Genomic DNA, 92,133 nt, shown 5'->3' on the forward strand with positions numbered 1-92,133 from the left:
CAGCGGTACTGGCGGTTGTCGACGCGAGCGAAGTTGCCCAGTTCGGACAGATCGCGGCACATCAGCGTCAGGTGGTGGCGATCGTCGATGCCGCGCAGCCGGCGCAGGCGCTCGACCGCGTGCTTGTCGTCGAGCTGGCAGGCGAGCGCGTAGCTGGAATCGGTCGGCAGCGCGATCAGTCCGCCCTTCTGCAGGATCTGCGCGGCCTGCTTGATCAGGCGCGACTGCGGGTTGAGCGGATGGATCTCGAAGTACTGGGACATGCAGGGCGCCTTTGGTTTTGCTTTTCGTTGGGCTGGCTGGTTACCAGTCGTGCCAGACCGGCGTGACCGTGGACGGCAGCGGCGGCAGCGTGCCGAGTTCGACCCGGCCTTCGCCGGGTCCGTGGAAATCCGAGCCGCGCGAGGCCAGCAGCCCGTAGTGGCGCGCCACCTCGGCATAGCGGCGGTACTGGTCCGGCGTGTGGCTGCCGGTCACGACCTCGACGGCGCCGCCGCCGAGCGACTTGAACTCGTCGAACAGGGCATCGTGCTGGGTGTCGGTGTAGTGGTAGCGGCCTGGGTGCGCCATCACGGCGATGCCGCCGGCGGTGCGGATCCAGCCCACGGCTTCGGACAGGCTGGCCCAGCGATGGCCGACATAGCCGGGCCGGCCTTCCGACAGGTATTCGCTGAACACGTCGCCGATGGTTGCGCAGTGGCCCTGGTCAACCAGCCAGCGCGCGAAATGGGTGCGCGAGATCAGGTCGGGATTGCCAACGTACTTCAGCGCGCCCGCGTAGGCGCCTTCGATGCCGACCCTGGCCAGCGCCTCGGCGATGTCGCGCGCACGCCGGGCACGTCCCGAACGGGTGTCGGTCAGGCCATCGATCAGCTCGGGACAGAACGGGTCGATCTGCAGGCCGACCACATGCACGGTCTGCCCGGCCCACGTCACCGATATCTCCACGCCGGGCACATAGCGCATGCCGAATTCTTCGGCCGCGGCGCGCGCCGCGGCCTGCCCGCCGACCTCGTCGTGGTCGGTCAGCGCCCAGTACTGGACGCCCGCATCGCGCGCGATCTCAGCCACCGCGCGGGGCGACAGCGTGCCGTCGGACACGGTGGAATGGCAGTGCAGGTCGGCGTTGATGGCGTGGGCGTTTTGCATGGGGCTCATTCTACTCCGATCGCCCTTTGCCAGCGTGGCGCCGGCGGCCTGCCGGAGGTGGTCCGGCGCCCATGGCAAAGCCCTGCCGGCAACGCTGGCGTCGCCGGGAAACGGGCTGGCGCGGGGTATAGTCGGGCTTTGCACCATCTTCCGCGGGCCGTCCGTGCCCGCCTTGCCCACCATGTCTACCGACGCCACCACCGCCGCGACCACGTCCGCCGTCACCACCACTGACGTCCTGATCGTGGGCGCCGGCCCGGTCGGGCTGTTCGCCGCCTTCCAGGCCGGCGTGCTCGGCCTCAAATGTGAACTGATCGACGTGCTCGACCGCGCCGGCGGCCAGTGCACCGAGCTGTATCCCGAGAAGCCGATCTACGACATCCCGGCCGTGCCCGGCTGCCTGGCGCAGGAACTGGTGGACCGGCTGCTGGAGCAGTGCGAGCCGTTCGCCTTCCCGATGCATTTCGGCCAGCGCGCCGAAAGCGTGTCCGAAATCCCCGGCGCCCCAGCGCAGGACGGCCATCCGGCGCACCAGCGCATGCTGGTCACCACCGATGGCGGCAAGCGCTTCGATGTCGCGGCGGTGCTGGTCTGCTCCGGCGCGGGCGCGTTCGCGCCGCAGCGCGTGGCGCTGCCCGAGGCCGCGGCGCTGGAAGATCGCCACGTGCACTACGCCGTGCGCGATGTATCGCGCTTTGCCGGCAAGCGCGTGATCGTCGCCGGCGGCGGCGATTCGGCGCTGGACTGGGCGCTGGCGCTGCGCAAGGTGGCCGCGCGCGTGACGCTGCTGCACCGGCGCGAGGGCTTCCGCGCCGCCGATGGCACCGTGGCCGAGATGCGCGCCGCGGTGGCGGCCGGCGAGATGGATTTCGTGGTCGGCATGCTCGGCACCCTGCGCACCGACGGCGATGCACTGGCCGAAGTGGAAGTGCGCACCCGCGACGGCAGCCAGATGCTGCCCGCCGATGAGCTGGTGGCGCTGTACGGCCTGGTGTCCGAACCCGGCCCGATCGCGCAATGGGACATGGACATGCGTGCCGGCCGCATCCTGGTCGACACCACCACGTATGAAAGCTCGCGCCGCGGCATTTTCGCCGCGGGCGATATCGCCTTCTATCCCAACAAGCAGAAGCTGATCTTGTCAGGCTTCCACGAAGCCGCGCTGGCGCTGCGCAAGGCGTATCACTACGCCTTCCCGGAGAAGGCGCTGGTGCATGTCCACACCAGCAACAACGCCGCGCTGAAGGAAAAGCTCACCCACGCCTGAACGCGGGCGCCGTCCCTAGCGGCAGAACGACTCGACCAGCTCGGCCACCGCGGCCGGCTGGTCATGGTGCAGCATGTGGCCGGCGTCATCGATCACGGCCTCGCGGAAATCGCGGAAGGCGCGGAAGCGCTCCTTGAACTCGTCGATGCCCTGCTTGTGGGCGATATGGCGCAGCGTCTCCGAATCGCGCGCCTCGACATGCAACACCGGCGCGCTGACCTGCTCCCAGATCGCCATCACTTCATCGAGCCGGTACAGCAACGGATTGACCAGCTTGTGTGCCGGGTCGCCCAGGATTTCCCAGCGGCCGTCGGCATTGCGGCGCGACCAGTGCGCGGCCAGGAACGCGGCGCGGTCGTCGGGCAGGCGCGGGTTGGTCTTCTGCAGGCGCGCGGCGACGCCGTCGACACTGTCGTAGGTCTTCAGCTCGGCGCCAATGCGCAACTCGTCCAGCCAGCGCGCGTAGCGTTTGGGGGCATGCGCCGGCCGTGTCGCCGTCATGCCGAAGCCTTCCAGGTCCACCACGCGGCGCACGCGTTCGGGGCGGATGCCGGCATACAGGCAGATCACGTTGGCGCCCATGCTGTGGCCGAGCAGGTCCACCTGCCCTTCCGGCTGGTAGTGGTCGAGCAGCGCCTCCATGTCGGCGATGTAGTCCGGGAACCAGTACGACTGCGTGCCGGGATAGCGCGAAGGCCAGTCGGTCTCGCCAAACCCGCGCCAGTCGGGAGCGATCACGTGCCAGTCGCCGCGCAGGTGGTCGACCAGGAACTGGAACGAGGCGGCCACATCCATCCAGCCATGCAGCATGAACAGCTTGCGCGCGCCGGGCGTACCCCAGTGGCGCACGTGGTAGCGCAGCCCGCGCAACGTGATAAATTCAGACCGCGAGGTTTCCTTGATTGTCATTGTCTCCACCCTGGCGTCGGGTCTTCCTGCCGCGGGGGCTGGCGAAGGGAAGCCTCGACAAAATAGAACGATCGTTCGCTTGTTGGCATTATAGCGGCCAGCGCCATTTGCAGCTTGCCGCGCAGGGCGAACGGACAGCAGACCTTCAGGAGACCTTGGATGGCCGCAGCTGCCTTGCCGGCAAGCCGGCGCGACGACTACCGCGCGCTGTACGAATCCTTCCGCTGGGAAATCCCCCCGAACTTCAACATTGCCGAAGCCTGCTGCGGCCGCTGGGCGCGCGATCCGGCAACCATGGACCGCATCGCCGTCTATACCGAGCACGAAGACGGCCGGCGCAACGCGCATACCTTCTCCTACATCCAGGCCGAAGCCAACCGGCTCTCGGCGGCGCTGCGCGACCTGGGCGTGGCGCGCGGCGACCGGGTGGCGATCGTGATGCCGCAGCGGATCGAGACCGTGATCGCCCACATGGCGATCTATCAGCTGGGCGCGATCGCGATGCCGCTGTCGATGCTGTTCGGGCCCGAGGCGCTGGCCTACCGCATCGCGCACAGCGAAGCCAGCGTGGCGATTGCCGACGAAACCTCGATCGACAACGTGCTCGCCGCGCGCCCGGAATGCCCGGCGCTGGCCACCGTGATCGCCGCCGGCGATGCGCATGGCCGCGGCGACCATGACTGGGACGTTCTGCTGGCCGCGCAGCTGCCCACCTTCACCGCCGAAGAGACCAAGGCCGGCGAGGCCGCCGTGCTGATCTACACCAGCGGCACCACCGGCCCGCCCAAGGGCGCGCTGATCCCGCACCGCGCGCTGGTCGGCAACCTGACCGGCTTTGTCTGCTCGCAGAACTGGTATCCGCAGGACGCCGACGTGTTCTGGAGCCCGGCCGACTGGGCCTGGACCGGCGGGCTGTGGGATGCGCTGATGCCGGCGCTGTACTTCGGCAAGCCCATCGTCGGCTACCAGGGCCGCTTCTCCGCCGAGCGCGCCTTCGAGCTGCTCGAGCGCTACGCCGTCACCAACACCTTCCTGTTCCCCACCGCGCTCAAGCAGATGATGAAGGCCTGCCCCGAGCCGCGGCAGCGCTACGACATCAGGTTGCGCGCCTTGATGAGCGCCGGCGAAGCGGTTGGCGAGACCGTGTTCGGCTGGTGCCGCGACGCCCTTGGCGTGATCGTCAACGAGATGTTCGGCCAGACCGAGATCAACTACATCGTCGGCAACTGCACCGCGCAGAACGACGACGAGCGCCTGGGCTGGCCGGCGCGGCCCGGCTCGATGGGACGCCCCTACCCCGGCCATCGCGTGCAGGTGATCGACGAAGAAGGCCGCCCCTGCGCGCCGGGCGAGGACGGCGAAGTTGCGGTCTGCGCCACCGATAGCGCCGGGCATCCGGACCCGGTGTTCTTCCTCGGCTACTGGAAGAACGAGGCGGCGACCGCGGGCAAGTACGTCGAGCGCGACGGCCTGCGCTGGTGCCGCACCGGCGACCTCGCGCGCATCGATGCCGACGGCTACCTGTGGTACCAGGGCCGTGCCGACGATGTGTTCAAATCCTCGGGCTACCGCATCGGGCCGAGCGAGATCGAGAACTGCCTGCTCAGGCATCCGGCGGTGTCCAACTGCGCCGTGGTGCCCTCGCCCGATCCCGAGCGCGGCGCGGTGGTCAAGGCCTTCGTGGTGCTGACGCCGGCGGTGGCGCGCTCATTCGACGCCGACGCGGCGCTGGTGGCGGAACTGCAGGCGCATGTGCGCGGGCAGCTGGCGCCGTACGAGTATCCGAAGGCGATCGAGTTTATCGACCAGTTGCCGATGACGACCACCGGGAAGATACAGCGGCGGGTGCTGCGCTTACTGGAGGAAGAGCGGGCGGCGCAGCGCCGGCAGTCGGCCTAGCCAGCCGACGCTTCCAGCCAGGCCAGCTCATCCTCATCAAACCCGGCCGCGCGCCGAGCATCGAGGTTGAATGGCCCGCGCAGCTTCGGCGCACGGTACTGCTCGGCCAGTCGCGCATAGGTAGCAACCGGCTCCAGCTTGCGCTGCGCGCACAGCCAGCGGTACCAGTGGTTGCCGATCGCAACATGGCCGACCTCGTCGCGCAGGATGATATCGATGATCGCCGCGGCGGCATGATCCCCGGCGCCGGCCAGCCTGGCGCGCACCGGCGGCGAGGCATCGAGCCCGCGCGCTTCCAGCGTGCGCGGCACCAGCGCCATGCGCGCCAGCACGTCGCCGGCGGTCTTGTCGGTCATCTCCCACAGGCTGTTGTGCGCGGGAAAATCGCCGTAGGCCGCACCCAGTGTGCCCAGATGCCCGGCCAGCAGCGTGAAATGCAGCGCCTCTTCGTCGGCCACGCGCAACCAGTCGCGGTAGTAGGCCGGCGGCATGCCGGAGAAGCGCCACACCGCATCCAGCGCGAGGTTGATAGCGTTGAATTCGATATGGCACAGCGCGTGGATCATCGCCGCGCGGCCGGCGGGCGTATGCAGCGAGCGGCGCCGTTCGACGCCCTGCGGCGCCACCAGTACCGGCCGTGCCGGACGTCCCGGGATGGTATGGCCCGCGCCGGCATCGATCGCCTCGTCCGCATGCAGCGCCGCATCGGACAGCGCCATGGCATCGCGGTACAACGCGCGCGCGGCGCCGGCCTTTTCGCGCGGATCGGTCATGCACAGCACCGCCAGCGCGCGATGGCGCGGCGAAAGTGACGGATCAGGCAAAGCGGCGGCGGGAGTTTTTTCTGGCATGGGCGTAAAATCCGGACTGCCGCCATTGTAGGGCCTCGCCGGCACCCACCCTTGTGCCTGGCCATGCAGTTCCCCACAGACCCGCTGACTCTTTAAAGTCCGGCGGCAACCCCCACTTCAACAAAAGCCTTTCGTGCAGGAGACCTCATGGCGCTTTACCAGCTCGGCGACGTCAAGCCCAATATCGACAGCGAAGCCTACGTGGCCCCGGAAGCCACCGTCATCGGCAACGTGACCCTCAAGTCCCGCGCCAGCGCCTGGCCCGGTGTCGTGATCCGCGGCGACAACGAGCCGATCATGGTGGGGCATGACACCAATATCCAGGAGGGCGCGGTGCTGCACACCGACCCGGGCTGCCCGCTGACCCTGGGCGACAAGGTTTCGATCGGCCACCAGGCCATGCTGCATGGCTGCACTGTCGGCGAAGGCTCGCTGATCGGCATCCAGGCCGTGGTGCTGAACCGTGCCGTGATCGGCAAGGAATGCCTGGTGGGCGCGGGCGCCGTGGTCACCGAGGGCAAGGTCTTCCCGGACCGCTCGCTGATCCTGGGCGCGCCGGCCAAGGTGGTGCGGCAGCTGACGGATGAGGACGTCGCCAACCTCTATCGCAACGCCGAAACCTACGCCTCGCGGCAGGCCATGTACAAGCAACAGCTCAAGCGGATCGGCTGAACGCAGCCGCGACCGCGTCCATCGCATTACTCGACAGACAACGTGACTCAGACTACCCCCACCACCCCCGACACCCTGCAGAAGTTCCTGTTCGACGCCGCCCCGGTGCGCGGCGAACTGGTGCGCATGGAAGCCACCTGGCAGGAAGTGCTGGGCCGCCACCGCTACCCCACGCCGGTGCGCCGGCTGCTGGGCGAGATGATGGCCGCCGCGGCACTGCTGTCAGCCAACCTGAAGTTCAACGGCGCGCTGGTGATGCAGCTGCACGGCGACGGCCCGGTGCGGATGCTGGTGGTGGAATGCCTGTCCGACCTGTCGATGCGGGCCACCGCCAAGCTGGCCGAGGGCGCCGAGATTGCCGACGACGCCACGCTGGCCGACCTGGTCCATGCGCACGGCCACGGCCGCTTTGCCATCACGCTCGACCCCAAGGACAAGCTGCCGGGACAGCAGCCGTACCAGGGCATCGTGCCGCTGGCGGACGAGCACGGTCCGCTGCCGTCGATCAGTGCGGTGCTGGAGCACTACATGAAGGCCTCCGAGCAGCTCGACACGCGCCTGTGGCTGGCCGCCGACGATCGCGTGGCCGCCGGCATGCTGCTGCAGAAGCTGCCCTCCTACGGCGGCACCGCCGACGTAGGCGAAACCGGCGCGCCGCTGGCCAGCCATGCCAGGGCCCAGGACCTGGATACCTGGGATCGCGCGGTGCAGCTGGGCTCCACGCTCAAGGCCGAGGAACTGCTGGCCGAATCGCCCGAGACGCTGCTGCGCCGCCTGTTCTGGGAAGACCTGCAGGACGCCGGCCTGCGCGTGTTTGAGCCGATGACGCCGCATTTCCATTGCTCGTGCTCGCGGCCCAAGGTGGCGGGCATGCTGCAGTCGCTGGGGCGTGAAGAGATCGAGGGCATCATCGCCGAGCGCGGCAACGTGGAGATCCATTGCGATTTCTGCGGCCAGCGCTATGAATTTGACCCGGTCGACTGCGCCCAGCTGTTCTCGGCCACGCACATCGCCACCGGCGCCGGGGCCGGCGCGCACCAGCACCACTGAGGCGGCATTCCTCGGCTCGGCCCGTGGCGGGAGCGGCAGGGAGCGGCAGGGAGCGGCGAAATGGAAACATCCGGCGCGCCGCCCGGTCCAACGGCTGTACGATCGCTATACCCGCGAGCCGTGAGCCTGAGGACCGTCATGAACGCCGAAGCCTCCCTCCCGTTACCAGAATCCGGCGCCACGACAGCGGCCGCCACGCGCGGCTGCTTGCGTGGCGCTTTTGTTTTGGCCGCGGCAGTCGCCCTGCTGCTGGCCACCGGCTGCGCGCAGATCCCGCGCGACGCCAACGGCTCGCCCCCGACGGCGCGGCTCGCCCCGAATGCCATGCCGCCCGCCCGGCTGACGCCCGAAGCACGGCAAAAGCTCGATGCCCTGAACCAGGAGGTGCTGCGCGAGCAGGCCGACGCCATCGCGCGGCAGCAACAGGCCGAGGCCTATGCGCGTGCGGCATATGCCTATCCCAATACCAGCTGGAACCTGTTTTACGGAGGATGGGGGGGCGGCCACTGGGGTGGCGGCGTCAGCGTGGGAATGCCCGGCTACTGGGGCGGCTATCCGTACTGGTGGTGACGGCCACGGTGCCGCCGGGCAGGAAGCAGAACGTTGATCAGTGTCCGCCGCGCCCGGCGACGGAGTTCGCCGGCGGCGGCAGCGGCGGCGTGGCGCTGACCTTGGGAGCCGGTGCCACGAACTGCACGAACACCTCGCCTTCCCTCACCATGCCCAGCTCATAGCGCGCACGTTCCTCGATCGCGCCGGTGCCGTCCTGCAGGTCGGCAACTTCCCCTTCCAGCTTGGCATTGCGCAGCTTGAGCGTCTGGTTGCGGGTACCTTGCTCGGTCAGCTGGCGGTTCAGGTCCCAGACGCGCAGCCAGCCACCCTTGCCCAGCCAGAGCGGATACTGGACCGCGAGCAGCAGCACGAACAACAGCAGCGAAATCAGACGCATGAAAGGTTGCGGACGAGAAATTCCGCACAATGATCTGCGAAGTCGGCCCGGAAGGCAATTGCCAGGCAGATTTCGATACAAAAACGGCGGTGGCCGGATGTTATCCGTGCCACCGCCTTTTCACAGCCATCACGTCATGCCGCACTAACGCACTAATGCGCTAACGGGCACGACGGGCAAGGTTCAGCGCAGGTTGTAGAACGCGCCCTTGCCCGGGTAGCTGGCGATATCGCCGAGGTCTTCCTCGATGCGCAGCAGCTGATTGTACTTGGCCATGCGGTCCGAGCGCGACAGCGAGCCGGTCTTGATCTGGCCGGCGTTGGTGCCCACGGCGATGTCGGCAATGGTGCTGTCTTCGGTTTCGCCCGAGCGGTGCGAGATCACGGCGGTATAGCCGGCGCGCTTGGCCATCTCGATGGCGGCGAAGGTTTCGGTCAGGGTGCCGATCTGGTTGATCTTGATCAGGATCGAGTTGCCGATGCCCTTCTCGATGCCTTCCTTCAGGATCTTGGTGTTGGTGACGAACAGGTCGTCTCCCACCAGCTGCACGCGCTTGCCCAGCTTGTCGGTCAGCGTCTTCCAGCCGTCCCAGTCGCCTTCGGCCATGCCGTCCTCGATCGACACGATCGGGAACTTGTCGCACAGGTTGGCCAGGTAGTCGGCGAACTGGGTCGAGGTCAGCTTCAGGCCTTCGCCTTCCAGCTGGTACACGCCTTCGCCTTCGTGGTAGAACTCGCTGGCGGCGCAGTCCAGCGCCAGCAGCACGTCTTCACCGGCGCGGTAGCCGGCCTTCTCGATGGCTTGCACGATGGTGTTCAGGCATTCCTCGTTGGACGAGAAGTTCGGCGCGAAGCCGCCCTCGTCGCCCACCGCGGTGGACATGCCCTTGTCGGCCAGGATCTTCTTCAGCGCGTGGAAGATTTCGGCGCCGCAACGCAGCGCTTCGCGGAAGCTGGTCTGCGACACCGGCATGACCATGAATTCCTGGATGTCCAGGCTGTTGTTGGCGTGCGCGCCGCCGTTGACGATGTTCATCATCGGCACCGGCAGTTGCATCGCGCCCGAGCCGCCGAAGTAGCGGTACAGCGGCAGGCCGGCTTCTTCAGCGGCGGCCTTGGCCACGGCCATCGACACCGCCAGCATGGCGTTGGCGCCCAGGCGGCCCTTGTTCTCGGTGCCGTCGAGGTCGATCAGGGTGCGGTCCAGGAAGGCCTGCTCGGAGGCGTCCAGGCCCATGATGGCTTCGGAGATTTCGGTGTTGATGTGCTCGACGGCCTTCAGCACGCCCTTGCCCAGGTAGCGCGACTTGTCGCCGTCACGCAGTTCGATGGCTTCGCGCGAACCGGTCGATGCGCCCGACGGCACCGCGGCGCGGCCCATCACGCCCGATTCCAGCAGCACGTCGCATTCGACGGTGGGGTTGCCGCGCGAGTCGAGAACCTCGCGACCGATGATATCTACGATTGCACTCATGAATTCCTCTCTGACTGTTGATTCTTGCTGCTGCTGATTACTTCAACCTGTGCCTGTGTCAGGCGCGTGTCAAACGGCCCGACAACCCTCAGGCAGCGCCTTCCACCACGATCATGTTCATCTTTGCCGCATGCTCGCGCGCCTTGCGGGCCGCGCGATAGGCTTCGCCGTCGTGGAACGACTTGGCGGCTTCATAGCTGGGGAATTTCAGCACCACGACGCGGCTCGGCGCCCACTCGCCTTCCAGCGGCTCGGTCTTGCCGCCGCGTACCAGCACCTCGGCGCCATGGATCTGCATGGCCTTGCTCGACAGCACTTTGTATTCTTCGTACTGCTGGGGGTCGGTCACGTCGACGTAGGCGATGATATAGCCCGCGGCCATGGAGAATCTCCCGATTTTTTGTATTGTCTTTCGATATGGTTTGTCACCACCGGCATTGCGGTGGTGACAAGACCGGGCCTGCTCAGGCGCAGGCCGGCCAGCCGAAGTTGTCTTCCAGGAAACCGGCGCGCTTGACCAGCGTGTCCAGTTCCTTGAGTACGGCCAGCAGTTCCTTCATGCGCGACAGCGGCACCGCGTTGGGGCCGTCGGACATCGCCTTGCTCGGATCCGGGTGCGTTTCCATGAACAGGCCCGCCACGCCGGTGGCGACGGCGGCGCGCGACAGCACCGGCACGAACTCGCGCTGGCCGCCGGAGCTGGTGCCCTGGCCGCCCGGCAGCTGCACCGAGTGGGTGGCGTCGAACACCACCGGGGCACCGGTCTCGCGCATGATCGCCAGCGAGCGCATGTCGGACACGAGGTTGTTGTAGCCGAACGAGACGCCGCGTTCGCAGGCCATGAAGACGTCATCCGGCAGGCCGGCTTCGCGCGCGGCGTCGCGGGCCTTGTCGATCACGTTCTTCATGTCGCCCGGCGCCAGGAACTGGCCCTTCTTGATGTTCACCGGCTTGCCGCTCTGGGCGCAGGCACGGATGAAATCGGTCTGGCGGCACAGGAAGGCCGGGGTCTGCAGCACGTCGACCACGGCGGCGACGGGCTTGATCTCGTCGATCTCGTGGATGTCGGTCAGCACCGGCACGCCGACTTCGCGCTTGACGGTCGCCAGGATCTCCAGGCCCTTCTCCATCCCCAGGCCGCGGAACGATTTGCCGGAAGAACGGTTGGCCTTGTCGAACGACGACTTGTAGATGAACGGGATGCCCAGTTCAGCGGTGATGGCCTTGAGCTCGCCGGCGGTATCCAGCGCCATCTGCTCGGACTCGATCACGCACGGACCGGCGATCAGGAAGAACGGCTTGTCGAGGCCGACCTCGAATCCACAGAGTTTCATGACAGACTCCTCTCTTGCCGCCTGGCCTCAGGCGCCCTTGCGCTGCTGGCTGGCAAGCGCGGCTTCGACGTAGGCCTTGAACAGCGGATGGCCGTCACGCGGCGTCGAGGTGAATTCCGGGTGGAACTGCACGCCGACGAACCACGGGTGCATCGACTCCGGCAGCTCCATCATTTCCGGCAGGTTCTCGGTCGGGGTACGGGCCGAGATCACCATGCCGGCGTTTTCCAGCGTCGGCACGTAATGGTTGTTGACCTCGTAGCGGTGACGGTGGCGCTCGTTGACCTCGGCGCCGTAGATGGCGTTGGCCTTGGTGCCTTCCTTGACCGGCACGCGCTGCGCGCCCAGGCGCATGGTGCCGCCCAGATCGGAATCGGCCGAGCGCTGCTCGACCTTGCCTTCGCGGTCGACCCACTCGGTGATCAGCGCGACCACCGGGTGTTCGGTTTCAAGGTTGAATTCGGTCGAGTTGGCGTCGGCCATATTGGCCACGTGGCGGGCAAACTCGATCACGGCCAGCTGCATGCCGAGGCAGATGCCCAGGTACGGCACCTTGTTCTCGCGGGCGTACTGGATCGCGCGGATCTTGCCTTCCGTGCCGCGCTTGCCGAAGCCGCCCGGCACCAGGATGGCGTCGAGCGGGGCCAGCACTTCGAGGTGGCCCGATTCCAGTTCCTCGGAATCGATGTACTCGATGTTGACGCGCGTGGCGGTGTGCATGCCGGCGTGGCGCAGCGCCTCGATCAGCGACTTGTACGACTCGGTCAGGTCGACGTACTTGCCGACCATGCCGATGGTGATTTCGTGCTCGGGATGTTCCTGGGCGTTGACCAGCTTCTGCCACATCGACAGGTCGGCCGGGCGCGGGTCCAGGCGCAGTTCCTCGCAGATCAGGCGGTCGAGGCCCTGCTCGTTGAGCATCTGCGGAATCTTGTAGATGCTGTCCGCATCCCACACCGAGATCACGGCGTCTTGCGGGATATTGGCGAACAGCGAAATCTTGGCGCGCTCGTCGTCCGGGATCGGGCGGTCGGCGCGGCACAGCAGCGCGGTCGGCGAAATGCCGATTTCACGCAGTTTCTGCACCGAGTGCTGGGTCGGCTTGGTCTTCAGCTCGCCGGCGCTGGCAATGAACGGCACCAGCGTCAGGTGCACGAAGGCAGCGTGGTTGCGTCCCATGCGCAGGCTCATCTGGCGCGCGGCTTCCAGGAACGGCAGCGATTCGATGTCACCCACGGTACCGCCGATTTCCACCAGCGCCACGTCGGCCTTGCCGTCGTGCGAGGCAGCGGCGCCCTTCTCGATGAAGGCCTGGATCTCGTTGGTGATATGCGGAATCACCTGCACGGTCTTGCCGAGGTATTCGCCGCGGCGCTCCTTGCGGATCACCGATTCGTAGATCTGGCCGGTGGTGAAGTTGTTCGACTTGCGCATCTTGGCCGAGACGAAACGCTCGTAGTGGCCGAGATCGAGGTCGGTTTCCGCACCGTCTTCCGTGACAAACACCTCGCCATGCTGGAAGGGGCTCATCGTGCCGGGATCGACGTTGATGTAGGGATCTAGCTTGAGGAGGGTGACTTTGAGGCCGCGCGACTCAAGAATGGCCGCGAGCGAGGCAGCAGCGATGCCCTTGCCGAGAGAAGAGACGACGCCACCGGTGACGAAGACGAATTTGGTCATAAACCGAGCTTGCCGGGGAAATCGGGATTATACATGAGAGCCCGGTCCGCGCCGACCCGGAAATTGTGACAGCCCCGCCCGCCAATCGCCTGGCGGGCGGGGCTCTATGGGGATCTTCCGGGCCGCGCGGCAGGCTGCGCCGCATGCGCCGCTTGAAAATGATCAACGAAGGATCAGCGCCCGTCGCGGCGCATCGCTCCGATCAGGTCGCGCACCAGTTGCGCCGTTTCCTGCGGCCGCTCCATCGGGTATAAATGGCCGCCCTCGATAAAGCGCAGGTTTTCGCCCACGAGCTTGCGGGTCGCGGCAAGGCCGCACTGGCGCACCTCGCGCGAGCGCGTACCGGCGACAAAGCCGACCGGCACCGGCGCGCCCCGCCTGAGCTTGCGCCCCAGGCTGGTAGGCAGCGTGCGGTAGATCGAGTACTCGACCTCGCGGTCGAAGCGCAGGCGCCGCTCGTTGCCCTTGCCGGTCGGCTCGGTGCCATGGAGCGCATAGTCGCGCAGCACCTCCTGGTCCCACACGGCAAAATTCGGCTTGCCGCGGAAGTGCTGCCACACGGCCTCGGCATCGGGCCAGTGCGTGCGCCGGTTCTTCGTCACCGCCGCCGGGCCGGGCTTTTCGTCGATGCCGAGCACCTGCGCCGTCTTCAGCAGCGAGGCGCGCCAGCCGGCAATGATCGGCGAATCCAGCATCACCACGCCGCGCACCCATTCGGGCCGGCGCAGCGCCGCCATCATCGACAGGAAGCCGCCCAGCGAATGGCCCACCAGCCAGACCGGCTCGCGGTACTGGCGCCCCACTTCCTCGAGCAGTTCTTCCACCAGATGCGGCCAGCCACGCGTGACCGGAAACTGGGGCCGGTGGCCGTAACGGTCCACGGCGCGGAACTCGAACTCGCCGTCCAGTTCGCCGAACAGCTTGCGGTACGTCGTGACCGGAAAGCCGTTGGCATGTGAAAAATGGATGATCTCGCGCACCGCCCCGCCCCTCATTCCTGGGTGCGGGAGGGATTGCGCCTGGCGCGCACGGGCTGGCCCCAGCAGTCGCCCTCGCCGCTGCGCGCCAGCGGGAAGTCGGCCGGCAGGGCCGGGTCCCATTCGGGGTTGTGGATTTCGCCGAACACCTGGCGCAGCCGGTGGCCCCAGGTATCGCGGATCATGCGGAAATAGGCGTTGCGCTCGTCGATGTTGACGAAGCGCGTCACGCGCAGCGAATCCGCCTCGTAGACCAGCAGGTCCAGCGGCAAACCCACTGAAATATTGGACTTCAGCGTCGAATCCATCGAGATCAGCGCGCATTTCGCGCCCTCGGCCAGCGGCAGCGACGGATGCACGACGCGGTCGATGATGGGCTTGCCGTACTTGGCCTCGCCGATCTGGAAATAACAGTTTTCCGGCGTGGCTTCGACGAAGTTGCCGGCAGCATAGATGTTGAACAGCCGCACCCGCTCGCCGCGGACCTGGCCGCCGAAGATCAGGCTGACGTTGAATTCGATGCCGGCATCGCGCAGCGCATGCGCGTCGCGCTTGTGCACCTGGCGCACCGCGTCACCGACGATGGACGCGGCTTCGAACATGTCCCGCGCGTTCCACAACGAGCGCTTGTCGTCGTGGTTCTCCGCCAGGATCTGGCGCACCGACTGGCTGATGGCGAGGTTGCCCGCGGTCATCAGCACCATCACGCGGTCGCCTGGCTCTTCGAACACGGTCATCTTGCGTGCCGTCGAGATGGCGTCCACCCCGGCGTTGGTGCGGGAATCGGACAGGAATACCAGGCCGGCATCCAGCCGCATGGCTACACAGTACGTCATGGTCTTGTTCTGGTGTTCTTGTCGGACGGCCGGGAGTGGCCGGCCGGAGGGCTGCATTAACGGATTCTAGCGCCGCTGCCGTGTCTCGGTGCCGGTTCTGGAATGTGGCACCTAATTGGCGCGGCCGAAGCTAGACCGGATCGGCAAGCGGCGTGATCACGACATTGACCTCGAGCGTCTCGCCGGCACCGCCCTCCAGGATGCCCCGGACCGGTGCGGCAGACTGGTAGTCGCGCCCCACGGCGAGGCGGACATGGCGCTCGTCGGTGAGGCAGCCGTGGGTGATGTCGATGCTGCACCAGATCTCGCGCTGGGGATCCAGACAAACGTCGGCCCATGCATGGCTGGCCAGTTCGGTCGCGGCGGGATCGTAGAAGTAGCCGCTCACATAGCGCGCCGGCACACCGAGCGCGCGGCATACCGCCACCATCACTTGCGCCTGATCCTGGCACACGCCGCTGCCCAGGCCGAACGCCTCGGCGGCTGAAGTCCCGACATCGGTGGTATTGGGCTTGTAGCGGACGCGTTCGCCGATGGCCTGGGCCAGCGCCAGCAACGCGGGAATTTCATGGCCCGAGGCCAGGAAAGGCGCGGCGAAGGCCTGCATCTCGCGCGGCGCCGTGGTCAGCGGCGTGCTGCCGAGGAAGTACAGCGGCGACACGCGCGATTCGCCGGCCGGCGGCGCATCGCAGAAGGCATGGTGGCCGTCGCGGTCGAGGTCGCCATGCGGAGGCAGCACTTCCACTTCGCCGCTGGCTTCGATGGCAATGGTGTCCGCCGGGCCCGCCACGGTGAAGTTGTGCACGATGTTACCGAAGCCGTCGCACGCCGCCGACGGGTTGCCCGGCGTGCTCAGCTGCCAGCTGTGCACGGTCTGCAGCGGGCCCGAGCGCGGCTCGAGCCGCAGCTCGTGCACGCTGCGGCGCACCGGCTCGGCATAGCGGTAGACAGTATGGTGGTGGATCTTGTATTTCACGGTATCAGGGCGCGGCGCGGCGGCGGCAGCACATGGTCGTTGCCGGTGCGCCCATGTCAGGCCGCCTGCAGCGGTACCAGGAAGTCCCGGCTGATGCCATTGCCGAGATCGCCGATGCGCTCCAGGAAGCTGGTCAGGTACGCATGCAGGCCGACGGCAAAGATGTCGTCGATGCGCGCGTATTTCAGGTCGGCGTGGAGTTTACCAGCCTGCCGCTCGGTCTCCGCCGACTGCTGGTTGCGCACCATGGCCAGGATCGTCACCACCTCGTCCATGCTCGACACCAGCGAGCGCGGCATGTCGGGGCGCAGCACCAGCAGTTCGGCCACGCGCTGTGGCGTGACCACCGCGCGATACACCTTGCGGTAGACCTCGAAGCCGGACACCGAGCGCAGCACCGCAGCCCAGTGGTAGAAGTCGTTCTGCTCGCGGTTGGGATCGCTGTCGTCACTGCCCGAGGCCTGGAACTTGACGTCGAGGATCCGCGCGGTATTGTCGGCGCGCTCCAGGAAGGTGCCCAGCCGCATGAAGTGAAAGGCATCGTCCTTGAGCATGGTGCCGAACTGCACGCCGCGCGCCAGGTGCGAGCGGAACTTGACCCATTCGAAGAAGCTCGACGGGTCTTCCCTGAGTACGCCGTCGGCGATCATGCGCTGCACGTCGAGCCAGGTCGTGTTGACGGTTTCCCAGACTTCGGTGGTCAGCGAGCCGCGCACCGCGCGCGCGTTCTCGCGTGCCGCGCGCAGGCAACTCATGATCGACGACACATTGGTCATGTCGCGCACCATGAAGTCGATCACGTCGTCGCGCGACAGCAGGCCGTACTTGTGGTCGAAGGCCTGCGTCAGCTCCGAGATATCGAGCATCGCCCACCAGCCCTGCTCGGCCACCTCGGCCGACTGCGGCAGCAGCGAGGTCTGGTAGTTGACGTCGAGCATCCGTGCGGTGTTTTCCGCGCGCTCGGTGTAGCGGGCCATCCAGAACAGGTGGTCGGCGGTACGGCTCAGCATGTGGGCTCTCCTGGCATGGCAGCGGCGGTGTTGATCGCGGTGTTGCTCGCGGTCTTGATCGCGTGAGGGGCTGTCGTCGTCATCGTTCGAGCACCCAGGTGTCCTTGGTGCCGCCCCCTTGCGAGGAATTGACCACCAGCGAGCCCTCGCGCAGCGCCACGCGCGTGAGCCCGCCGGGCACCATGCGCACCTCCTTGCCCGACAGCACGAACGGGCGCAGGTCGATATGGCGCGGGGCGATGCCCGACTCCACATAGGTCGGGCAGGTCGACAGCGCCAGCGTCGGCTGCGCGATGTACTGCTCGGGCCTGGCCTTGACCACCTCGCGGAAGGCATCGATCTCGGCGCGCGTCGCGGCCGGACCCACCAGCATGCCGTAGCCGCCGGCGCCGTGGGTTTCCTTGACCACCAGCTCTTGCATATGGTCGAGCACGTACTGCAGGTCGTCGGGACGCCGGCACATGTAGGTGGGTACGTTGTTGAGGATGACCTCTTCGCCGAGGTAGAAGCGGATCATGTCGGGCACGTACGGATAGATCGACTTGTCGTCCGCCACGCCGGTGCCGATCGCATTGCAGATGGTCACGTTGCCGGCACGGTAGACCGACAGCAGCCCGGCCGCGCCAAGCGCGGAATCGTGCCGGAACACCAGCGGGTCGAGGAAGTCGTCGTCGACGCGCCGGTAGATCACGTCGATGCGCTGCGGTCCCTGCGTGGTGCGCATGAACAGGTGGTCGTCCTCGACGAACAGGTCGCTGCCTTCGACCAGTTCAACGCCCATCTGCTGCGCCAGGAAGGCGTGCTCGAAGTACGCCGAGTTATACATGCCCGGAGTCAGCACCACCACCGTGGGATCGGCGATCGCCTGCGGCGATACGCCGCGCAGCATGTCGAGCAGCAGGTCGGGATAGTGCGCCACCGGCGCGACGCGGTTGCGTGCGAACAGGTCCGGGAACAGCCGCATCATCATCTTGCGGTTTTCCAGCATGTACGACACGCCGGAGGGCACGCGCAGGTTGTCTTCCAGCACGTAGAACTCGCCCTCGCCGGCACGCACCACGTCGATGCCGGCCACGTGCGCATAGATGTCGTGCGGCACGGTGACGCCGAGCATCTCGGGTCGGTACTGGGCGTTGTTGTAGATCTGATCGGGCGGGATCACGCCGGCCCGGATGATGTCCTGGCCGTGGTAGATGTCGTGGATGAACCGGTTCAGCGCAGCCACGCGCTGGCGCAGGCCTTTTTCCAGCAGCGCCCATTCGCTGGCCGGGAAGATGCGCGGGATCACGTCGAACGGGATGGTGCGCTCGGTGCCGCTGTTGGCTTCGTCCTTGTCGCCATAGACGGCAAAGGTAATGCCCACGCGCCGGAAGATCAGGTCCGCCTCGGCCCGCTTGTTGTCCATGGTGCCGCCGGACTGCCGCGCCAGCCAGTCAGCGAAATGCCGGTAATGCGGGCGTACCGCCCCGTCGGGCAATGCCTGCCCTGCCTGGATGACCGTGGGCGCCCCGTCGGCGCGCCAGTCCAGCATCTCGTCGAAAAACCGCCCTGCCATGATGGCCGTTCCTCCATGTAGTGGGCGTCGGGTGCTGCCACTGCCCCGCATCCGGCCGCCCTGGTTTGACCTGGCTGTCCTGCCACAAGCCCGCCGCGTTATTGCCTCGGGGCCCGGGAGGGTCTCCGATGGCATTGGCGCGGCGATACTGTCGAGTCACTGGCCCTTTCAGCATACCTGTACCGGCGAAAGCCGCAAGCTGGCGAATCCTGGCCGGCACGGAAAGTGAGCTAGCAAGATGTCTGCCAGCGCACGCAAAAACGGCCGCCGGCGAGGCTGGCGGCCGTCATTGCGATGGCGCGGTGGATCGCGGGCGAAAGGCTCAGCGAGCGGAAGCCTGCAGGATGGTGTCCACCAGGACTTCGGGCGACTGGCGGATATCGAGCTCCAGCGCGTCGCGCGGCGCTTCCAGCGTATCGAACTGGCTCTGCAGCAGCTCGGGATTGAAGAAGTGGTCGCTGCGGGCGGACAGGCGCCCGGCGATCAGTGCGGCATCGCCCTTCATGTGGACGAAGGTCACGCCGCCGTCTGGCGGCGTGAGCCGGTCGCGGTACGCCTGGCGCAGGGCCGAGCAAGTGAACACGTGGGTCCGGCCTTCGGCGCGCGCCGTGTCGATGGCGGCGCGCATCGCCGCCAGCCAGGGCCAGCGGTCTTCGTCGGTCAGCGGGATGCCCGCGTGCATCTTGGCCTTGTTGGCCTCGCTGTGGAATTCGTCCGCGTCATGGAAGCCGCAGCCCAGGCGCTGCGCCAGCAGCTGGCCGACCGTGGTCTTGCCGCTGCCGGAAACGCCCATCAGGATATAGATCATGTCTGCTCCGTCGGTCTTGGTATCGTCTTGCTGTCGTGAGGCAGGTGCGCAAGGCTATTGTGCGACGGTTTGCGCCGCCACGGCAGCGGCGGATGCGCCTGGCGCGGCGCCGGCATCCGCTTCGGACAGGTCGAGTGCGCTGCCCCCCTCTTCCGCGATGCGCGCATGGCGCCGGAACGAGCCAAACAGGCCGCGCCCGAGGCTGAACCGGGCAAAATCGTCGGCCGGGGCCGGCGCCGGCTCGCGCGCCGCGAACTCGCCCTCGTCGCCCAGCCATTGCAGCACGCCGGCGACCGCGTCGACGCGGATGCGGTCGCCGTCGCGCACGCGGGCCAGCGCGCCGCCGGCCAGTGCCTCAGGGCCGACGTGGATCACCGCAGGCACCTTGCCCGACGCGCCCGACATGCGCCCGTCGGTCACCAGCGCCACCTTGTGGCCGGCGTCCTGCAGCGCGCCCAGCACCGGCGTCAGGCGGTGCAGCTCGGGCATGCCGTTGGCGTTCGGCCCCTGGAAGCGGACCACGGCGACCAGGTCGCCATTCAGTTCGCCGGCATCGAACGCGGCCTGCAGCGCTTCCTGCGCATCGAAGACGCGCACCGGCGCCTCAACCACGCGATGCTCGGGCGCCACGGCCGAGACCTTGATCACACCGCGGCCCAGGTTGCCCTGCATCAGCCGCAGCCCGCCTTCGGGCGAGAACGGCGCCGCGGCGCTGGCAACGACCTGGGCGTCGCCGCTTGCCGTCGCCCCCTCGCGCCATTGCAGCACGCTATCGCGCATCACCGGCTCCTGCGTGTAGCGCGCCAGGCCCGGGCCCGCGACGGTCTGCACGTCCTCATGCAGCAGCCCGGCCTGCAGCAGCTCGCGGATAATCAGCCCGGCCCCGCCGGCGGCATGGAAGTGGTTCACGTCGGCGGAGCCGTTCGGGTACACCCGCGCCAGCAGCGGCGTGATGCGCGACAGTCGGTCGAAGTCGTCCCAGTCGATGATGATGCCGGCGGCGCGCGCCATGGCCACCAGGTGGATGGTGTGGTTGGTCGAGCCGCCTGTCGCCAGCAGGCCGACCATGGCGTTGGCCACGGCGCGCTCGTCGACGATGCGCGCCAGCGGCAGGTAGTCGCTGCCGCGCGCACTCAGCGCAATCGCGCGCTGCGCCGCCGCGGCCGTCAGCGCATCGCGCAGGCCGCTGTCCGGGTGGACGAAGGCCGCGCCGGGCAGGTGCAGGCCCATGATCTCCATCAGGAACTGGTTGCTGTTGGCGGTGCCATAGAAGGTGCAGGTGCCGGCCCCGTGGTAGGCCTGGCATTCGGCCTCGAGCAGCGCATCGCGGCCAACCTGGCCGGTGGCGTAAAGCTGGCGCACGCGCGCCTTCTCCTTGTTGGACAGGCCGGTGGCCATCGGGCCCGCCGGCACGAACACTACCGGCAGGTGGCCGAACTGCAGCGCGCCCATCAGCAGGCCCGGCACGATCTTGTCGCACACGCCCAGCATCAGCGCCGCATCGAAGGTGTTGTGCGACAACGCGATGGCCGTGCCCATGGCAATCGCATCGCGCGAGAACAGCGACAGCTCCATGCCGGCGTTGCCCTGCGTGATGCCATCGCACATCGCCGGCACGCCGCCCGCCACCTGCGCCACGGCCCCGACCGCGCGCGCGGCTTCGCGGATGACGCCGGGGTAGCGCTCATAGGGCTGGTGCGCCGACAGCATGTCGTTGTACGCGGTGACGATGCCGAGATTGGGCGCATGGTCGACGCGCAGCTTCAGCTTGTCGTTGGCTGGCAGTGCGGCGAAGCCGTGCGCCAGGTTGGCGCAGGACATGCCGCGCAGCGGTCCCAGCTCGGCTTGCGCACGCTCGCAGCGTGCAAGGTAGGCGGCACGGCTGGCGCGGCTGCGGGCAACGATGCGTTCGGTGACGGCCAACAGCTCGGCATGGACGGCAATGGGCATGGCGGAGGCGTTCCTTTTGTCGGGGCGTAGCACCAAAGCGGCGCGATCGCATGTAGATTTTCTACATTATTACCGATAGCAATGCCGCCGTCGACTGGATCATGCATCACAATGGCGCTCAATCTTGCTTGTTTTCCCACATCACGGGCAAACCCTGACAGCCAGGCGGGCACGATTTCGGGCACGATGCCTCGCCAACGGATGTAGAATCTCTACATTAGAGAATCCCGAACAACCTGATATCCGCCCGCCGCCATGCGCGACCGAATCCTTGCCGTCTACGACACGCTCCGCCCCTCCGAACGCCGTCTGGCGGACTACGTCGCCGAGCACGGCGCCGCCGTTATCCGCCTGTCGATGCCCGAACTGGCCGAGCGCGCAGGCGTGTCGCAGCCCACCATCGCACGGTTCTGCGCCGCACTGGGCTACGACGGCTTCCGCGAGTTCAAGCTGCAATTCGCGCAGAACGTCGGCGGCGGCATGCCATTCGTGCACCAGGATGTGGACGCCCACGACCGCCCCGCCGACATCGCCGGCAAGGTGTTCGACCGCACCATCGCCACGCTGATGAGCGTGCGCAACGCGCTGTCGGCCGACCAGATCGAACACGGCATCCACCTGCTGGCGCGCGCCCGCCGCATCGAGTTCTACGGCTGCGGCAATTCCGGCATCGTCGCGCTCGACATCCAGCACAAGTTCTTCCGTCTCGGCATCCCGACCGTCGCCTATTCCGACCCGCATGTCTTCAGCATGTCCGCCGCGCTGCTCGGCGCCGGCGACGTGGCGGTGCTGGTGTCCAACAGCGGCCGCACCTGGGACATGCTGACTGCCGCCACGCTGGCGCGCAGCAGCGGCGCCAGCGTGCTGGCGATCACCCACAGCGGCTCGCCGCTGGCCAAGCTGGCCGACGTTTGCGTGTTTTCCGATGTCGAGGAAGACAGCGAGGTCTATACGCCGATGACCTCGCGCATCAGCCACCTGGTGCTTGGCGACGTGCTGGCCGCGGGCGTGGCACTGGAGCGCGCGGAAACGGTTGCCGCCGGGCTGCAGCGTGCCAAGGCCCACCTGCGCGAACGCCGCATCGCGGGCGCCGAGCCGGCACGCACGCTGCCGCCTGCCCGAGGCCGCGCCAAGCCCCAGCCGGCTGCCGCCGACGCGCAACCTGCCCCGGCGGCCACCCGCGCGCGACGCCGCAAGGCCCGCTAGCGCGGCGCCTCCGGCCGCGCGCGCCAATAGCGCGGCTCGGCCTGCCGAAACACTGACAACGCATACCCCGCCGGCGCCGTGGCCATGGTCACCGCGCCGGTTTCGTCAGTGCGGTAGCGCGCGATGCCGGCGCGTCCATAGCGCTCCCACACGTCGGCGCGGGGGTGGCGGTAGCGGTTCGCATAGCCAAGCTGGAATACCGCCGCCCGGGGCCGCACCGCGTCCAGCCACGCTGCACCGGAAGAGGTGCCGCTGCCGTGGTGCGCCACCACCATCACGTCGGCATGCAGCGCTTCGGGCGGCAGCCTGTCGATCAGCGCGCGTTCTTCGGCCACGCCGATATCGCCGGTCAGCAACAGGCGATGCCGCGCGGTCGCCACGCTCAGCACACAGCTACGGGCGTTGCTGGCGATCGCCGCCTGTTGCGACTGCAATGGCAACGGATGCAGCACCGTGAAACGCACGCCGTCCCAGTCCCATTGCTGGCCGTCCGCGCACGGCGCCCAGCCGGATGCTGGCGGCCCGAGCAAGGCATGGTGCGGCGGCGCGCCGGTACTGCGCGCCGCTACGGCCACCGCCGCCGCCACGTCAGCCACACCACCGGCATGATCCGCGTCTTCATGGCTGACCATCAGCTGGTCGAGCCGGCCGAGACCCAGGCCGCGCAGCACCGGCACCACCACTTGCGCGCCCGCACTGGAGCCCGATGCATAGCCAGGGCCCGTGTCGTACAGCAGCGCATGCGTACGCGTCTGCACCAGCACCGCGGTCCCCTGCCCCACGTCGAGCATCACCGCACGGAACTCGCCATGCGCCACCGGCGGGCCGCGCGCCAATACGAACGGCAACACCAGCAGGCCGCCATGCAGGCGCGCCGCGGCACTGGCAGGCGGCGCCAGCAACAGCGCGATCCCGAGCAGGGCGAGCAGCAGCGGCAACGGCCCCGATGCCGGCGCCTCCCACATGGCCCACGGCAGGCCGGAAAGCCAACCCAGCAAGGCGGCCAGCCATACCATGGCCTGGTGCGCGACGGCCAGCAACGGCGTGGCCAGCATGGCCGGCGCGGCGGCGGCAGCCAGCGACAGTGGCGTCACCAGCAGGCTGACCACCGGGATCGCGATAGCATTGGCGAGCGGCGACACCACCGACACCTGCTGGAACAGCAACAGCGTCAGCGGCACCAGCCCGGCTGTGACCGCCCATTGCGTGCGCGCCGCGGCGGCAAGCGTGGCACGCATGCGTTGCCAGCGAGTTTCCGGCGCGCCATGCCCGGACCGGGCAGCGTAGAAGATCACCGCCACCGCGCCGAAAGACAGCCAGAAGCCCGGCGACATCACCGCCCACGGATCCAGCAGCAACGCCGCCAGTGCCGCACAAGCCAGCACCACCGACGCCGGCGGTGCCCGCCCACTCCACACCGCCAGTGCGGCCACGCATAGCATCGCCACCGTGCGCAACGCGGGCACCTGCATCCCGGCCAGCAGCCCGTATGTCACCGCACCGGCTACCGCCGTCACCAGGGCCGCGTGCCTGGCCGGCAGCCACAGGGGCAGCGGCCGGCGCAGCCGGCGCCCCAGCCCGAACGAATGCCGCCACAGCATGCCGGCGAACGACCCCGCCATGCCAGCGATCATGGTGATGTGCAGGCCTGAAATGCTGACAAGGTGGCTGATGCCGGTACGCCGGAACAACTGCCAGTCTTCCGTATCGATGCCGCGCTGGTCGCCGATCACCAGCGCGACCAGCACCGGGCCATAGCGCGCATCATCCGGCAGCGCCGCGCGCAGGTGATCGCGCACTGCCGCGCGCCACGCTTCGATGCGCCATGCGAGCCGTTCCCGCGTTGCCTCCTGCGGCGGACCATGCGCGCGTCGTACGTAGCCCGTCGCGCCATAGCCCTGCGCCAGCAGCCAATAGGCATAGTCGAAGCCGAAGGGATTGGCCAGTCCGCGCGGGCGCCGCAGGCGTATGGTCAGGGTATAGCGCTGGCCGGGGTACAGGTCAGGCGGCGCGTCGCGCCAGTGGAGAAGCAGCCGGCCGGGCAACGTCAACCCTGGTTCGTCCGCCCCATCCGGCACGGTCTTCCCGACGGTGAAGGCAAAGCGGACGCCGCCCGCTGATTCGGACGGCAATCCGGAAACCACACCCTGCACGTCGAGATCGCGCGATTCGAGCGATGCGGGCAACCACTCCCGCAAGCGCATATCGGCGCGCCATGCCGCCCAGCAGAACGCGGCACCAACGGCCACCGCGGCCACGGCGGCCAGCACCAGTCCCCGCCATGCGGCACGCAGGCGCCTGCCACGCAGCAGCATCGCGATGGCCGCCAGCACCAGACCGGCAGCGGCCACGCGCACGACGTCCTGCCGCGGCAGCGTTGCCTGCTGCTGCAGCAGCCAGCATCCCGCGACGAACGCCACCACGAACACGCGCACGGCATCTCCCCGGCTGATTGCACACAGCCAGAGTTGTAACCGCACGATGCAGCGGAAAGCTTGTCAGCCTGTCAGGAAATCGTGGAAGTTGTGTGTGTGGCCGGCGCCATGGATTCGGCGAACGCAGCCAGCCGCGGCAGTGCCTCGACGGCATTGCGCCAGGTTGCCTGCGCCAGCGCCGCGGCATCGATGCCGCGCAGATCGCTCAGCACGCGCGCCACGCCGGCGACTTCGGCGGGGGTGTTGCGCACCTTGTGCTGCTCGCCGAACTGGTCGTCGGCAAGCCACGCGGGTGCGATATCGGGAGCGTCGGTTTCCAGCACCAGCGCCTCCAGCGGCATGTCCGTAGCCAGCCGTCGGATCTGGCGCGCGCGGCTGAAGGTCAGGTTGCCGCCGAAGCCAAGCTTGAAGCCCTGCTCGACAAAGCGCCGCGCCTGCTCATGGCTGCCGTTGAACGCATGGGCGATGCCGCGCTTCACGCCCAGCTTGCGCAACTGCGCGCCGACCTGGTCCTGCGACTTGCGCACATGCAGCAGCACCGGCAGGTCAAATTCGCGCGCGATCTTCAACTGTTCGGCATAGAGCCAGGCCTGGTGATTGCTATCGAGACCGGCGACAAAGAAATCGAGCCCGATCTCGCCAATGCCGACGAAGCGCGGATCGCCCATGCTGGCCGCCACCTCGCGCCGCAGCGCATCGATATCGGCCTGCCCGGTACCGGGCGAGCAGAGCGGATGGATGCCGAGTGCGTAGACACAGCGCGAGTCCTCGTGCGCCAGCTTGCGCACCGCCTCGAAATTCCACACCGCCACCGCCGGCACGACCATGCCGCGCACGCCGGCGGCCTCGGCCGCGTCGGCTACCTGGCGCCGGTCAGCGTCGAATTCGCGCGCGTCGAGATGGCAGTGGGTGTCGATCCACATGGTGCAATGCCGGGGGCCCGGCCTAGCGTTCCTGGTGCAGGTGGCCGTCGCGCAGCCGCAGCACGCGGTCGCAGCGGCCGGCCAGGTCGAGGTCGTGGGTGACGATGACGAAGCTGGTGCCGAGCGTGCGCGACAGTTCGAGCATCAGATCGTAGACGCCGCCGGCGGTATGGTCGTCGAGGTTGCCGGTCGGTTCGTCGGCCAGCACGCAGGCGGGTTGCCCCACCAGCGCGCGCGCGATCGCCACGCGCTGCCGCTCGCCGCCGGACAGCTCGCCCGGCCGGTGTTTGGAGCGGCCGCCCAGCCCCACGCGCTCCAGCATCGCCTGCGCCGTGCCGCGCGCATCGTGCTGCGTCATGCCGCGGATACGCATCGGCATCGCCACGTTGTCGAGCGCGGTGAATTCCGGCAGCAGGTGATGGAACTGGTAGACAAAGCCCAGCGAGCGGTTGCGCACCACATTGCGCTCGCGCTCGCGCAGCGCCGTGAACGGCTTGCCGAGCAGCGCAACGCGGCCCGAGTCGGGATTGTCGAGCCCGCCCAGCACATGCAGCAGCGTGCTCTTGCCCGAGCCGGACGCACCGACGATGGCGACCTTCTCGCCGGCATTGACGCGCACGTCCACGCCGCGCAGCACTTCGACATCGAGCCCGCCCTGGCGAAAACGCTTGGTCAGGCCCTCCGCCACCAGCACCGGCGAACCGGCGACCGCCTGGCCCGCCGCATTGGGGGCGGTATCCGCTTGCAGCACGGCTTCACTCATAGCGCAGCGCCTCCGCGGGGTTGACGCGGGCGGCACGCCAGCTGGGGTACAGCGTGGCCAGCGTGGCCAGCACGAAGGAAATGATGCCGATGGTGGCGATGTCGTTCACGCGGGGATCCGAAGGCAATTCACTGATGAAATAGATGTCGCGCGGCAGGAACTGCACGCTGAGCACGCGCTCGATAAACGGCACAATCACGTCGATATTGGTCGCGATCAGCGTACCGCCGGCCACGCCCAGGATGGTGCCGATAAAGCCGATGGCGACGCCCTGCACGATAAAGATCTTCATGATCGAGCGGGGCTGCGCGCCCATGGTGCGCAGGATGGCGATATCGGCCTGCTTGTCGGTCACGGTCATCACCAGCGTCGACACCAGGTTGAACGCGGCCACCGCGATGATCAGCGTCAGGATGATGAACATCATGCGCTTCTCGGTCTGCACCGCGGCGAACCAGTTGCGGTTCTGCTTGGACCAGTCGCGCAGGTACAGCTCGCCCGACATGGTGCCGGCGAGCTGCTGCGCCACCTGCGGCGCGCGCTGCATGTCCTGCAGCTTCAGCCGCACACCGGTAGGTCCGCTCAGGCGGAACAGCGTCTCGGCGTCATGCATGTTGACCAGCGCCAGCGCGCTGTCGAACTCGAAGTGGCCCGACGAGAAGATGCCGGTCACGGTGAACTGCTTGAGCCGCGGCAGCACGCCGGCCGGCGTGATGGTGCCCTGCGGCGCGACCAGCGTAACCTTGTCGCCGACCTGCACGCCCATGGCATTGGCCAGCTCGTTGCCCAGCGCGATGCCGAATTCGCCCGGCACCAGCGCGTTCATGCTGCCGGACTTGAACTGGCTGCCGATGTCCGAGACCTTGGGTTCCTGCGACGGCTCGACACCACGCAGCAGCACGCCGCGCACGGCATCGTCGCGGGTCAGCATGGCCTGCGCCGCCACATAGGGCGCGGCGCCGACCACTTCCTTGTTCTGCATCGCCTCGGCCGCGGTGTGCTGCCAGTCGGGCAGCGACGACGGGCCGATGACCTCGATATGCGCCAGCACCGACAGCATGCGGTCGCGCACTTCTTTCTGGAAGCCGTTCATCACCGACAGCACCACGATCAGCGCGGCCACGCCCAGGGCGATCCCGAACATCGAGATCATCGAGATAAACGAAATAAAGGTGTTGCGGCTGGCGCGCTTGCTGGCGCGGGTGTATCGCCAGCCGATCTGCCACTCGTAGGGAAAGTTCAAGAGGATTCCTGTTGTTTCGGGATATCGCCGCCGCCCTTTCAAGGGGCGCCGGCGGCACTCAGGGAGCCGTGGCGAACGCCTTCCACGATGCACGGAAGCGGCGCGGGACTGGCATCGACCAGCCGGAAGTTTACAATCTCGCCACCATGATGACGCACCTGACCCTGATTGTGCCCTTTTCCGTCCCGCCGGGCGCCGGCGACGACGGCCGTGACGACGTCATTCCCGGCGCGCTGCTGCGGCAGTTGGAGCTGCCAGCGCTCGGAAAGTTGCTGACGCGGGCCACGCCGGGCCCGCGCGAGCGGCACGACGACCCGTTCCTGCGCAGCCTGCCGCAGGAACGCTGGCTGGCCGCCAAGACGGGGCTCGACACAGGCCGGGTGCCGTCGGCGCCTTATATGCGGCTGGCCGACAGCAGCGCAGCCGCCCTGGCGGCGGACGGCCAGTCCTGGGCCTGCCTGCAGCCGGTGCACATCCACGCGGCACGCGACCACCTGGTGCTGATGCCGCCGGCGCATCTCGGCATCCGGCCGGATGAGGCGGCCGCGCTGCACGCCGCCATCGAGCCGCTGCTGCAGGAATCCGGCATCGCGCTGCAGACGCCCTGCCCGGTGCGCTGGTACCTTCCCGAGTCAGTGTTCGGCCCGCTGGAAGCGACCACGCCGCTGCGCGCGGCCGGGCGCAACATCGATATCTGGATGCAGGCCGGCGAGCGTGCGCGCGACTGGCGCCGGGTACAGAACGAGATCCAGATGACCTGGTTCGACCACCCGGTCAACCAGGCCCGCGAGGCGCGCGGCGAGCTGCCGGTGAACTCGGTCTGGCTGTATGGCGGCGGCACGCTGCAGGCCGTGCCGCGCCTGGCCGACACGGTACTGAGCGACGACCCGTTCCTGGCCGGGCTGGCGCTGGCCGCCGGCAGCCGCGTATTGCCCGTGCCAGCGGGATTGGCCGGCGTGGCGGCGCCCGGGGGATCGGCGTTGGCGATGCTGGAACTCGCCACCGAAGCCCATATCACGGAGGACTGGGGCCTGTGGATCGAGCGCATGCATGCGCTCGATGCCGACTGGTTCGCACCGGCGCTGGAGGCGCTGGCCGCAGGCGGCATCGGCGGCGTGACGCTGGTGCTGGGCGGCGAGAACCACTTTGCCGAGTTCACCGTGACCCGCGCCGACCTGCGCAAGTTCTGGCGCGGCATGGGCCAGCGCGGCGACTGGCGCGCGCTGCTGTCCGACCTCGCCTTTGCCGCCTGAACCTCGCCGAACGCCAGCCAACGACCCATCGCAAGAACAAGACCGCCCCGCCATGACCCGGATCGCCATCCGCACCTATTCCTCCGAACACGTCTCCACGCTGGCCGCCGCCGGATTGCATCCCACGCTGGCCCGCATCCTGGCCGCGCGCGGCGTGGCCCGCACCGCCGAGCTGGCGACCGACCTGCCTGAACTGGTGCCACCGGGCGCCATGAAGGGCATCGGCCATGCCGCCGCCTACCTCGCCGACGCCATCGCCGCCGGCAAGCGCCTGCTGATCGTCGCCGACTATGACTGCGACGGCGCCACCGCCTGCGCGGTCGGGGTGCGCGGGCTGCGCATGCTGGGCGCGCGGGTCGAGTACATCGTCCCCAACCGCTTCGAGTACGGCTACGGCCTGACGCCGGAGATCGTGGCGCTGGCGGCCAGGCAGCAGCCGGACGTGATCGTCACCGTCGACAACGGCATCGCCAGCGTCGACGGCGTGGCCGCGGCCAATGCGCTGGGAATCGACGTGGTGGTGACCGACCACCACCTGCCGGGCGCCGAACTGCCCGACGCGGCGGTGATCGTCAACCCGAACCAGCCGGGCTGCGAATTCCCGAGCAAGAACCTGGCGGGCGTGGGCGTGATGTTCTACGTGCTGCTGGCGCTGCGCGCCGAGCTGCGCCGGCGCGGCGTCTACACCCAGGCCACCCAGCCGCCGCTGCAGACGCTGCTCGACCTGGTGGCGCTGGGCACCGTCGCCGACGTGGTCAAGCTCGACACCAATAACCGCATCCTGGTGGCGCAGGGCCTGCGGCGGATGCGCGCGGGACGCATGCAGCCGGGCGTGGCGGCGCTGTTCCGCGCCGCGGGCCGCGAGGCGTCGCGTGCCAATACCTTCGACCTCGGCTTCGGGCTGGGCCCGCGCCTGAACGCGGCCGGCCGGCTGGCGGACATGTCGCTGGGCATCGAATGCCTGCTGACCGACGATGCCAACCGCGCCTGGGAAATCGCCCAGGAGCTCGACAGCATGAACCGCGAGCGGCGCGATATCGAGGCCGGCATGCAGCAGGAGGCCTTGCAGATCCTGGAGCAGCCCATGGCCGGTCTTGCCGGCCCGGATCCGTCGGCGCGCTTTACCGTCAGCGTGTTCAACGACACCTGGCACCAGGGCGTGATCGGCATCGTCGCATCGCGGCTCAAGGACAAGTACCACCGCCCCACCATCACCTTCGCGCCCGGCGATGAAGCCACCATCAAGGGCTCGGGCCGCTCGATCCCGGGCTTCCACCTGCGCGACGCGCTCGACCTGGTGTCCAAGCGCTGCCCCGGCATGATGGTCAAGTTCGGCGGCCATGCCATGGCGGCCGGCCTGACCGTGCGCGCCGAGCGTTTTGCCGAGTTCCAGGAAGCCTTCGAAGCGGTCGGCAAGGAATGGCTGACCGACGACCAGCTCGCGCGCGTGATCGAGACCGACGGCGATATCGAGGACCACTGCTTCAGCCCAGAATTCGTCACCCTGCTGGAGCAGCAGGTGTGGGGCCAGGGCTTCCCGGCACCGACCTTTTGCGGCGAGTTCGACGTGCTGCGCCAGAGCGTGCTCAAGGGCAAGCACCTGAAGCTGCAGCTCGGGCGCGGCAGCCAGCGCTTCGATGCGATCTGGTTCAACCACGCCGAATCGCTCGGGGCCAGCGCGCAGGTGGCCTACCGGCTCGACAACAACACCTTCAACGGCGTCACGCGCGTGCAACTGGTGATCGAGCACGCGCAATAGCGTGCCGGCCGGGGCATCGCCCCGGTCCTAGCCGCGCGCGGGGAGATAGGCCGCCGGATCGACCGGCTTGCCATTGGCGCGCACTTCGAAATGCAGTTCGCTGGCGCTGGCGCCCATGCGGCCCACGTCCTGCCCGGCCGCCACCGTGGTGCCCTCGCTGACCAGCGGCTGGTCCAGGTTGCCGTAGACGGTCAGCCAGTCGTCGTTGTGCTTGACGATCACCAGCATGCCGTAGCCGCGCAGGTTGCCCACATGGATGGCCCGGCCGGCCGCGGCGGCGCGCACCGTGCCGTTGGCCGGCACGGCAATGGTCAGGCCCTTGCTGGCGGGCGGCGAGTAGCGCGCGATGACGCGGCCGTCGGCCGGCCATTGCAGGCGGATGCTGCTGGCGGGCGGCCTTGACGCGCCGCTGTCGGCGCGTGGGGTATCGGTGACGGCCTGGCCGGTGCCGGTCGAGGCGGTCGAGCCGGCCGAGGCGGCGGCACTGCCGCCGGGCGGCCGCACGCGGATCAGCTGGCCCACTTCGATCTGGCTGGGGCTGGCGATGTCGCTGTTCCAGCGGGTCAGGTCGCGCACGGTGCGGCCGTGCTTGCGGGCGATCGAATAGAGCGTATCGCCGCGTTCCACGCGGTAATAGCCATCCGGCACGGGGCCGCCGGTGGTGCCGCAGCCGGCCGCGACCGCGGCGGCGGTGGCGGCCAGCAGCAGGCCCAGCGCGCGGCGCCGGCCTGCCTCGATGTCATGTCTGGTTTTCGTCATGCGTCCCTGTTTGTCTTCATGCCGGGGGGCGGCTTGCGAATGCGTATTATCGCCGCGTGCGCTGCCCGGCACCGCCGGATAGACCATCGCATGGCCTTTCCGTTCGCCGCGCGGCAGCCATGGCCGCCGCAAATGCCCGAATCCGCGACCGATCCCGGGCACCAATCCGCTATAATTCAAGGTTTTCGAAGCGCAGGAACATCATGGAAGCAGAACGCCTCAACGCCATCTCCGGTGCCATCTCCGATCTCCGTTCCCGGACGGAAGATCTACGGGGGTATCTTTGACTACGATGTCAAAGTAGGAAGGCTGGACGAAGTCAACGGCCTGCTGGAAGACCCGGACGTCTGGAACAACCCCAAGCGCGCCCAGGATCTCGGCAAGGAAAAAAAGGCCCTCGAGGGCGTGGTCAGCGTCCTCGGCAAGCTCACGGACGACCTTAGCGGTGCCGAGGAACTGTTCGAGCTCGCCAAGGAAGAAGGCGACGACGAGACCCTCGAATCGATCGAAACCGACGTCCAGGGCTTCGAGGAGATTGTGGCGGGCATGGAATTCCGCCGCATGTTCTCCGGCGAAATGGACCAGGCCAACGCCTTTATCGACATCCAGGCCGGCGCCGGCGGCACCGAAGCCTGCGACTGGGCCTCGATGCTGCTGCGCCAGTACCTGAAGTACTGCGAGCGCAAGGGCTTCAAGGCCGAGGTGCTGGAAGAGTCCGAAGGCGACGTGGCCGGCATCAAGAGCGCGACCATCAAGATCGAGGGCGAATACGCCTTCGGCTATCTGCGTACCGAGACCGGCGTGCACCGCCTGGTGCGCAAGTCGCCGTTCGATTCGTCGGGCGGGCGCCATACCTCGTTCTCGTCGGTGTTCGTCTACCCCGAGGTGGACGACTCGTTCGAAGTGGAAGTCAACCCGGCCGACCTGCGCGTGGACACGTACCGCGCTTCGGGCGCCGGCGGCCAGCACATCAACAAGACCGATTCGGCCGTGCGGATCACGCACATCCCGACCGGCATCGTGGTGCAGTGCCAGAACGACCGCTCGCAGCACCGCAACCGTGCCGAGGCCATGTCGATGCTGAAGTCGCGCCTGTACGAGCACGAGATGCGCAAGCGCCAGGCCGAGGCCGACAAGCTGGAAGCCGGCAAGACCGACGTGGGCTGGGGCCACCAGATCCGCTCCTACGTGCTGGACCAGAGCCGCATCAAGGACCTGCGCACCAACGTGGAAATGTCCAATACCCAGAAGGTGCTGGACGGCGACCTGGACCCGTTCATCGAGGCCAGCCTCAAGCAAGGACTGTAAGGCAACGACCGTTGTCCGCGCCGCCCGCCCTGCCGGCGCGGCCGGCGGCGGCACAGCAATCCATCCAACGCTGTACCGCCGCCCGCGCCGCACCGCACGGCGGCAGGGCGACATCTCCGACCGGGGCACCATGAGCGAAGCCAATCACCTCTACATCATCACCGGCGCCTCGCGCGGGCTGGGCGCTGCACTGACCAACGCCCTGCTCGTGCCGGGCAACCGCCTGATCTGCGTGGCGCGCAGCCGCAACAACGAGCTGGAGCGCATCGCCACCATGAGCGGCGTGCCGGTGGCCTGGCACCTGCAGGACCTGTCCCAGGCCGGCCCCGCGGCCACCTGGCTGGCCAGCGTGATCGATACCCTCGACCAGCCGCCGGCCAGCGCCACGCTGATCCTGAACGCCGGCGTGGTCGAGCCGATCGGCCCGGTCTCGCGCCTGCAGGAAAGCACGCTGGTACCGCACTTGCTGACCAACCTCGCGGCGCCGATGACGATGACCGCTGCGTTCCTGGAGCGCACCGAGAAGTTCGACTGCCCGCGCAAGGTGCTGGCGATCTCTTCCGGCGCGGCACGCCGCCCGATCGAGGGCTGGAGCGCCTACTGCGCCGGCAAGGCGGGCCTGGACATGTTCATGCGCTCGGTCAACGCCGAGTATGCGCAGGCACCGGCACCGCGCACCGTGCGCGCGGTGGCGCTGGCGCCGGGCGTGATCGATACCGGCATGCAGAACGTGATCCGCAACGCCGACTTTGCCCAGGTCCAGCGCTTCCGCGACCTGAAGGCGAACGAACAGCTCGCTTCCGCCGAGGAAACCGCGGGCCGCATCGTCGCCTACCTGCACCGCCCGGATTTCGGCAGCACCGAGCTGGACGATCTCCGCAATTACTGAAGCCATACTGATCCCGCGCGCGGCCCGCCGCGTGCGACGCTAGAAGACATCATGACCGAACCGAATCACGACCAGGCCAAGTCGCAGACCAAGCCAGCCGCCGCGGACACGCCCGCCGTCGACGAGAACAAGATCATCGCGGAGCGGCGCGAGAAGCTGGCCGCGCTGCGCCAGCAAGGCGTGGCCTTCCCCAACGATTTCCGCCCCACCCACCAGGCCGCCGCGCTGCACGCGCAGTATGGCGAGTCCGACCAGGCCGCGCTCGAAGCCAGCCCGGTCGAGGTCGCGATCGCCGGCCGCATGATGCTCAAGCGCGTGATGGGCAAGGCCAGCTTCGCCACCGTGCAGGACGGCAGCGGCCAGATCCAGTTCTACATCACCCGCGACAAGGTCGGCGAAGAGGTCTACGCCGCCTTCAAGCACTGGGACCTGGGCGACATCATCAGCGCCCGCGGCGAGCTGTTCCGCACCAACAAGGGCGAGCTGTCGGTGCAGGTGCGCGAGCTGCGCCTGCTGTCCAAGTCGCTGCGTCCGCTGCCGGACAAGTTCCACGGCCTGGCCGACCAGGAGATGAAGTACCGCCAGCGCTATGTCGACCTGATCGTGTCGCCGGAAACGCGCAACACCTTCCGTGCCCGCACCAACGCGATCTCCTCGCTGCGCCGCCATATGGCCGACGCCGGCTTCATGGAAGTGGAAACGCCGATGCTGCACCCGATCCCGGGCGGCGCCGCGGCCAAGCCGTTCATCACGCACCACAACGCGCTGGACATGCAGATGTTCATGCGCATCGCGCCCGAGCTGTACCTGAAGCGCCTGGTCGTCGGCGGCTTCGAGCGCGTGTTCGAGATCAACCGCAACTTCCGCAACGAGGGGGTGAGCCCGCGCCACAACCCCGAGTTCACCATGATGGAGTTCTACGCGGCCTACACGGACTACCGCTGGCTGATGGACTTCACCGAAGACCTGATCCGCAAGGCCGCGATCGACGCGCGCGGCAGCGCCGTGCTGACCTACCAGGACCGCGAGCTCGACCTGTCGAAGCCGTTCCATCGCCTGACCATCTGCCAGGCGATCCAGAAGTTCGCGCCGCAGTACACCGACGCGCAACTGGCCGATGCCGAGTTCCTGCGCGTCGAGCTGAAGAAGTTCGGCGTCAACACCAACGCGCCGCAGTTCCTCAATGCCGGGCTGGGCACGCTGCAGCTGGTGCTGTTCGAGGAAACCGCCGAGAGCCAGCTGTGGGAGCCGACCTTCATCGTCGACTACCCGGTCGAGGTCTCGCCGCTGGCGCGCGCTTCGGACACGGTGCCGGGCATCACCGAGCGATTCGAGCTGTTCATCACCGGCCGCGAGATCGCCAACGGCTTCTCGGAGCTCAATGATGCCGAGGACCAGGCCGACCGCTTCCGCAAGCAGGTCGAGCAGAAGGATGCCGGCGACGAGGAGGCGATGTATTTCGACGCCGACTATATCCGCGCGCTGGAATACGGCATGCCCCCGACGGGCGGCTGCGGCATCGGCATCGATCGCCTGGTGATGCTGCTGACGGATAGCCCGAATATCCGCGACGTCATCCTGTTCCCGCACCTGCGCAAGGAAGACTGACGGTTTGCTCCCTCTCCCGCAAGCGGGAGAGGGAGCACACAAGCGGTAGATCAAGACACGCCGCACGGGCCATCATCTGTTACAGCCCCACCTCCCCGCCGCACCAAGCCACGCCCAACTCATTGATACAAAAGGCCTTTTCCGCCTACATATATTTACAAAAACAAACGGAAAACGCCCCCCGCTTCCGCCAAACTGGTTCCATCCCATCGCGGCCATCGCCGCACCGGAGCCACAATGCAGAGCCAAGCCACTTCGCACGACCACACCCCCACACCGCTGCAGCCGCTGCCGCCGCTGCGCCGGCTGCATCCGCTGATCGGCGCGGCAGCCGTGGCCGTGGTCATTGCCAGCCTGACCGCCGTCGCCGCCGTCACCGGCGTGCTGCCGCTCGGCAAGGCCGACCCTGATCTGCACGCACCGCAAAGCCAGCAAGCTGCACAGGCGCCGCAAGGGCCTTTGCCGGTCACCACGCAGACCGCCCCGCCGCCAGGCAGTACTACGCGTCCGCCTGTCTACGACGACGGCCAGCCCGCGCAATCGCGCCAGAACGCCACTTCCTCGCAGCCGACGCAAGCGGCACCGCGCACCGCTCCCGCGCGCCAGGCCGCCCAGCGCGATAGCGAGCCCCGCGCCAGCCAGAGCGCCGGCACCGAGCGCCCGGCCGCCAAGGGCAGCCCATATGCCGGCCGCATCGTCGCCGTCACGCCGATAGAGACCCAGAAGCCCAACACCAGCGGCCTGGGCGCGCTCGGCGGCGCCGTGGTCGGCGGCCTGCTGGGCAACCAGGTGGGCAAGGGCAATGGCCGCATCGTCGGCACGGTTGTCGGCGCGGTGGGCGGCGGCGTCGCAGGCAACCAGATCGAAAAGGCCGTGAGCAAGGACACCCACTATCAGGTGCGCGTCCGCATGGATGACGGCAGCCACCGCACCTTCACGTATGAGCAGGACCCCGCGGTGCAGGTCGGCGAGCGCGTGCACATGGAAAACGGTGCGCTGGTGCGAGGCTGACCCTCCAAATTCGCGCTGCACCAATGCAAAAGGCCGGCGATCACGCCGGCCTTTCTGCTTCATTCCGATACCGAGAGCTTATTCCGCTTCCTGGATCCAAGCTTGCTGGATCGCCTCCAGGATCTTCTCGCCCGAACGTGCCGGATCGTCGGCGAAGCCGTCGAGCTCCAGCACCCAGCTGCGCAGGTCGGTAAAGCGCACGCCGGCCGGGTCGACGTCAGGATACTTGTCGTACAGCGCGGCGGCGATATCGTAGGTATCGGTCCACTTCATGGGTTCGTTCTCCGCTGAGATCTGTGCCGGCGGCTCAGTGGCCTTCCTTGGCGTGGTTGATGGTGTACTTGGGAATCTCGACGGTCAGGTCTTCCTCGTCGACGATGGCCTGGCAAGACAGGCGCGAATTCGGCTCCAGGCCCCAGGCCTTGTCGAGCAGGTCCTCTTCCTTCTCCTCGGCCTCGTTGAGCGAATCGAAGCCTTCGCGCACGATCACGTGGCAAGTGGTGCAGGCACAGGATTTCTCGCACGCGTGCTCAAGCTCGATACCGTGGGAAAGCAGCGAGTCGAGGACGCTGACGCCCTTCTCGGCTTCGATCACCTTCCCTTCCGGGCAGTATTCGACGTGGGGCAAAACAATGATCTGTGGCATGTCGTTTCCTGGGTTCTGTAGTGCGGTGCAGGCGCGGTGATCAGCCCAGTTCCTGTACCTTGCGCCCGGCCAGCGCGCTCTTGATCGAGCGGTCCATGCGGCGGGCGGCGAATTCATCGGTGCCGTGCGACAGTTTTTCCACCGTGGCGCGGATCGCCAGGTGATCTTCACCCCTGGCGATCTCGCGCACGCCGGCGATCAGCGCTTCGACCTGTGCGCGCTCCTCGGCCGACAGCAAGTCGCCATCGGTCTGCAGCGCACGCTCGGTGGCCTCGACCAGGCGGTCGGCCTCGACACGTTCCTCGGCCAGCGCACGGCTCTTCATGTCGTGCTCGGCTTCGCGGAAGCTGTCCTGCAGCATGCGCGCGATATCGTCGTCGGCCAGCCCGTACGACGGCTTGACCGTCACCGAGGCTTCCACGCCCGAATGCGTCTCGCGCGCGGTCACCGACAGCAGGCCGTCGGCGTCGACCTGGTAGGTCACGCGGATGCGCGCCGCGCCAGCCACCATCGGCGGGATGCCGCGCAGCTCGAAGCGCGCCAGCGAGCGGCAGTCACTGGCCAGCTCGCGCTCGCCCTGCAGCACGTGGATCGCCATCGCGGTCTGGCCGTCCTTGAAGGTGGTGAACTCCTGCGCACGCGCCACCGGGATGGTGCTGTTGCGCGGGATGATCTTCTCGACCAGCCCGCCCATGGTCTCGACGCCCAGCGACAGCGGGATCACGTCGAGCAGCAGCCAGTCTTCGCCCGGCGCATGGTTGCCGGCCAGCAGGTTGGCCTGCATCGCGGCGCCCAGCGCCACCACGCGGTCGGGGTCGAGATTGGTCAGCGGGGTCTGGCCGAAGTAGTCGCCGACCGCCTTGCGGATCGACGGCATGCGCGTGGCGCCACCGACCAGCACCACGCCCTTGACGTCGTCGGGCGTCACGCCGGCGTCGCGCAGCGCCTTGCGCACCGGTGCCAGTGTCTTCTGCACCAGATTGGCGGTGATCTTCTCGAAGGTCTCGTCGGTCAGCGTCAGGTGGACGATCTCGCCGGAGTCGAGCACTGCGTCGATCACGGTGCTGTCCGCTTCCGACAGGGCTTCCTTGGCGGCGCGCGCGCGCACCATCAGCAGGCGCATGTCCTGCGCCGACAGCGGCTGCAGGCTGGCCTGCTCGACGATCCAGCACAGCAGCCGCTGGTCGAAGTCATCGCCGCCCAGCGCGGAATCGCCGCCGGTGGCCATCACTTCGAACACGCCGCGCGTGAGCTTGAGCACCGAGATATCGAAGGTGCCGCCGCCCAGGTCATAGACCGCGTAGACGCCTTCGGCGGCGTTGTCGAGGCCATAGGCAATGGCCGCGGCGGTGGGCTCGTTCAGCAGGCGCAGCACTTCCAGGCCGGCCAGGCGCGCGGCGTCCTTGGTCGCCTGGCGCTGTGCCTCATCGAAATAGGCCGGCACGGTGATGACCGCACCGACCAGGTCGTCGCCCAGCGTGTCTTCGGCACGCTGGCGCAGCGTGGCCAGGATCTCGGCCGAGATTTCCACCGGGCTTTTCACGCCCGCGGCGGTCTTGATCTGCACCATGCCCGGCGCATCGACGAAATCGTACGGGCTGTGCTCGATATTGGCCACGTCGCGCAGGCCGCGGCCCATGAAACGCTTGACCGAGACGATGGTGTTCTTGGGATCGCGCACCGCTTCGTCCTGGGCCCGGTAGCCGATATGCGCGGTACGGTCCGGCAGGTAGCGCACGACCGAAGGCAGCAGCGCGCGGCCGCGCTCGTCGCCCAGCACCTCGGGGATGCTGCTGCGTACCGCGGCCACCAGCGAGTTGGTGGTGCCGAGGTCGATGCCGACGGCCAGGCGGCGTTGGTGGGGCGCCGGCGACATGCCGGGTTCGGAAATCTGGAGCAGTGCCATGGTAATTCTTCGCTGTCTTGTACGGCAGGGGAAACCGCCATGCGGGCGGCATGGGTGCGGTTTTCAAGCCGGGCGCCATTGTGTCACGGCCCCGGCAATCGTGCCGGTCAGTCTTCCAGCCGGTCGATAGCCTCGCTGGTATCGTGCTCGATCTTCTCGATAAACATCAGTTGGCGGACCGCGCCACCGGCGGCTTCGTTGTCGCCGGCGTCGAGCAGCGCGCCCATTGCGGCGTGGCGCTCGCGCTTTTCCCGGCGCAGCTCGCGCAGCAGCGCATCGAGGCGGTCCACGTCGCGCGCTTCCACCGCTTCCTGCAGTGCTTCACGCCACTCCATCTGCTGCATCAGGAAGGCGGGCGACATGGCGGTGTTGTTCTCCGCCTGCACGTCGACGCCGCGCAGCTTCAGCAGGTAGGTCGCGCGGCGCAGCGGCTGGCGCAGCGTGCGGTACGCTTCGTTGGCATGCGCGGCCCACTGCATGGCCACGCGGCGCTCGGCATCGCCGGCGTTGGCGAAGCGGTCCGGGTGCGCCTGCGACTGCACGGTGCGATAGGCCGCGTCCAGCGCGGCCTCGTCGACGCCGAACTGTGCCGGCAGGCCGAACAGCGCAAAAAAATCGTCTTTCAACTGCTTCCCCAAGAAAAAAGAGCGGCCGCGCCGCCCCTTCGTCCATTCGCCGCCATCACCGGCCGGCAGGCTGGCTGGCCCGCGCCAGCGCCCACTCCGCCGGCGCTTCATTGCGGTCGCACTTCAGGCAGTTCACCCGCGTGCCGATCATGCCGGCGCGGCCCTGCACGCTCTGCGTCCACGGCCGCAACTGCCACGGCGGATCGTGCCGGACGTGCTGGCCATGGCCGCAATCGAGTTCGGCCACCCAGTGGCCTTCCTCGTCCCGGTGGAACCCGGTGATGCTGCGCTCCACCGACGCTACCGCGATGTGCTGCTCAGACCGTGAAGGACTCGCCGCAGCCGCACTCGTCCTTGACGTTGGGGTTGTTGAAGCGGAACCCTTCATTCAACCCTTCGCGCGCATAGTCGAGCTCGGTGCCGTCGATATACGGCAGGCTCTTGGCGTCAACGATGACCTTGATGCCGTGCGACTCGAACACCGCGTCTTCCGGCAGCAGCTCGTCCACATACTCCAGCTTGTAGGCCAGGCCCGAGCAGCCGGTGGTCTTCACGCCCAGGCGCAGGCCCACGCCCTTGCCGCGGCGTTCCAGGTAGCGGGCGACGTGCTTGGCCGCCTTCTCGGTCATCGTGATCATCGTTGCGTCTTCCTTCGTGCTTCGCTTGTCGATCGACAGGATCAGGCGGCCTTCTGCTCGGCGCCGTGCTTCTTCTTGTAGTCTTCGACAGCGGCCTTGATCGCGTCTTCAGCCAGGATCGAGCAGTGGATCTTCACCGGCGGCAGCGCCAGTTCCTCGGCGATCTGGGTGTTCTTGATCTCCAGCGCCTGGTCCACGGTCTTGCCCTTGACCCACTCGGTCACCAGCGACGACGAGGCGATGGCCGAGCCGCAGCCATAGGTCTTGAACTTGGCGTCTTCGATCACGCCAGCCTCGTTGACCTTGATCTGCAGCTTCATCACGTCGCCGCAAGCCGGGGCGCCGACCATGCCGGTGCCGACCGCATCGTCGTTCTTGTCGAACGAACCGACGTTGCGGGGGTTTTCATAGTGGTCGAGAACCTTCGTGCTGTATGACATTTTGCTTACCTCTTGCGTATCTTTTGCGGGGGGTCTTGCTGTAATTTTTTCTGATCCGTCGGGCGCTCAGTGCGCGGCCCACTGGATCGAATTCAGATCGACGCCGTCCTTGAACATTTCCCACAGCGGCGACAGGTCGCGCAGCTTGCCGATCTTCGACTTGAGCAGCTCGACAGTGAAGTCGATCTCCTGCTCGGTGGTGAAGCGGCCGACCGTGAAGCGGATCGAGCTGTGCGCCAGCTCATCGTTGCGGCCCAGCGCGCGCAGCACGTACGACGGCTCCAGCGAGGCCGAGGTGCAGGCGGAGCCCGACGACACCGCCACGTCCTTGATCGCCATGATCAGCGACTCGCCCTCGACGAAGTTGAAGCTGACGTTCAGGTTGTGCGGCACACGGTGTTCCAGGTCGCCGTTCAGGTAGACCTCTTCCATGTCCGACAGGCCGTTCCAGAGGCGGTCGCGCAGCATGCGGATGCGTTCGTTCTCGGTGGCCATTTCCTCGCGGGCGATGCGGAAGGCTTCGCCCATGCCGACGATCTGGTGCGGGGCCAGCGTGCCCGAGCGCATGCCGCGCTCATGGCCGCCGCCGTGCATCTGCGCCTCGATGCGCACGCGCGGCTTGCGGCGCACGTACAGCGCGCCGATGCCCTTGGGGCCATAGGTCTTGTGGGCCGAGAACGACATCAGGTCGCACTTCAGCTTGTTCAGGTCGATCGCCACCTTGCCGGTCGCCTGTGCGGCGTCGCAGTGGAAGATGATGCCCTTCTCGCGGCAGATCTCGCCGATCTGCTCCACGTCCTGGATTACGCCGATCTCGTTGTTGACCAGCATCACCGACACCAGGATCGTGTCCGGGCGCAGTGCCTGCTTGAACACGTCCATGTCGAGCAGGCCGTTTTCCTTCACGTCCAGGTAGGTCACCTCGAAGCCCTGGCGCTCCAGTTCGCGCGTGGTGTCGAGCACGGCCTTGTGCTCGGTCTTCACGGTGATGATGTGCTTGCCCTTGCCCGAATAGAAGTTCGCGGCACCCTTGATCGCCAGGTTGTCCGATTCGGTCGCACCCGACGTCCACACGATCTCGCGCGGGTCGGCGCCGACCAGTGCGGCGACCTGCTCACGCGCTTCTTCCACCGCGCGCTCCGCGTCCCAGCCGTACGCATGGCTGCGCGAGGCGGGGTTGCCGAACTGCTCGCGCAGGTACGGAATCATCTTGTCCGCCACGCGCGGGTCCACCGGCGTGGTGGCCGAGTAATCCATGTAGATGGGGAAATGTGGGGTGCTCATCGTTATGACTGCCTTTTAGGGACCGCTGTATCGCTGATTACTGTCGTTGCCTGCCGCGTGCGTTGGTAGACGCTCACGACTGCGCCAGGCTGAATACTGAATTCACCACCCTCGCCCGGACCGGCTTTTCCTGCTTGTCGGCCTTGCCGCGCGCGGCGGCGGCGGCCGGCTGCGCGGCTTCCTCGCGCATGTCGTGCAGCACCGCGGGTTGGCGGGCACGCTGCTGGTCGACCAGGTTCTTGAGGGAGACGGAGTCGAGGTACTCGACCATCTTCTGGTTCAGCGTTGCCCACAGTTCGTGGGTCATGCAACGCCCGGAGCCGTCATCTCCGTTACAATTACCCTTTCCGCCGCACTGGGTGGCGTCCAGCGGCTCGTCGACGGCGATGATGATGTCCGCCACCGTGACGTCTTCGGCCTTGCGCGCCAGGCTGTAGCCACCGCCCGGGCCGCGCACGCTTTCGACGATCTCATGCCGGCGCAGCTTGCCGAACAGCTGTTCCAGGTAGGACAGCGAGATCTTCTGGCGCTGGCTGATGCCGGCGAGCGTCACCGGTCCCTGATCCTGGCGCATGGCCAGGTCGATCATCGCAGTGACCGCGAAGCGGCCTTTGGTGGTCAGTCTCATGGTGCAGGGCTCTGGGGGGTAAAGCGAATACTTGATCGTTTCCGTCAAGTATAAAGGTACCCGACTAATTCAGTCAACTACCCCTGCCGCAGCGCATCAAACCCCGCGCCCTCTTCCCGGCAGCCCTCGCCGGGCTTGCCGCACGCGGCGGCATGACCCGCGCCCGTGCCGGCTCAACCGGCGGCGGCCTGCAGGCGCTGGCGCAGCATCGCGACCAGCCCATCGCAGGCATCCTCGACATAGTCGAGCACGCGCTCGAAGCCGTCGCCCTCGCCGTAGTACGGATCGGGCACTTCTTCGGCATCGTGGCAAGTGGCGAAGCTCATCAGCAGCCGAAGCTTGTCACCGGCGCCGGGATGCAGCCGGGACAGGCCGGCGAGGTTTTCGCGGTCCATCGCCAGGATCAGGTCGAAGCGGTCGAAGTCAGGCAGGCCGACCTTGCGGGCGCGCAGCGCCGACAGGTCGTAACCGCGGCGCAGCGCGGCGCGCTGGGTGCGTGGATCGGGCGCACGGCCCAGGTGGTACTCATGGGTGCCGGCCGAGTCCAGTTCGACCAGCTGCTCCAGCCCGGCCACGGCGAGCTTGGCGCGCAGCACCCCCTCCGCCGTTGGCGAGCGGCAGATGTTGCCCATGCAACACATCAGAATGGCGTATTTCTTCATCGGTCGATCGACAGCGGGGCTGGAGAAAGCGCAGGCGCGGCCACGGCACGGCGGCGCTCAAAGGCCCCTTGCCCGCCGGGCCTGGTGGTTCGGAGAGGCAGAATTCTAGCCGCCTGCACGGAACGGACGCCAAAGCCCTCCGGTGCCCGCGCCGTGGCGGCGGGCCGGCCTATGCGAGCTGCTTGGCCAGGCGCTCGCCGTGCGCAAACCCGGCCACCAGGGCAGCTTCGGCGGATTTGAAATGATCGGTGATGCGCGAGGTCTCGGTCAGCGTGCCGGCGGCGCGGATATTGGTCCCCGGGCGGCAGACGCGCACCGTGTACGACCATTCGCTTTGCGAGCGTTGCTTGACCTGGACCTGCACCTCGTGGGTTTCATAGACCTTTTTCTTCCACTCGCCGACTTCGGTCATTGTGTTTTCTCCTCGGGAAATGGGACAGGATAGCGGCTAATTGACCTCACCGGCATCGATGGCCCGCATTGCCGCGGCCTCGGCCAGCGCAACGGCCGCCTCCTGCGTGGGCGCATCGCCGGCGATGGCCTCGTAGGTGGGCCCGGCCGGCTCGCCAAAGGCATCGGCAATGCGCATCTGCCCGGCAAAGCCCCCTGCGGCATTAGGCACCGCGCTGGCCACGACCAGGTAGCCCCCGTACTCGAACTGGCGCTCCATGGCAGCTCCTTGAGCCCGGCTCACGCCGGCAGCTTGGCCGCCAGCACTTCCAGCTTCTGGATCGGCGGCGTACCCATGAACAGTTCCGGCGCCCGGGCCATCAGCGCGGCGGCAACCTTGCCGGCCAGGTGTGCCTCGCGCGCGGACTCATCGGCAAAGGCATCGAAGATGCCGAACATCGACGGCCCCAGGCGCAGCGCGAACCAGGCTGCGGTGCCGGTCTCCTGCTGCACCAGCGCCAGTCCGTCGCGCAGGAACTGCTCGACTTCCCGCTCCTTGCCGGGCCGCGCTTCCAGCGGCACCCACAGGCCAAGCTTCACCATGATGCGTCTCCGGGATCGGTCATGACGCTTCTCACTATAGGCCAGCCGCGGCGCGCGCCGGCGCCGCTGCCGGACCTCACGCCGGCGGCAGCGCGCCCTCGCCGCTGGCGCCGAACACCTGCGCCTTGAGCTTGGCCAGCTGATCGCGCACCTGTGCCGCCTGCTCGAACTCCAGGTTGCGGGCATGGTCGAGCATGAGCTTTTCCAGCCGCTTGATTTCCTTGGAGACCTGCTTCTCGCTCATGTCCTCGTAGCGCGCCTGCTCCTGCGCTGCCTGCAGCTCGGCCCTGGCATCGCTGGCGTTGTAGACGCCGTCGATGATGTCCTTGATGCGCTTGACCACGCCGCGCGGAACGATGCCGTTGGCCTCGTTGAAGGCCATCTGCTTGGCGCGGCGGCGCTCGGTCTCGCTGATGGCCTTCTGCATCGAGTCGGTCATGCGGTCGGCATACAGGATGGCGGTGCCATTGACGTTGCGCGCGGCGCGGCCGATGGTCTGGATCAGCGAGCGCTCGGCGCGCAGGAAGCCTTCCTTGTCCGCGTCCAGGATCGCCACCAGCGAGACTTCGGGGATATCCAGGCCCTCGCGCAACAGGTTGATGCCGACCAGCACGTCGAAGGTACCCAGGCGCAGGTCGCGGATGATCTCGACACGCTCCACCGTATCGATATCCGAGTGCAGGTAGCGCACCTTGACGCCGTTCTCGGACAGGAACTCGGTCAGCTGCTCGGCCATGCGCTTGGTCAGCGTGGTCACCAGCACGCGCTCGTTGACCTCCACGCGCGCGTGGATTTCCGACAGCAGGTCGTCCACCTGCGTGGTCGCCGGACGCACGATGATGGTCGGATCGACCAGCCCGGTCGGGCGCACCACTTGCTCCACCACCTGCCCGGCGTGGTCCTTCTCGAACTGCGCTGGGGTCGCCGTGACGAACATCACCTGGCGCATCTTGCGCTCGAATTCGTCGAACTTGAGTGGGCGGTTGTCCAGCGCCGACGGCAGCCGGAAGCCGTACTCGACCAGCGTGGTCTTGCGCGCGCGGTCGCCGTTGTACATGCCGTTGAGCTGGCCGATCAGCACGTGCGACTCGTCCAGGAACATCAGCGCATCGGACGGCAGGTAGTCGACCAGCGTTGGCGGCGGCTCGCCCGGGCGAGCGCCGGACAGGTGGCGCGAATAGTTCTCGATGCCCTTGCAGAAGCCCAGCTCGGAAAGCATTTCGAGATCGAAGCGGGTACGCTGCTCCAGCCGCTGCGCCTCCACCAGGCGGTTTTCCTTGTGGAAGAACTCCAGCCTGTCGCGCAGCTCGTCCTTGATCGCCTCGATCGCGCGCAGCACGGTCTCGCGCGGCGTTACATAGTGGCTCGAGGGATAGACCGTGAAGCGCGGGATCTTCTGTTTCACGCGTCCGGTGAGCGGATCGAAAAACTGCAGCGACTCCACTTCGTCGTCGAACATCTCCAGCCGCACCGCCATCTCGGCGTGTTCCGCCGGGAAGATGTCGATGGTGTCGCCGCGCACGCGGAACGTGCCGCGCTGGAAATCGGTCTCGTTGCGGGTGTACTGCATGGCGATCAGGCGCGCGATCACGTCGCGCTGGCTGATCTTGTCGCCGGCCCGCAAAGTGAGAATCATCTGGTGGTATTCGTTCGGGTTGCCGATACCATAGATCGCAGAAACCGTCGCCACGATCACCGTGTCGCGGCGCTCCAGCAGGCTCTTGGTCGCCGACAGACGCATCTGCTCGATATGCTCGTTGATCGACGAGTCCTTCTCGATGAACAGGTCGCGCTGCGGGACGTAGGCCTCAGGCTGGTAGTAGTCGTAGTAGCTGACGAAGTACTCGACCGCATTGCGCGGGAAGAACTCGCGAAACTCGGCGTATAGCTGGGCCGCCAGCGTCTTGTTGGGCGCGAACACGATCGCCGGCCGTCCCAGCCGGGCGATCGTGTTGGCCATGGTGAAGGTCTTGCCCGACCCGGTCACGCCCAGCAATGTCTGGTACGAGAGGCCGTCCTCCACCCCCTCCACCAACTGGCGGATCGCCTCCGGCTGGTCCCCGGCGGGCGGGAACGGCTGGTACAGCTGGAACGGGGAGCCGGGAAATGTGACGAATTTGCTTTCGTCCAGGGCCGGCGCGGCTTCTGCGAGGTTCGACATAGGGGGCGGAATAGCGGGAGAGGTAATTAAGAAGTAACGAAAGAAGTGATGGCGAGACTAGGGAAAAACCTCAGGAAAACGGGCGGATACGCTAGAATCTTGGGGTTGACAGCCCCCGCTTCAAACCGTTTCAGGCCCGTCCCGAACGGCATGGGGCCGATTCCGCCCAGAACGGAACGGGGCCTGCCAGCCGCCAGCGCAGTCCGAAGCATTCTACGCCTTCCCGTTTTCTTTCATTGCCGACCACGAGATTCCAAATGAGTTTGTTTTCTGCCGTCGAGATGGCCCCGCGTGACCCGATCCTGGGCCTCAACGAAGCCTTCAATGCCGACACCCGCGCCACCAAGGTCAACCTGGGCGTTGGCGTGTACTTCACCGACGAAGGGAAAATCCCCCTGCTGCGCGCCGTCCAGGAGGCAGAAAAAGCCCGTCTGACCACCGCCACCCCGCGTGGCTACCTGCCGATCGAAGGCATCGCCGCCTATGACCAGGCAGTGCAGACGCTGCTGTTCGGCAAGGAATCGCCGCTGATCACCGAAGGCCGCGTGGTGACGGCCCAGGCACTGGGCGGCACCGGCGCGCTGAAGATCGGCGCCGACTTCCTCAAGCGCCTGTACCCGGACGCCAAGGTCGCCATCAGCGACCCGAGCTGGGAAAACCACCGCGCGCTGTTTGAAGCCGCCGGTTTCCCGGTCGTCAACTACGCTTACTACGACGCTGCCAGCCACGGCCTGAACTTCGCCGGCATGGTGGAATCGCTGAAGTCGTACCCGGCCAACACCATCGTCGTGCTGCACGCCTGCTGCCACAACCCGACCGGCGTCGACCTGTCGGCCGAGCAGTGGAAGCAAGTGGTGGAACTGGTCAAGGAACACAACCTGATCCCGTTCCTGGACATGGCCTACCAGGGCTTCGCCGACGGCATCGACGCCGACGGTGCCGCCGTGCGCCTGTTCGCCGACTCCGGCCTGCCGTTCTTCGTGTCCAGCTCGTTCTCGAAGAGCTTCTCGCTGTACGGCGAGCGCGTGGGCGCGCTGTCGATCGTCACCACCGGCAAGGAAGAAGCCCAGCGCGTGATGTCGCAGGTCAAGCGCGTGATCCGCACCAACTATTCCAATCCGCCGACGCACGGCGGCACCGTGGTCGCCACCGTGCTGAACAGCCCGGAACTGCGCGCCATGTGGGAAGAAGAGCTGGCCGAGATGCGCGACCGCATCAAGCTGATGCGCCATGCGCTGGTGGACAAGCTGGCCGCCAAGGGCGTGCCGGGCGACTTCTCCTTCGTCAAGGCGCAGCGCGGCATGTTCTCGTACTCGGGCCTGACCTCGGCCCAGGTGGACCGCCTGCGCAACGAACACGGCATCTACGCTGTCGGCACCGGCCGCATCTGCGTGGCGGCGCTGAACAGCCGCAACATCGATGCGGTGGTCGATGCGATCGCAGCGGTGATGTAAGGCTGCCAGCGTTGCTGCGCGGCAACGGGCGGCAACACGTGACAGTGCGTTGCAACTGGCGCAAGCATCACAAAGCGTCATTAAAAAAGCGGCCTCGGCCGCTTTTTGCATTTGTTTTCAGTCTTGTAGGACAGTGTCATCCAAATATCAGGCGAATGCCTTATTGTGTTCCGCAGATAGGGAAGTACCTTAAGGTATATGCTGCAAAGCAAGATCGTTAGCACGGTCGTTCGATAACGGGCATAATCCGCGACGATCCCAGGTGTATTGTCAGTACATTAGTACTTGGTGGTACGTGACCAAAAGTAAGACAGGCAGAAACGGCATGCTCTACCAACTGCATGAGTTCCAGCGCTCGATCCTGCACCCGCTCACCGCATGGGCCCAGGCGACCGCCAAGACTTTCACCAATCCCCTCAGCCCGATGTCGCTGGTTCCCGGCGCCCCCCGGCTTGCGGCGGGCTATGAGCTGCTGTACCGGCTCGGCAAGGAATACGAAAAGCCGGCATTCGACATCAAGTCGGTGCGCTCCAACGGCCGCGACATCCCCATCGTCGAACAGTCCGTGCTGGAAAAGCCGTTCTGCAAGCTGCTGCGCTTCAAGCGCTATGCCGACGACCCGGAAACCATCAAGCTGCTGAAGGATGAGCCGGTGGTGCTGGTGTGCGCGCCGCTGTCGGGCCACCACGCCACGCTTCTGCGCGACACCGTGCGCACGCTGCTGCAGGACCACAAGGTCTACGTGACCGACTGGATCGACGCGCGCATGGTGCCGGCCGAAGACGGTGCCTTCCACCTGTCGGACTACATCTACTACATCCAGGAATTCATCCGCCATATCGGCGCCGAAAACCTGCATGTGGTGTCGGTGTGCCAGCCGACCGTGCCGGTGCTGGCCGCGATCTCGCTGCTGGCCTCGGCCGGCGAGACCACGCCGCGCACCATGACCATGATGGGTGGCCCGATCGATGCCCGCAAGAGCCCGACCGCCGTCAATTCGCTGGCCACCAACAAGTCCTTCGAGTGGTTCGAGAACAACGTGATCTACACCGTGCCGGCCAACTACCCCGGCCACGGCCGCCGCGTGTACCCGGGCTTCCTGCAGCATGCCGGCTTCGTGGCGATGAACCCGGACCGGCACCTGTCCTCGCACTATGACTATTACCTGAGCCTGGTCGAGGGCGACGCCGACGACGCCGAGGCGCATGTGCGCTTCTACGACGAGTACAACGCGGTGCTGGACATGGCCGCCGACTATTACCTCGACACCATCCGCGAAGTGTTCCAGGAATTCCGCCTGGCCAACGGCACGTGGGCCATCGATGGCAAGCCGGTGCGGCCGCAGGATATCGAGGGCACCGCGCTGATGACGGTGGAAGGCGAACTGGACGATATCTCGGGCGCGGGCCAGACTGCCGCCGCGCACGACCTGTGCAGCGGCATCCCGAAAGACCGCAAGCAGCACATCACCGCGCCGCGTTGCGGCCACTACGGGATTTTCTCGGGCCGGCGCTGGCGCGAGAACATCTATCCGGACCTGCGCGATTTCATCCGCAAGTATCACCAGACCGCGGCGAAGTAACGCTGCCGCAGACAGGACAACGCCCGCAATCGCGGGCGTTTCCTTTCAGGTCGCGCTCTCGGGACAGCAGGAGCGCTTCAGGTAGCAGAGCAGCATCTCGGAATGCAGCTCGGCAAAACGCTCGTGCTCATGTTGCGAAGCCACGTCGCGCCCGGTCACGGCGCTGATGGTGTAGCGGTTGGACAGCACGTAGTAACCCAGCGCCGAGATCGTCAGGTAGAACTGCGGCACGTCGATGTTGTCACGGAAGACGCCCTGCTGCTGGCCCCTGCGGATCACGTCGGCCAGCACATCCACGACCGGGTTGATCAGCTGCTGCAGCTGCGCGGATTTCTTCAGGTGACGGGCTTCGTGCAGGTTCTCGCTGTTGATCAGGCGGATGAACTCGGGGTGCTCGTAATACCAGTCCCAGACAAAGCGGGCCAGCGCGCGCACGCCGGCGATCGGGTCTTCGTCGACCAGGTGCAGCCTTTCTTCAGCGGCGCGGAATTCGGCGTACTGTTTTTCCAGCACGGCCAGGAACAGCCCTTCCTTGCTGCCGTAGTAGTAATACAGCATGCGTTCGTTGGTTTCCGCGCGCCGGGCAATCTGGTCGACGCGGGCGCCGGCCAGACCACCCTTGGCAAATTCCTCGGTGGCCGCAGCGAGGATGCGTCGGCGCGTCCCTTCGGGATCGCGTTTGGTCTTGGTCTCTGTTGACATGGATGGCAGGTCGATCGTTGCGCGGATTATGGCACACACCGGAATGCGGCAGTCCGGCTGCGCGACGCGCATCATCGCCGTTTCTGTCCACCGGCGAAATCGGGGATAATCCTTGCGGCGCGAGGGCTCGAAGAGGCCCGCCGGCGACGGTTACGCCGGATTATTGTGCGCCGGCGCAGTCCCGCCGGGTGTTTCCCGGGCGGCAGTTGTGTCGCCAAACACGCATAGCGCCGCCCCATAAACGTCCAGTCCTGTCCTGATCCGGTTTGTCTCCTGAATTCCAGCCTGTTGTCGTGAATCCCGCCGTCAAATCCCTCGCCGACCGCATCGAGGCACTGTTGCCCCAGACTCAGTGCACCAAATGCGGATTCAACGGCTGCCGCCCGTACGCCGAGGCCATGGCCGCCGGCGAAGCGGCCTGCAACCGCTGCCCGCCGGGCGGCGCGGAAGGCGTGCGCCGGCTGGCCGGGACGCTTGGCGTCGAACCCATGCCGCTCGATCCGGAGCGCGGCAACGAGCAACCGCGCGCGGTCGCGCTGATCGACGAGAGCCTGTGCATCGGATGCACCCTTTGCATCCAGGCATGCCCGGTCGATGCAATCGCCGGCGCCGCCAAGCAGATGCATACGGTGATCCCCGAACTGTGTACCGGCTGCGACCTGTGCGTGGCGCCCTGCCCGGTCGACTGCATCGCCATGGTCCCGGTCACCGGCGACCGCACCGGCTGGGACGCCTGGTCACAGGCCCAGGCCGACGCTGCCCACGCGCGCTACCTGGCGCGCCAGGCCAGGCTGGTGCGCGAGCGCGAGGAAAACGACGCGCGCCTGGCCGCCAAGGCCGCGGCCAAGCTGGCCGCGGTGCAGGCCGAAGCTCCGCAGGACGACGCCGAGCGCGCCGCGCAGGAACGCAAGCGCGCCATCATCCAGGCTGCGATCGAGCGCGCCCGCCAGAAACAGCAGGCCGCGCGTCCGCGCAATATTGAAAACGTCTCCCCCGCCGTCCAGGCGCAGATCGATGCCGCCGAAGCGCGCCGCGCGCGCGCCGGCCTGACCGAGCCGGGCGTCGGCCCCAACGCCAAACCCGACCCGGAACGACAACAATGAACGCCGCCAAGTGCCGTGCCATTTTCGAGACGCTGCGCGAAGTCAACCCGGCCCCGGCCACTGAACTGGAATACAGTTCGCCGTTCGAGCTGCTGATTGCCGTGCTGCTGTCGGCGCAGGCCACCGACGTCGGCGTCAACAAGGCCACGCGCCGGCTGTTCCCGGTCGCTCACACGCCTCAGCAGATGCTCGACCTCGGCGAAGCCGGGCTGAGCGAATACATCAAGACCATCGGCCTGTACAAGACCAAGGCCAGGCATGTGATCGAGACCTGCCGCATCCTGGTCGAGCGGCACGGCGGCAAGGTGCCGCCCGACCGCGAAGCGCTGGAAGCGCTGCCGGGCGTGGGCCGCAAGACCGCCAACGTGGTCCTCAATACTGCTTTCGGCGAGCCCACCATTGCGGTCGATACGCATATCTTCCGAGTGGCGAACCGCACCGGCCTGGCGCCCGGCAAGAGCGTGGAGGTGGTAGAGCAGAAGCTGCTCAAGTGCGTGCCGCATGAATTCCTGCACGATGCGCACCACTGGCTGATCCTGCACGGCCGCTACGTGTGCAAGGCGCGCAGGCCGGAATGCTGGCACTGCGTGATCGAGCCTTTATGCGAATTCAGGGAAAAGACGGAAGCGCCGCAGCTGTGAAGCGCCCGGCGGCGGGCCTTAGTGCGGCTCGCGCGCCAGCACCATGGCCAGCTGCAACGCCGTGCGTGCCACCACCTCGACATCGGGCGTATAGCCCTGTCCGATCCAGCGCAGGGCGACATGGATGACCCCACCCGCCACGCCAGCGGTCAGCAACGGATCGAGCCGCCGGCCCGGCGGCAGCAGCGCCTGCGCCAGCAGGCCGCCGAATTCGCCCAGCGAATCCGCCAGCGCGCCATCGACCAGCTTGCTGACGCCGCGGATCTCCACCAGGAACACCCGCGCCGAACGCGGCTCGCACTGCAAGGTCCCGAAATAGGCGCGCAGCATGGCCAGCGCCCGGTTGGGACCGTCGCCGCCGGCCGCCTCACCGGCGCGCGCCAGTGTCTGCAGCAGGCGGTGGGTGACCGCCTGGAACGACGCCAGCAGCAGCGCCTCGCTGTTGGCGAATGACTCGTAGAAATAGCGCTCGGTCAGGCCGGCGGCCTCGCAGACGGCCTTGACCGTGGCGTTCTGGTAACCGCGCTCGCCATAGACCTGCACCGCCGCGGCGATCAGCTGGCTCCGGCGCTGAGCGCGCCGTTCTTCGGCTTCGGCGCCGCGGTAGCGGCGTGCGGGGGTGAGCTCGGGGGTCATGTGCGCCATTATGACATTCCCTATTGTCAGATGCCTTGTCTTATCGCTTCTGACAACCTATGTTGTCAGAAGCGCCACTCGCCCCCGGATGCCTGACATGACCGCAGCCCATCCTGATGATGCCGTCCTCGATGTCCTGATCGTAGGCGCCGGCCTGTCCGGCATCGGCGCCGCGCGCCACCTGCAGATGCGCTGCCCCGGCAAGCGCTACGCCATCCTGGAAGCCCGCGACGCCATCGGCGGCACCTGGGACCTGTTCCGCTACCCGGGCATCCGCTCCGACTCGGACATGTACACGCTGGGCTACCGCTTCAAGCCCTGGCGCGGCGCCAGGGCCATCGCCGACGGGCCGTCGATCCGGGCCTATATCCGCGAAACCGCCGAGGAAGCCGGCATCACGCCGCATATCCGCTTTGGCCACAAGGTCGTCAGCGCCGCATGGGACAGCGCCGCCGGCTGCTGGACGGTCGAGGCCGAGCGTACGGCAAATCACAGCCGCCTGCGCCTGCGCACCCGCCTGCTCTATGTCTGCGCCGGCTATTACAGCTATGCCGAGGGGCACCGCCCGGCCTTTGACGGCGAGGAGCGCTTCCGCGGCCGCATCCTGCATCCACAGTTCTGGGACGAATCGCTCGACTACGGCGGCAAACGCGTTGTGGTGATCGGCAGCGGCGCCACGGCGGTCACGCTGGTGCCGGAGATGGCAAAGCGCGCCGCGCAGGTGACCATGCTGCAACGCTCGCCCACCTACATCGTGACGCGCCCCGCCGAAGACGCGATCGCCCACAAGCTGCGCAGGCTGCTGCCCGAGCGGCTGGCCTACGGCGCCACGCGCTGGAAGAACGTGCTGCTCGGCATGATGTTCTTCCAGCTGGCGCGGCGGCGGCCCGCGCGCACCAGGGAAAAGCTGATCGGCATGGCGGCGGCGCAGCTGGCACCGGGTTTCGACGTCGCGACGCATCTCACGCCGCGCTACAACCCATGGGACCAGCGCCTGTGCCTGGTGCCCGATGGCGACCTGTTCGGCGCCATCCGCGACGGCCGTGCCACGGTGGAGACCGATACCATCGAACGGTTCACCGAAGACGGCATCGTGCTGGCCAGCGGCAAGACGCTCGCCGCAGATATCGTAGTCGTGGCCACTGGGCTGAAGCTGAACATGCTGGGCGACATCGCGGTCAGCGTCGACGGCGAGCCGCGCCGCCCCGCCGACTCGTTCGCGTACAAGGGGATGATGCTGAGCGGCGTGCCCAACCTGGTGCTCGCCTTCGGCTACACCAATGCCTCGTGGACGCTCAAGGCCGACCTCACCGCCGAGTACGTCTGCCGCCTGTTGCGCCATATGGACCGCCATGGCCACCGCATGGCGATGCCGCGCGCGCCGGCCGGCATGCAGCCCACGCCGTTCCTGGATTTCACGTCGGGCTATGTGCAACGTGCCGCCACCGTGCTGCCCCGTCAAGGCGACCGCAAGCCCTGGCGCGTCTATCAGAATTACTTGAAAGACATGCTGACGATCCGGCACGGGCGCATCGCCGACGGCGTGCTGCAGTTCGATGTCCCGTCTTTCTCCTCCCCGGCTGGCCGGCCACACCGCGACAGCCAGGAGCCTGCCGAAACCAATACCGTGCCGGCCGTTGCCGGCAACGAGGTGCAATCGTGACCATCGCCCTGACCGTCGCTGGCCTGCTGATCGGGCTGCTCGTGGTGCTGGGCGCCGCGCTATGGCTGCACACGTTGCGCACCGTCCGGCGCATCGAGGCGGCAATGCCGCCGCGCGGACGCTTTGTCGAGGTACCCGGCGCGCGGCTGCACGTGGTCGAGCGCGGCCAGGGTCCCGCCGTGCTGCTGGTGCACGGCCTGTCCGGACAACTGGAGAATTTCGGCTACGGCATGATCGAACCGCTCGCGCGCCATTTCCGCGTGATCGCCGTCGACCGCCCCGGCGCGGGCCACTCGACGCGCGTGGCAGGCACCGCTGCGGATCTGCCGGCACAGGCCGAGTCGCTCGCGGCACTGTGCGACCAGCTTGGACTGGACAAGCCGCTGGTGGTCGGCCACTCGCTTGGCGGCGCGATCGCGCTGGCACTGGCCATCCATCACCCCGAGCGCGTCGGCGGCCTGGCGCTGATCGCGCCGCTCACCCATCCGCCCAAGGCGATTTCGCCGGTCTTCCAGGCGATGACCGTGCCCGGCGCGCTGCGCCGGCTGCTGGCGTGGACGCTGGTGGTGCCGATGTCGGAACGGCGCCGTGAAGAAGTCATGGATATCGTGTTCGGTCCCGACCCGTTCCCGCTCGACTTCCCGACGCGCGGCGGCGGCCTGCTGGCGCTGCGGCCCTCCCATTTCCTTGCCGCTTCCGAGGACCTGATCGGTGCCGCGCGAAGCCTGCCGGCAATGTTGCCGCACTATGGATCGCTGCGCGTGCCGGTGAGCGTGCTGTACGGGCGCGATGACCGCATCCTCGACTTTGCCGAGCATGGCGAAGCACTGGTCGCCAGGGTGCCGGGCGCCACGCTGACGCTGGTCGACGGCGGGCATATGCTGCCGGTGACCGCCATCGACACCTGTGTCGACTTTGTGCGCGACGCCGCCGCGCCGCGGCATGCGCCGGCGCCGGGCCCGGCCCAGTTCGCCTGAACCACGGAGTTCCTGCATGACCACCCCGACCGCCTCCAATCCCTACAAGCAGGATGTCTTCACCGCGTTCCGGGCCGTGCGCAAGCTGCTGGCCAATGGCAACGACACCGAGCAGGTGTTCCGCATCATGCGCGCGCTGAACGGCCCGTCGATGCCGCGCAACTTCGGCCGCCTGCTGTCCACGCCCGACGGCAGGCGCATGGTCTACCAGCGCATCGAACTGGCCGAGCGCCTGTCCGATCCTGCCTATGTCGCGAGCTTCGCCCCGGGCACGGTCGGCGCGGCGTATCGCGCTTTCCTGGAACAGACCGGTTACAGCGCGGACGGGCTGGCCAAGGTCTCCAACCTCGACCAGGAGCCGGTGATCGAGGACGCGTACATGTGGTTCGGCCGGCGTACCCGCGACATCCACGACATCTGGCATGTGCTCACCGGCTACCGGGCCGACGAAAGCCTTGGCGAAGCCGCGCTGGTGGCGTTCAGCTACGCGCAGACCGGCGGCAAGGGATGGGCGTTCATTGCCATCGCGGCGTCGCTGAAAAGCCTGCGCGTGACCGGCCGCCTGGCCTTTGCGCGCGCCGTGCTGGAGGGCTACCGGCTGGGGCGCCGCGCCGGGTGGCTGCTCGGCGAGGACTACGAAAGACTGTTGCACGAGCCGCTCGACGCCGCCCGCGCACGGCTCGGCATTGCGGAGCCGGGGCGCTATCTCGCCTGCAATCCGGTGCAGGAATGGACTGCCTGACGCAGGCGCGCACCAGTACAAAAAAAGCGACCCGACGGGTCGCTTTTTTTTTGGTTCTGGCGCGCGGCCTCTTCAGACGATGCGGCAGGCTTCGTCGAACGGCAGGCGCGGCAGGCGCGGATGCAGCTTGTCGGCAACGCCGTAGCCCAGGTTGACCAGGAAGTTGACCGACCACTTGCCATCGGGGAAGAAGGCCGCGTTGACCTTGTCGGCGTCGAAACCGCCCATGGGGCCGCAATCCAGGCCCAGCGCACGTGCGGCCAGGATGAAGTAGCCGCCTTGCAGCGAGCTGTTCATCAGGGCGTCGCGGGCGATTTTCTCGTCGTTGCCGGCATACCAGGCACGCGCGTCGGCGTGCGGGAACAGGCGCGGCAGCTGGTCGTGGAAGGCCTTGTCGAAGGCGATGATCGCCGTGACCGGCGCCGAGCGGGTCTTGTCGACGTTGCCGGCCGATACGCAATCCACCAGGCGCGCCTTCTCGGCCGCGCTCTTGACGAAGACGATGCGGGCCGGGCTGCTGTTGGCGGCGGTCGGGCCGAACTTCATCGCGTCATAGACCTGGTGCAGGACGGCGTCGTCCACGTGGCGGTCCTGCCACACGTTGTGGGTGCGGGCCTCGGTGAACAGTTGCGCCAGCGCGGCTTGGTCGATCTGGGACATGCGGCTCTTCCTATGCATGAAGTGAAAGAAGCGGCGATTTTACCCAAGCGCCAGGATGTGCCGTGCCAGCGTCTTTGACCAACCCGTTCAATTCTCTTGCATGTCGCCGCGGGCCGGTGCCGGCGCGCTGCTGCGCCGTGTCAGCCATAGCACGCCGGCCAGGATCAGCCCGCCGCCGAGCGCCTGCATGCCGCCGATGTGCTCGCCCAGCAGCAACGCCGCCAGCAGCACCGTGACCACCGGCTCGAGCGTCGACAGCATCGAAGCCTGCGCCGCGCCAAGCCGCTGCAGCCCGGCGAAGAAGGTCAGGATCGCCAGCACCGTCGACAGCAGCGCAATCGCCGCCAGCGCCAGCCAGCCGCCGGCGCTCGCCGGGAACTGCGGCGGCACGCCCGCGCCAAGGCGCAGCAGCCCGACCGCACCGTAGACCAGCGCGGCCGCGCTGCAGATCACCGTGGTGGTGGCGATCGGGTTGACACCGGCGGTCACGCGCGCGCCGACGATGATGTAGACGGAATAGATCACCGCCGCCGCCAGCCCCAGCGCGATGCCCAGCGGCGAACCCTCGCCGCCGCCGACCGTCAGCCCGGCCCCCACCGAGCACAGCACCAGCGCGATCACGGCCGCCGTGGTCAGCCGCTCTTTCAGGAACACCGCGGCCAGGATCGTCACAAACAGCGGGTACAGGTACAGCAGCAGCGCCACCAGGCTGGCCTGCGCATGGTTCAGCGCACTGAAAAAGCAGAACGACTGGCCCACATAGCCAATGCCGCCCATCGCCGCCAGCGCCAGCACGCGCCGCCACGGCGGCAGGCCGATGCCGCGCGTGCGCATCACCCACGCCAGCGCCCCCGCCGCCAGCACGAAACGTACGAGCAGCAGGCCATAGACGTCGGCACCGGCCGCATAGGCAAAGCGCGCAAAGATCGCCATGGCGCCGAAGGCGCTGGCCGACACCGCAATCAGCAGCACCCCGGTGAGCTTGGCGCGGGCCTGTTCGTGGGCGGTGGCGGAGGCGGTCATGAAGATGGCGGGAAGTCGGCGATCCCGCATTCTACTTGGCGCCGCCGGCGCGCCAGCGCTCGCCGCGCCCCTCGTTTACAATGGCGCCACCATGTTTAATCCCTCACGAGAAGAAGTCCGCCGTTTCTTCTGCGAAGCCTGGCAGAAGCAGATCGCGGGCAGCGTGCTGACGCCGCTGGAAGTCATTGCCGTCGACTGGATCGGCGAGCATCCCGAGTACCACGACCTGCTGCGCGACACCGAAGGCGCGCTGACGCAGGACTACACCCCCGAGCAAGGCCAGACCAACCCGTTCCTGCACCTGGCGATGCACCTGTCGATCTCGGAACAGGTTTCCGTCGACCAGCCACGCGGCATTCGCGAGGCTTATGAGGCGCTTGTACGCCGACTCGATTCGCCGCACGAAGCCCAGCACCAAGTGATGGAATGCCTGGGCGAGATGCTGTGGCAGGCACAGCGCAGCGGCCTGCCGCCGGACGGCGAACAATACGTCGACAGCGTGCGCCGGCGCGCGATGCGCTGAGCCCGCCACGCTAGCCGGTTGCTGGCAGCCTGCTAGCCGTCTGCAACGGTTGCGTACATTTCGTCACAACCCGCTTTCTATCGCGTGGTAGGCTTTGCGGGTTCCGAAATTTCCCGATGCCGCAGCGCGCCGTTCCAGCCGCGCCCGCGGTGCCCAGCATCATGTCCCGATTGACCCTGCCCCGCCGGCTGGCGCCTGCCAGCCGCGCCGTCGCCCCCCTTTGCCTGTCACTGGCGCTGGCTTTTCCTCTGGCCGCCCACGCCGGCGTGGCGCTGCTGCAGCCGCCACGCGTGATCGACGGCAACCAGCCCCTGACGCTGACGCTGGTGGTCAGCGCCGACGGCGCGACGCGCCGTTACCGGATCCCCGATACGCTGGAAGTGACCGCGTCGAGCGAAATGCAGGCGCCGGTACGCCTCGTACTGTGGCGGGAGGTCTCCGCGCCGCCCGTGGTCAACCTGCGCCGCGGCGAGCACCGCGCCATCCGCTACAGCGCGACCCTGCCGCCGCAGCTGCGCGGCCAGGTGCGGCTGGATGCGACCGGCATCGACGCCGCGCCGGTGGTGGTCACTCTGAACCGGCTGCCGCAGCCGGGCGAGGCCACCACCGCCGCCCCGCCCGCGGTAGCCGCTACGGCCGGGGCCGCTGGCGAAGCCGCGGAGACGGTCCCGGTTCCGATCACGCCGGTGACCAGCGCAAGCGCCACCGCCCCGGCGCCCGCGGACCTGCGCGACAGCGCGCGCCTGTCGTTCTACGACCCGATGTACTTCATCGTCGGCGCGCACGATGGCGCCAATGCGAAGTTCCAGTTCAGCTTCAAGTACCGGATCTTCGAGGGCGAGGATCCGGCATCGAAGAGCCTGTTCGACAACCTCTACCTCGGCTTCACCCAGTTCTCGCTATGGGACCTGTCTGAGCAGTCCAAGCCGTTCCGCGACACCAACTACCGGCCGAGCCTGTTTTACTACCTGTCGGATACCGGCGTGCGCAACCGGGCCATCAGCCGGCTGTCGCTGGCGGCCGGCGTGGAGCACGAGTCCAACGGCCGCAGCGGCGACGAGTCGCGCAGCATCAACACCGTGTTCGTCAAGCCGACGTTCTACATCGGCGACCAGAACGACTGGCACTGGCGCGTCGCGCCCAAGCTCTATGCCTACGTGGAAAAGGGCGACAACCCTGACATCGCCCACTACCGCGGCTATATGGACCTGGGCATCGCGTATGGGCGCCCGGATTCATGGGAGTTTTCCGCCACGCTGCGCAAGGGCACGCGCAAGTGGTACGGCAGCGTCGATGCGCAGGTCACCTATCCGCTGGCGCGGCTGCTGCCGGGTACCGCGGGTTACCTGATGGCGGGTTACTTCGTCGGCTATGGCGAAAGCCTGCTCGACTACAACCACAAGCTGCCCTGGCAGTTCCGCATCGGCTACGCGCTGTCGCGCTGAAGGCCTGATGCCGCCTGGCTGGCCGGTTCACCCCGCCAGCGGCTTGCCGCCCGCCTTCAGCCGGGCATTGGCGACCGCGGCGGCAAACTGGCCGTGGCCATGCCAGCCGGTGGCACGGCCGAGCTTCTTGCCGTTCTGGAAGAACATGAACACCGGGATGCCGTGCAGGCCGAAGCGCTTGCCCAGCGCGGGTTGTTCATAGACGTTGGCATGCAGCCAGTGCAGGCCCAGCGCCCGGACCGGCTCGGGATTGGCGAGCATGGCTTTCTTTGCCATCTCGCAATTGAAGCAATCCACGCCCCAGAAGAACACGCACACCAGCGCATCGCCGGCCTGCGCGATCGCGGCGTCGATGCTGGCGTCGTCGACCTCGCGCATGCCGAAGGCCTCGAAGGCGCGATGGTCGAGGTGGGGGGCCGCGGCCTGGTCCGCGGATGGTGCGCCGGCCGGCGATTCGCTTGACATGATTCGCTCCCGCAAAGGCAAGAAAGCAAAACGCCCGGGCCTGGACGGCACCGGGCGCAGCCTCAGCCGCTAAGCAGTCCGGCTTACTTCGGTGCCGCCACCGTCACCAGCGCCGGGCGCAGCACGCGGTCGGCAATGGTATAGCCGCGCTGCAGCACGGTGACGACGGTGTTGGGTTCCTGGTCGGCCGGCACCATCGAAATGGCCTGGTGGCGGTGCGGGTCGAACTTCTCCCCGACCGGGTTCAGTTCCACGATCTTGCCGCGCTCGAACGCGGCTGCCAGCTGGCGCGCAGTCAGTTCGACGCCTTCGCGCAGCTTGGCAATATCGCCGGAACCGTCAGCCAGCGCGGCCTGCAGGCTGTCCATCACCGGCAGCAGGTTGTCGGCGAAGTTCTCGATGGCGAATTTGTGGGCCTTGGCAACGTCTTCCTGCGCCCGGCGGCGGATGTTTTCGCCCTCGGCGACCGCGCGCATGTACAGGTCGTAGTGTTCACGCGCCTTGGCTTCCAGGGCGGCCAGCTGGGCCGCCACATCCTCCACGGCGGCAGCCTCCGGCGCGGCGGTCTCCTGCGCGGCAGGGGCGCTGGCTTCGTCGTTGGGCGTCGGGTTGGATGGCGTCTGCTTCTGTTCTTCCATGTCGATCCGTATCAATGCATTGGCGCGGCCGTCCGTGGGTACGGCCGCGGTGGGTCAATCGGCGTGTTTAGCGGGCAATTGGTGGCGTCGCGCCGGATTTCAAGAGTGGCGCCGGCGAGACGCGGAAACAAGCGGTTACAAAGGCGTGAGTTATGCAATTGACGCCTTATTGCCTTGCTGCACTGCACTCACTAACATTCTCTTACGAAAAATGACAAAAATGCCGGGGGCCTGGAGATGGTTCATTTTTGTGCCTCTTCCGAAAGGTTGGCCATGCATAAGCTGCCAGTCGTGACGCTCTGCCTCGTGGCCGCCCTGGCGGTCATGACCGCCTTTATCTGCCTGTCCGACGCCTTCTCGCCGCGCGATACCGAGTATGGCAGTGGCAAGGCGGTGTTCAAGCACTACATCGTTCCTATCATCAGCCAGGAAGTCTCGCAGGAATAAGCGCCAGCGCAACTTTCCGGCACACACGCTCGCACCGCGGCGGCCCCGGCATTGTGCCGGCGCCGCCGCGTGTCGTTCCTGCCAGCCTCAGTGCCGGAAGTCATCGATGCGGCGGCGGTCGCGCTTGGTCGGGCGCCCCTGCAACTGCGCGGCGGGCTCCGGCTGCAGGCGGCGCCGCTCGGCCTCGGCCTGCCGGCGTGCCTGGCTGTCGGCACTCTCTTCATACAGCGTCTGCGCCACCGGTGCCGGTCCGCGCGCCGGGGCAATGCCCTTCACCTGCAGTTCCCAGCGCTGCTGGTGCGCTTCGAGCGCGACCTTGTCGCCGGGCCGCACTTCACGCGAGTTCTTGACCAGTTGGCCGTTGACGGTCACCTTGCCCCGCTCCACCGCCTCGGCCGCAAGCGAGCGCGTCTTGAAGAAGCGCGCGCACCATAGCCATTTGTCGATGCGCTGGCGCGCATCCGCTTCAAAATCCACGTTCATGCTGCGGCTCCCCGGGTCTGCGCACGCGAGCGACGCGCTTCCAGCTCATGCGGGTGCGGCGTGTTGAGCGGCCATCCCTGCAGGTGCTGCAGGGCAATCTCCGCCATCGCCGCCACCCACGGCGCCGCGTCGTTCATGCAAGGAATAAAGTGGAAATCCTTGCCGCCCGCGACCTTGAACTCGGTCTGCCCTTCCATCGCGATTTCCTCGAGCGTCTCGATGCAGTCCGCCGGGAAACCCGGGCAGAACACATCGACCCGGCCGGCGCCAACCTTGCCCAGCTCCGCCAGCGTCGGGGCCGTGTACGGCTGCAGCCACTCCGCCTTGCCAAAACGAGACTGGAACGTCACCTGATATTGCCCCGGCTGCAAGCCCAGCGCGTCGCCCAACAGCCGGCCGGTCTTCAGGCACTCGCAGTGATACGGGTCGCCCAGCTCGAGCGTGCGCCGCGGCACGCCGTGGAACGACAGGATCAGCTTGTCGCCGTGCGCAAAATCGGGCATGCCGTGCCGTGACCAGTAGGCCCCGACCTGCTGGTGTAGCGCCGAGATATAAGCGGGATGGTCATGGAAATGTTTGACCAGCCGCAGCTCGGGCTGGTTGCGCCATTGTCCCAGCACGCGGAACACTTCGTCGAAGGCGGTGGCGGTAGTGGTGCCGGAGTACTGCGGATACATCGGCAGCACCAGCACCTGCTCGCAGCCCTGGCGGCGCAGCGCTTCCATCACCGAGGCGATCGACGGGTTGCCGTAGCGCATGGCGCACGCCACCGTCACCTCGTGGCCGTTCTGGTTCAGCAGCCGCTGCAGCGCATGGGCCTGGCGCTCGCTGTAGACCAGCAGCGGCGAGCCGGTCATATGCGCCTCGCGCAGCCAGATCGACTCGTACTTCAACGCCGACGCTCGCGAACGCAGCGGCAGGATCACGCCATGCAGCAGCGGCAGCCAGGCGGCACGCGGGATCTCGACCACGCGCGGGTCGGACAGGAATTCCTTCAGGTAGCGCCCCACCGCCCTGGGCGTGGGCGCATCGGGGGTACCCAGGTTGACCAGCAGGATCGCCGTGCGCGGCGCCTGCCCGTGCTGGTAAACCGGTTCGGGTGAAAACGTCATGTCGCTTCCGGGTTGGCGCGCGGCCGGCAACGCGCCATGGCGGCGCGCCAGCGCAGGTGGCGCTCGGTAGGAATGGGGCAGCTTGTCAGACCGGCCAGCCGCGTCACTGGTTCTGGCTCAGCGCGCTGGACAGCAGCCGCGCGGTGATGTCTACGATCGGGATCACGCGCTCGTATGCCATGCGTGTCGGGCCGATCACGCCGAGGGTGCCGACGATCTGCCCGTCGACCTCGTACGGCGCGGTGATGACCGCCATGTCTTCCAGCGGCACCAGCTGGCTCTCGCCGCCGATGAAGATCTGCACGCCCTGGGCGTGGCTGGAGACATCGAGCAGCTGCAGCAGGCTGGTCTTGTGCTCGAACACGTCGAACAGCCGGCGCAGCTTGTCCATGCTGGAAGACAGGTCTTCCACTTCGAGCAGCTTGCGTTCGCCGCTGATATAGACGTGGTCGTCTTCCTCGTCGTCGGCCACGCTGCCGGCCTCGACCGCCGCCTGCATCAGCTGCGACATGTCGCGGCGCAGGTCCTGCAGCTCGACGCGCAGGTGGCTGCGCACGGCGTCGAAGCTCATGCCGGTGTAGTGCGAGTTGAAGTAGTTGGCGGCCTCGATCAGTTGGGCCGGGGTATACGACAGCTCGGTCTGGATGATCCGGTTCTGCACGTCGCCCTCGGGGCTGACGATGATCAGCAGGATGCGCTTGTCGGACAGGCGCATGAATTCGATCTGCCGGAACGCCTGCGCGCGCCGGGGCGTCATCACCACGCCGGCGAAGTGCGACAGGTTGGACAGCGTGCGCGCTGCCGCCGTGATCATGCGCTGCGGACCCAGCTGCTGGGCGCCGAGCTGGCCCTGGATCTGGCCGGTCAGCTCGGCCAGTTCGGTGTTGCGCTCCAGCGGCTTGGCCGTCAGCATGGAATCGACGAACAGCCGGTACCCGCGCGGCGTCGGGATGCGGCCGGCCGACGTGTGCGGGCTGGCGATAAAGCCCATTTCCTCCAGGTCGGACATCACATTGCGAATGGTCGCGGGTGACAGGTCCAGCCCCGAGAATTTCGACAGGGTGCGGGACCCGACCGGCTGGCCTTCGGCGATGTAGCGCTCGATCAGGGTCTTGAGCAGCGTTTTGGAACGTTCATCCATGATGCCCCGATTTTACGCAAGTTTTAGACCTTCTGGCGCCCCGCCTGGGTTACGGCGCCGGCGCCTGCTGGCAACGGCAGCGGCGGTATGGTCTAATCCCGGCATGTCCGCCCCCCCGAGAGCCAGCGCCTTGCGCACTTCGTTCAACACCGTCGCCCTGGTGGGCCGCTACTCGACTGCCGGCATCGAAGGACCGCTGGAGGAAATCGCCTCTTATATCCTGCGCAACGGCCAGGATGTGGTGTTCGAGCGCGAGACCGCGCTGGCCACCGGGCTGACCGCCTACCCTGCCCTGTCGGCCGAGGAAATCGGCCAGCACGCCGACGTGGCGGTGGTGCTGGGCGGCGACGGCACGCTGCTGGGCATTGCCCGCCAGCTGGCCGGGTACGACGTGCCACTGATCGGGGTCAACCACGGGCGGCTCGGCTTCATGACCGACATCGCGCTGGAAGACGTGCACACGGTGCTGCCCGACATGCTCGACGGCCGCTACGAGGCCGAGAACCGGCTGCTGCTCGAATCCCGCGTGGTGCGCGACGACAGCGTCATTTTTTCGGCGCTGGCGCTGAACGACGTGGTGGTGAACCGCTCAGGCATTTCCGGCATGGTCGAGCTGGCGGTGTCCGTTGACGGCAACTTTATGTACAACCAGCGTTCGGACGGCCTGATCGTGTCGACCGCGACCGGCTCGACCGCCTACGCGCTGTCCGCCGGCGGCCCGATCCTGCACCCGACGCTGTCGGGCGTGGTGCTGGTGCCGATCGCCCCGCACGCGCTGTCGAACCGCCCGATCGTGCTGCCGCACGATGCCGAGGTCACCATCGAAGTGGCCAGCGCGCGCGACGCCAGCGTCAATTTCGACATGCAGTCGCTGACCTCTCTGCTGCCCGGCGACCGCATCGTGGTGCGGCGCTCGGAGAAGAGCATCAACCTGCTGCACCCGGTGGGCTACAACTACTACGCCACGCTGCGCAAGAAGCTGCACTGGCACGAATACCCGTCCGAAGACAACCGCCTCTGAGCCGCCCCCAGAGCCCGAGCTAGCCACCCCGATCCTACGCCAGCCCGACTTTCCGGACCGATCTCACTTTCGCCACGATCCGCCACGATGCTGCGCAGCCTGTCCATCCGCGATTTCGTCATCGTCGACACGCTCGACCTCGATTTCACCCCTGGCTTCACCGTCTTTACCGGCGAGACCGGCGCCGGCAAGTCGATCCTGATCGACGCCCTGGCCCTGGTGCTGGGCGAGCGGGCCGACGCCGGCATCGTGCGCGAAGGCGCCGCACGCGCCAGCATCAGCGCCACCTTCACGACCCACCCGGCGCTCGACGCCTGGCTGGCCGAGCGCGAGCTCAATGCCGAAGACGATGACGGCGCCGGCGCGGTGCTGCTGCGGCGTACGGTCGATGCCGGCGGCCGCAGCAAGGCCTTTATCAACGGCGCCGCGGCCACGCTGGCGCAGCTGCGCGAAGTGGGCGACCAGCTGGTCGACATCCACGGGCAGCACGCGCACCAGCTGCTGCTGCGCCCGGACGCGCAGCGCCTGCTGTTCGACGCCCACGCCGGGCTGACCCAGCAGGCCGGCGCGGTGGCCGAGGCCTGGCGCGCGTGGCGCGCCTGCGTGCGCCAGCGCGAGGCGGTCGAGCACCAGTCGCGCGAGATGCAGCTCGAGCGCGAACGGCTGGAGTGGCAGGTCGGCGAGCTCGACAAGCTCAACCCGCAGCCGGGCGAATGGGAAGAGATCCAGGCCGAGTACAACCGCCTGTCGCATGCCGCCGGCCTGATCGACGGCAGCCGCGCGGCGCTGGAGGCGCTGTCCGAAGCCGACGGCTCGGTGCTATCGGCGTTGAACACCATCGTGCACCGGCTGCAGCAGCTGGCCGACGTCGACCCGGCGCTGCGCGACGTGCTGGCCGCGCTCGAGCCGGCCCAGGTGCAGGCCGAGGAAGCCGCGCATTCGCTGACCCGCTACGTCGACCGGCTCGAGCTGGATCCCGAACGGCTGCAGGCCGTCGAGGAACGCATGCAGGCGCTGCACGCCACCGCGCGCAAGTACCGCCTGCCTCCCGAGCAGTTGCCCGATGAGCTGCTGGCGCGCCGCCAGCAGCTCGACGACCTGCAGGCCGCGCAGGACCTGAACAAGGTGATGGCGCGCGAAGCCGCCGCCAAGGCCGCCTACCTGACGCTGGCGCAGCACCTCAGCCATGCGCGCTCGCAAGCGGCGCAGGCGCTGTCGGCCGCGGTCACCGAGGCCATGCAGGGCCTGTCGATGGCGGGCGGCAGCTTTGTCGCCGCGCTGAACACGCTGGAAGACGGCCAGAGCTACGGCCTGGAGCAGGTCGAGTTCCTGGTGGCCGGCCATGCCGGCGTCAGCGCGCGGCCGCTGGCTCGGGTCGCGTCCGGCGGCGAACTGGCGCGCATCAGCCTGGCGATCTCGGTGATTACCAGCGAGGCTTCGCCCACGCCGACGCTGATCTTCGACGAAGTCGACACCGGCATCGGCGGCGCCGTCGCCGAAGTCGTCGGCCGGCGCCTGCAGGAACTGGGCCGCGCGCGCCAGGTGCTGTGCGTGACCCACCTGCCGCAGGTCGCCGCGCAGGCCGGCACGCACCTGCTGGTCAGCAAGGAAACCACCGATGGCGGTGATGGCTCGGTCACGCGCTCGGTTACGCGCTCGGTTACGCGCTCACGCATCCGCGTGCTCGACCCGGCCGGGCGCGTGGTCGAGACCGCGCGCATGCTGGGCGGCGCAACCGTCACCGCGACCACGTTGCAGCATGCCGAAGAGATGCTGGCGCAAGGCGCCGAAGCCCAGGCCGGCGCCCCGGTGCGCGGCACGGCCAAGGAAAGCCGGCGCGGCCGCCGCGCCGCCGGCTGATGCCCCGGCATCGTCGCCCACATCGCCCGCGTCGCCCCCACATCGCGCTTGCATCGGCGCACCCGAACCAACTTTCACAGGAGCCTCACCATGACCCGCCACGCGCCGCCGGCAGGCCGCCGCCACCGCCCCTTGCGCGCCGTCCTGGCCCTGGCCACAGCGGCCACGGCCGCACTGCTGGCATTGTCTGGCTGCAAGGCCCAGTCGGGGCCTTACGCCCCGCCGCCGGGAAGCATCACCGACGACCGCGCGGTGGGCGACATCATGGTCAAGTTCAAGCCGCCCGCGGTCGAAATGTCCGAGGATGCCGGGAAGTTGCTGGCCGAGATCAAGGGCCCGATCCGCTATGTGGTCAAGCGCCCCATGTCGGGCGGGGTCTGGCTGGTGACGGCGATCTCCAAATCGGCGGATGCCACCATCGACCAGGCGGTTGATACGCTGCGCGCCATCCCGCGTGTCGAGACCGCCGAGCCGGACCGGATGATCCAGCCAAACCGCACCATGCCGACCAGCCGGGATATGCCCAAGAGCTGAGTTGCCCGCGGAGTCCGTCCGGAAGCGGCGGGTTCTAAACCTTCGGTATCCCTTGCGCAACCGGCGCGGATCGTATTCCCTACATTCGATCCCCCTGCGCGCCCGATGACGTGCGGGGTGCCTCTGGAGGAATACATGCTGCATCCCGCGCAGTCCGTCTTCCGTCACTGCTTCGCGTTGCCCCACTGGCGGGCAGCCCTGATCACCATCGCTGCGCTTTGTGGCGCAGCACCGGTCGCCGCAGGCGCCGCGCCCTCCTCGACTTCAGCCGCGGCCCCGGCCTACACCGGCCAGATCATCGTACGCTGGCGCGATGGCACCACCTCCACCGTGAGCAGCAAGGAGCCGGCCGCGGCGGCCGCGTCAGCAGCGAGTCCGCTGCAGCAACTGCGCGAGCGCACCGGCATCGCCGCCACGCTGCGCCGCCCCATGGGCGGCAACATGGACCTGCTGCAGGTGCCGGACGAACTCGCCTCCGACCCGGAAGCCGCCGCCGCCCGCCTGCGCCAGGACCCGCGCGTGGCCGATGCCGTGCCGGACCGCTGGCTGCACCTGCACGATACCCTGCCCAACGACCCGCAATTCTCCGCCAACCAGCCTTACCTGATGGGCACCGGCACCGCCGTCGGCGGCGTCAACCTGCCGCGCGCCTGGGACCGCACGCGTGGCAGCGGCGGCATCGTGATCGCGGTGGTCGATACCGGGGTGCTGCGGCACCCCGACCTGGCCTCCCGGCTTCTGCCGGGCTTTGACTTCATCAGCAGCGCCATCGTCTCCAATGACGGCGACGACGGGCGCGACAGCGACGCTACCGATCCCGGCGACAATGTCCCGGCCGGCTTCACCTGCCCCGGCAGTTCAACACCGACCACCGAGGCCACGTCCAACAGCTGGCACGGCACGCGCGTGGCCAGCGTGATGGGCGCGGTCACCAACAACGGCGAAGGCATTGCCGGCGTCGACTGGAGCGCCCCCATCCTGCCGGTGCGGGTGTCGGGACGCTGCGGCGCGCTGCTGTCCGATACGGTCGACGGCATGCGCTGGGCGGGCGGCCTGCCGGTGCCGAATGTGCCGGCCAATCCAACCCCGGCGCGGGTGGTCAATATCAGCCTTGGCGGCGGCACCTGCAGCAGCATCGAGCAGCAGGCGGTCAACGACCTGAACGCGCGCGGCGTGGTGGTGGTGGCGGCGGCGGGCAACAACCGCAGCGCGGTCGAAGCGCCGGCCGATTGCAGCGGTGTGATCGCCGTCACGGCCCACGCCAACGACGGCGAGAACGCCACCTATGCCAACATCGGCCCGCAGGTGGCGATCAGCGCGCCGGGCGGCGGCTGCGGCAATTCGCGCGTGCAGAACGGGGCATGCACCACCACGCTTTCGGTAATCCGCACGCTGGGCAACAACGGCACCACCTCGATCGGGGCCTACACGATATCGTCGTCGCAGGGCACTAGCTTCGCGGCACCGATGGTGTCTGGCGTGGTGGCGATGATGTTCGCGCTGAACGGGTCGCTGACGCCGGCGCAAGTGACCGCGGCGTTGAAGGCCTCGGCGCGGCCGCATCCATCCGGCACCTTCTGCACCACCAATCCAGGCGTGTGCGGCGCCGGGCTGCTGGATGCCGACAACGCGCTGGCCGCGGCGGTGTCGGCCCCGCCGGCGGCCGCCGCGCCGGCACCGTCCGGCGGTGGCGGCGCGGTGCCACGCTGGCTCGCGCTCGCGCTGGCCGGTACCGGCCTGCTCGGCTTCGCGCTGCGCCGGCGCGCATAAAGCTTGCCCTGCCAGCTTGCCCTGCCGCGGATGCGGCTCAGTCGCCGTCGGCGCTGCGCAGCGGCCGCCGCGCCAGCCACCACTCCTGCACGACCCAGCACAGCAGTCCGGCCACCGCGCCGGCTGCGTGCGCGGCGCGCACCACGCCGAACCCCCATGACGGGTCAAAGATCACCGGCGCCAGCCACGATTGCTCCAGCCACACCTTGGCCAGCACGCCCAGGCACAGCAGTACGCCGAGCACGCGCGACAACCCGGGCGCGCGCAACAGGCTGAGCCCGCCCCACAGCGCCAGCCCGTGCAAGGCGCCGGACAAGCCGCCATACCAGCCGACCGATGGCACGCGCAGCAGCGCGGCCTGCACGGCAAGGCCGCACGCCAGCAACACCAGCAGCATGGCGCGCGCCCGCGCCGCACGCCCGGCCAGCGCCAGCAGCCCCGCGGCCGCAAGTGCGTTGGCCAGCCAGTGCATCGCGCCCAGGTGCACCCACATGGCGGTGGCCAGCCGCCACCACTGGCCGTCGAGCCGTACTGCATCGCGCAGATAGAGGCCGTGGGCGTGCCACCACGGCAGGAAGGTGAAGCAGGCCGACAGCGCCCACACCAGCGCGCTCGCCGCCAGCAGCCCCGGCCACGAGGCACCGGCGGGACGGCCCCGGGCCGCCGCGGCGGGCGTGGCCTTCGTAGCCATGGTGGGCTCAGTCCTCACCGAACACGGCCTGCCACAGCGTGCGCACCTGCGCCCTCTGTCCGGCGACCGATTCCGCCGCCAAGCGCGCGTGCGCCTGGCCGTCGAGCCGCAACTGGTGCTGGCGCGCGCGGAACAGCCGGTAGGCGTCGCCCACCGCCACGGCCAGCGCGGCATCGATCAGCCCGAGCGCGCCGGCCTCGCGCAGCAGCGCGATATTGCCCGCGTTGCGCGTCAGCTGCGGATGCTCGCGGCTGTGCAGCAGCACCAGGTACTGCACCGTGAACTCGATGTCGACCATGCCGCCGCGGTCGTGCTTGAGGTCGAACAGGCTGGTGGGATTGGGATGGCCCTCGGCCACCTTGCGGCGCATCTGCACGATCTCGCCGCGCAGCACCGCGGCATCGCGCTCCTGGCGCAGCACCTCGTCGCGCAGCGCCTCGAAGCGCTCGCCGATGGCCGCATCGCCGGCACAGAAGCGCGCGCGCGTGAGCGCCTGGTGTTCCCAGACCCATGCGGTGTTGTCGCCCTCGCGCAGCTGGTAGCGGCGGAAGGCGTCGAAGCCGGTGACCAGCAGGCCGGCCGCGCCGTTGGGGCGCAGCCGCGTATCGACGTCGAACAGCGCACCCGCCGCGGTATGGCTGGTGAGCCAGGTGATCAGCCGGCGCGCGAAGGCGGCGTAGACATCGGGCGCCCTCTCGTGCTCGTCGTCATACAGGAAGATGATATCGAGGTCCGAGGCATAGCCCAGCTCCTTGCCGCCGAGCCGGCCGTAGGCGATCACCGCGAAGCGCGGCGTGTCGCAATGGCGCGTGGCGAGCTGGCGCCACACCGTCTGCAGCGTGGCATCGAGCATGGCGTCGGCCAGGTCCGACAGCCGGTCGGCCACCTGTTCCACCGTCAGCATGCCCTGCAGGTCTTGCAGCAGTACGCGGAAGGTCTCGGCGTGGTGCTCGCGGCGCAGGATGTCCATCTGGTGCTCGACCTGCCCTTCGGCGGCCAGCAGCCGCTCGTGCAGGCGCTTGCGGAACGCGGCCCAGTCGGGCGCGCCGGCCAGCGCATCGCTGTCGAGGAGTTCGTCGAGCAGTTGCGGATGGCGCGTCAGGTAGGCCGCGGCCCAGCGCGAGGCATGCAGCGTCTGCGCAACGCGGTCCATCGCCTGCGGGTACTCGGACAGCAGCGACAGGTAGGAGGCGCGCCGGCTGATGGCCTCGAGAAAGTCGATAAAGCGCGCGATGGTGCTGTCGGCGTCGTCCTGGCGCGCGGCCAGGTCGAGCGCGCGGTTCACCAGCTGGTCGAAGCGGGCGCGGCTGGACTCGGACAGCGCACGGTAGCGCAGCGACGACGCGATCGCGCGCAACCGGTCGAACAGGCCGGTGCAGTCGGTGAAGCCGGCCGCCTGCAGGCGCCGGCACGGCGTGGCATCGTCGCACGCATCCTCCCCGCCCTGCGCCGGCGCGGCGGCGTCCTGCTGGTTGTCCTGCGCGCGCGCGGCGTTGTCGTCGAGCACGATGTCGGGCCACAGCGCCTCGCAGGGCGCGGCGTCGGGGTCGGAGAAGGTGGCCTCGAACTGCTGCGCCACCGGCTCCTGCAGCGCCGCCAGCCGCGCCAGCAGTTCGTTCCAGCTGGCACAGCCCATCATCCGCGCCACCGCCAGCCGCTCGTCTTCCGAGGTCGGCAGGTGATGGGTCTGGGCGTCGTCGCGGTACTGCAGGCGGTGCTCCAGCTGGCGCAGGAAGCGGTAGGCGTCGCCCAGCTGTCCGGCCTGGCCGGCGGGCAGCAGGCCGCGCTCGACCGCCACCCCCAGCACTTCCAGCGTGGGCCGCACGCGCAGCGCGGGATCCTGGCCGCCGCGGATCAGCTGGAACACCTGCGCCATGAATTCGATCTCGCGGATACCGCCGCGGCCGAGCTTGATATTGAACGAGCGCTGGCTGCCGATATTCATGCCGTGGCCCGCCAGCCCGCCGCTGCGCTTGGCGGCCTCGCTGCGGATCTGCGCATGCAGCGAGCGGATCGCCGCGATCACGCCGTAGTCCAAGTAGCGCCGGAACACGAACGGCGTGGTCAGGCGCGCCAGCAGGCCGGCGGTGCGCTGCGCGTGCGGCGTGCCGAGCGCCGACACCACGCGGCCCTTGATCCAGGCGTAGCGCTCCCACTCGCGCCCCTGCACCACCAGGTATTCCTCCAGCATGCCGAGGCTGCACGCCAGGGGGCCGGCGTCGCCATTGGGCCGCAGCCGCATGTCGACGCGGAACACGTAGCCATCGGCGGTCACCTCGGCAAGCAGGTTGATCAGGCGGCGGCCGAGGCGGATAAAATACTCATGGTTGGACAGGCTGCGCGTGCCGCCCTGCGTGTCGCCGTCTTCGTCATACAGGAAGATCAGGTCGATGTCGGACGAGACATTGAGCTCGCGCCCGCCGAGCTTGCCCATGCCGACCACCACCAGCTCCTGCACCTCGCCGCTCTGCTCGCCGACCGGGCGCCCGAAGGTAGTGGCGAGATCGGCGCCGAGCACCGCCAGGCCATGCTGGATCGCCAGTTCGGCCAGGTCGGTCATGGCGCCGGTGATTTCGCCCAGCGCGGCCAGGCCGCGCAGGTCGCGCTCGATCACCGCGCACATGACTTCGGCGCGCAGCCGGCGCAAGGTGCGCTTGGTGGCTTCCTCGGCATCGGCCGAAGGTTCGTGCAGCGCCTGCAGCCGCGCCTCCATCCACGCGCGCGTAAGCGGCTGCCCGGCCGCCGCCGCGATCACCGCGGGCAGTTCGGGGCGGGCCAGCAGCACACGCCGCGCGTAGTGCGAATACGCTGCCGAGTACAATACGTGGCCGCCACAGCCGGCCGCCTGCAGACCCTGCGGCAAGGCCTGCGCCGCAGTGACGGCAAAGGCGCCGGCGGTCATGGTCCCGGGGCCTTCGCCGGGGGCAAGCGCCGCCGCCGGATCCGCCAGGTAAGCCGGTCCCGGTGTGGCGCCCGCGCCATGTTGGTCGGAGGGATCGCCAGCGGCGGAACTCGTCGGGTCAGAGACAGTCATTCCAGTAATTTGAAATGCGAGAAAAGGTGCGGCCGGTACCGGCGGCAAAGCGGGCGAGCCCGGGTCATGCCGCATCGGTTCACGCCGCGCGCGGTGCGCGCATTCTTGTTGTAGCCGGCCGGGCACCAGATTGGAGAGCGGCTAGTATTGTCGGATAATCTGCGCATGTCCAGCCGCGCCCCACAACCCGCTGACGGTGCTCCCCCCAATGGCGGCGCGGGCGGGCATATGGCCGCCGCTACGCTGCCGGCTCCGGCCAACGACACCGTCAAAAGCTCCGCTACCAGTTCCGCCAACAAATCCGCTGACAACGCCGCGAACAACCCCGCTTCGCCACCACCCGCTCATTCCTTGGCTGCTACAGGTATCGATTCCCCTGCCCTGACGCGCCCCGCGTCGGGCCTCGCGCGGCTGCGCGGCCTCGCCGGCGCCGGCGCGCGCGCGGTCGTTCGCATGGTGCGCCACCCGTTCTGGCGCGGCCTGGGACGCGCGCTGGTACGGCTGGCGCTGGTGCTGGGCGTGCTGGCGCTGGTGGCGGGCCTGCTGATCCGCTTCGTGCTATGGCCGCAGGCATCGGCCGCGCGCGAATGGCTGGAGGAACGCGGCTCGCTCGCGCTGTCGGCACAGGTCACCATCGGCGCGCTCGATACCTACTGGGACGGCTGGCACCCCGCCTTCCGCGCCCGCGACCTCCGCGCCGTGGACAATGGCAAGCGCGTGCTGCTTGCGACCGCCACGCTAGACGGCAAGCTGTCGTGGCGCTCGCTGTTCAGCATGGGCCTGCAGTTCGTCAGCCTGGGCGCCACCGGCACCGACATCCTGGTGCGCCGCACGCCCGAGGGCAAGCTGCTGGTCGGCGGCATGCAGGTCGATGCCACCGGCGGCCAGCAGGAAGACGACCGCTTCCTGGGCTGGCTGATGTCGCAGGGCCGCGTGTCGCTGTCCGACGGCAGGCTGCGCTGGCTCGACGAGAAGGCAGGCCTGCCGCAGCTCGATATCGGCGAAATCCTCCTCGACACCCGCCGCGACGGCTCGCGCCATACCGTGACGCTGGAAGCGCGCTCGCCGGCGCTGGGCCCGCGCCCGCTGGTGGTCAAGTCCACCTTCAGCAACGATTACCTGCACAGCGCCGGCAACTGGCGCTACTGGAGCGGCCAGGCCAGCTGGGACGTGGCCCAGCTGGAATTGCCGGTGCTGCAGCGCTACCTGGCCATGTTCGAGGGCGTGGCCAGCGGCACCTTCAGCACCGACGGCAGCATCGAATTCCGCCAGGGCCGCATCGTGCGCAGCCAGACCCGTCTGCGCGCCAGCAGCGTCGACCTGCAGCTGGCCGGCGCCGCCGCCCCGCTGCGGCTGGCCAATGCGCAGGCCTTTTTGCTGCACCGGACCGAACGCGACGGCAGCAACCTGCTCACCGTCGACACGCTGCTGTGGCAGCCGCAGCCGCAGCCTGCCAGCGGCCAGGCGGCTCCGGCCGACGCCAGCTGGCGCGAAGGCATGCGCAAGGTCGAGCTCGGCTGGGCTTATGCCAAGGACGGCAACCTGCGCAAGTTCACGCTGAAGGCGCCCACGCTGGACCTGAACACGGTGCGCGCGCTGGCCAGCTCGATGCCGCTGGAGACCGCGGTGCTGCGCCGGCTGCGCGCGCTGCAGCCGGCCGGCCACATCGACAACCTCAACGTCAGCTGGAGCCGCGAGCGCGCCGGCATGCTCGACCGCAGCGGTGGCAAGCCCCACTACAGCCTGCAGGGCACGCTGCGCGAAGTCTCGGTCAACGGCCAGGCGGCGGTGCCGGCCCTGGATACCAAGGGCCGTCCGCGGCTGGGCACGCCCGGTTTCTCGCACCTGTCGGGCACGTTCTCGTTCGACGACCAGCAAGGCAGTGCGCGCTTCGAAGGCAATAACGCATCGCTGGTGATGCCCGGGCTGTTCGAGGAGCCGCGCGTGCCGTTCGACCAGATCGGCGGCGACGTGCGCTGGCACCATGCCGGCGGCAAGCTGGTGGTGACGCTGGACGGCATCCGCTTTGCCAACGCGGATGCGGCGGGCTCGGTGCGCGGCACCTGGCGCGCCGGTGGCGACGGCACCTCCGGCATCGCCGACCTGAGCGGCGAGATGACCCGCGCCCAGGTCGCGCGCGTGCCGCGCTACCTGCCGCAGACCATCCCGGCGGGCACGCGGCACTACCTCGCGGGCGCGCTGATGAGCGGCGACGCGGCCGGCGTCAGCTTCGTGCTCAGGGGCGACCTGGAGCATTTCCCGTTCCACGCGCCGTTCGAGAAGGCGGGCGAGTTCCGCGTCGACGTGCCGATCGAGCGCGTCAGCTACCAGATTGCACCGCACGAGACTGGCGCGGGGGGCGCGCCGCTGTGGCCGGTGTTCACCGACATCGCCGGACAGGTCACATTTGACCGCGGCGGCATGACCTTCCTGGCACGGCGCGCCTCGGTGCACGACATCCCGGGCGTGGTGCTGCAGGACGTCAACGGCCGCATCGACGACCTCAGCGAGCATGGCCGCCTCGCCATCGACGGCGGTGCCAGCGGGCCGGTGCAGGGCTTCCTGCGCTATATCGCCGCCTCGCCGGTGCGCGAATGGACCGCGCGCGTGGCCGACGCGGCACGCGCGCATGGCAACGGCGAACTCAGGCTCAGGCTCGACATGCCGCTGGAGCACGCCAACGCGGCCAAGGTGGAGGGCCGTTTCCGCTTCCCCGGCAACGACGTGGTGCTCAGCCCGCAGCTGCCGGCATTCGGCAATGCCAGCGGCGACATCACGTTCAACGAGCACGGGTTCGGGCTGGAGAACCTGCGCGCGCGCTTCCTGGGCGGCGAAGTCAAGCTCGGCGGCGGCACCCAGCCGGAAGGGGGCACGCGCGTCACCGCGAGCGGCACCGTCTCGGCCGCGGGCCTGCGCGAGGCCGCGGCAGGCTCGGCACTGGCGCCGCTGGCGGCCAGGCTGGAAGGCAGCACCGGCTACAACACCGTGATCGCGATGCGCGAACAGGAGCTGCAGGTGCAGTTGAATTCATCGCTCAACGGCATGGCGATCGGATTGCCGGCACCGCTGGCCAAGGCGGCGGCGCACGACCTGCCGCTGCGCGTCGAGCTGCGCCCCGCGCCCGGCCGCGCCGGCATCGACGAACTGGCGCTGCAGCTGGGCAACGCCCTCAACGCACGCTACCTGTTGCGCCGCGACCAGAACGGCGGCAATGGCATCGAAGTCGTCGCCGGTGGCATTGGCGTGCAACAGGCGGCGCCCGCGCCGATGGCCGGCGTCAGCGCCGCGGCGACCTTCGACCGGCTCGACATAGACGCCTGGCGCGCGGCCTTTGCCGGAACGGCCTCCACGGGCGACGGCGGGCGCCCCTCGCCCTTCCTGCCCGGGCGCATTGCGCTGCGCGCCGGCACGCTCCATGGCATGGGCCGCACGCTCGACGACGTCGCGCTCGACGCCACGCGCGAGCGCGACGGCTGGAATGCCAGGATCGAATCGCGCCAGATCGCCGGCGCCGTGCAGTGGCAGCCGGCCGCCGGTACCGCTGGCGCCAATGCCACGGGCGCGCTGCAATTGCGACTGTCGCGCCTGAACGTGCCCGACGCCAGCGACGAGCAGAACGTGGTCGACGCCCTCGCCAGCAGCATCGACGAACTGCCCGCCATCGACCTGGTCGCCGAGCAGTTCATGCTGCGCGGCCACGACTTCGGCAAGCTGGAGGTCAAGGCGCATACCGGCACCAGCGGCACCGACCCGGTCTGGACCCTGGACAAGCTAAGGATCGAACAGCCCGATGCCACGCTGACCGGCCACGGCAGCTGGCGCGTGCCGCGCCGGCTGCGCGCCGACGGCAGTACCGAGCGCCGCACCCTGCTGTCGTTCGTCATCGACATCGGCGACGCCGGCGCCACGCTCGACCGCCTGGGGCTGCCGCACACGCTGCGCGACGGCAAGGGCAAGCTGGAAGGCCGCGTGGCCTGGCGCGGCTCGCCGCTGTCGATCGACTACCCGACGTTGTCCGGCAAGCTGTCGCTCGACCTGGAGAATGGCCAGATCCTGAGCGTCGAACCGGGCGCGGCGCGGCTGCTGGGCGTGCTCAGCCTGCAGGGGCTGCTGCGCTTTGCCACGCTGGACTTCCGCAGCCTGTCGGGGCGCGGACTGCTGTTCGACCGCATTTCGGGCTCTGGCACGATCGAGAACGGGGTCGGCACCATCCAGGATTTCGAACTCAAGAGCCCGCAGATCATCGCCAGCATGAGCGGCACCGCCAACCTGCTGCGCGAGACCCAGGACCTGCGCGTGGAGGTGGTGCCGCGCATCAATGCCACCTCGACCTCGGTGGCGGCGGCCTTTATCAACCCGGTGCTGGGCATCGGCACGCTCGCCGCGCAACTGCTGTTTGCCGACGAGTTCTCCAAGGTATTCACCCAGCACTACCGCATCACCGGCAGCTGGGCCAACCCGCAGATCGGCAAAGTGGAGGAGAATGATATGCAAGCCCCCCGCTTCCAGAACCGCGCCGAGCCCGCGCTCCCGCACTGAAGCCGCTGCCGTCCGAGAGAACTCAAGAGAGTCCAAAGAGGAAACCAACGCCCATGACCGCCCCCGCCCCGTTCCGCGTGGCCGCCGTGCAGACTGTTACCGGCACTTCGCTCGATGCCAACCTCGCGCGCGCCGAGGCGCTGATCGCCGAGGCCGCAGCCGGCGGCGCGCAGCTGGTGCTGCTGCCCGAATACTTCTGCATGATGGGCCGCTCCGAAGCGGACAAGGTGGCGGTACGCGAGCACGACGGCGATGGCCCGGTCCAGCAGTTCCTGGCCGGCGCCGCGCGCCACCATGGCATCTGGCTGGTGGGCGGCACACTGCCGATGTGGTGCGACGACCCGGAGCGCGTGTACAACACCTCGCTCGCCTTCGACCCGCGCGGCGAACGCGTGGCGCGGTACGACAAGATCCACCTGTTCGGCTTCACGCGCGGAGCCGAAAGCTATGACGAATCGCGCACCATCCTGGCCGGCCGCACCCCGGTCAGCTTCGATGCACCGTGCGGCCGCGTGGCCATGTCGGTGTGCTACGACCTGCGCTTTCCCGAGCTGTACCGCGGGCTGGCGTCCGGCGCGGGCACCAGCCTGATCCTGATGCCGGCCGCCTTCACCTACACCACCGGCCAGGCGCACTGGGAAATCCTGCTGCGCGCACGGGCCATTGAAAACCAGTGCTATGTGCTGGCCGCCGCACAGGGTGGCAAGCATGAGAACGGCCGTCGCACCTGGGGCCATTCGATGCTGGTCGACCCGTGGGGTGAAGTGCTGGCCATGCTGCCCGAAGGCGAAGGCGTGGTGGCCGGCACCATCGACCCGGCGCGGCTCGAAGAGGTCCGGCAAAACCTGCCGGCATTGCGTCACCGGGTGCTGTAGCATGTACGCAACCGCGGGGCAGCATGTGATCGCGCATTTGATCTCATCCGGCACCCGCACCAGGTATTTCATGCCACCGGCAATTCCATGGCTTGCCGGGGCGGCAAACAGAAGAAAGGACATCTCATGAACGCCGGCGATCTCGGAATCCGCAACCTGGCCACCGCGCAGCAACTGCTGCTGGCGCCATACGGCCTGGACGAGGCCAAGCTGCAGCGCGTGCTGGCCGATATCTTCACGCACAAGGTCGACTACGCCGACCTGTACTTCCAGTACACCCGCAACGAGGCCTGGAGCCTGGAAGAAGGCATTGTCAAGTCGGGCAGCTTCAGCATCGACCAGGGCGTGGGCGTGCGCGCCGTGTCGGGCGACAAGACCGCCTTTGCCTATTCGGACGACATCAGCCTGGCCGCGCTGTCGCAGGCGGCTGCCGCCACGCGCACCATCGGCCGCGCCGGCAACGGCCGCGTCAAGGTGGCGGGTGAACTGGCCTCGCACGCGGGCCGCAACCTGTACGCGCCCAACGACCCGCTCGATTCGATGACCGCCGCCGAAAAGGTGGCGCTGCTCGAGCGCATCGAACGCATGGCGCGCGCCAAGGACCCGCGCGTGGTGCAGGTGATGGCAGGCCTGGCCGGCGAGTACGACGTGGTGCTGGTGGCGCGCAGCGACGGCGTGATCGCCGCCGACGTGCGCCCGCTGGTGCGCGTGTCGGTGACGGTGATCGCCGAACAGGGCGGGCGCCGCGAGATCGGCTCGTCGGGCGGCGGCGGCCGCTATGCCTATGGCTATTTCACTGACGACCTGCTGCAGAAGTACGTGGAGGAAGCCGTGTCGTCGGCGCTGGTCAACCTTGACGCCCGCCCCGCCCCGGCCGGTGCGATGACCGTCGTGCTGGGCCCGGGCTGGCCCGGCGTGCTGCTGCATGAGGCGGTCGGCCATGGCCTGGAAGGCGACTTCAACCGCAAGGGCTCGTCGGCATTTTCCGGCCGCATGGGCGAACGCGTCGCGGCCAAGGGCGTGACGGTGGTTGACGACGGCACGCTGGCCAACCGCCGCGGCTCGCTCAACCTGGACGACGAAGGCAACCCGACCCAGTGCACCACGCTGATCGAGGACGGCATCCTGCGCTGCTATATGCAGGACACGCTCAACGCGCGCCTGATGAAGATGCCGGTCACCGGCAACGCGCGCCGCGAAAGCTATGCCGCGCTGCCGATGCCGCGCATGACCAACACCTACATGCTCAACGGCGACAGGGACCCGCAGGAAATCATCGCCAGCGTCAAGAAGGGCTTGTATGCGGTCAACTTCGGCGGAGGCCAGGTCGATATCACCAACGGCAAGTTCGTGTTCTCGGCGAGCGAGGCGTACATGATCGAGGATGGCAAGATCACGTACCCGGTCAAGGGCGCGACGCTGGTCGGCAACGGCCCCGAATCGCTGAAAGACGTGACCATGATCGGCAACGACATGCGCCTGGATTCCGGCGTTGGCGTCTGCGGCAAGGAAGGCCAGAGCGTGCCGGTGGGCGTGGGCCAGCCGACGCTGCGGATCGAAAATATGACGGTGGGCGGCACGGCCTGACGCCGCATCGCCACAACGAAACGGGACCCGCGGGTCCCGTTTTTCATGGTGTGTCGGGGGTGAACGGCCGCGCCTCGTACACCAGGTTGAACGGCGTCTGCGCCGCCCTGCGGAAGCTGCCGAAGCCGGCCTGCTCGGCCACGCCGCGCATGCGCGCCTCGCCTGCCTGCGCCCCCAGGCACAGCCCCACTTCCTGCGAGCGCGACGCCGGCGTGCAGATGAACGTGGAGGCGGAATAGAACACGCGCCCGACGGGATTGAGGTTGTCTTCCAGCTTGTCGTTGGCGAACGGTTCGACGATCATCCATGCGCCGTCCGGCCGCAGCGTCTCGCGCACGTGCCGTGCCGCGCCCACGGGGTCGCCCATGTCGTGCAGGCAGTCGAACACCGCCACCAGGTCGTAGTCCTTGCCGGCGTAGTCCTTGGCGCTGGCCACTTCGAAGCGCACGCGGTCGCCCACACCGGCGCGCCGCGCGGCCTCGGTGGCATGGCGTACCGAAGGCTCGTGGTAGTCAAAGCCGACAAAACGCGAGGCCGGATAGGCCTGCGCCAGGATGATGGTCGACGCGCCATGGCCGCAACCCACATCGGCCACGCTGGCCCCGCGCCTGAGCCGCGCCTCGATGCCGTCGAGCGCGGGGATCCATTCCGAGACCAGGTGCGCGGAATAGCCCGGCCGGAAAAAGCGCTCGGTGCCGTGGAACAGCGCCGGGTCGTGTTCATGCCAGCCCAGCCCGCGCCCGTTGCGGAAGATGTCGATCATCTTCGGGATAGCGCGGAACTGCGCCACCGCTATCTGGAACGCGCCTGGAATGAACGCCGTGCTGCCCTCTTGCGCCAGTGCAAAGGCCTGCTCTTCGTTCAGGCTGAATTCCGCGCTGTCGGGATCGTAGTCGACGTAGCCGCTGGCGGCCTGGGCCGACAGCCATTCGCGCAGGTAACGCACGTCGGTACGGGTTTTTTGCGCCAGCATATCGGCGGTCATCGGCTTTTCCGCCATGGCCTTGTACAGGCCCAGTTCATCGCCGACCACCACGGTGGCGGCGTGCATCACCGCGCCGATATCGTGGACGAACTTCTCCATGAAGGCATTCAGCCTCGCCTCGTCGACGCTCATGATGCACCTCCCCGTGCGCTCCCTCCCGTTCAATATAGGCGGCGGCCTCAGGCGATACAGCAGGAAGCGGCGCGCCACGACAGCTACCGTGCGGTGCCGCACGCGGCGCCGCGGACACTTGCCAACCCCGGCAAAAGGCGCTATAAAGATGCTTCGTCGCGCCGCAGGCAACCGAGGCACGCCGAACAATTGTCGACCGGCGCGCAATTTTCTGCCTTTCTGCCACGCAGTGCAGCATGAATCCAGCGCCTATCCACAAAATCGAATCAAGCTGACCTCAGCCAACATCCTTTTCCGCCATGTCCGCTAAGTTTTACTTTTACTTCTTTAGCGATCTCACACCGCTGGCGGATAGGGAGGGACGGCTGTAAGCGCCCCGAATACAAAAAAAACCGCCAGCGACCCTGGCGGTTTTTTTATACCCCATTGCTTCCCCACTCTCACGACCTCACAAGATTCACGGAGCCATCATGCTGAAGAACACCGACGACCTGCGCATTCGCGAACTCAAGGAGCTGCTGCCGCCGGCGCACCTGATCCGCGAATTTGGCTGCTCAGAAGCGGCTTCGGACGTGATCTACGGCGCGCGCCAGGCCATGCACCGCATCCTGCATGGCATGGATGACCGGCTCATCGTCATCATCGGCCCGTGCTCGATCCACGATACCCGCGCCGCGCTGGAATACGCCAAGCTGCTCAAGGTGCAGCGCGACCGCTTCGCCAACGAGCTGGAAGTGGTGATGCGCGTCTACTTCGAGAAGCCGCGCACCACGGTGGGCTGGAAGGGCCTGATCAACGACCCGCACATGGACGGCAGCTTCAAGATCAACGACGGCCTGCGCACCGCGCGCGAGCTGCTGCTGAACATCAGCGAGCTGGGCGTGCCGACCGGCACCGAGTACCTCGACATGATCAGCCCGCAATATATCGCCGACCTGGTCAGCTGGGGCGCGATCGGCGCGCGCACCACCGAGTCGCAGGTGCACCGCGAGCTGGCCTCCGGACTGTCGTGCCCGGTGGGCTTCAAGAACGGCACCGACGGCAACGTCAAGATCGCGGTGGACGCGATCAAGGCCGCGTCGCAACCGCACCATTTCCTGTCGGTGACCAAGGGCGGCCACTCTGCGATCGTGTCGACCTCGGGCAACGAGGACTGCCACGTGATCCTGCGCGGCGGCAAGGCGCCCAACTACGATGCCGCCAGCGTGCAGGAAGCGTGCGACGCCATCGCCAAGGCCGGGCTGGCCTCGCGCCTGATGATCGACGCCTCGCATGCCAACAGCAGCAAGAAGCATGAGAACCAGATCCCCGTGTGCGAAGACATCGGCCGCCAGATCGCCGGCGGCGACCAGCGCATCATCGGCGTGATGGTCGAATCGCACCTGGTGGCGGGCCGCCAGGACCACGTGCAAGGCACGCCGGTGGAAAACCTGACCTACGGCCAGTCGGTCACCGATGCGTGCATCGGCTGGGATGAATCGGTCAAGGTGCTGGAAGGCCTGGCGGAGTCGGTGCGCCAGCGCCGCCTGGTGCCGGGCAGCGGCAACTGAGCCATCAGAGGCGCGCGCCTCGCATGACCGCCGGCTACATCCGGCTGTCGTGCATGGCGCCGCCGCCGAGGTCCGCCAGTTCCGGCGTCACCTCGGCGTAGCGCCGCAGCCTGCCGCCATGGCGGGCGATAAAGGCGCTGGCATCGCTCTCGGCGCGGAAGCTCGCCAGCGTCGGCCCCATCGATCCGTGGCGCCCGCTGCCGGCGACATACACGCCGGTGGTGGCATCGAACCAGTGGCCGCGCGGCCGTTCCCAGTCAGCCCGCGCCATGTCCTGCACGAACACCGCGCGCACCGGCCTGACCTGCTCGGGCCGCAGCAGTGCGTGGAACATTTCCACTGTGTCGCAAAACCACTGCGGGCGCGCGTCGCCGGCGTAGAAGATCTGCGCCTTGGGGCCGGGATAGTCGGCCAGCAGCATGCCATCCAGCACGCAGGCGGTGGCGGATTCGATTTCCTGCGGCTGCGCGGTGCCTTCCGGCTTCTTGCCGCAGGCGGCAACGAGGACCGTGGCGCCGGCCATGGCAAGCATCAGGTGGCGGCGGCGCAAAGAGGATGGGGAACACATCAGCGGAATCTCCTGGCAGCAAGGACCAGCGGCACGGCAATCCACGCCAGCAGCGCCGCGCCGGTGGGCCAGGGGCTGGCCAGCGCCGGCGGCACGATGCTGGCAACGCCGCCGGCGCTGCGCAACTGGTCGAGTGAAAAGGCATTGACGATGCGGAACAGGTCCGCGGGGTTCAGCAGCAGCAGCCACGCGATCCAATCGATGCCGGACCCGCTGGCGCCGCCCTCGCCCGCGCCGGCGACCAGCAGCCCGAGCAGCAGCAGGTCGAACACCAGCACGAAAAAGAACCACAGGCCGATCGCCAGGCCCGATGCCTGCGCGCGGTCGCGCGACAGCACCGACAGCCATAGCGCCAGGCTCAGGAACGCCAGGCCGAGCAGCCCGGCGCTGGCGACAAAGCCGAGGTAGTGGTACAGGCCGGCCCAGCCGAACTGGCGCGCCAGCAGTAGCGCCATCAAGGCAAAGCCGCCGGCGGTGGCAAGCAGCAATGCGGCGGCCAGCCCGAGGTACTTGCCCAGCAACAGCTCGCCGCGCGTCAGCGGCAACGACAGCAACAGGTCCAGCGAGCCGCGCTCGCGCTCGCCCACCACGGCATCGAAGCCGAGCAGCAGCGCGATCATCGGCACCAGGTAGATCACCAGGCTCGCCAGGCTGGTGATGACGAACTCCAGCGAACGCGGTCCGAGCACACCCTGCTCGGCGCCGCCGAAATAGCCGATCGCCACCGACAGCGCGGTGAAGACGACGGCCACGGCCAGCACCCAGCGGTTGCGCATGCGGTCGCGGAATTCCTTGGCGGCGATCGCTGCCACCTGCCTTGCATCGATGCGCGCGCTCATGCTTGCCCCCGCATGCCGAGGAACAGGTCTTCGAGCGAGGGCTCGCGGATCTGCAGGTCACGCAGGCGGCCCGCAAGCGGCTGCAATGCGGCGAGCATCGGCATCTTGGCGGCAACGGGACAGCGCACGGTCAGTTCATCCGGCCCTTCCTCCATCTCGTCCACCACTTCGATCATGCCGTACGCTTGCGTCCGCAGCAGGCGCAGCGCGTGCTCGCGCGCGCCCGGCTCGAGGCGCAACCGCAGTGTCAGCGGCAGCCCCGCCTGCGCGCGCAGCGCCTCCAGGCTGCCGGTGGCCTGCAAGCGGCCGCCGGCAAGAATGGCGAAGCGGTCGATGCGCTGCTGCAGCTCGGCCAGGATGTGCGAGGTGATGACGATGGTCACGCCGCGCTCGCGCAGCGCGTCGAGCATCCGGTAGAAGTCGCGGATTGCCGCCGGGTCCAGCCCGTTGGTCGGTTCGTCGAGAAACAGCACGCGCGGTGCGCCGAGCAGCGCCTGCGCGAAACCGAGCCGTTGGCGCATCCCTTTCGAATACTCGCGCACCGGCCGTGCGGCGGCGGCGGACAGGCCGACCTGGTCGAGCATCGGCGCGCAGGCATCCGCGTTCACGCCCTTCAGGCGCGCGAAGAAGCGCAGCGTTTCGAGCCCGCTCAGGTTGTCATACAGCACCAGATGCTCGGGCAGGTAGCCGATGCCGCGCCGCGCGGCGCGAAAGGCGCGGCTGCCCACGTCGGCACCGGCGACGCGCAAGGTGCCATGCGTGGGCGGCAACAGCCCCAGCATCATCCTGAACAGCGTGCTCTTGCCCGCGCCGTTATGCCCGATCAGCCCGATCAGTTCGCCCTGCCCCACGCTGAGGCTGACATCGTCCACGGCGCGCAGCGAGCCGAAGTGCCGGCTGACGCCGGTCAGCGCAATGGCATCCGTGATCATTTCAGTTGCCGGTCTGAGCATCCCAGTCCCTCCAGTTGGCGCGCACCGGGCGCATCCGCGGATAGGCATCGACCACGCCCGGCGCCCGGATCACCGGGAACTGCCGTGCCGCCAGCCGCAGCGCCTGCAGCGCCGGACTGCCCAGCAGCAGCGTCACCCCGGGGTAGCGCCAGCCGAGCCGGTCGACGAGGTCATTGGCCTGGTATGGCACGTCACCCACGCCATCGCCGTCGCGGTCCCAGCCCAGGTAGCCGCTCCAGTAGTTGCCCTGTCCGCGCCCGCCCCACGGCTCGTCGCGCGCGCCCACGTAGCGCACCAGCTCGCGGTTGCCGATGAAATCGTTGCCCTGCACCACGTTGCGCGTCGAGCCGGCCGACAGGTGCACGCCGATCGCATTGCCCAGCACCAGGTTGCCGCGCAGCGTCGCGTACTCGACGTCGTAGATAAAGAGGCCGCGCTGGTTGCCGGCGACCACATTGCCTTCGATCACCGAGTCCTGCAGCGTGCGCAGCATGATGCCGTGGTCGGCATTGCCCCAGGTGCGGTTGTTGCGCACGACCTGGTCGCGCACCTCCATCAGCGCCAGCCCGCCGCGGTTGCGGTAGCTGTCGTTGCCTTCCCACAGGTTGTGGTACGAGTTCATGTAATGGGTGCCGTAGCGGCTGTGGTGCAGCCGGTTGCCGCGAAAGATGGCGTGGTGCGAGACATCGACATAGAGTGCATCGCGCACGAAGCTGATGTTGTTGTCGAGGATGCGTGCGCCGCGCGTGTTGTAGAGCTGCACGCCGTTGCCGCGCTGCGCCGAGTTGTAGTCGCGCTTGCCGGTGATGGTGTTGCGTTCGATGCGGACATCGTCGGCCTTCTCGATCCACAGCCCGAACAGGTTGTAGGTCAGGTCGCAATGGCGCACCACGGCGCGGTGCGCGCCGGGGCGGATATAGATGCCGGCGTTCTGGTCCTTCAGGCTGTCGCCGGAGTCGCGCACGATCAGGCCTTCGACGGTCACGTCCGGCGCCGTGATGCGCAGCGTATCGCCGCGCAGCGCGCCGCCGAGCGTGGGCCGCGCGATGCCGCGCAGCACCAGCGGCTTGTCGATGACGAAGTTGCCGGTGTAGTGGCCGCGCGCGATCTCGATGGTGTCCCCCGCGCCGGCGGCATCGATCGCTGCCTGCAGCGACTGGCCGGGCTGCACGCGCCAGGTCGCGGCCTGCGCGCAGCTTATCCATAGGAGCACGATACCAGGCAGCAGCTTCATGCGGCCAGCATCCCCATCGCCTTCAGCGCCAGTAACAGCAACGCACCGACCAGCAGGTTCTTGAAGCCGACATAGCTAAGCATGTCCATCACAGTTGCGCGCCGGTAACGGCCGCGCCACCACGGGCCATCCTTGACATAGCGCTTGCCGGACAGGCGGATCAGCACTTCATAGAGGCTCCAGCCCAGCCACCAGCCGATCACCGCGCCGGCGCGCATCTGTCCGCTGGCCGCCAGTGCCCACGCAACGGTTGCGGCCAGCGCCACCGCGAGGCCCGCCAGCTGCAGTGCGGCAGCGGTGCGCCAGCCCTGCCCGCTCCATGGACACAAGTGGTCCCACAGCTCGGCGACCCAGCGCGCGACGCCGGCCGTTACCGCGTAGGGGGGCGCCACCGGGTCCGTCGGCATGCGCGGATCCGGGCCCGACGGCTGCGCCGCTTCAGCCGGCACCGGCACCAGCGGGATGAAATACCCGTTGCGTCCCACCGGCGTCAGCGGCAGCGCGTCGCGTTCGCGCCGCTTGCGCTCGCGCGCCAGCGGCGGGCAGCCGCGCGTATCGGTATAGAGCACCATGCAGTCGAGGCAATGCAGGCATTCGCGATGGTCGATGCGGCCATCGGCATCGATCGCCTGCGCGCCGCAGCCCACCGCGCATGCCTTGCAGTGGTTGCAGTCGGGCTTGCGCCGCAGGCCAAACCAGCGGAACGTGCTGGGCATTGCCAGTGCGGCGCCGAGCGGGCACAGGTACTTGCAGTAAGGCCGTTCAATGAACAGCGACAGTCCCAGCAGCGTGCAGGCGAACAGCCCGTAGGGCCACGCGCGGTTCGGGATGCCGACCAGGAAGGTCGTCTTGAACGGCTCGATCTCCGCCAGCATCTCGGCCAGCGCCATCGAAAACACCGACACCGCCAGCAGCCCGAAGAACACGCCGTACTTGACCCACTTGAGCCGGTCATGCCAGCGGCGCGGCAACTGCCGCTGCCATCGCTTCAGGCCCTGGAAACGGCCCAGCTTGTAGATCGCCTCGGACAGCGAGCCGAACGGGCACAGCCAGCCGCAGAACAGCCCGCGCCCGAACAGCAACACGGTGATGATGATGAAGATCCAGAAGCAGAAGATAAAGGGATCGCTGAGGAACAACGCCCAGTCCCAGCGCAGCAGCAGTGCATGGAACCACGTCAGCACCTGCGTGATCGATGGCTGCGCCATCGCGCCGAAGCCGACAAAGACAATGCTGAGCGCCCAGGCGGTGTATTTGAACGCATTGACCGGCCATTTGTTCTTGTGTGTGGCGCGCCGCGTCAGGCGGTCGCGCAGTGCGTAGACCAGCGTGACCGCGCCGAGCAGCGCGATGAACAGGCCAATGGCGGTGGCCTGCTTGCGCCAGACCTTGCGCCACGGCGCCTCGGGTTCGTCGAGCTGCGGCCGGCCGCCCTGCAGCATCGCTGCCGGCAGCCAGTATGGCGCATCGAAGCTGGCGAAGCTGCGCGTGCCGGTGGCGCGGTCGACGCGATTGCCGAGGAATGACAGCTTCCACGGATACGCCGCGGAAAACGCCGGCGACCGGATCACGAAGATCGCCGACTCCGTCACCGCCGGCGCGCTCTCCGCCGCGACGCCGTAGAGATTGAGGTAGTCCAGGTCGCGGAAGGTGAACGCGTCGGCACCCTGGCGCACCTGCACGCGATCGTAGATGCCGCCGCGCACGAAGCCCGAGCCCTTGAACGATTCCGCCCCCCGGGTGCGGACCACGAAAATGGCGTGCTCGCCGGGCTTTAGCTGCGCGCGCAGCCCCTGCCAGCCGGCATCGCCCAGCACGCTGCGGCCGATGTCGGGATGATTGAGATCGCCAAACCACAGTTCGATAAAGGGCTCGCCGCTGCCGGGCAGCCCGACCTGCGCCGGCTGCACGAGCAGCCGCTGCACCAGTCCGCCGGCCACCAGTTGCTGCCAGCCATATTGTTTTCCGCTTTCGGCGAACCGCGCCGGTGCCCGCTTCGCCGGCGCCAGGATGCCGACCTGCCGCGCCACTGCCGCGCCCGACGTGGTCAGCACCTGGTTCTGCGCGATCACCGTCACGGTGGCGCCGGAAATCGCATCGACACCGACCACGCCTTCGTCCGGCCGCGACTGCCCGACCTCGATCTTGTCGGCAACCGATTTGCCGACGTACTGCTGGTTGAAATCGAGCAGCGCCGATTCCGGGATGCCCAGCAGCAGGATCGGCTCGGAATGCTTCAGCACCCTGACTCCGGTGTACTGCCCTCGCGTATCCATGCCGATCAGCGTCACCACCGGCTTGCCGGAATACGCTGGCGTATCGGTGATGTCGGTGGACAACATCACGTACCCGATCACCTCGCGCTTGCCGTCCGCGCCAGTGCGATAGCCTTCGACGTAGGGCGGTTGTCCCTTGCGCGGAGAGAAGCTGGTGGCGCCGGGCAGCACTTCGGTGCAGGACACCAGCGCGCACAGGTCCGCCGCGGTGGACAGTTCCGGCGGCAAGGCCGCCTCGTAAGCGCCGGCGTGCGCCGGCACGGCAAAGCCAAGCGCCAGCAGGCACACGGCGAAGCCCGCCGCAAGCCGTTCGAGAATTGCGTGGATCATGGGAATTGGGGGCAAGGGACGACCGGCGCAGCAGCGGGCACCGCGCCAGGTCATCCACGCATGCCGTCTCAGGCCTCGACGATCATGCGGCTGCGCATCTCAAGATGCAGCGCGTGGCAGAAGTGGGTGCAGTAGCACCAGAACACGCCCGGCTTGTCCGCGACAAAGGTTACCGACGCGGTCTCGAGCGGATTGACGATGAAGTTGATGTTGTACTTGGGGATGGCAAACCCGTGCGTCAGGTCTTCGATCTTGTCCAGGTTGGTCAGGATCAGCGTGACCTCGTCGCCCTTCTTCAACTTGATTTCGCGCAGCGAGAACACCGGCGCCTGCGACGTGATCTTCACCGTCACCTTCCTGCCGTTGCGGAACACGCCCGACTGCTGCGGATCCTTCACCGCCAGCGGGAAATCATCCAGCGCATAGACCTGCTTCGGCCGCAGCAGCTCGCGACGGAAGATGATGAAATCGTGCGGCTCGCTGTGCACCGGGTGGTCCGCCAGCAGCACCATCTTGTCGCCCGAGATATCGATCAGCTGCTCGTTCTCGGCATGCAGCGGCCCCACCGGCAGGAAACGATCCTTGGAGAACTTGCAGCCCACTGCCAGGAACTTGCCGTCGGCGGCGACGGTTTCGGACTGGGAGGCGTTCAGGTGGCCGGGCTGGTACTGCACGTCGAGCCGGTCGACCACGTACTTGGCGTTCTTGTCGCCCTTGTGGAAGCGGATCGCCGCGTCGATATTCCACTTGACGATCTGGCTGTCGAGGAACAGCGTGGTGTAGGCATTGCCGCGCCCGTCGAAGGCGGTATGCAGCGGCCCCAGGCCCAGCTCGACCTCGGCGACGATGGCATCGTCGGGCGTCTCCAGCTTGCCGTCGAACCAGTCCAGCACCTTCGCCAGTTCGATCACGGTGCCGGTCGGCGACAGCTTGCCGGCGCAGATGAAGTACTTCTGGTCCGGGCTGGCATTGACGCCGTGCGGGTTCTTCGGCACCGAGACGTAGGTGGTCAGCGCGGTCTTCGGGTCGGCGTTGGCCGCGTGCGTGCCGTCGACCACCGGCACCTTCGAATCGCCGATGGTCTTGAATTTCCCATCCTTGATCGCAGCCTCGATGCGGGCGATGTTGAAGAACAGGCAGGCATCGCGCTCGGCCGACATCATGTCTTCATAGCGCGCGCCCATCTCGACGTTGTACTGGTTGGTGGCAGCCAGCTTGCCGTCGTACGAGGATGCGACCAGGTCGCAATTGCCGTCGATCAGCACCTGCCAGCGCACCGCCATCGTCTCCGCATCGACACAGGTGAACAGCGAGCGGTACTTGCCGGCGTCCTCGGTCGGCGTATTGGACAGCGGCAGGGCGAACTCCGCGCCGCAGAACACGCGCGTGGTGTAGTTGATGTTCGCGTCGACGGGGTCGCGCTTGTCCGGAAAAATGCCGTGGAAGCCCTGCACGTTGGGCAGGTCGGTGATCTTGTCGCAGACAAAGTAGTCGAGCCGGATGCGCGCCAGCCGCGCGTTGATCTTGTCGTTGATCCACGCGTAGCGGCCATCGTAGTTGCCGTCCTTGTAGGAGGCATGCACATGGTGCGTGTCGCCGACGGTGTACAGCACGTTGCCGTCGGGGCGCGTGCCCATCACGCGCTTGGATTCATTGGTGATGCCCCAGCCGGTCAGTGCATCGGGCACAAAGCACGGGATGCGGTGCAGCTCGCGCCCCGAGGGCAGGCCCAGCACGCGCACGTCGCCCGCATGGCCGCCGCTCCACAGGCCGTAGTAAGTATCGAGCTCGCCCGGCTTCAGGTGCACCGACACGCCGGCAGGGGCGCCGCCATGTCCTGCCTGGGCAGCGCTTGCCGCGGTGGCCGCGGCGGGCGCGGCGCCCTTGTCCGTGCACGCCGCCACGCCGGCCAGCCCGGCCAGCGCCGCGGTATTGATAAAGCGCCTTCGTCCCGGTGCCGCCGGTGCATCGGTGTGTGCCAGTGGGTGTTGCGAATGCCTCGTCATCTTCGATCCTCGAACCGTCATTGCAATGGGCGGAGGGCTCCGCCTGCTCTCTTCGTTGTGTGGGTGGCCTGATGTTGCCGGTTACAGATAGTCGAAGCAGTTGGCGTGAACGAGGTTGACGGTCGTCATGGATATCTTAAATATTCATTTTTGATGCATGTTTTTTTTGAAGACTGCCCGGAGAATGGCGACACCACAACGTCAACGACTAACGCGGCATGCGCCGCCCACCCTGTCATGCGCGCCAAGACCCTGCCGGCAACGCTGTCTTCCTCCTCTCGCATCGACGCCATGCGGCGCAACGTTCTGCGCGCCGCCGCGGCCACCATGCCGATGCTTGCCACCGCCATGTTCGTCAGGCCCGCGTTGGCCGATGCCACGGTCACGCGCGCATCGCGGCGCCTGCTGGGCACGCAGGTCGATATCGTGGTGCAGGACAGTTCTTACCAGGCTGCAAGGTCCGGCATCGCCGCCGCCTTTGCGGAAATGGCGCGCCTGGAGCAATTGATGTCGCGCTACCGGCCGGACAGCCAGGTCAGCGCGCTGCAGCGCGCAGCGGGCCGGCAGCCGGTGCCGGTCGCACCGGAACTGATGGCAGTGCTCCAAGCGGCGGCAGCACTGTCGGCGCGCACCGGTGGCGCGTTTGACATCACCGTCGGCGCCTTTGCCGGCTGGCACTTCGGTGAAGGCAATGCACGCGTGCCGGCTTCCGCCGAGCTGGCACGCGAACGGACGCTGGTGGACTACCGGCAGGTCATGCTCGACGAACGCCGGGGCGAAGCGATGCTGCTGCGCCCCGGCATGCGCCTGGACCTGGGCGGCATCGCCAAGCTGCCGATCCTGCAGGCCGGCATGCAGGCACTGCGCAGGCATGGATTGCATCATGCCATGATCAATGGCGGCGGCGATGTGCTGGCGAGCGGCCAGCTGCAAGGGCGCGACTGGCGCGTGGGCGTGCGCGATCCGCGCGCACCGGCACGGCTGCTGGGCGTACTGGAGGTATCCGACGCCGTGGTAGCGTCATCGGGCGACTATGAGCGCTGCTTCGTCGCCAACGGCAGGCGCTACCACCACGTGCTCGACCCCGCCACCGGCATGCCGGCGTCGGGTCCGCATGGCGTGACGCTGGTGGCTTCACCGGCTGTGGCGGTCAATGGACTCGGTGCCGCGTTGATGGTGGCTGGCAAGTCCGCCGCGGCCGGCCTGCTGCTCGATGCGGCCGGCGTCGATGCGTTGGTCGTCGGCGACGGTGAGCCGTGGCTTACGGCAGGGATGCGCCGCCGGCTGGCAGGTGTGGCAGCGTAGGCCGCGCGGGCGCGCCGCCCAAAGAAAAAACCGCCTGTCCAAGGCGTAATGCCGTTCAGTTAAGTCTGAACGGCATTTTTCTTTGCAGGGGTTGTAAACAAGGTGTCGAGCTGTTAACTTG

General features: G+C 67.8%; 84 protein-coding genes (1 of these 84 only partly in view). 31 read left to right on the forward strand and 53 right to left on the reverse strand.

Features of this window, described 5'->3' with window-relative positions; all coding sequences use genetic code 11:
* Positions 1–263 carry the beginning of an L-threonylcarbamoyladenylate synthase gene (locus ACAD63_RS15705; RefSeq protein ID WP_133097510.1) on the reverse strand. 361 nt of this gene lie to the left of the window's left edge, so 263 of the gene's 624 nt are visible here — the first part of the coding sequence; it begins with the start codon at positions 261–263; its stop codon lies beyond the left edge, outside the window.
* A 40-nt stretch (positions 264–303) separates the two neighbouring features.
* A complete protein-coding gene (locus ACAD63_RS15710; protein ID WP_133097511.1) occupies positions 304–1,149 on the reverse strand; it encodes a 3',5'-nucleoside bisphosphate phosphatase in 846 nt (281 codons plus the stop codon).
* Between the two features lie 181 nt (positions 1,150–1,330).
* Between ACAD63_RS15710 and ACAD63_RS15715 the strand changes: the two genes are divergently transcribed.
* Positions 1,331–2,416 (forward strand): NAD(P)/FAD-dependent oxidoreductase, encoded by a 1,086-nt coding sequence (locus ACAD63_RS15715; protein ID WP_135704955.1) that lies wholly within the window; start codon positions 1,331–1,333, stop codon positions 2,414–2,416.
* A 15-nt stretch (positions 2,417–2,431) separates the two neighbouring features.
* Here ACAD63_RS15715 and ACAD63_RS15720 read toward each other — a convergent pair whose 3' ends face one another.
* Entirely contained in the window at positions 2,432–3,325 is an 894-nt protein-coding gene (locus ACAD63_RS15720; protein WP_135704954.1) for an alpha/beta fold hydrolase, read from the reverse strand.
* A gap of 159 nt (positions 3,326–3,484) precedes the next feature.
* Between ACAD63_RS15720 and ACAD63_RS15725 the strand changes: the two genes are divergently transcribed.
* Positions 3,485–5,224 carry an acyl-CoA synthetase gene (locus tag ACAD63_RS15725; RefSeq protein ID WP_135704953.1) on the forward strand — a complete coding sequence of 580 codons (1,740 nt, stop codon included), beginning with the start codon at positions 3,485–3,487 and terminating at the stop codon, positions 5,222–5,224.
* Here ACAD63_RS15725 and ACAD63_RS15730 read toward each other — a convergent pair.
* A complete protein-coding gene (locus tag ACAD63_RS15730) occupies positions 5,221–6,075 on the reverse strand; it encodes a ferritin-like domain-containing protein (RefSeq protein WP_135704952.1) in 855 nt (284 codons plus the stop codon). The two genes, ACAD63_RS15725 and ACAD63_RS15730, sit on opposite strands and share 4 nt — an antisense overlap.
* Before the next feature lie 147 nt (positions 6,076–6,222).
* Between ACAD63_RS15730 and ACAD63_RS15735 the strand changes: the two genes are divergently transcribed.
* From ACAD63_RS15735 to ACAD63_RS15745, 3 genes are all read left to right on the forward strand, one after another.
* Positions 6,223–6,747, forward strand: coding sequence for a gamma carbonic anhydrase family protein (locus ACAD63_RS15735; RefSeq protein ID WP_135704951.1), 525 nt, complete (start codon positions 6,223–6,225; stop codon positions 6,745–6,747).
* 42 nt (positions 6,748–6,789) lie between these two features.
* Positions 6,790–7,797, forward strand: coding sequence for an Hsp33 family molecular chaperone HslO (locus tag ACAD63_RS15740; RefSeq protein WP_133097516.1), 1,008 nt, complete (start codon positions 6,790–6,792; stop codon positions 7,795–7,797).
* Positions 7,798–7,935: 138 nt separating this feature from the next.
* A complete protein-coding gene (locus tag ACAD63_RS15745) occupies positions 7,936–8,367 on the forward strand; it encodes a hypothetical protein (protein WP_135704950.1) in 432 nt (143 codons plus the stop codon).
* Between the two features lie 37 nt (positions 8,368–8,404).
* On the opposite strand, the gene ftsB is transcribed toward ACAD63_RS15745, so the two are convergent.
* From ftsB to edd, 12 genes are all read right to left on the reverse strand, one after another.
* Positions 8,405–8,746, reverse strand: a complete 342-nt coding sequence (ftsB, locus tag ACAD63_RS15750; RefSeq protein WP_029046895.1) for a cell division protein FtsB — start codon at positions 8,744–8,746, stop codon at positions 8,405–8,407.
* Positions 8,747–8,929: 183 nt separating this feature from the next.
* Positions 8,930–10,219, reverse strand: a complete 1,290-nt coding sequence (eno, locus tag ACAD63_RS15755; RefSeq protein ID WP_133097518.1) for a phosphopyruvate hydratase — start codon at positions 10,217–10,219, stop codon at positions 8,930–8,932.
* Between the two features lie 88 nt (positions 10,220–10,307).
* Positions 10,308–10,601, reverse strand: a complete 294-nt coding sequence (locus tag ACAD63_RS15760) for a DUF1330 domain-containing protein (protein WP_133097519.1) — start codon at positions 10,599–10,601, stop codon at positions 10,308–10,310.
* Between the two features lie 82 nt (positions 10,602–10,683).
* Positions 10,684–11,553 carry a 3-deoxy-8-phosphooctulonate synthase gene (gene kdsA, locus ACAD63_RS15765; protein ID WP_135704949.1) on the reverse strand — a complete coding sequence of 290 codons (870 nt, stop codon included), beginning with the start codon at positions 11,551–11,553 and terminating at the stop codon, positions 10,684–10,686.
* A gap of 27 nt (positions 11,554–11,580) precedes the next feature.
* Positions 11,581–13,233, reverse strand: a complete 1,653-nt coding sequence (locus ACAD63_RS15770) for a CTP synthase (RefSeq protein WP_135704948.1) — start codon at positions 13,231–13,233, stop codon at positions 11,581–11,583.
* A 173-nt stretch (positions 13,234–13,406) separates the two neighbouring features.
* Positions 13,407–14,213, reverse strand: coding sequence for an alpha/beta fold hydrolase (locus tag ACAD63_RS15775; RefSeq protein WP_135704947.1), 807 nt, complete (start codon positions 14,211–14,213; stop codon positions 13,407–13,409).
* 11 nt (positions 14,214–14,224) lie between these two features.
* Positions 14,225–15,046, reverse strand: a complete 822-nt coding sequence (locus ACAD63_RS15780; RefSeq protein WP_133097523.1) for a peptidase — start codon at positions 15,044–15,046, stop codon at positions 14,225–14,227.
* 130 nt (positions 15,047–15,176) lie between these two features.
* Entirely contained in the window at positions 15,177–16,022 is an 846-nt protein-coding gene (locus ACAD63_RS15785) for a transglutaminase family protein (RefSeq protein WP_135704946.1), read from the reverse strand.
* A gap of 56 nt (positions 16,023–16,078) precedes the next feature.
* The gene (locus ACAD63_RS15790; protein WP_133097525.1) at positions 16,079–17,032 is read right to left on the reverse strand and encodes an alpha-E domain-containing protein; all 954 of its coding nucleotides are present in this window, start codon (positions 17,030–17,032) and stop codon (positions 16,079–16,081) included.
* A gap of 79 nt (positions 17,033–17,111) precedes the next feature.
* Complete coding sequence (locus ACAD63_RS15795; protein WP_133097526.1) at positions 17,112–18,587, reverse strand: circularly permuted type 2 ATP-grasp protein; 1,476 nt, start codon at positions 18,585–18,587, stop codon at positions 17,112–17,114.
* 322 nt (positions 18,588–18,909) lie between these two features.
* Positions 18,910–19,395: a gluconokinase gene (locus tag ACAD63_RS15800; RefSeq protein WP_195429611.1), complete on the reverse strand. Its 486-nt coding sequence runs from the start codon at positions 19,393–19,395 to the stop codon at positions 18,910–18,912.
* Between the two features lie 54 nt (positions 19,396–19,449).
* On the reverse strand, positions 19,450–21,345 hold the full coding sequence (gene edd, locus ACAD63_RS15805) for a phosphogluconate dehydratase (RefSeq protein ID WP_135704945.1): 1,896 nt from the start codon (positions 21,343–21,345) through the stop codon (positions 19,450–19,452).
* A 255-nt stretch (positions 21,346–21,600) separates the two neighbouring features.
* Here edd and ACAD63_RS15810 point away from each other — a divergent pair, with 255 nt between their 5' ends.
* Complete coding sequence (locus tag ACAD63_RS15810) at positions 21,601–22,551, forward strand: MurR/RpiR family transcriptional regulator (protein WP_135704944.1); 951 nt, start codon at positions 21,601–21,603, stop codon at positions 22,549–22,551.
* Here the strand turns inward: ACAD63_RS15810 and ACAD63_RS15815 are convergent.
* The 4 genes from ACAD63_RS15815 to ACAD63_RS15830 form a co-directional block, all read right to left on the reverse strand.
* Positions 22,548–24,986 carry a DNA internalization-related competence protein ComEC/Rec2 gene (locus ACAD63_RS15815; protein WP_434032943.1) on the reverse strand — a complete coding sequence of 813 codons (2,439 nt, stop codon included), beginning with the start codon at positions 24,984–24,986 and terminating at the stop codon, positions 22,548–22,550. The genes ACAD63_RS15810 and ACAD63_RS15815 overlap by 4 nt on opposite strands.
* 71 nt (positions 24,987–25,057) lie before the next feature.
* Positions 25,058–25,909 (reverse strand): TatD family hydrolase, encoded by an 852-nt coding sequence (locus tag ACAD63_RS15820; protein WP_195429617.1) that lies wholly within the window; start codon positions 25,907–25,909, stop codon positions 25,058–25,060.
* A gap of 22 nt (positions 25,910–25,931) precedes the next feature.
* Positions 25,932–26,672, reverse strand: coding sequence for a lipoprotein-releasing ABC transporter ATP-binding protein LolD (lolD, locus tag ACAD63_RS15825; RefSeq protein ID WP_133097574.1), 741 nt, complete (start codon positions 26,670–26,672; stop codon positions 25,932–25,934).
* The gene (locus ACAD63_RS15830; RefSeq protein WP_195429626.1) at positions 26,665–27,915 is read right to left on the reverse strand and encodes a lipoprotein-releasing ABC transporter permease subunit; all 1,251 of its coding nucleotides are present in this window, start codon (positions 27,913–27,915) and stop codon (positions 26,665–26,667) included. Before ACAD63_RS15830 ends, lolD begins: the two co-directional genes overlap by 8 nt.
* Before the next feature lie 146 nt (positions 27,916–28,061).
* On the opposite strand from ACAD63_RS15830, the gene ACAD63_RS15835 reads away from it, so the two are divergent.
* Together ACAD63_RS15835 and recJ are read left to right on the forward strand one after the other, a co-directional pair.
* The gene (locus ACAD63_RS15835) at positions 28,062–29,168 is read left to right on the forward strand and encodes a hypothetical protein (protein WP_133097576.1); all 1,107 of its coding nucleotides are present in this window, start codon (positions 28,062–28,064) and stop codon (positions 29,166–29,168) included.
* A gap of 52 nt (positions 29,169–29,220) precedes the next feature.
* Positions 29,221–30,927 carry a single-stranded-DNA-specific exonuclease RecJ gene (gene recJ / locus ACAD63_RS15840; protein ID WP_135704939.1) on the forward strand — a complete coding sequence of 569 codons (1,707 nt, stop codon included), beginning with the start codon at positions 29,221–29,223 and terminating at the stop codon, positions 30,925–30,927.
* A gap of 27 nt (positions 30,928–30,954) precedes the next feature.
* Here the strand turns inward: recJ and ACAD63_RS15845 are convergent, their stop codons facing one another.
* On the reverse strand, positions 30,955–31,686 hold the full coding sequence (locus tag ACAD63_RS15845) for a peptidoglycan DD-metalloendopeptidase family protein (RefSeq protein WP_135704938.1): 732 nt from the start codon (positions 31,684–31,686) through the stop codon (positions 30,955–30,957).
* A 203-nt stretch (positions 31,687–31,889) separates the two neighbouring features.
* Here ACAD63_RS15845 and prfB point away from each other — a divergent pair.
* The 4 genes from prfB (at position 31,890) to ACAD63_RS15865 (ending at position 36,502) form a co-directional block, all read left to right on the forward strand.
* Positions 31,890–32,994 (forward strand): peptide chain release factor 2 gene (prfB, locus tag ACAD63_RS15850; protein WP_133097579.1). Its coding sequence is split into 2 segments (ribosomal slippage): positions 31,890–31,970 and positions 31,972–32,994, totalling 1,104 coding nucleotides; the frame shifts between segments, so codons are not numbered across the junction.
* A 130-nt stretch (positions 32,995–33,124) separates the two neighbouring features.
* Positions 33,125–33,883 carry an SDR family oxidoreductase gene (locus ACAD63_RS15855; RefSeq protein WP_133097580.1) on the forward strand — a complete coding sequence of 253 codons (759 nt, stop codon included), beginning with the start codon at positions 33,125–33,127 and terminating at the stop codon, positions 33,881–33,883.
* 51 nt (positions 33,884–33,934) lie between these two features.
* Positions 33,935–35,491 carry a lysine--tRNA ligase gene (gene lysS / locus ACAD63_RS15860; RefSeq protein ID WP_135704936.1) on the forward strand — a complete coding sequence of 519 codons (1,557 nt, stop codon included), beginning with the start codon at positions 33,935–33,937 and terminating at the stop codon, positions 35,489–35,491.
* Between the two features lie 237 nt (positions 35,492–35,728).
* Positions 35,729–36,502, forward strand: coding sequence for a glycine zipper 2TM domain-containing protein (locus ACAD63_RS15865; RefSeq protein ID WP_195429642.1), 774 nt, complete (start codon positions 35,729–35,731; stop codon positions 36,500–36,502).
* Between the two features lie 78 nt (positions 36,503–36,580).
* On the opposite strand, the gene iscX is transcribed toward ACAD63_RS15865, so the two are convergent.
* From iscX to uvrB, 14 genes are all read right to left on the reverse strand, one after another.
* Positions 36,581–36,775, reverse strand: coding sequence for a Fe-S cluster assembly protein IscX (gene iscX, locus ACAD63_RS15870; protein WP_133097583.1), 195 nt, complete (start codon positions 36,773–36,775; stop codon positions 36,581–36,583).
* A gap of 34 nt (positions 36,776–36,809) precedes the next feature.
* Positions 36,810–37,148 carry an ISC system 2Fe-2S type ferredoxin gene (gene fdx / locus ACAD63_RS15875; protein WP_111519648.1) on the reverse strand — a complete coding sequence of 113 codons (339 nt, stop codon included), beginning with the start codon at positions 37,146–37,148 and terminating at the stop codon, positions 36,810–36,812.
* Between the two features lie 40 nt (positions 37,149–37,188).
* Positions 37,189–39,054, reverse strand: a complete 1,866-nt coding sequence (hscA, locus tag ACAD63_RS15880) for a Fe-S protein assembly chaperone HscA (RefSeq protein ID WP_133097584.1) — start codon at positions 39,052–39,054, stop codon at positions 37,189–37,191.
* Between the two features lie 107 nt (positions 39,055–39,161).
* The gene (gene hscB, locus ACAD63_RS15885) at positions 39,162–39,680 is read right to left on the reverse strand and encodes a Fe-S protein assembly co-chaperone HscB (protein WP_133097585.1); all 519 of its coding nucleotides are present in this window, start codon (positions 39,678–39,680) and stop codon (positions 39,162–39,164) included.
* Positions 39,681–39,735: 55 nt separating this feature from the next.
* Positions 39,736–39,975, reverse strand: a complete 240-nt coding sequence (locus tag ACAD63_RS15890; RefSeq protein WP_135704934.1) for a DUF3565 domain-containing protein — start codon at positions 39,973–39,975, stop codon at positions 39,736–39,738.
* Between the two features lie 22 nt (positions 39,976–39,997).
* Complete coding sequence (gene iscA, locus ACAD63_RS15895; protein WP_010809024.1) at positions 39,998–40,318, reverse strand: iron-sulfur cluster assembly protein IscA; 321 nt, start codon at positions 40,316–40,318, stop codon at positions 39,998–40,000.
* A 41-nt stretch (positions 40,319–40,359) separates the two neighbouring features.
* Positions 40,360–40,758, reverse strand: a complete 399-nt coding sequence (iscU, locus tag ACAD63_RS15900; protein WP_010809025.1) for a Fe-S cluster assembly scaffold IscU — start codon at positions 40,756–40,758, stop codon at positions 40,360–40,362.
* Between the two features lie 66 nt (positions 40,759–40,824).
* Positions 40,825–42,048 (reverse strand): IscS subfamily cysteine desulfurase, encoded by a 1,224-nt coding sequence (locus ACAD63_RS15905; RefSeq protein ID WP_276609610.1) that lies wholly within the window; start codon positions 42,046–42,048, stop codon positions 40,825–40,827.
* 67 nt (positions 42,049–42,115) lie between these two features.
* Positions 42,116–42,670 (reverse strand): Fe-S cluster assembly transcriptional regulator IscR, encoded by a 555-nt coding sequence (gene iscR / locus ACAD63_RS15910; RefSeq protein WP_063238406.1) that lies wholly within the window; start codon positions 42,668–42,670, stop codon positions 42,116–42,118.
* Between the two features lie 173 nt (positions 42,671–42,843).
* Complete coding sequence (locus ACAD63_RS15915) at positions 42,844–43,332, reverse strand: low molecular weight protein-tyrosine-phosphatase (RefSeq protein WP_133097589.1); 489 nt, start codon at positions 43,330–43,332, stop codon at positions 42,844–42,846.
* Positions 43,333–43,501: 169 nt separating this feature from the next.
* The gene (locus ACAD63_RS15920) at positions 43,502–43,744 is read right to left on the reverse strand and encodes a hypothetical protein (RefSeq protein WP_133097590.1); all 243 of its coding nucleotides are present in this window, start codon (positions 43,742–43,744) and stop codon (positions 43,502–43,504) included.
* 36 nt (positions 43,745–43,780) lie between these two features.
* Complete coding sequence (locus tag ACAD63_RS15925) at positions 43,781–44,002, reverse strand: hypothetical protein (protein ID WP_029046863.1); 222 nt, start codon at positions 44,000–44,002, stop codon at positions 43,781–43,783.
* 20 nt (positions 44,003–44,022) lie between these two features.
* The gene (locus tag ACAD63_RS15930) at positions 44,023–44,325 is read right to left on the reverse strand and encodes a putative quinol monooxygenase (RefSeq protein ID WP_434032944.1); all 303 of its coding nucleotides are present in this window, start codon (positions 44,323–44,325) and stop codon (positions 44,023–44,025) included.
* Between the two features lie 76 nt (positions 44,326–44,401).
* Positions 44,402–46,486 carry an excinuclease ABC subunit UvrB gene (gene uvrB / locus ACAD63_RS15935; RefSeq protein WP_434032945.1) on the reverse strand — a complete coding sequence of 695 codons (2,085 nt, stop codon included), beginning with the start codon at positions 46,484–46,486 and terminating at the stop codon, positions 44,402–44,404.
* 257 nt (positions 46,487–46,743) lie between these two features.
* Between uvrB and ACAD63_RS15940 the strand changes: the two genes are divergently transcribed.
* On the forward strand, positions 46,744–47,940 hold the full coding sequence (locus tag ACAD63_RS15940) for an amino acid aminotransferase (protein ID WP_135704932.1): 1,197 nt from the start codon (positions 46,744–46,746) through the stop codon (positions 47,938–47,940).
* Positions 47,941–48,265: 325 nt separating this feature from the next.
* Positions 48,266–49,522 (forward strand): polyhydroxyalkanoate depolymerase, encoded by a 1,257-nt coding sequence (locus ACAD63_RS15945; RefSeq protein WP_133097594.1) that lies wholly within the window; start codon positions 48,266–48,268, stop codon positions 49,520–49,522.
* A 45-nt stretch (positions 49,523–49,567) separates the two neighbouring features.
* On the opposite strand, the gene ACAD63_RS15950 is transcribed toward ACAD63_RS15945, so the two are convergent.
* Positions 49,568–50,224, reverse strand: a complete 657-nt coding sequence (locus ACAD63_RS15950; protein WP_133097595.1) for a TetR family transcriptional regulator — start codon at positions 50,222–50,224, stop codon at positions 49,568–49,570.
* 293 nt (positions 50,225–50,517) lie between these two features.
* On the opposite strand from ACAD63_RS15950, the gene rsxB reads away from it, so the two are divergent.
* On the forward strand, positions 50,518–51,327 hold the full coding sequence (gene rsxB, locus ACAD63_RS15955) for an electron transport complex subunit RsxB (protein ID WP_135704931.1): 810 nt from the start codon (positions 50,518–50,520) through the stop codon (positions 51,325–51,327).
* Positions 51,324–51,968 (forward strand): endonuclease III, encoded by a 645-nt coding sequence (gene nth / locus ACAD63_RS15960; RefSeq protein ID WP_434032946.1) that lies wholly within the window; start codon positions 51,324–51,326, stop codon positions 51,966–51,968. Before rsxB ends, nth begins: the two co-directional genes overlap by 4 nt.
* An 18-nt stretch (positions 51,969–51,986) precedes the next feature.
* On the opposite strand, the gene ACAD63_RS15965 is transcribed toward nth, so the two are convergent.
* Positions 51,987–52,613: a TetR/AcrR family transcriptional regulator gene (locus tag ACAD63_RS15965; RefSeq protein ID WP_135704930.1), complete on the reverse strand. Its 627-nt coding sequence runs from the start codon at positions 52,611–52,613 to the stop codon at positions 51,987–51,989.
* Positions 52,614–52,701: 88 nt separating this feature from the next.
* Between ACAD63_RS15965 and ACAD63_RS15970 the strand changes: the two genes are divergently transcribed.
* The 3 genes from ACAD63_RS15970 to ACAD63_RS15980 are packed head-to-tail and all read left to right on the forward strand — an operon-like array spanning position 52,702 to position 55,986.
* Positions 52,702–54,267 carry a flavin-containing monooxygenase gene (locus ACAD63_RS15970; RefSeq protein ID WP_434032947.1) on the forward strand — a complete coding sequence of 522 codons (1,566 nt, stop codon included), beginning with the start codon at positions 52,702–52,704 and terminating at the stop codon, positions 54,265–54,267.
* Positions 54,264–55,244 (forward strand): alpha/beta fold hydrolase, encoded by a 981-nt coding sequence (locus ACAD63_RS15975; RefSeq protein ID WP_135704928.1) that lies wholly within the window; start codon positions 54,264–54,266, stop codon positions 55,242–55,244. The genes ACAD63_RS15970 and ACAD63_RS15975 overlap by 4 nt, the downstream gene beginning before the upstream one ends.
* 16 nt (positions 55,245–55,260) lie before the next feature.
* Positions 55,261–55,986, forward strand: a complete 726-nt coding sequence (locus tag ACAD63_RS15980) for a Coq4 family protein (RefSeq protein ID WP_195429652.1) — start codon at positions 55,261–55,263, stop codon at positions 55,984–55,986.
* Between the two features lie 72 nt (positions 55,987–56,058).
* Here the strand turns inward: ACAD63_RS15980 and ACAD63_RS15985 are convergent, their stop codons facing one another.
* Together ACAD63_RS15985 and ACAD63_RS15990 are read right to left on the reverse strand one after the other, a co-directional pair.
* On the reverse strand, positions 56,059–56,646 hold the full coding sequence (locus ACAD63_RS15985; protein WP_195428077.1) for a malonic semialdehyde reductase: 588 nt from the start codon (positions 56,644–56,646) through the stop codon (positions 56,059–56,061).
* An 87-nt stretch (positions 56,647–56,733) separates the two neighbouring features.
* Positions 56,734–57,669, reverse strand: a complete 936-nt coding sequence (locus ACAD63_RS15990; protein ID WP_434032948.1) for a DMT family transporter — start codon at positions 57,667–57,669, stop codon at positions 56,734–56,736.
* Positions 57,670–57,760: 91 nt separating this feature from the next.
* Between ACAD63_RS15990 and ACAD63_RS15995 the strand changes: the two genes are divergently transcribed.
* Positions 57,761–58,192 carry a DUF1841 family protein gene (locus tag ACAD63_RS15995; protein ID WP_133097604.1) on the forward strand — a complete coding sequence of 144 codons (432 nt, stop codon included), beginning with the start codon at positions 57,761–57,763 and terminating at the stop codon, positions 58,190–58,192.
* Positions 58,193–58,353: 161 nt separating this feature from the next.
* Positions 58,354–59,637 (forward strand): phospholipase A, encoded by a 1,284-nt coding sequence (locus tag ACAD63_RS16000; protein WP_135704923.1) that lies wholly within the window; start codon positions 58,354–58,356, stop codon positions 59,635–59,637.
* A 27-nt stretch (positions 59,638–59,664) separates the two neighbouring features.
* Here ACAD63_RS16000 and ACAD63_RS16005 read toward each other — a convergent pair whose 3' ends face one another.
* Positions 59,665–60,102, reverse strand: a complete 438-nt coding sequence (locus ACAD63_RS16005) for a thioredoxin family protein (protein WP_434032949.1) — start codon at positions 60,100–60,102, stop codon at positions 59,665–59,667.
* A gap of 83 nt (positions 60,103–60,185) precedes the next feature.
* Positions 60,186–60,740, reverse strand: a complete 555-nt coding sequence (gene grpE / locus ACAD63_RS16010) for a nucleotide exchange factor GrpE (RefSeq protein WP_133097607.1) — start codon at positions 60,738–60,740, stop codon at positions 60,186–60,188.
* A 273-nt stretch (positions 60,741–61,013) separates the two neighbouring features.
* Here grpE and ACAD63_RS16015 point away from each other — a divergent pair, with 273 nt between their 5' ends.
* Positions 61,014–61,187, forward strand: a complete 174-nt coding sequence (locus tag ACAD63_RS16015; protein ID WP_165971578.1) for a hypothetical protein — start codon at positions 61,014–61,016, stop codon at positions 61,185–61,187.
* An 87-nt stretch (positions 61,188–61,274) separates the two neighbouring features.
* Here ACAD63_RS16015 and ACAD63_RS16020 read toward each other — a convergent pair whose 3' ends face one another.
* From ACAD63_RS16020 to hrcA, 3 genes are all read right to left on the reverse strand, one after another.
* A complete protein-coding gene (locus ACAD63_RS16020; protein WP_133097609.1) occupies positions 61,275–61,670 on the reverse strand; it encodes an RNA-binding S4 domain-containing protein in 396 nt (131 codons plus the stop codon).
* Complete coding sequence (gene hemH / locus ACAD63_RS16025) at positions 61,667–62,782, reverse strand: ferrochelatase (protein WP_133097610.1); 1,116 nt, start codon at positions 62,780–62,782, stop codon at positions 61,667–61,669. Before hemH ends, ACAD63_RS16020 begins: the two co-directional genes overlap by 4 nt.
* Before the next feature lie 103 nt (positions 62,783–62,885).
* Positions 62,886–63,923, reverse strand: coding sequence for a heat-inducible transcriptional repressor HrcA (hrcA, locus tag ACAD63_RS16030; protein WP_133097611.1), 1,038 nt, complete (start codon positions 63,921–63,923; stop codon positions 62,886–62,888).
* A 103-nt stretch (positions 63,924–64,026) separates the two neighbouring features.
* Between hrcA and ACAD63_RS16035 the strand changes: the two genes are divergently transcribed.
* From ACAD63_RS16035 to mprA, 4 genes are all read left to right on the forward strand, one after another.
* Positions 64,027–64,944, forward strand: coding sequence for an NAD kinase (locus tag ACAD63_RS16035; protein ID WP_133097612.1), 918 nt, complete (start codon positions 64,027–64,029; stop codon positions 64,942–64,944).
* An 87-nt stretch (positions 64,945–65,031) separates the two neighbouring features.
* Positions 65,032–66,804 (forward strand): DNA repair protein RecN, encoded by a 1,773-nt coding sequence (gene recN, locus ACAD63_RS16040; RefSeq protein WP_133097613.1) that lies wholly within the window; start codon positions 65,032–65,034, stop codon positions 66,802–66,804.
* A 90-nt stretch (positions 66,805–66,894) separates the two neighbouring features.
* Positions 66,895–67,338, forward strand: coding sequence for a hypothetical protein (locus tag ACAD63_RS16045; RefSeq protein ID WP_133097614.1), 444 nt, complete (start codon positions 66,895–66,897; stop codon positions 67,336–67,338).
* Positions 67,339–67,473: 135 nt separating this feature from the next.
* A complete protein-coding gene (gene mprA, locus ACAD63_RS16050; protein ID WP_434032950.1) occupies positions 67,474–69,108 on the forward strand; it encodes an MprA protease, GlyGly-CTERM protein-sorting domain-containing form in 1,635 nt (544 codons plus the stop codon).
* 37 nt (positions 69,109–69,145) lie between these two features.
* Here the strand turns inward: mprA and rrtA are convergent, their stop codons facing one another.
* Positions 69,146–69,799: a rhombosortase gene (gene rrtA, locus ACAD63_RS16055; protein WP_434032951.1), complete on the reverse strand. Its 654-nt coding sequence runs from the start codon at positions 69,797–69,799 to the stop codon at positions 69,146–69,148.
* A gap of 7 nt (positions 69,800–69,806) precedes the next feature.
* The gene (gene glnE, locus ACAD63_RS16060; RefSeq protein ID WP_434032952.1) at positions 69,807–72,833 is read right to left on the reverse strand and encodes a bifunctional [glutamate--ammonia ligase]-adenylyl-L-tyrosine phosphorylase/[glutamate--ammonia-ligase] adenylyltransferase; all 3,027 of its coding nucleotides are present in this window, start codon (positions 72,831–72,833) and stop codon (positions 69,807–69,809) included.
* A gap of 165 nt (positions 72,834–72,998) precedes the next feature.
* On the opposite strand from glnE, the gene ACAD63_RS16065 reads away from it, so the two are divergent.
* The 3 genes from ACAD63_RS16065 to tldD all read left to right on the forward strand — a co-directional run bounded on the left by ACAD63_RS16065 (position 72,999) and on the right by tldD (position 79,834).
* Complete coding sequence (locus ACAD63_RS16065; RefSeq protein ID WP_434032953.1) at positions 72,999–77,372, forward strand: YhdP family protein; 4,374 nt, start codon at positions 72,999–73,001, stop codon at positions 77,370–77,372.
* Between the two features lie 53 nt (positions 77,373–77,425).
* On the forward strand, positions 77,426–78,247 hold the full coding sequence (locus ACAD63_RS16070; RefSeq protein ID WP_195428082.1) for a carbon-nitrogen hydrolase family protein: 822 nt from the start codon (positions 77,426–77,428) through the stop codon (positions 78,245–78,247).
* 126 nt (positions 78,248–78,373) lie between these two features.
* On the forward strand, positions 78,374–79,834 hold the full coding sequence (gene tldD, locus ACAD63_RS16075; RefSeq protein WP_135704917.1) for a metalloprotease TldD: 1,461 nt from the start codon (positions 78,374–78,376) through the stop codon (positions 79,832–79,834).
* A gap of 43 nt (positions 79,835–79,877) precedes the next feature.
* Here tldD and ACAD63_RS16080 read toward each other — a convergent pair whose 3' ends face one another.
* A complete protein-coding gene (locus tag ACAD63_RS16080; RefSeq protein WP_195428083.1) occupies positions 79,878–80,951 on the reverse strand; it encodes a class I SAM-dependent methyltransferase in 1,074 nt (357 codons plus the stop codon).
* A 470-nt stretch (positions 80,952–81,421) separates the two neighbouring features.
* Between ACAD63_RS16080 and aroG the strand changes: the two genes are divergently transcribed.
* A complete protein-coding gene (gene aroG / locus ACAD63_RS16085; RefSeq protein WP_165971581.1) occupies positions 81,422–82,501 on the forward strand; it encodes a 3-deoxy-7-phosphoheptulonate synthase AroG in 1,080 nt (359 codons plus the stop codon).
* Positions 82,502–82,535: 34 nt separating this feature from the next.
* On the opposite strand, the gene ACAD63_RS16090 is transcribed toward aroG, so the two are convergent.
* The 6 genes from ACAD63_RS16090 to nosZ form a co-directional block, all read right to left on the reverse strand.
* Positions 82,536–83,069 carry a nitrous oxide reductase accessory protein NosL gene (locus tag ACAD63_RS16090; protein WP_133097682.1) on the reverse strand — a complete coding sequence of 178 codons (534 nt, stop codon included), beginning with the start codon at positions 83,067–83,069 and terminating at the stop codon, positions 82,536–82,538.
* Positions 83,069–83,908: an ABC transporter permease gene (locus ACAD63_RS16095; RefSeq protein ID WP_195428084.1), complete on the reverse strand. Its 840-nt coding sequence runs from the start codon at positions 83,906–83,908 to the stop codon at positions 83,069–83,071. The genes ACAD63_RS16090 and ACAD63_RS16095 overlap by 1 nt, the downstream gene beginning before the upstream one ends.
* Complete coding sequence (locus ACAD63_RS16100) at positions 83,905–84,840, reverse strand: ABC transporter ATP-binding protein (protein ID WP_195428085.1); 936 nt, start codon at positions 84,838–84,840, stop codon at positions 83,905–83,907. The genes ACAD63_RS16095 and ACAD63_RS16100 overlap by 4 nt, the downstream gene beginning before the upstream one ends.
* A gap of 1 nt (position 84,841) precedes the next feature.
* A complete protein-coding gene (locus ACAD63_RS16105; protein ID WP_434032954.1) occupies positions 84,842–86,095 on the reverse strand; it encodes a nitrous oxide reductase family maturation protein NosD in 1,254 nt (417 codons plus the stop codon).
* The gene (locus ACAD63_RS16110) at positions 86,092–88,701 is read right to left on the reverse strand and encodes a 4Fe-4S binding protein (protein WP_434032955.1); all 2,610 of its coding nucleotides are present in this window, start codon (positions 88,699–88,701) and stop codon (positions 86,092–86,094) included. Before ACAD63_RS16110 ends, ACAD63_RS16105 begins: the two co-directional genes overlap by 4 nt.
* Before the next feature lie 68 nt (positions 88,702–88,769).
* Positions 88,770–90,707 (reverse strand): TAT-dependent nitrous-oxide reductase, encoded by a 1,938-nt coding sequence (gene nosZ, locus ACAD63_RS16115; RefSeq protein WP_434032956.1) that lies wholly within the window; start codon positions 90,705–90,707, stop codon positions 88,770–88,772.
* 291 nt (positions 90,708–90,998) lie between these two features.
* Between nosZ and ACAD63_RS16120 the strand changes: the two genes are divergently transcribed.
* On the forward strand, positions 90,999–92,012 hold the full coding sequence (locus ACAD63_RS16120) for an FAD:protein FMN transferase (protein ID WP_371704893.1): 1,014 nt from the start codon (positions 90,999–91,001) through the stop codon (positions 92,010–92,012).
* Positions 92,013–92,133 lie beyond the last annotated feature (121 nt).

The sequence above is a fragment of the Cupriavidus sp. a3 genome (assembly GCF_051015765.1).
GTDB lineage: Bacteria > Pseudomonadota > Gammaproteobacteria > Burkholderiales > Burkholderiaceae > Cupriavidus > Cupriavidus oxalaticus_A.

Coding starts and splice junctions, on each gene's coding strand:
- iscA (WP_010809024.1), bottom strand. CDS start 40,318: ATGATCACGATGACCGAGAAGGCGGCCAAGCACGTCGCCCGCTACCTG.
- kdsA (WP_135704949.1), bottom strand. CDS start 11,553: ATGAAACTCTGTGGATTCGAGGTCGGCCTCGACAAGCCGTTCTTCCTG.
- nosZ (WP_434032956.1), bottom strand. CDS start 90,707: ATGACGAGGCATTCGCAACACCCACTGGCACACACCGATGCACCGGCG.
- ACAD63_RS15780 (WP_133097523.1), bottom strand. CDS start 15,046: ATGACGTACTGTGTAGCCATGCGGCTGGATGCCGGCCTGGTATTCCTG.
- ACAD63_RS15745 (WP_135704950.1), top strand. CDS start 7,936: ATGAACGCCGAAGCCTCCCTCCCGTTACCAGAATCCGGCGCCACGACA.
- ACAD63_RS16080 (WP_195428083.1), bottom strand. CDS start 80,951: ATGAGCGTCGACGAGGCGAGGCTGAATGCCTTCATGGAGAAGTTCGTC.
- iscU (WP_010809025.1), bottom strand. CDS start 40,758: ATGTCATACAGCACGAAGGTTCTCGACCACTATGAAAACCCCCGCAAC.
- nth (WP_434032946.1), top strand. CDS start 51,324: ATGAACGCCGCCAAGTGCCGTGCCATTTTCGAGACGCTGCGCGAAGTC.
- ACAD63_RS15945 (WP_133097594.1), top strand. CDS start 48,266: ATGCTCTACCAACTGCATGAGTTCCAGCGCTCGATCCTGCACCCGCTC.
- ACAD63_RS16000 (WP_135704923.1), top strand. CDS start 58,354: ATGTCCCGATTGACCCTGCCCCGCCGGCTGGCGCCTGCCAGCCGCGCC.
- lolD (WP_133097574.1), bottom strand. CDS start 26,672: ATGAGTGAAGCCGTGCTGCAAGCGGATACCGCCCCCAATGCGGCGGGC.
- glnE (WP_434032952.1), bottom strand. CDS start 72,833: ATGACTGTCTCTGACCCGACGAGTTCCGCCGCTGGCGATCCCTCCGAC.
- ACAD63_RS15730 (WP_135704952.1), bottom strand. CDS start 6,075: ATGCCAGAAAAAACTCCCGCCGCCGCTTTGCCTGATCCGTCACTTTCG.
- ACAD63_RS15790 (WP_133097525.1), bottom strand. CDS start 17,032: ATGCTGAGCCGTACCGCCGACCACCTGTTCTGGATGGCCCGCTACACC.
- ACAD63_RS16035 (WP_133097612.1), top strand. CDS start 64,027: ATGTCCGCCCCCCCGAGAGCCAGCGCCTTGCGCACTTCGTTCAACACC.
- ACAD63_RS15800 (WP_195429611.1), bottom strand. CDS start 19,395: ATGATCTATATCCTGATGGGCGTTTCCGGCAGCGGCAAGACCACGGTC.
- aroG (WP_165971581.1), top strand. CDS start 81,422: ATGCTGAAGAACACCGACGACCTGCGCATTCGCGAACTCAAGGAGCTG.
- ACAD63_RS15915 (WP_133097589.1), bottom strand. CDS start 43,332: ATGAAGAAATACGCCATTCTGATGTGTTGCATGGGCAACATCTGCCGC.
- recN (WP_133097613.1), top strand. CDS start 65,032: ATGCTGCGCAGCCTGTCCATCCGCGATTTCGTCATCGTCGACACGCTC.
- ACAD63_RS15810 (WP_135704944.1), top strand. CDS start 21,601: ATGCGCGACCGAATCCTTGCCGTCTACGACACGCTCCGCCCCTCCGAA.
- lysS (WP_135704936.1), top strand. CDS start 33,935: ATGACCGAACCGAATCACGACCAGGCCAAGTCGCAGACCAAGCCAGCC.
- ACAD63_RS16110 (WP_434032955.1), bottom strand. CDS start 88,701: ATGATCCACGCAATTCTCGAACGGCTTGCGGCGGGCTTCGCCGTGTGC.
- ACAD63_RS15715 (WP_135704955.1), top strand. CDS start 1,331: ATGTCTACCGACGCCACCACCGCCGCGACCACGTCCGCCGTCACCACC.
- tldD (WP_135704917.1), top strand. CDS start 78,374: ATGAACGCCGGCGATCTCGGAATCCGCAACCTGGCCACCGCGCAGCAA.
- ACAD63_RS15720 (WP_135704954.1), bottom strand. CDS start 3,325: ATGACAATCAAGGAAACCTCGCGGTCTGAATTTATCACGTTGCGCGGG.
- mprA (WP_434032950.1), top strand. CDS start 67,474: ATGCTGCATCCCGCGCAGTCCGTCTTCCGTCACTGCTTCGCGTTGCCC.
- hscA (WP_133097584.1), bottom strand. CDS start 39,054: ATGGCACTGCTCCAGATTTCCGAACCCGGCATGTCGCCGGCGCCCCAC.
- ACAD63_RS15995 (WP_133097604.1), top strand. CDS start 57,761: ATGTTTAATCCCTCACGAGAAGAAGTCCGCCGTTTCTTCTGCGAAGCC.
- ACAD63_RS15770 (WP_135704948.1), bottom strand. CDS start 13,233: ATGACCAAATTCGTCTTCGTCACCGGTGGCGTCGTCTCTTCTCTCGGC.
- uvrB (WP_434032945.1), bottom strand. CDS start 46,486: ATGTCGAACCTCGCAGAAGCCGCGCCGGCCCTGGACGAAAGCAAATTC.
- ACAD63_RS16020 (WP_133097609.1), bottom strand. CDS start 61,670: ATGAACGTGGATTTTGAAGCGGATGCGCGCCAGCGCATCGACAAATGG.
- recJ (WP_135704939.1), top strand. CDS start 29,221: ATGACCCGGATCGCCATCCGCACCTATTCCTCCGAACACGTCTCCACG.
- ftsB (WP_029046895.1), bottom strand. CDS start 8,746: ATGCGTCTGATTTCGCTGCTGTTGTTCGTGCTGCTGCTCGCGGTCCAG.
- ACAD63_RS16090 (WP_133097682.1), bottom strand. CDS start 83,069: ATGTGTTCCCCATCCTCTTTGCGCCGCCGCCACCTGATGCTTGCCATG.
- ACAD63_RS16100 (WP_195428085.1), bottom strand. CDS start 84,840: ATGATCACGGATGCCATTGCGCTGACCGGCGTCAGCCGGCACTTCGGC.
- ACAD63_RS15990 (WP_434032948.1), bottom strand. CDS start 57,669: ATGACCGCCTCCGCCACCGCCCACGAACAGGCCCGCGCCAAGCTCACC.
- ACAD63_RS15865 (WP_195429642.1), top strand. CDS start 35,729: ATGCAGAGCCAAGCCACTTCGCACGACCACACCCCCACACCGCTGCAG.
- ACAD63_RS16005 (WP_434032949.1), bottom strand. CDS start 60,102: ATGTCAAGCGAATCGCCGGCCGGCGCACCATCCGCGGACCAGGCCGCG.
- ACAD63_RS15735 (WP_135704951.1), top strand. CDS start 6,223: ATGGCGCTTTACCAGCTCGGCGACGTCAAGCCCAATATCGACAGCGAA.
- ACAD63_RS15855 (WP_133097580.1), top strand. CDS start 33,125: ATGAGCGAAGCCAATCACCTCTACATCATCACCGGCGCCTCGCGCGGG.
- ACAD63_RS15760 (WP_133097519.1), bottom strand. CDS start 10,601: ATGGCCGCGGGCTATATCATCGCCTACGTCGACGTGACCGACCCCCAG.
- ACAD63_RS15940 (WP_135704932.1), top strand. CDS start 46,744: ATGAGTTTGTTTTCTGCCGTCGAGATGGCCCCGCGTGACCCGATCCTG.
- hrcA (WP_133097611.1), bottom strand. CDS start 63,923: ATGGATGAACGTTCCAAAACGCTGCTCAAGACCCTGATCGAGCGCTAC.
- ACAD63_RS16045 (WP_133097614.1), top strand. CDS start 66,895: ATGACCCGCCACGCGCCGCCGGCAGGCCGCCGCCACCGCCCCTTGCGC.
- ACAD63_RS16105 (WP_434032954.1), bottom strand. CDS start 86,095: ATGAAGCTGCTGCCTGGTATCGTGCTCCTATGGATAAGCTGCGCGCAG.
- eno (WP_133097518.1), bottom strand. CDS start 10,219: ATGAGTGCAATCGTAGATATCATCGGTCGCGAGGTTCTCGACTCGCGC.
- edd (WP_135704945.1), bottom strand. CDS start 21,345: ATGCCCATTGCCGTCCATGCCGAGCTGTTGGCCGTCACCGAACGCATC.
- ACAD63_RS15795 (WP_133097526.1), bottom strand. CDS start 18,587: ATGGCAGGGCGGTTTTTCGACGAGATGCTGGACTGGCGCGCCGACGGG.
- ACAD63_RS15820 (WP_195429617.1), bottom strand. CDS start 25,909: ATGTGGATCGACACCCACTGCCATCTCGACGCGCGCGAATTCGACGCT.
- iscX (WP_133097583.1), bottom strand. CDS start 36,775: ATGAAGTGGACCGATACCTACGATATCGCCGCCGCGCTGTACGACAAG.
- ACAD63_RS15965 (WP_135704930.1), bottom strand. CDS start 52,613: ATGGCGCACATGACCCCCGAGCTCACCCCCGCACGCCGCTACCGCGGC.
- ACAD63_RS15980 (WP_195429652.1), top strand. CDS start 55,261: ATGACCACCCCGACCGCCTCCAATCCCTACAAGCAGGATGTCTTCACC.
- iscR (WP_063238406.1), bottom strand. CDS start 42,670: ATGAGACTGACCACCAAAGGCCGCTTCGCGGTCACTGCGATGATCGAC.
- ACAD63_RS15930 (WP_434032944.1), bottom strand. CDS start 44,325: ATGGTGAAGCTTGGCCTGTGGGTGCCGCTGGAAGCGCGGCCCGGCAAG.
- hemH (WP_133097610.1), bottom strand. CDS start 62,782: ATGACGTTTTCACCCGAACCGGTTTACCAGCACGGGCAGGCGCCGCGC.
- ACAD63_RS16065 (WP_434032953.1), top strand. CDS start 72,999: ATGTCCAGCCGCGCCCCACAACCCGCTGACGGTGCTCCCCCCAATGGC.
- ACAD63_RS15845 (WP_135704938.1), bottom strand. CDS start 31,686: ATGACGAAAACCAGACATGACATCGAGGCAGGCCGGCGCCGCGCGCTG.
- rrtA (WP_434032951.1), bottom strand. CDS start 69,799: ATGGCTACGAAGGCCACGCCCGCCGCGGCGGCCCGGGGCCGTCCCGCC.
- grpE (WP_133097607.1), bottom strand. CDS start 60,740: ATGGAAGAACAGAAGCAGACGCCATCCAACCCGACGCCCAACGACGAA.
- ACAD63_RS16015 (WP_165971578.1), top strand. CDS start 61,014: ATGCATAAGCTGCCAGTCGTGACGCTCTGCCTCGTGGCCGCCCTGGCG.
- ACAD63_RS15835 (WP_133097576.1), top strand. CDS start 28,062: ATGATGACGCACCTGACCCTGATTGTGCCCTTTTCCGTCCCGCCGGGC.
- ACAD63_RS15710 (WP_133097511.1), bottom strand. CDS start 1,149: ATGCAAAACGCCCACGCCATCAACGCCGACCTGCACTGCCATTCCACC.
- ACAD63_RS15725 (WP_135704953.1), top strand. CDS start 3,485: ATGGCCGCAGCTGCCTTGCCGGCAAGCCGGCGCGACGACTACCGCGCG.
- ACAD63_RS15925 (WP_029046863.1), bottom strand. CDS start 44,002: ATGGAGCGCCAGTTCGAGTACGGGGGCTACCTGGTCGTGGCCAGCGCG.
- ACAD63_RS16095 (WP_195428084.1), bottom strand. CDS start 83,908: ATGAGCGCGCGCATCGATGCAAGGCAGGTGGCAGCGATCGCCGCCAAG.
- ACAD63_RS15920 (WP_133097590.1), bottom strand. CDS start 43,744: ATGACCGAAGTCGGCGAGTGGAAGAAAAAGGTCTATGAAACCCACGAG.
- ACAD63_RS15985 (WP_195428077.1), bottom strand. CDS start 56,646: ATGTCCCAGATCGACCAAGCCGCGCTGGCGCAACTGTTCACCGAGGCC.
- fdx (WP_111519648.1), bottom strand. CDS start 37,148: ATGCCACAGATCATTGTTTTGCCCCACGTCGAATACTGCCCGGAAGGG.
- ACAD63_RS15970 (WP_434032947.1), top strand. CDS start 52,702: ATGACCGCAGCCCATCCTGATGATGCCGTCCTCGATGTCCTGATCGTA.
- ACAD63_RS16070 (WP_195428082.1), top strand. CDS start 77,426: ATGACCGCCCCCGCCCCGTTCCGCGTGGCCGCCGTGCAGACTGTTACC.
- ACAD63_RS16120 (WP_371704893.1), top strand. CDS start 90,999: ATGCGGCGCAACGTTCTGCGCGCCGCCGCGGCCACCATGCCGATGCTT.
- ACAD63_RS15950 (WP_133097595.1), bottom strand. CDS start 50,224: ATGTCAACAGAGACCAAGACCAAACGCGATCCCGAAGGGACGCGCCGA.